105 protein-coding genes and 1 pseudogene (2 of these 106 running past the window's edge) are annotated in these 114615 nt (G+C 69.5%); 45 read left to right on the top strand and 61 right to left on the bottom strand.

What is annotated here, in order from left to right; translation table 11 throughout:
• Positions 1–847: the 3' portion of an MFS transporter gene (locus tag BJ988_RS31220; RefSeq protein ID WP_179656406.1), read on the top strand. 350 nt of this gene lie to the left of the window's left edge; only the last 847 of its 1197 coding nucleotides appear in the window; its start codon lies off the left edge, out of view; it ends in the stop codon at positions 845–847.
• Here BJ988_RS31220 and BJ988_RS01790 read toward each other — a convergent pair.
• Positions 844–1743 carry an MmyB family transcriptional regulator gene (locus BJ988_RS01790; protein ID WP_179656405.1) on the bottom strand — a complete coding sequence of 300 codons (900 nt, stop codon included), beginning with the start codon at positions 1741–1743 and terminating at the stop codon, positions 844–846. The genes BJ988_RS31220 and BJ988_RS01790 overlap by 4 nt on opposite strands.
• Before the next feature lie 103 nt (positions 1744–1846).
• Between BJ988_RS01790 and BJ988_RS01785 the strand changes: the two genes are divergently transcribed.
• Positions 1847–3349, top strand: coding sequence for an MFS transporter (locus BJ988_RS01785; RefSeq protein WP_179656404.1), 1503 nt, complete (start codon positions 1847–1849; stop codon positions 3347–3349).
• Positions 3350–3355: 6 nt separating this feature from the next.
• On the opposite strand, the gene BJ988_RS01780 is transcribed toward BJ988_RS01785, so the two are convergent.
• Positions 3356–4471: a DUF1972 domain-containing protein gene (locus tag BJ988_RS01780; RefSeq protein ID WP_179656403.1), complete on the bottom strand. Its 1116-nt coding sequence runs from the start codon at positions 4469–4471 to the stop codon at positions 3356–3358.
• A 118-nt stretch (positions 4472–4589) separates the two neighbouring features.
• The gene (locus BJ988_RS01775) at positions 4590–5882 is read right to left on the bottom strand and encodes a glycosyltransferase family 4 protein (RefSeq protein WP_343051406.1); all 1293 of its coding nucleotides are present in this window, start codon (positions 5880–5882) and stop codon (positions 4590–4592) included.
• A gap of 168 nt (positions 5883–6050) precedes the next feature.
• Here BJ988_RS01775 and BJ988_RS01770 point away from each other — a divergent pair, with 168 nt between their 5' ends.
• Positions 6051–7442: an AMP-binding protein gene (locus tag BJ988_RS01770; RefSeq protein ID WP_179656401.1), complete on the top strand. Its 1392-nt coding sequence runs from the start codon at positions 6051–6053 to the stop codon at positions 7440–7442.
• Between the two features lie 51 nt (positions 7443–7493).
• Here the strand turns inward: BJ988_RS01770 and BJ988_RS01765 are convergent, their stop codons facing one another.
• From BJ988_RS01765 to BJ988_RS01750, 4 genes are read right to left on the bottom strand one after another with little or no spacing between them, the layout of a single operon-like run.
• Positions 7494–7760, bottom strand: a complete 267-nt coding sequence (locus BJ988_RS01765) for an acyl carrier protein (RefSeq protein ID WP_179656400.1) — start codon at positions 7758–7760, stop codon at positions 7494–7496.
• 36 nt (positions 7761–7796) lie between these two features.
• A complete protein-coding gene (locus BJ988_RS01760) occupies positions 7797–9011 on the bottom strand; it encodes a pyridoxal-dependent decarboxylase, exosortase A system-associated (protein ID WP_179656399.1) in 1215 nt (404 codons plus the stop codon).
• 1 nt (position 9012) lies between these two features.
• Positions 9013–9864 carry a hypothetical protein gene (locus BJ988_RS01755; protein ID WP_218860505.1) on the bottom strand — a complete coding sequence of 284 codons (852 nt, stop codon included), beginning with the start codon at positions 9862–9864 and terminating at the stop codon, positions 9013–9015.
• A complete protein-coding gene (locus tag BJ988_RS01750; RefSeq protein ID WP_343051405.1) occupies positions 9861–10832 on the bottom strand; it encodes a glycosyltransferase family 2 protein in 972 nt (323 codons plus the stop codon). Before BJ988_RS01750 ends, BJ988_RS01755 begins: the two co-directional genes overlap by 4 nt.
• A 121-nt stretch (positions 10833–10953) precedes the next feature.
• On the opposite strand from BJ988_RS01750, the gene BJ988_RS01745 reads away from it, so the two are divergent.
• The 3 genes from BJ988_RS01745 to BJ988_RS01735 all read left to right on the top strand — a co-directional run bounded on the left by BJ988_RS01745 (position 10954) and on the right by BJ988_RS01735 (position 14549).
• Positions 10954–11619, top strand: coding sequence for a polysaccharide deacetylase family protein (locus BJ988_RS01745; protein WP_179656398.1), 666 nt, complete (start codon positions 10954–10956; stop codon positions 11617–11619).
• A 118-nt stretch (positions 11620–11737) separates the two neighbouring features.
• Positions 11738–12814, top strand: coding sequence for a hypothetical protein (locus BJ988_RS01740; RefSeq protein WP_179656397.1), 1077 nt, complete (start codon positions 11738–11740; stop codon positions 12812–12814).
• A gap of 112 nt (positions 12815–12926) precedes the next feature.
• The gene (locus BJ988_RS01735; protein WP_179656396.1) at positions 12927–14549 is read left to right on the top strand and encodes a DUF4082 domain-containing protein; all 1623 of its coding nucleotides are present in this window, start codon (positions 12927–12929) and stop codon (positions 14547–14549) included.
• Between the two features lie 22 nt (positions 14550–14571).
• Here the strand turns inward: BJ988_RS01735 and BJ988_RS01730 are convergent, their stop codons facing one another.
• Together BJ988_RS01730 and BJ988_RS01725 are read right to left on the bottom strand one after the other, a co-directional pair.
• A complete protein-coding gene (locus BJ988_RS01730) occupies positions 14572–15900 on the bottom strand; it encodes an O-antigen ligase family protein (protein WP_179656395.1) in 1329 nt (442 codons plus the stop codon).
• A gap of 10 nt (positions 15901–15910) precedes the next feature.
• The gene (locus BJ988_RS01725; RefSeq protein WP_179656394.1) at positions 15911–16606 is read right to left on the bottom strand and encodes a YveK family protein; all 696 of its coding nucleotides are present in this window, start codon (positions 16604–16606) and stop codon (positions 15911–15913) included.
• A 120-nt stretch (positions 16607–16726) separates the two neighbouring features.
• Between BJ988_RS01725 and BJ988_RS01720 the strand changes: the two genes are divergently transcribed.
• The 3 genes from BJ988_RS01720 (at position 16727) to BJ988_RS01710 (ending at position 20568) form a co-directional block, all read left to right on the top strand.
• On the top strand, positions 16727–17401 hold the full coding sequence (locus BJ988_RS01720) for a hypothetical protein (RefSeq protein WP_179656393.1): 675 nt from the start codon (positions 16727–16729) through the stop codon (positions 17399–17401).
• 103 nt (positions 17402–17504) lie between these two features.
• Positions 17505–19025, top strand: a complete 1521-nt coding sequence (locus BJ988_RS01715) for a lipopolysaccharide biosynthesis protein (RefSeq protein WP_179656392.1) — start codon at positions 17505–17507, stop codon at positions 19023–19025.
• Complete coding sequence (locus BJ988_RS01710) at positions 19018–20568, top strand: glycosyltransferase family protein (RefSeq protein WP_179656391.1); 1551 nt, start codon at positions 19018–19020, stop codon at positions 20566–20568. Before BJ988_RS01715 ends, BJ988_RS01710 begins: the two co-directional genes overlap by 8 nt.
• A gap of 18 nt (positions 20569–20586) precedes the next feature.
• On the opposite strand, the gene BJ988_RS01705 is transcribed toward BJ988_RS01710, so the two are convergent.
• Genes BJ988_RS01705 through BJ988_RS01675 form a run of 6 tightly spaced genes read right to left on the bottom strand, consistent with a single transcriptional unit; the run spans position 20587 to position 27153 of the window.
• Entirely contained in the window at positions 20587–21762 is a 1176-nt protein-coding gene (locus tag BJ988_RS01705; RefSeq protein WP_179656390.1) for a glycosyltransferase family protein, read from the bottom strand.
• Positions 21755–22864 (bottom strand): aminotransferase class I/II-fold pyridoxal phosphate-dependent enzyme, encoded by a 1110-nt coding sequence (locus BJ988_RS01700; protein WP_179656389.1) that lies wholly within the window; start codon positions 22862–22864, stop codon positions 21755–21757. Before BJ988_RS01700 ends, BJ988_RS01705 begins: the two co-directional genes overlap by 8 nt.
• Positions 22861–23529 carry an LbetaH domain-containing protein gene (locus tag BJ988_RS01695; protein WP_179656388.1) on the bottom strand — a complete coding sequence of 223 codons (669 nt, stop codon included), beginning with the start codon at positions 23527–23529 and terminating at the stop codon, positions 22861–22863. Before BJ988_RS01695 ends, BJ988_RS01700 begins: the two co-directional genes overlap by 4 nt.
• On the bottom strand, positions 23526–25064 hold the full coding sequence (locus tag BJ988_RS30255; protein WP_343051401.1) for a DegT/DnrJ/EryC1/StrS family aminotransferase: 1539 nt from the start codon (positions 25062–25064) through the stop codon (positions 23526–23528). Before BJ988_RS30255 ends, BJ988_RS01695 begins: the two co-directional genes overlap by 4 nt.
• Complete coding sequence (locus tag BJ988_RS01680) at positions 25061–26077, bottom strand: NAD-dependent epimerase/dehydratase family protein (RefSeq protein WP_179656387.1); 1017 nt, start codon at positions 26075–26077, stop codon at positions 25061–25063. The genes BJ988_RS30255 and BJ988_RS01680 overlap by 4 nt, the downstream gene beginning before the upstream one ends.
• Positions 26074–27153 carry a Gfo/Idh/MocA family protein gene (locus tag BJ988_RS01675; protein ID WP_179656386.1) on the bottom strand — a complete coding sequence of 360 codons (1080 nt, stop codon included), beginning with the start codon at positions 27151–27153 and terminating at the stop codon, positions 26074–26076. Before BJ988_RS01675 ends, BJ988_RS01680 begins: the two co-directional genes overlap by 4 nt.
• A 185-nt stretch (positions 27154–27338) precedes the next feature.
• Between BJ988_RS01675 and BJ988_RS01670 the strand changes: the two genes are divergently transcribed.
• Positions 27339–27734, top strand: a complete 396-nt coding sequence (locus tag BJ988_RS01670) for an ArsR/SmtB family transcription factor (RefSeq protein ID WP_179656385.1) — start codon at positions 27339–27341, stop codon at positions 27732–27734.
• The gene (locus tag BJ988_RS01665; protein ID WP_179656384.1) at positions 27734–28567 is read left to right on the top strand and encodes a cation diffusion facilitator family transporter; all 834 of its coding nucleotides are present in this window, start codon (positions 27734–27736) and stop codon (positions 28565–28567) included. Before BJ988_RS01670 ends, BJ988_RS01665 begins: the two co-directional genes overlap by 1 nt.
• Here BJ988_RS01665 and BJ988_RS01660 read toward each other — a convergent pair.
• Genes BJ988_RS01660 through BJ988_RS01645 form a run of 4 tightly spaced genes read right to left on the bottom strand, consistent with a single transcriptional unit; the run spans position 28528 to position 35259 of the window.
• Positions 28528–33297 (bottom strand): DUF4082 domain-containing protein, encoded by a 4770-nt coding sequence (locus tag BJ988_RS01660; protein WP_179656383.1) that lies wholly within the window; start codon positions 33295–33297, stop codon positions 28528–28530. The two genes, BJ988_RS01665 and BJ988_RS01660, sit on opposite strands and share 40 nt — an antisense overlap.
• 18 nt (positions 33298–33315) lie before the next feature.
• On the bottom strand, positions 33316–34149 hold the full coding sequence (locus BJ988_RS01655; RefSeq protein WP_218860502.1) for a glycosyltransferase: 834 nt from the start codon (positions 34147–34149) through the stop codon (positions 33316–33318).
• Complete coding sequence (locus BJ988_RS01650) at positions 34146–34982, bottom strand: serine O-acetyltransferase (protein WP_246321383.1); 837 nt, start codon at positions 34980–34982, stop codon at positions 34146–34148. Before BJ988_RS01650 ends, BJ988_RS01655 begins: the two co-directional genes overlap by 4 nt.
• Positions 34972–35259 (bottom strand): acyl carrier protein, encoded by a 288-nt coding sequence (locus tag BJ988_RS01645; protein ID WP_179656382.1) that lies wholly within the window; start codon positions 35257–35259, stop codon positions 34972–34974. Before BJ988_RS01645 ends, BJ988_RS01650 begins: the two co-directional genes overlap by 11 nt.
• A gap of 187 nt (positions 35260–35446) precedes the next feature.
• On the opposite strand from BJ988_RS01645, the gene asnB reads away from it, so the two are divergent.
• The 4 genes from asnB to BJ988_RS01625 are packed head-to-tail and all read left to right on the top strand — an operon-like array spanning position 35447 to position 39515.
• Entirely contained in the window at positions 35447–37489 is a 2043-nt protein-coding gene (gene asnB, locus BJ988_RS01640; protein WP_179656381.1) for an asparagine synthase (glutamine-hydrolyzing), read from the top strand.
• Positions 37486–38514, top strand: a complete 1029-nt coding sequence (gene nadE, locus BJ988_RS01635) for an NAD(+) synthase (protein ID WP_179656380.1) — start codon at positions 37486–37488, stop codon at positions 38512–38514. The genes asnB and nadE overlap by 4 nt, the downstream gene beginning before the upstream one ends.
• 15 nt (positions 38515–38529) lie before the next feature.
• Positions 38530–39171 carry an SRPBCC family protein gene (locus BJ988_RS01630; RefSeq protein WP_179656379.1) on the top strand — a complete coding sequence of 214 codons (642 nt, stop codon included), beginning with the start codon at positions 38530–38532 and terminating at the stop codon, positions 39169–39171.
• An 8-nt stretch (positions 39172–39179) separates the two neighbouring features.
• Positions 39180–39515 carry an ArsR/SmtB family transcription factor gene (locus tag BJ988_RS01625; RefSeq protein ID WP_179656378.1) on the top strand — a complete coding sequence of 112 codons (336 nt, stop codon included), beginning with the start codon at positions 39180–39182 and terminating at the stop codon, positions 39513–39515.
• A gap of 424 nt (positions 39516–39939) precedes the next feature.
• On the opposite strand, the gene BJ988_RS01620 is transcribed toward BJ988_RS01625, so the two are convergent.
• The 5 genes and pseudogenes from BJ988_RS01620 to BJ988_RS01600 all read right to left on the bottom strand — a co-directional run bounded on the left by BJ988_RS01620 (position 39940) and on the right by BJ988_RS01600 (position 46038).
• Positions 39940–41202 carry an HNH endonuclease signature motif containing protein gene (locus BJ988_RS01620; protein WP_179656377.1) on the bottom strand — a complete coding sequence of 421 codons (1263 nt, stop codon included), beginning with the start codon at positions 41200–41202 and terminating at the stop codon, positions 39940–39942.
• A gap of 518 nt (positions 41203–41720) precedes the next feature.
• Positions 41721–42659, bottom strand: a pseudogene (locus BJ988_RS01615) (integrase core domain-containing protein); the annotation flags it as partial.
• 491 nt (positions 42660–43150) lie between these two features.
• Complete coding sequence (locus tag BJ988_RS01610; protein ID WP_179656375.1) at positions 43151–43552, bottom strand: VOC family protein; 402 nt, start codon at positions 43550–43552, stop codon at positions 43151–43153.
• A 19-nt stretch (positions 43553–43571) separates the two neighbouring features.
• Complete coding sequence (locus BJ988_RS01605; RefSeq protein ID WP_179656374.1) at positions 43572–44465, bottom strand: SGNH/GDSL hydrolase family protein; 894 nt, start codon at positions 44463–44465, stop codon at positions 43572–43574.
• A 1-nt stretch (position 44466) separates the two neighbouring features.
• The gene (locus BJ988_RS01600; RefSeq protein WP_246321382.1) at positions 44467–46038 is read right to left on the bottom strand and encodes a class I adenylate-forming enzyme family protein; all 1572 of its coding nucleotides are present in this window, start codon (positions 46036–46038) and stop codon (positions 44467–44469) included.
• A 163-nt stretch (positions 46039–46201) separates the two neighbouring features.
• Here BJ988_RS01600 and BJ988_RS01595 point away from each other — a divergent pair, with 163 nt between their 5' ends.
• From BJ988_RS01595 to BJ988_RS01580, 4 genes are read left to right on the top strand one after another with little or no spacing between them, the layout of a single operon-like run.
• Positions 46202–46885, top strand: coding sequence for a hypothetical protein (locus BJ988_RS01595; RefSeq protein ID WP_179656372.1), 684 nt, complete (start codon positions 46202–46204; stop codon positions 46883–46885).
• Positions 46886–46891: 6 nt separating this feature from the next.
• Positions 46892–48184 (top strand): MFS transporter, encoded by a 1293-nt coding sequence (locus tag BJ988_RS01590; RefSeq protein WP_179656371.1) that lies wholly within the window; start codon positions 46892–46894, stop codon positions 48182–48184.
• Positions 48181–49197 carry a TolB family protein gene (locus tag BJ988_RS01585; RefSeq protein ID WP_179656370.1) on the top strand — a complete coding sequence of 339 codons (1017 nt, stop codon included), beginning with the start codon at positions 48181–48183 and terminating at the stop codon, positions 49195–49197. The genes BJ988_RS01590 and BJ988_RS01585 overlap by 4 nt, the downstream gene beginning before the upstream one ends.
• A gap of 60 nt (positions 49198–49257) precedes the next feature.
• Positions 49258–49878 (top strand): acyltransferase, encoded by a 621-nt coding sequence (locus tag BJ988_RS01580; protein WP_179656369.1) that lies wholly within the window; start codon positions 49258–49260, stop codon positions 49876–49878.
• A gap of 12 nt (positions 49879–49890) precedes the next feature.
• Here BJ988_RS01580 and BJ988_RS01575 read toward each other — a convergent pair whose 3' ends face one another.
• Together BJ988_RS01575 and BJ988_RS01570 are read right to left on the bottom strand one after the other, a co-directional pair.
• Positions 49891–50568 carry a LuxR C-terminal-related transcriptional regulator gene (locus BJ988_RS01575; RefSeq protein WP_343051398.1) on the bottom strand — a complete coding sequence of 226 codons (678 nt, stop codon included), beginning with the start codon at positions 50566–50568 and terminating at the stop codon, positions 49891–49893.
• Positions 50552–51283 carry a sensor histidine kinase gene (locus BJ988_RS01570; protein WP_179656368.1) on the bottom strand — a complete coding sequence of 244 codons (732 nt, stop codon included), beginning with the start codon at positions 51281–51283 and terminating at the stop codon, positions 50552–50554. Before BJ988_RS01570 ends, BJ988_RS01575 begins: the two co-directional genes overlap by 17 nt.
• Positions 51284–51529: 246 nt before the next feature.
• Between BJ988_RS01570 and BJ988_RS01565 the strand changes: the two genes are divergently transcribed.
• Positions 51530–52618 carry an LCP family protein gene (locus BJ988_RS01565; protein ID WP_179656367.1) on the top strand — a complete coding sequence of 363 codons (1089 nt, stop codon included), beginning with the start codon at positions 51530–51532 and terminating at the stop codon, positions 52616–52618.
• 25 nt (positions 52619–52643) lie between these two features.
• On the opposite strand, the gene BJ988_RS01560 is transcribed toward BJ988_RS01565, so the two are convergent.
• Positions 52644–53498 (bottom strand): MBL fold metallo-hydrolase, encoded by an 855-nt coding sequence (locus BJ988_RS01560; RefSeq protein WP_218860500.1) that lies wholly within the window; start codon positions 53496–53498, stop codon positions 52644–52646.
• A 155-nt stretch (positions 53499–53653) separates the two neighbouring features.
• Between BJ988_RS01560 and BJ988_RS01555 the strand changes: the two genes are divergently transcribed.
• On the top strand, positions 53654–54049 hold the full coding sequence (locus tag BJ988_RS01555; protein WP_179656365.1) for a helix-turn-helix domain-containing protein: 396 nt from the start codon (positions 53654–53656) through the stop codon (positions 54047–54049).
• Here the strand turns inward: BJ988_RS01555 and BJ988_RS01550 are convergent.
• The 9 genes from BJ988_RS01550 to BJ988_RS01515 form a co-directional block, all read right to left on the bottom strand.
• On the bottom strand, positions 54004–55332 hold the full coding sequence (locus BJ988_RS01550; protein WP_179656364.1) for an LLM class flavin-dependent oxidoreductase: 1329 nt from the start codon (positions 55330–55332) through the stop codon (positions 54004–54006). The two genes, BJ988_RS01555 and BJ988_RS01550, sit on opposite strands and share 46 nt — an antisense overlap.
• A complete protein-coding gene (locus BJ988_RS01545; protein WP_179656363.1) occupies positions 55332–56081 on the bottom strand; it encodes an ABC transporter ATP-binding protein in 750 nt (249 codons plus the stop codon). Before BJ988_RS01545 ends, BJ988_RS01550 begins: the two co-directional genes overlap by 1 nt.
• Positions 56054–56905 carry an ABC transporter permease gene (locus BJ988_RS01540; RefSeq protein ID WP_218860499.1) on the bottom strand — a complete coding sequence of 284 codons (852 nt, stop codon included), beginning with the start codon at positions 56903–56905 and terminating at the stop codon, positions 56054–56056. Before BJ988_RS01540 ends, BJ988_RS01545 begins: the two co-directional genes overlap by 28 nt.
• Positions 56905–57966 (bottom strand): ABC transporter substrate-binding protein, encoded by a 1062-nt coding sequence (locus BJ988_RS01535; RefSeq protein ID WP_179656361.1) that lies wholly within the window; start codon positions 57964–57966, stop codon positions 56905–56907. The genes BJ988_RS01540 and BJ988_RS01535 overlap by 1 nt, the downstream gene beginning before the upstream one ends.
• Before the next feature lie 106 nt (positions 57967–58072).
• A complete protein-coding gene (locus tag BJ988_RS01530) occupies positions 58073–59512 on the bottom strand; it encodes an aldehyde dehydrogenase (RefSeq protein WP_179656360.1) in 1440 nt (479 codons plus the stop codon).
• A gap of 28 nt (positions 59513–59540) precedes the next feature.
• Positions 59541–60716, bottom strand: a complete 1176-nt coding sequence (locus tag BJ988_RS01525; RefSeq protein ID WP_179656359.1) for an Rv3169 family protein — start codon at positions 60714–60716, stop codon at positions 59541–59543.
• Between the two features lie 76 nt (positions 60717–60792).
• Positions 60793–61197, bottom strand: a complete 405-nt coding sequence (locus BJ988_RS30835) for a phosphotransferase (protein ID WP_343051396.1) — start codon at positions 61195–61197, stop codon at positions 60793–60795.
• Complete coding sequence (locus BJ988_RS01520; protein WP_343051394.1) at positions 61092–61955, bottom strand: phosphotransferase family protein; 864 nt, start codon at positions 61953–61955, stop codon at positions 61092–61094. The genes BJ988_RS30835 and BJ988_RS01520 overlap by 106 nt, the downstream gene beginning before the upstream one ends.
• A 74-nt stretch (positions 61956–62029) precedes the next feature.
• Entirely contained in the window at positions 62030–63685 is a 1656-nt protein-coding gene (locus BJ988_RS01515; RefSeq protein ID WP_179656358.1) for an enoyl-CoA hydratase-related protein, read from the bottom strand.
• 232 nt (positions 63686–63917) lie between these two features.
• On the opposite strand from BJ988_RS01515, the gene BJ988_RS01510 reads away from it, so the two are divergent.
• Positions 63918–64664, top strand: coding sequence for a GTP pyrophosphokinase (locus BJ988_RS01510; RefSeq protein ID WP_246321381.1), 747 nt, complete (start codon positions 63918–63920; stop codon positions 64662–64664).
• Entirely contained in the window at positions 64648–65103 is a 456-nt protein-coding gene (gene arfB / locus BJ988_RS01505) for an alternative ribosome rescue aminoacyl-tRNA hydrolase ArfB (RefSeq protein ID WP_343051393.1), read from the top strand. Before BJ988_RS01510 ends, arfB begins: the two co-directional genes overlap by 17 nt.
• Positions 65104–65237: 134 nt before the next feature.
• On the opposite strand, the gene BJ988_RS01500 is transcribed toward arfB, so the two are convergent.
• Both BJ988_RS01500 and BJ988_RS01495 read right to left on the bottom strand, forming a co-directional pair.
• Positions 65238–65759 carry a GNAT family N-acetyltransferase gene (locus tag BJ988_RS01500; RefSeq protein WP_218860497.1) on the bottom strand — a complete coding sequence of 174 codons (522 nt, stop codon included), beginning with the start codon at positions 65757–65759 and terminating at the stop codon, positions 65238–65240.
• A gap of 39 nt (positions 65760–65798) precedes the next feature.
• Positions 65799–66971, bottom strand: coding sequence for an acyl-CoA dehydrogenase family protein (locus BJ988_RS01495; RefSeq protein WP_179656356.1), 1173 nt, complete (start codon positions 66969–66971; stop codon positions 65799–65801).
• A gap of 83 nt (positions 66972–67054) precedes the next feature.
• Here BJ988_RS01495 and BJ988_RS01490 point away from each other — a divergent pair, with 83 nt between their 5' ends.
• Positions 67055–67501, top strand: a complete 447-nt coding sequence (locus tag BJ988_RS01490; RefSeq protein ID WP_179656355.1) for a CoA-binding protein — start codon at positions 67055–67057, stop codon at positions 67499–67501.
• On the opposite strand, the gene BJ988_RS01485 is transcribed toward BJ988_RS01490, so the two are convergent.
• Complete coding sequence (locus tag BJ988_RS01485) at positions 67492–68442, bottom strand: LysR substrate-binding domain-containing protein (protein ID WP_179656354.1); 951 nt, start codon at positions 68440–68442, stop codon at positions 67492–67494. The genes BJ988_RS01490 and BJ988_RS01485 overlap by 10 nt on opposite strands.
• 41 nt (positions 68443–68483) lie before the next feature.
• On the opposite strand from BJ988_RS01485, the gene BJ988_RS01480 reads away from it, so the two are divergent.
• From BJ988_RS01480 to BJ988_RS01465, 4 genes are read left to right on the top strand one after another with little or no spacing between them, the layout of a single operon-like run.
• Positions 68484–69854 (top strand): CitMHS family transporter, encoded by a 1371-nt coding sequence (locus BJ988_RS01480; protein ID WP_343051391.1) that lies wholly within the window; start codon positions 68484–68486, stop codon positions 69852–69854.
• Positions 69851–71182 carry an acyclic terpene utilization AtuA family protein gene (locus BJ988_RS01475; RefSeq protein WP_179656352.1) on the top strand — a complete coding sequence of 444 codons (1332 nt, stop codon included), beginning with the start codon at positions 69851–69853 and terminating at the stop codon, positions 71180–71182. Before BJ988_RS01480 ends, BJ988_RS01475 begins: the two co-directional genes overlap by 4 nt.
• Entirely contained in the window at positions 71179–71493 is a 315-nt protein-coding gene (locus BJ988_RS01470; RefSeq protein ID WP_179656351.1) for an AtuA-related protein, read from the top strand. Before BJ988_RS01475 ends, BJ988_RS01470 begins: the two co-directional genes overlap by 4 nt.
• Entirely contained in the window at positions 71493–73040 is a 1548-nt protein-coding gene (locus BJ988_RS01465) for a CocE/NonD family hydrolase (protein WP_179656350.1), read from the top strand. Before BJ988_RS01470 ends, BJ988_RS01465 begins: the two co-directional genes overlap by 1 nt.
• A gap of 12 nt (positions 73041–73052) precedes the next feature.
• Here BJ988_RS01465 and BJ988_RS01460 read toward each other — a convergent pair whose 3' ends face one another.
• A complete protein-coding gene (locus BJ988_RS01460; RefSeq protein WP_179656349.1) occupies positions 73053–73502 on the bottom strand; it encodes an Lrp/AsnC family transcriptional regulator in 450 nt (149 codons plus the stop codon).
• 109 nt (positions 73503–73611) lie between these two features.
• Between BJ988_RS01460 and BJ988_RS01455 the strand changes: the two genes are divergently transcribed.
• Positions 73612–74094, top strand: a complete 483-nt coding sequence (locus BJ988_RS01455) for a DUF2000 domain-containing protein (RefSeq protein WP_179656348.1) — start codon at positions 73612–73614, stop codon at positions 74092–74094.
• A gap of 3 nt (positions 74095–74097) precedes the next feature.
• On the opposite strand, the gene purE is transcribed toward BJ988_RS01455, so the two are convergent.
• Complete coding sequence (purE, locus tag BJ988_RS01450) at positions 74098–74598, bottom strand: 5-(carboxyamino)imidazole ribonucleotide mutase (RefSeq protein ID WP_179656347.1); 501 nt, start codon at positions 74596–74598, stop codon at positions 74098–74100.
• Between the two features lie 134 nt (positions 74599–74732).
• On the opposite strand from purE, the gene BJ988_RS01445 reads away from it, so the two are divergent.
• Positions 74733–77465 (top strand): DEAD/DEAH box helicase, encoded by a 2733-nt coding sequence (locus BJ988_RS01445; RefSeq protein ID WP_179656346.1) that lies wholly within the window; start codon positions 74733–74735, stop codon positions 77463–77465.
• Between the two features lie 142 nt (positions 77466–77607).
• On the opposite strand, the gene BJ988_RS01440 is transcribed toward BJ988_RS01445, so the two are convergent.
• From BJ988_RS01440 to BJ988_RS01425, 4 genes are all read right to left on the bottom strand, one after another.
• Entirely contained in the window at positions 77608–78765 is a 1158-nt protein-coding gene (locus BJ988_RS01440; RefSeq protein WP_179656345.1) for a 5-(carboxyamino)imidazole ribonucleotide synthase, read from the bottom strand.
• A 94-nt stretch (positions 78766–78859) separates the two neighbouring features.
• Positions 78860–79159 (bottom strand): winged helix-turn-helix domain-containing protein, encoded by a 300-nt coding sequence (locus BJ988_RS01435; RefSeq protein WP_229788189.1) that lies wholly within the window; start codon positions 79157–79159, stop codon positions 78860–78862.
• Between the two features lie 249 nt (positions 79160–79408).
• Complete coding sequence (locus tag BJ988_RS01430; protein ID WP_179656343.1) at positions 79409–80359, bottom strand: adenylate/guanylate cyclase domain-containing protein; 951 nt, start codon at positions 80357–80359, stop codon at positions 79409–79411.
• A 62-nt stretch (positions 80360–80421) separates the two neighbouring features.
• Positions 80422–81243 (bottom strand): biotin--[acetyl-CoA-carboxylase] ligase, encoded by an 822-nt coding sequence (locus BJ988_RS01425; protein ID WP_343051389.1) that lies wholly within the window; start codon positions 81241–81243, stop codon positions 80422–80424.
• Positions 81244–81372: 129 nt separating this feature from the next.
• On the opposite strand from BJ988_RS01425, the gene BJ988_RS01420 reads away from it, so the two are divergent.
• Genes BJ988_RS01420 through BJ988_RS01410 form a run of 3 tightly spaced genes read left to right on the top strand, consistent with a single transcriptional unit; the run spans position 81373 to position 84609 of the window.
• Positions 81373–82989 (top strand): carboxyl transferase domain-containing protein, encoded by a 1617-nt coding sequence (locus tag BJ988_RS01420; protein WP_179656342.1) that lies wholly within the window; start codon positions 81373–81375, stop codon positions 82987–82989.
• Positions 82986–83219, top strand: coding sequence for an acyl-CoA carboxylase epsilon subunit (locus tag BJ988_RS01415; protein ID WP_179656341.1), 234 nt, complete (start codon positions 82986–82988; stop codon positions 83217–83219). The genes BJ988_RS01420 and BJ988_RS01415 overlap by 4 nt, the downstream gene beginning before the upstream one ends.
• Positions 83220–83262: 43 nt before the next feature.
• A complete protein-coding gene (locus BJ988_RS01410) occupies positions 83263–84609 on the top strand; it encodes a glycosyltransferase 87 family protein (RefSeq protein ID WP_179656340.1) in 1347 nt (448 codons plus the stop codon).
• Here BJ988_RS01410 and BJ988_RS01405 read toward each other — a convergent pair.
• Together BJ988_RS01405 and BJ988_RS30830 are read right to left on the bottom strand one after the other, a co-directional pair.
• Positions 84576–85895, bottom strand: a complete 1320-nt coding sequence (locus BJ988_RS01405) for a hypothetical protein (RefSeq protein WP_179656339.1) — start codon at positions 85893–85895, stop codon at positions 84576–84578. The genes BJ988_RS01410 and BJ988_RS01405 overlap by 34 nt on opposite strands.
• Positions 85888–86457 carry a SigE family RNA polymerase sigma factor gene (locus BJ988_RS30830; RefSeq protein ID WP_179656338.1) on the bottom strand — a complete coding sequence of 190 codons (570 nt, stop codon included), beginning with the start codon at positions 86455–86457 and terminating at the stop codon, positions 85888–85890. The genes BJ988_RS01405 and BJ988_RS30830 overlap by 8 nt, the downstream gene beginning before the upstream one ends.
• Positions 86458–86550: 93 nt before the next feature.
• Here BJ988_RS30830 and BJ988_RS01395 point away from each other — a divergent pair, with 93 nt between their 5' ends.
• Positions 86551–88230, top strand: a complete 1680-nt coding sequence (locus BJ988_RS01395; RefSeq protein WP_179656337.1) for a DUF885 family protein — start codon at positions 86551–86553, stop codon at positions 88228–88230.
• 634 nt (positions 88231–88864) lie between these two features.
• Here BJ988_RS01395 and yjfF read toward each other — a convergent pair.
• The 4 genes from yjfF to BJ988_RS01375 all read right to left on the bottom strand — a co-directional run bounded on the left by yjfF (position 88865) and on the right by BJ988_RS01375 (position 93624).
• Positions 88865–89869, bottom strand: coding sequence for a galactofuranose ABC transporter, permease protein YjfF (gene yjfF, locus BJ988_RS01390; protein ID WP_179656336.1), 1005 nt, complete (start codon positions 89867–89869; stop codon positions 88865–88867).
• Positions 89866–90933, bottom strand: a complete 1068-nt coding sequence (locus tag BJ988_RS01385; RefSeq protein ID WP_179656335.1) for an ABC transporter permease — start codon at positions 90931–90933, stop codon at positions 89866–89868. Before BJ988_RS01385 ends, yjfF begins: the two co-directional genes overlap by 4 nt.
• A complete protein-coding gene (locus BJ988_RS01380) occupies positions 90926–92506 on the bottom strand; it encodes a sugar ABC transporter ATP-binding protein (protein ID WP_179656334.1) in 1581 nt (526 codons plus the stop codon). The genes BJ988_RS01385 and BJ988_RS01380 overlap by 8 nt, the downstream gene beginning before the upstream one ends.
• Before the next feature lie 137 nt (positions 92507–92643).
• Positions 92644–93624: an ABC transporter substrate-binding protein gene (locus BJ988_RS01375; protein WP_343051388.1), complete on the bottom strand. Its 981-nt coding sequence runs from the start codon at positions 93622–93624 to the stop codon at positions 92644–92646.
• 153 nt (positions 93625–93777) lie between these two features.
• Between BJ988_RS01375 and BJ988_RS01370 the strand changes: the two genes are divergently transcribed.
• The 3 genes from BJ988_RS01370 (at position 93778) to BJ988_RS01360 (ending at position 96176) form a co-directional block, all read left to right on the top strand.
• A complete protein-coding gene (locus BJ988_RS01370) occupies positions 93778–94869 on the top strand; it encodes a DNA glycosylase AlkZ-like family protein (protein ID WP_179656333.1) in 1092 nt (363 codons plus the stop codon).
• A gap of 121 nt (positions 94870–94990) precedes the next feature.
• A complete protein-coding gene (locus BJ988_RS01365; protein WP_179656332.1) occupies positions 94991–95440 on the top strand; it encodes a VOC family protein in 450 nt (149 codons plus the stop codon).
• A gap of 70 nt (positions 95441–95510) precedes the next feature.
• Positions 95511–96176, top strand: coding sequence for a GOLPH3/VPS74 family protein (locus BJ988_RS01360; protein ID WP_179656331.1), 666 nt, complete (start codon positions 95511–95513; stop codon positions 96174–96176).
• 61 nt (positions 96177–96237) lie between these two features.
• Here the strand turns inward: BJ988_RS01360 and BJ988_RS01355 are convergent, their stop codons facing one another.
• On the bottom strand, positions 96238–97359 hold the full coding sequence (locus BJ988_RS01355; protein WP_179656330.1) for an epoxide hydrolase family protein: 1122 nt from the start codon (positions 97357–97359) through the stop codon (positions 96238–96240).
• A 113-nt stretch (positions 97360–97472) separates the two neighbouring features.
• Between BJ988_RS01355 and BJ988_RS01350 the strand changes: the two genes are divergently transcribed.
• Positions 97473–98438: an HTH domain-containing protein gene (locus BJ988_RS01350; protein ID WP_179656329.1), complete on the top strand. Its 966-nt coding sequence runs from the start codon at positions 97473–97475 to the stop codon at positions 98436–98438.
• Positions 98439–98487: 49 nt separating this feature from the next.
• Positions 98488–99201: a GPP34 family phosphoprotein gene (locus BJ988_RS01345; RefSeq protein WP_179656328.1), complete on the top strand. Its 714-nt coding sequence runs from the start codon at positions 98488–98490 to the stop codon at positions 99199–99201.
• Here BJ988_RS01345 and BJ988_RS01340 read toward each other — a convergent pair whose 3' ends face one another.
• Positions 99202–99867: a glutamine amidotransferase-related protein gene (locus BJ988_RS01340; RefSeq protein WP_179656327.1), complete on the bottom strand. Its 666-nt coding sequence runs from the start codon at positions 99865–99867 to the stop codon at positions 99202–99204.
• An 80-nt stretch (positions 99868–99947) separates the two neighbouring features.
• On the opposite strand from BJ988_RS01340, the gene BJ988_RS01335 reads away from it, so the two are divergent.
• Complete coding sequence (locus tag BJ988_RS01335; RefSeq protein WP_179656326.1) at positions 99948–100091, top strand: hypothetical protein; 144 nt, start codon at positions 99948–99950, stop codon at positions 100089–100091.
• Between the two features lie 105 nt (positions 100092–100196).
• Here the strand turns inward: BJ988_RS01335 and metG are convergent, their stop codons facing one another.
• From metG to BJ988_RS01305, 6 genes are all read right to left on the bottom strand, one after another.
• A complete protein-coding gene (metG, locus tag BJ988_RS01330; protein WP_179656325.1) occupies positions 100197–102002 on the bottom strand; it encodes a methionine--tRNA ligase in 1806 nt (601 codons plus the stop codon).
• Between the two features lie 48 nt (positions 102003–102050).
• Positions 102051–103274 (bottom strand): peptidoglycan recognition protein family protein, encoded by a 1224-nt coding sequence (locus BJ988_RS01325; RefSeq protein ID WP_179656324.1) that lies wholly within the window; start codon positions 103272–103274, stop codon positions 102051–102053.
• Between the two features lie 77 nt (positions 103275–103351).
• On the bottom strand, positions 103352–103909 hold the full coding sequence (locus BJ988_RS01320) for a maleylpyruvate isomerase family mycothiol-dependent enzyme (RefSeq protein ID WP_343051386.1): 558 nt from the start codon (positions 103907–103909) through the stop codon (positions 103352–103354).
• 12 nt (positions 103910–103921) lie between these two features.
• Positions 103922–104473, bottom strand: a complete 552-nt coding sequence (locus tag BJ988_RS01315; protein ID WP_343051385.1) for a TIGR03086 family metal-binding protein — start codon at positions 104471–104473, stop codon at positions 103922–103924.
• Between the two features lie 55 nt (positions 104474–104528).
• Entirely contained in the window at positions 104529–105161 is a 633-nt protein-coding gene (locus BJ988_RS01310; RefSeq protein WP_179656322.1) for a mycothiol-dependent nitroreductase Rv2466c family protein, read from the bottom strand.
• Positions 105162–105199: 38 nt separating this feature from the next.
• Positions 105200–106861 (bottom strand): CHAP domain-containing protein, encoded by a 1662-nt coding sequence (locus BJ988_RS01305; RefSeq protein WP_179656321.1) that lies wholly within the window; start codon positions 106859–106861, stop codon positions 105200–105202.
• A 201-nt stretch (positions 106862–107062) separates the two neighbouring features.
• Here BJ988_RS01305 and pepN point away from each other — a divergent pair, with 201 nt between their 5' ends.
• The gene (gene pepN, locus BJ988_RS01300) at positions 107063–109621 is read left to right on the top strand and encodes an aminopeptidase N (protein ID WP_179656320.1); all 2559 of its coding nucleotides are present in this window, start codon (positions 107063–107065) and stop codon (positions 109619–109621) included.
• A gap of 195 nt (positions 109622–109816) precedes the next feature.
• The gene (helR, locus tag BJ988_RS01295) at positions 109817–112075 is read left to right on the top strand and encodes an RNA polymerase recycling motor ATPase HelR (RefSeq protein WP_179656319.1); all 2259 of its coding nucleotides are present in this window, start codon (positions 109817–109819) and stop codon (positions 112073–112075) included.
• Positions 112076–112108: 33 nt separating this feature from the next.
• Here helR and BJ988_RS01290 read toward each other — a convergent pair whose 3' ends face one another.
• A complete protein-coding gene (locus BJ988_RS01290; protein ID WP_179656318.1) occupies positions 112109–112399 on the bottom strand; it encodes a hypothetical protein in 291 nt (96 codons plus the stop codon).
• A gap of 113 nt (positions 112400–112512) precedes the next feature.
• On the opposite strand from BJ988_RS01290, the gene BJ988_RS01285 reads away from it, so the two are divergent.
• Positions 112513–113457, top strand: coding sequence for a mechanosensitive ion channel family protein (locus BJ988_RS01285; protein ID WP_179656317.1), 945 nt, complete (start codon positions 112513–112515; stop codon positions 113455–113457).
• A 67-nt stretch (positions 113458–113524) separates the two neighbouring features.
• On the opposite strand, the gene BJ988_RS01280 is transcribed toward BJ988_RS01285, so the two are convergent.
• Positions 113525–113950, bottom strand: coding sequence for an OsmC family peroxiredoxin (locus BJ988_RS01280; protein ID WP_179656316.1), 426 nt, complete (start codon positions 113948–113950; stop codon positions 113525–113527).
• Between the two features lie 87 nt (positions 113951–114037).
• Here BJ988_RS01280 and BJ988_RS01275 point away from each other — a divergent pair, with 87 nt between their 5' ends.
• Both BJ988_RS01275 and BJ988_RS01270 read left to right on the top strand, forming a co-directional pair.
• Positions 114038–114409 carry a globin domain-containing protein gene (locus BJ988_RS01275; protein ID WP_179656315.1) on the top strand — a complete coding sequence of 124 codons (372 nt, stop codon included), beginning with the start codon at positions 114038–114040 and terminating at the stop codon, positions 114407–114409.
• Between the two features lie 31 nt (positions 114410–114440).
• Positions 114441–114615, top strand: the 5' end (the start) of a protein-coding gene (locus BJ988_RS01270; RefSeq protein WP_179656314.1) for a potassium transporter TrkG. Its footprint extends 1193 nt past the window's final position; 175 of the gene's 1368 nt are visible here — the first part of the coding sequence; its start codon is at positions 114441–114443; its stop codon lies off the right edge, out of view.

The raw sequence follows: 114615 nt of genomic DNA, 5'->3' as shown, positions 1-114615 counted from the left end.
CTCGCTGACGTACGTCGGTGACACGGTCTCCGACGCCCATCGCCAGCGCGCGCTCTCGGACCTGATGGCCGCGATGGCGGTCGGCACGGCGCTGGCCGCAGCCGCGGCGGGGATCACCGGCCAACTGCTGGGATGGCGGGTCGTGTTCGCGGTGCCGGCGGTCGTGGCCCTGGTCACCGCCTGGGGCCTGCGCTCGCTCGCCGAGCCACCGCGAACCGCCAACGGCGGGGTGGCCGCCGCGTTCCGAGCCGCACTGAGCAACCGCTGGGTGGTCGTGGTCGGGCTGCTGGTCTTCGTCGAGGGCGGGCTCGTCCTGGGTGTCCTCACCCTCCTCGCGCCCGCCCTGCAGGCCCAGGGCGTCGACGCGGCGAGAGCGGGGCTGGCGGCCGCTGCGTACGGCATCGCGGTCCTGCTCTCCTCGCAGGTCCTCAAGGCCCTCACCCGGCGGCTCCCCCGCTGGTCGCTGATGGCGATCGGCGGCCTCGCCCTGACCGCCGGGTACGCCGTGGCGGCGATGAGCGTCTCGGTGCCCACCATCATCGGCGTCGTCGTGATGCTGGGGGTCACCTGGGCCTTCCTGCACACCTCGCTGCAGACGTGGGCCACCTCGATCGTCCCCGAGGCGCGCGGCACCGTCGTGGCCTGCTTCGCCGCGTCGCTCTTCATCGGGAGCTCCATCGCCGCCGTGATCGCCGGGCCGGCTGCCGACCACAACCAGTGGCACACCCTCTTCACGGCGTGCGCCGTGACCGCGGCGGTCCTCACCGTCGCCGCCGTCCTCGCCTACCGCGCCTACGCCGCCCGCGAGCCCGCTCCCCCGGCCGAGGAGATCACGACCGACCTCTAGGGCATGAGGTTGTTGACGGATCGAGCGCGACCTCGATCGGCGGCAGGCTGTTCAGCCCCTGCGATGCGACGGGTGAGGAGATGGAGTGCGTCTGCCGACGTGGCGTCGTTGGGGGTGTAGATCTCGAGGCGGTGGTCCTGGCTGTCCGGCTGGAGCCACACCTGGTAGGCGACGCTCGCGCTGCCGACGGTGGGGTGTCGTAGATGCATGTCGCCGGTGGTGCAGTCCGCGACCTCTCCGGTGGCCCACAGCTGGGCGAACTCGTCGCTGCGCATGGTGAGTTCGCCGATGAGATTCGCCAGGCGTGCGTCGGTGGGGAACCGGCCGGCGGTGAGCCGGAGGTAGGCGACGTGGACGTGGGCGAGCTCGTCCCAGTTGCGATGCAGGTCTCGGGTCAGCGGGTCGAGGAAGAACATGCGCGGAACTGAAGGTCGCTGGTCCGGGTCCTTGGGCGCGTCGACGTCGACATGCTCGGCGAACAGTGCGTGACCGGTGCGGTTCCAGGCGAGCACGTCTCCGCGCCTGCCGAGCAAGATCGCGGGTGTGGCCTCACCGAGCGAGTCGAGCAAGGCGAGCACACGAGGGTGGGGGTGTTCGACGGGTGGTTCGGCGAGGTCGGTCCTGATGTTTTGGCGGGCGAGATTGTGCAGGTGGACCTTCTCGACCTCGTCCAGTTCCAGCACCCGGGCCAAGGCGTCGAGAACCTGTGCTGAGGCCGTACCGGCTTGCTCTTGTTCCAGCCGTGTGTAGTAGCCGACGCTGACGCCGGCGAGGTGAGCCAGTTCTTCGCGGCGCAGACCTGGGACGCGCCGACTGTTGCCGTATGTGCGCAGCCCGATCGCTTCAGGGGTGACCTGGTCACGACGGCTCTTCAAGAACGTTCCGAGGCTCTCCACACCTTGAGCCTAGACACAGGCCGCCGGGATGTGGGTGCACCTGCCAGGTGTACCCACACCAGGTGGATGGCTGTCCCCGGGCGGGGCCTAGAGCGTTGAGGGCATGACTCAACATCCTGTTGCCACGACCAACGCCGGCGACGTCCGGTATTGGCTCAGCCTGCTCGTCGTCCTGGGCCCGGTTCTGCTGGTCTCGATGGACGGGTCCATCCTGTTCCTCGCGATGCCCCGGGTCAGCCAGGCACTGAACCCCAGTGCTGACCAAGCACTGTGGATCCTCGACATCTACGGGTTCGCTGTCGGATCGCTTCTCGTCGCATTCGGCAACCTCGGCGACCGCTACGGACGCCTCAGACTGCTCATGATCGGGGCGGCGTGCTTCGGTCTCGGCTCGGCGGCCGCCGCGTTCGCACCCACGCCAGAGCTGCTCATCGCCGCCCGCGCAGTCATGGGGATCGCCGGCGCGACACTGCTCCCGTCAGCGCTGGCGGTCCTCAGCGAGCTGTTCACCGACCCGGAGAAGAGAGCGCAGGCCATCGGCATCTTCGCCGCAGCCTTCGCAGCGGGCTTCGCGATCGGCCCTGTGATCGGCGGGGTGCTCCTAGAGCGTTTCTGGTGGGGATCGGTGTTTCTGATCAACCTGCCTGTCATCGCTTTGTTCCTCTGCTTCGCGCCCGTACTGCTGCGGGAGGTCCAAGCCACTCGCCCCGGCCGCGTCGACGCGATCAGTGTCGTCACCTCCGCCGTCGGGCTGCTGCTGGCGATCTACGGCATCAAGAACGCCGCCGCCGAAGGCCTGACGCTGTCCGCTGTCGCCTACGCGATCCTGGGCAGCGTCGTACTGACGTGGTTCAGCCTCCGGCAGCGACGACTCGAACACCCGCTCATCGACTTCTCGCTGTTCCGCGATCGGACCTTCACCGTCGCCATCATCACTGGACTACTGCCGCTCGCAGCCTGGTCGGCCGCCGCGTACCTGGCCGGGATCTACCTGCAGTCCGTGCTCGACATCTCCGTCCTCCAGGCAGCACTCTTGGCGCTTCCCGGCGCCGTCGTGCTGACCGCGACCTGCATCGTCACCCCGATGGTCGTCGGCCGCGTCGGCAAGCGGACCGCATTGCTCGTGTGCCACTTCACGATCGCTGCAGGTCTGCTCCTCCTGCTTCCCACCACCGTCACCGGCGGCGTCGGCTGGTACATCGCCTCGACTGCTGTTGCGGGCATCGGCTACGGCATCTCGTTCGCGGTTGTCGCGGACACTGCCGTGGTCGCGGTTCCTCCCGAGCGCGCTGGATCAGCTGGTGCGATCGCAGAGACCAGCAACGAGATCGGCAACGCCCTCGGTATCGCGCTGCTCGGGTCGCTGGCGGCCTTGCTCTTCCGACTCCAGGGTCCCGATCTCGCACCCACGCTCGACGAGACGCTCCAGCTCTCCGATCTGACAGCGACACTCGTGACCGACGCCAAGGCGGCCTTTCTCACCGGACTGCACATCGCCGCAGCAACCGCCGCCGTCCTGCATCTCCTACTCGGTCTCCTCGCCCTGCGTTGGCTGCCCCGAGAAACTCCCGTCCCCGCAGCTGAGCACGAAGTGGCGACGACCTAGTGCACATCAGCGCAGGTGGGCGCGGATGAGCGATTCGTACTTGTCGGTGATCCGGCTCCAGGTGAACTCGGCGGCGTGCCGCGCATGGGCATGGCCGGACAGCGATGCTGCCAGCTCGTGATCGGACAGGAGCCGCTCCAGCGCGGAGACGATGCCGGCCTCGTCGGAGAAGTAGAGGGCGGCATCGTCGGCCACCCAGCGGTTGTAGCGGTTGTCGTGGGCGATCACCGCGTTGCCGCAGCCGAGCGCTTCGACCAGCGACGGGTTGGTGCCACCGACCTGATGCCCGTGGACGTAGGCCACCGAGTGGAAGCGCAGGGCCGAGACGATGTCGGTGTCGTAGATCGCACCGAGGAAGACGACCTCGTCGCCGGCCGCCTCGAGGACGGCGCGGTGGTAGTCGTCTGCGGGGTCGTAGTCACCCAGGACCACCAGCTGCCGACCCCAGCGGCGGCTGGAGAAGGCGCGGACGATCTCGAGGATGTTGTTCTCCGGCACCGGCCGGGCGATCACGGTGAGGTAGGAGCCCGGTTCCAGGCCTCGGTCGAACACCGCCCACTCCGGGGCGTCGACGATGCGCGGGGCGCCGTAGGCGATCGTGGTGATCTTGTCGGCGGGCACCCGGGTCGCCAGATGACGGGCGATCTCGGGATGGTCGGCGATCAGATGGTCACCCAGCCAGCAGGCAGCCCGCTCCTGGGTCCACAGGAACGCCTTCTCGGGGCCCGACCAGCGGGCCCGCTTCCACTCGATGCCGTCCATGTTGACGATGTTGGGGACCCGACGGGAGCGGAGGACGGCGTTGAGCGCACCGGTGTTGTAGCCGAACGTCACGCATACGCTGCCGTCTCGCGCGGCCTCCCGGGCCGCGTGTCGCACCGCGCCGACATCGAACTCGATCGTCCCGCGCGGGCCGTCGTGCCGGGCCGGCACATGGACACGCTCGATGCCCTTCCAGGAGTCGACGCGCAGCTCCGCGGAGGGCTCGTCGTCCTGGCAGTAGACGACGACCCGCCAACCGCGGTCGACCAGATCCAGCCCGATGTTCTCCACGGCGGTCTCGAAGCCGCCGTGGGCAGCAGGAACGCCGCGGGTCCCGAGCATCCGCACAGTTGGGGTCACGTGGGGTTGACTCCTAGTTGGCTAGGAGCCGACGGCCCCTATTTTCAACACAAAGAGCCATCTAAAGGGATCCGCACGCGCGACGGGTGCGAAGCCATGGGCTTATACCCCAAATGGGTTACGTGACGGCAGGCCCCCGGGTCAGCACGAACTGGCGCAGCGCGTCCGGGTCGTCGAGATCGACGTACTCGAACCCGTCGACCGCCACCGCGACCTCAGTGATCGCGCACATCGAGTCGTAGACCTGCACGTACGCCGCCGACTGCGGGGCCCAGTCCAGCACCTTCGCAGCGCGTTCCCGTGCTCGCAGGGCCAGCTCGACCCGGAGCTCTGGGTCGTCGAGCAGCGACTCGACGGCGTCGGTGAACGCGGCCACGTCCCCGGAGGGGACGAAGAGCGCAGCATCCTCGGCGGAGACCCGGGTCTCGACCAGGTCGAAGGAGACCGACGGCAGGGCGTAGGCCATGTACTCCATCGTCTTGTTCATCGTCGACACGTCGTTGAGCGGCGTCTTCAGGTCGGGGCACAGGCCGACGGTCGCGGCGCTGAGGTGCTGGGCGATCAGCGCGGGCCCGGCCCGGCCGGTGAAGGTGACCACGTCGTCGAGGCGCAGCTCGGTGCAGCGGCGCTCGAGCTCCTCGAGACAGTCGCCGAAGCCCATCAGCACAGCGTCGACGTCGCTGCGGCCGCGCCGGTGGACGAGCTCCTCCATGACCTCCAGCACCGTGTCGACGCCGTCCTGGGGCCCCATGATCCCGAGATAGACCAGGGTGTGCCGGCCGCCGGCGGTGCTCTCGGACGCAGGGTCGTGGGGCCGTACCGGGCGCATCACTGACGTATCCGGTCCGCTGCGGACCACAGTCACGTCCCGAGGGTCCATCCCGCCTCGGTCGATCGCTACCTTCCGGTAGGACTCGTTGGTCGAGATGACCTGGTCGGCGGTGGCGTACGTCTGCTTCTCGAGCCAACGCAGCGCGGCCAGCTGGGCGCGACCGGACAGCGACGTCGGCGTGCCGAACCGGGAGAGGAAGAGCTCGGGGTTGAGATCGTGCTGGTCGAAGACGAACCGGACGCCGCGCCGCTTCCAGATGCGGGCCAGCAGCCAGTAGGTGTCGGGCGGGTTGCACGCCTGCATCACGCTGAACGGGCGGTCCCGCCAGACCTTGTTGGCCAGCAGTGCGGTGCGGATCCAGCAGTAGACGAACTCGAGCAGGTAGCCGAGCACGCCGCTGGCCTGCGGCGCTGGCCGGTACTTGTAGATGCGTACGCCGCTGAGCTGCTGTCGCCCCGGGTCGCCGGGCCCCTTCGGGCAGATCACACTGACCTCGTAGCCGCGCGCGACCAGCGCCTGACACTCCAGCCAGACACGTCGGTCCAGCGGCACGGGCAGGTTCTGGACGATGATCAGCACGTGCGTCCTTGCGACGCCGTGTCTCTGCTGGGCTGCGTTGACCATGGGAGCAGCGTTGTGGAGCGCGGAGACCCCCTCCCCAGGGGCGCCCGGCATATCCCCGAATCCGGGGATCGTGAACGGCGGCACAGGGGCCGGGGCACCCTGCGGCTCCTAACGTCGCCTGCTGTGAACCCGTTGGCCGAGCGCATCCGAACCGTACGCAGCCGACCCCACTCGGAAGCCGTGATCGCGGACCGGCGCACATCGGTCGACGCGGCCGGGCTGGCAGACGCTGCCGAGGAGCTGCGGCTGGGCCTCGTCAAAGCGGCCGGCGCCCGGCGCCCGTTGGTCGCGGTGTCGCTGCCGCTGTGCACCGACGCGGTCGTCGCGCTCGTGGCCGCGATCCTCGGTGACCTCTCCGTCTGCTTCGTGGACCCGTCGGCCCCCGAGGAGCGCCGCCGGTCCCTCCTCCAGGCGCTGCATCCCGACGTCGTGCTCGACCGGTCGGGGATCCGGACGGTCGCGTCATCATCGACGCCTTCTCAGGACGCGCTGGAGGCCGGGTACGTCGCGATGTCCTCGGGCTCGACCGGCGGTGGCCCGAAGGGGGTGCTGTCGCCCTGGGCCGCGATCGACGCCTTCGTCCCGCACGGCGCGGCCGCGCTCGACCTCGATGCCTCCTCGATGTGGGCAGAGGTCTCCCATCTCTCCTACGACCTGGCGATGACCAACCTGCTGGTCGCCCTGGCCGCCGGCGCCTCGATCCGGGTGTCCTCGTCGCTCGGTGACCGGCTCCGGCCGCTCGGCTTCTGCGCCCGCGTCGGGGCGACGCACGTACGCCTGGCCCCTCGGTTCATCTACCTCGCCGCCAACGAGCGCGGCAGCGCCTCCCCGCGAACGCTGCGGGTGTGGGGATCCGGCGGCGACCGGCTCTCGGCCGCCGACGCCCAGCGCGTCTTCGATCTCGGGGTCGCGACCGTTGTCAACACGTACGGCACCAGCGAGACGATCGGGTTCGCGAGCGCTGCCCGCTTCGAGGCCGGCGACGACCTGCCGACGGTCCACGGAGCCCTCGGGATCGGACGCGGGTCGGTCGGCGGGTGGCGTACGTCGCTCGCTCCCGACGAGGCCGGCGAGATGCTGATCATCGAGTCGCCTCTTCTGCCCCGCGGCTACCTCTTCGGGACCCCGAGCGGAGAGTTTCCGCGCTGGGACGGACCGGATCGGGTGCTCACCGGCGACCTCGGCGCCCGGCGCGGCGAGGAGCTCTTCTGCCTCGGTCGCGCCGGCCGCCGGGTCAAGCGCAGCGCGAGCTTCGTCGACCTGGACGCCCTCGACGCCGAGGTGAAGGACGCCTTCGGTCTGGCCACCTTCACCGCCGCCACTCCCGAAGGTGCCCTGGTCAGCCTCGTCGAAGGCGCCGGCAACGACCTCGACGACCTCCGCCGCCGGCTCCCGACGGTGCTGCGCCCCGACTCGGTCCCCGACGTACTCGTTCCCGTCGCCCAGCTTCCTCGCACCGGAAACGGCAAGATCGACCAGGTAGCGGCCCAGCACCTCGCCGCCACCGCGGGCTGAGCCGCGCTGGTCGAGCGGCCACGCTGGTCGACCAGCGCGGCTCGACCAGCGTCAGCCGATCTGCCCACCCACGTACTCGGCCAGCGACCCGACCGACTCGAAGACCTCGGCGTTGATGTCGTCCTCGTCCATCTCGAAACCGAAGCGGTCCTCGAGGACGGTGATCAGCTCGACGAGGGCGAGCGAGTCGAGCTCGGGCAGGGAGCCGAAGAGGAGGGTGGCCGCGGTCAGCGAGCCGGCGCTGTGGTCAGGTCCGATCACCTCGGTGATCGCCTCACCGACCCGGTCCAGGGTCGCTTCGGTGGTGTCGATGGTCATGGACAGACTCCTTGGGTTCGGAAGATTCGGGGGGGGTCAGACGAGCACTTCGAGCGGCACCGGGTGGCTGAGGAAGGCGGTGGGGCTGGCGGTGAGGCCGTACGCGCCGGCCTGGTGGACCACGACCAGGTCACCCACCTCTGCGCGCGGGAGGCTCACCTTGTCGCCGAGCAGGTCCAGCGGCGTACACAGGCAGCCGACGACCTGCACGGTCTCGGTGACCTCCTCGCCGGCACCCGCAGCGACGACCGAGATCGGGTAGTTGCGGCGGATGACCTGGCCGAAGTTGCCCGAGGCGGCGAGCTGGTGGTGCATGCCGCCGTCGACGACGAGGAAGGTCTTGCCGCGAGAGATCTTGCGGTCGACGACCCGGGTCACGTAGACCCCGGCCTCGCCGACCAGGTAGCGGCCGAGCTCGATGACGACCTGCGCCGAGGGCAGCGAGGGTCTCACCCGCGTCGCCATCAGCGACTCCAGCCGCGAGCCCACCATGTCCAGGTCGAGAGGCTGATCCTGGGTGTAGTAGGGGATGCCGAAGCCGCCACCGATGTTGAGATAGGTCATCGCCGCAGGCAGATCGTCGGAGAGCCGCAGGACGAGGTCGACCGTGCGTTCCTGGGCCTCGGCGAGAATCTCTGCGTGCAGGTTCTGGGAGCCGGAGAAGACGTGGAAGCCTGCCACCTCGACGTCGCGGTCGTGCAGGGTCTTGAGCAGCATCGGCACCGTCTCGGCGTCGACCCCGAACTGCTGGGCACCACCGCCCATCCGCATCCCGGAGCCCTTGACCTCGAAGTCCGGGTTGACCCGCACCGCGACCCGCGGCCGGACCCCGAGCCGGTCCGCGGCCTCGACCAGCCGGTCGGCCTCCAGCGGAGACTCGATCTCGACCAGCACCCCGGCCGCCACGGCCTGGGACAGCTCGGCGACCGACTTCCCCGGCCCGGCGAAGCTCACCGCCCCCGGCGCAGTCCCGGTGTCCAGCGCCACCCGCATCTCGGCCCCCGAGGCGACGTCGAGCGCATCGACGGCCCGGGCCAGATGCTGCACCAGGGCCGGCATCGGGTTGGCCTTGACCGCATAGCTCAGATGGACGTCACCGGGAAGAGCAGACCGCAGCGAGGCCACCCGAGCGTCGATCGCGGCCCGGTCATAGGCGAAGAACGGCGTCGAACCGACCCGCTCGGCGAGCATCCGGACCGGGACGTCCCCCACGTGGTCTCGACGAGCTCGACCTCCGGTTTCAGACGTCATCTCACCACTCCAGACATGTCAGCTCGCTGTACAGGTAGTCGACCCGAGCCGGGTCGAGGGCGTCGCTGCGCAGCATCTTCGGCCGCGGCCGCGACAGCCGGCGGGACCCGGCAGGGGCACCGCCGGCGACCCGGTGCTCGACCAGGGTCGCCGCGGCGCCGTGCTGCCTCAGCAGGTGCGACGCCAGCCGCGGCGCGTACCGCCGGAGCAGCTCCGGATTGCTCGCATACAGGACCGAGGCGAAGGCCCGTACGCCCTTGCGGGTGTCCTTGCGGGCCACGACGTAGCAGTGCTCGGAGCCCGTGCTCAGCACGATGTGCCGGGCTGCCACGGCGGCGCGGTGGTCGGCGTAGAGGTCCCGCTCCTCGCCCTGAAGGACCGAGTCCAGCACGTCGGGACGGCTGCTCACCCGCACCCCTCGACCCGGCAGCGCCATCGCGGGAACCAGCGAGGTGGTCGTGTCCAGGTCGGTGAACTTGAGCTTGCGGTTGAGCGCGACGACGTTGCCCGAGGGAGAGAAGTCGGTGAACTCGTAGCCGGGCTGCTTGAGCAGCGTGGTCAGCAGCCGCAGGCCTTGGTGCCGGTGGCTGTCGAGCACGCACCAGGCGCCCAGGTTGCAGATCCGGAGCCGTTCGCCGCCGACGTCCCGCTCGGAGTAGTAGGCGAGGTACGCCCCGACCACGCGATCGTCCGCGGTGAGGAAGAACCCGTGGTTGGGCTGCGGTACGTCCCACGGCACCCGCAGCGCCTGAGACCACTCCAGCGCCCGCACCCGCGGGTTCAGCTGCTCGTGCAGGAACGTCGAGACGGCCGGAAGGTCCACGGCCGTGATCGGAGCGAGCACCGCCTTCATGCCGCCCCCACCCACTCGGGACCGCGCGGCGCGCTCATCCGGCGACGGCTCACCAGAGTGCGGACCGCGCGGCGCGAGGTCTGCTTCCCGAGCAGCGCACGGCTGCACTCCCGGGCCAGCACCATCAGCCAGTACGCCGCTCCCTGGACCCGCCCGCGGCGGGCGGTGAAGAGCCGCACCCGGTTGGCGACCAGCAGCGTCCACAGCCCGGGTGAGGTGGTGGACTCGCCACCGAGGTGCACCGCGCGGGCGGCGGGCACGAACCGCACCCGGAACCCCCGGTCGCGGGCGCGGAGGTGGAACTCGGTCTCCTCGGAGTAGAGGAAGTAGGACTCGTCCCACGGCCCGCACGCGCGCCAGCACTCGGCACTGATCAGCTGTGTGGACCCCTCGGCCCAGTCGGTGTCCTGACCGCGCTCGTACTCGGCCGGATCGGCCACGATCTCCCCCGCCCAGCGGACCCGTCCGGCGCGGTTGGCGCCTACGACCGCGTCGGCGAAGGCCCGCAGCAGGCTCGGTGCGCCCCGCATCGACGCGATCAGCCGGCCCTCGGCGTCGACCAGCCGGGGGACGGCGACGCCGACGCCCGGCAGACCGTCGTGAGGCAGACCGTCATCAGACAGACCCAGCTCGCGGGCGAGCGCCGCGCCGCAGCCCGGCTCGAGGCGTACGTCGGGATTGAGCACGAGCACCGCGTCGAGGTCGGGGGCCGCGGCCAGGGCGGCCGCGACACCCGCGTTGATCCCGGCGGCGTAGCCGCCGTTGCGCCCCGTCTCGACGACGGTCGCCTCCGGCGCGAGCCGGCGCGCGGTCTCCGCGGAGCCGTCGGCCGAGGCGTTGTCGGCGATCACCAGCCGCCACCCGAGACCGGCGAGCCCCTCCTGCAGGGAACCGAGGAGGTCGGCCAGCAGATGAGCACTGTTGTAGGTCACCACCACGACGGCGATGCGGATGGGAGGCTCGAACACGTCACCGAGTCTCGGCGGCGACCACCCCCTGTGAAGCCACCTCCCGACCGCAGATCCCCCGTATGAGGTAGGCCTCGGCAGCTATGGCCGGACCCGGCTCCCGGATACCTAGCGTTGAGGCATGCCCGCCCACGTGACCAACATCTGCTTTCACGGCATCGGCGAGCCCGGACGCCGGCTGGAGCCGGGCGAGGACCGCTACTGGATCAGCCGCGACGCCTATGCGGACATCCTCGACGCGATCGTCGACCGGCCCGAGGTGCGGATCAGCTTCGACGACGGCAACCGCTCCGACGTCGAGTTCGGGCTGCCGGGCCTGCTCGAGCGCGACCTGAGCGCGACCTTCTTCGTCCTGGCCGGGCGGCTCGGCCTGTCAGGAAGCCTCGACCGTCTCGACATCCGTCTCCTCCGGGTGGCGGGCATGCGGATCGGCACCCACGGCATGGATCACGTCAGCTGGCGCGGCCTCGACCCCGCCGGCGTACGCCGCGAGCTGGTCCAGGCCCGCGAGCGGATCACCATGGCCGCCGGTGAGGCGGTCGACGAGGCGGCGCTCCCGCTCGGCCGCTACGACCGCACCACGCTGAGGCACCTGCGCCGCCTGGGCTACCGGCACGTGCACACCAGCGACCGCGCCCACGCGGTGGCCGGTGCCTGGCTGCAACCGAGGTTCAGCGTCACCGCGGACGACGACGGCGACAGCGTACGCAGCCAGATCCTGAACGGGCAGGGCATCGCCAGGAGGGTGGAGCGCCAGGCAGCAGGCCTGGTCAAGAGACTGCGCTGAGCTGCGCGATCTCCTGATGTAACCAGTTTGAAGGATGCCCCCGACCCGCGCGGTCGGGCAGTGTCGAGAAGACAATGCCGAGAACGATGGCCATCAAGACGCGAACGGGTGCGAACACATGCCAATCAAGCCAGGACGGCGCCGGCGGATCGCGATCGTGAGCGGGCTGGCCCTGCTGCTGGCCGCCACGACCTGGTTCCTGTGGCCCGGCCCGAGCCCGGTGAGCACCATCGGCTCCGACTCGCTGCCGACGGTCCCGCCACCCGCGAGCGTGACGATGTCCGAGACGCCCTCGGCCTCCCCGAGCCCGACGACCCCGTCGGCCTCCCCGAACTCGTCGGCACGGCCGACGACGCCCGCGCCGTCGGACACCCCGGAGCGTACGAAGTCCACGACGAGGGCCGCGCCACCGGCCAAGGGGTTCCCCACCCGGGAGTCGGCGGGGCTGCCCGCCGGCTGGAAGCCGAAGCGCACCGTGACCGGGGACTTCTGGATCCGGCACCGCGGAGCTGTCGTGGAGGACCTGCGGATCACCAACGGCGTCATCTACGTCACCGCACCCGGCGTGACCCTGCGCCGCATCCAGGCGGTCGCATCGTCGGTGGTCAACGACTACAACGACCAGTGCAGCTCCGGGCTGCTGATCGAGGACTCCGACTTCGTCCGAAGCAGCGCTCCGACGACTGAGGAGGCCTGGCCGGCGGTCTCCTCGGGCGGCTACACGGTGCGCAACGTCGTCATCGACGGCGTCCCCGAAGGGCTGCGCGCCTCCAACAAGGAGCGCTGTGGTGGCATCCGGATCGAGGACTCCTTCATCCGGGTCACCTCGCCGGACGTGTGCAACGACTGGCACGGCGACGGCCTGCAGGGCTACGGCGGCGGCAAGGTCAAGGTACGCCGGACGGTGATGATCCTGGAGGTGAAGAACGAGTGCCACGGCACCGCCCCGTTCTTCAACCCCGAAGGTCAGGGCAACGACTCGGTCGACATCGACGGCCTGGTCGTGGCCGGTGGCGGCTATCCGTTCCGCAACGGCATGCCCGGGCCGACCCGCAACCTCTACGTGGTCGACCAGAGCTGGGTCTTCGGCCCGCTCGACGTCGACTGCTCGGTGGCCACCGACTGGAGCGCCGCCGTGGTGACCATGGACTCAGCGGGCCAGCCCGTCCCGATCCGCGACCTACCCTGCGAGTGACGTCCGGGCCGGAGAACACGCCATAGATACCGAGTTTTGGGGGTGACTGTGCCGGAGGGATCAAACGTAGTGTCGATGCCTTCGGCGGTATCCCATACGAACAGGTGCATTCATGCCCTCCCACAGCATGGCCCCCAGCGCATATCGACGACGGATCGACCGACCTCCCCACGGTCGCCGCAGAACCGCCCGGTGGCGGCGTACCGCCTTCGCCAGCGCCCTGGTCACCCTCATCGCCGGCAGCGCCCTCTGGGCGTTCGGCACGGCGACCGCGCACCCTGAGACGGTCAGCCTTCTCCCCGACGACGCGGTCCCCGCGGTCCTGACGGACCCCGACTCCCGCCCCGTGGAGCTCGGGCTGCGGTTCCGGACCTCGGAGCCGGTCGAGGCGGTCGCGCTCCAGGTGTATCTGGGCCCGAACAACCACGGCCCGCACCAGGCGACCCTGTGGTCCGGGCGGGGCCGTCCGCTCGCCCGTGTCCAGCTCGGCGGCGCGGCCGGAGACGGCCTGAGGGCCGTCTCGCTCGAGCGGCCGGTGCGTCTCGAGCCAGGCCGTTCCTACGTCGTCTCCTACACCGCGCCCGGTGGTCACTACTCGACCGACGAACACTTCTTCGACCGTTCGATCAGTAACGGTCCGCTGTCGGCCGGCGCGAACGCGGGTGTCTACAGCTACCGGCCGGGCGAGTTCCCCCGCTCGACGTACCGGGCCACCAACTACCAGGTCGACGTCGTCGTTCGGCCGGCCGGCCCTGGCGAGGAGCCGACGACCTCACCGACGCAGTCCGACGGCGCACCACCCTCCAGCGCGCCTCCGTCCCAGAGTCCCGGTCCCTCGACAAGCGTCAGCCCGAGCGCGCCGGCGAGCTCCTCGACTGCTCCGTCTACCTCCCCGAGCTCCCCGACCGGCGCTCCGACGACCTCCAGCCCCGCGCCCACCTCCGCCCCTCCCGCTGGTGGCTTCCCGACCCGCGCCTCGGCCGGGCTGCCGGACGGCTGGCAGCCCAAGCGGTCGGTGACCGGGACGTACACGATCAGTACGCCGGGCGCCGTCGTCGAGGACCTGCGGGTCACGAACGGGACGATCAACGTCACCGCCAAGAACGTGACCCTGCGCCGCGTGCAGGCGGTCGGCTCGGTGATCGCCAACTACGCCAGCGCCACCTGCGCGACCGGTCTCGTCATCGAGGACTCCGAGATCGTCCGTGGCACGGCCCCGACGACGGACGACGCCTGGCCCGCGGTCACCTCGGGCGGCTACACGGCGCGCAACGTACTCATCGACGGGGTTCCGGAGGGCTTCCGGGCCCAGGGAAGGTCGGCGTGCGGCGGCGTCGCGATCCACGACTCCTACGTACGTGTCGTCTCGCCCGACGTCTGTACCGACTGGCACGGTGACGGCATCCAGGGCTACGGCGGTGGGGCCCTCACCGTCCGGAAGACGGTCATCGACTTCGTCGACACCAACAACTGTGGCGGGACCGCCCCGTTCTTCTACCCCGACCAGGACAACACCTCCGTCGACATCGACGGCCTGATCGTGAGCGGCGGCGGCTACCCGTTCCGGCTCGGCACACCGGGCACGGTGAGGAACCTGTACGTGGTCGACCGGAGCTGGGTCTTCGGACCGCTCGACGTCAGGTGCAACCTGGTCACCCAGTGGCAGGCCGCGACCGCGACGCTGAACTCCGCCGGCCAGCCCGTCGTCGTCCGCAACCTGCCCTGCACGACCTGACGGGTTGGGCTGGTGGGACGGGTCACCCGGGTCGTACGGTCTGCGCCAGCTCTTCCCTGGCCTTCGTGCGATCCGGTGGCGCCTTCCCAGATGGTGACGGTGCGCTCAGCCGGGTGACCGCGCTGGCCAGCCCGAGCACAAGGAAGATCGTGCCCATCGTCATCGGGAACGCGAACGCGTCGAAGAAGGCCAGCCCGGCGAAGCCGGCGGCGGCGGCACCGATGAGCGCGACGACGAGGTCACGGGTCTTCGGGTCCTCGCAGGCGCGATAGACCCGGGCGAGCTGGATGAACGTCGCGATGATGAACGCCGCGAAGAGGAGCACTCCGATGATCCCGATGCTCACCATCATCTGGAGGTACTGGTTGTCGAAGATGCGGTACTTCGGCAGGAACGTCCCCAGCCCGCGCCCGAAGAACGGGTTGCGGTCGACGAAGAACCAGGCCACCCCGTAGCTGTCGGTGCGCGAGGTGACGCTCGGGTCCTCCTCGGCACCGACGAACATGCCGGTCACCGAGTTGATGATCCGGGGCGCGACCAGGAAGACCAGGCCCAGCCCGCCGACCGCGAGCCCCAGCACCATCACCCGCTGCTTGCGCGACCAGCCGATCATGCAGACCGCGACCGCGATGGCGGCGCCGAGGTAGGCCGAGCGGCTCGAGGAGGCGGCGATGATCATGCAGATCAGCGCGACCGGGGCCCAGCGGACGAGCGGGTTGAGGTTGCGGTGCTGGAAGCCGACGTGGAGCGCGATCGGAACCAGCATCCCCATCAGGGTGCCGTACTCGATCGGGCTCAGGGCGGTGCCGGCGGGACGTACGAGGCCGTTGCGCATCGCCAGCTCGACCGTCGTCACCGGGGTCAGGACGGGGACCGAGATCCGGTCGACGAAGATCTGCTTGGCGAAGAACTGCGCCAGGCCGAGGAGGGCGAGGAAGGTGCCGCCCACGACCAGCCGCCACACCAGCACATGGACCCTGGCCATGCTCGGGATGGCGTCGCCGGCGAGCAGCAGCGTGCCCACCCAGGAGACCATCGCGAGGATCGCGACATCTGCCGGGCTGATCTCGTCGCGGCTGATCGGACGCGACATCGCGATGACGTAGGTGACGCCGACGCTGAACAGGAACAGCGCCAGCACCAGCCGCATCGGCTGCGGGGGCCGGTCCACCGGCAGCGGCCGGCCGATGCTCAGCAGCACCCAGATCGCGAAGCTGCCCAGCCCCATCAGCATCGAGACCGAGCCGGCGCTGCCCAGCGGCCGGAAGACCAGCCAGGACGGGATCACGAAGACGGCGAACGTGTAGAGGCTCAGCCACGTCACCGCATCGACACCACGGCGTACGGCCATAGTTCCCGCCTCAGCCGTGGAGGCGCTGGACGATGTGTTCGTCGTCCTGGTCGGGATCGTCGGCGACGTCATGTGCAGCCAGGGACGAGGCCCGCTCCTCGCGAGCCAGGCGGCGGCGCAGCACGATCCCGTCGATCGCGTAGACGAGCACCGCGGTCATCGCGAGACCGAGCACGACCGCCATGATCCGCGCCCGCAGTGGACCGCTGCCGTCGATGGCTGCCGTCTCGTCCAGCGCGAGCGCGCGGGAGCGCAGCCGGGCGTTGCCCCTCGCATTGACCTCGTCCTGGAGCCTGCCGAGGGTGTCCGGGATCGAGTCGGCGACGAAGTCGAGCGCCTCGATGGCGTTGGCCTCGCTGTCCGCACTGACGTCGATCGCGATCACCGGTCCGCGCGTCGACTCCTCCATCGAGACCGTGACCACGGCACCCGGGGTGACCTCCGCAATCGCCTCCTGGGCGGGCGCGCTGGTGTAGTAGGCGACCACGACCCGGGCCGGCAGATCGAGCCCACCGAGCCCCAGGAACGGGTTGCCGCCGGGGCCGACCGCGTTCTTGGAGGGGAGCATCAGGACCAGGCCACGGGCGGTGTAGGTCGGCGCCACGAAGGCCGACGCGCTCCAGCCGAGCACGCCGGTCACGAGGATGCCGACCACCGCGAGATACCAACGCCGCCGGATCGCACCGACGAACTCCGACAACACCATGGGCCCGAACGTACCGATCCGGCATCGGTGCGAGCCGACCTCGCCGAGGGCCTACCCGATTTGGGCGATGACCCCGCTGACCTGGGCGGACTCGGCCTCGGCGGACCTAGCGTTCCGATCATGGCGTTGTGGGACCTGCTGCGGGCGATGGTCCGACGATGGCCGATCGTGGTGGTCGGCGCGATCCTCACCCTCGCCGCCGCGAACTACGCGAGCCAGGACCGCAGCATCTACTGGACGCGTACGGACCTGGTCTTCCTGGCCCCGAAGAACGCGCAGTACCCGAACGCGCTGCGGGCGACCTCCGAGGACCTGGTGATCACGGCCGGCGCGGTCGGCAAGCTCGTCGTCGGCACTCGGCAGATTCCGAAGTTCACCGCCACCGATGCCGGGCTGATCGGCATGGGCGTACGCGACGGGTGGACCGTCCGGCTGCCCGACACCGGCGGCCAGTGGGCGCCCAACTACACCGACCAGTGGCTGATCATCGAGGTCGTGGGTCCCGATCCGGAGACCGTCCGCATCCGCAAGGAGCAGCTGGTCGAGGCCATGGGAGTCGCGCTCGACCGGGTTCAGGACGAGTACCAGGTCGCCCAGGCCTTCCGGATGACCACCAAGGAGGCGCCCGGCTCGACCGTCGTCTACCCCGTCGGCGGGAGCTCCCGACGGGCGTTTGCCGTCACCGGCCTGCTCGGTGCAGCGGCCACCCTCTACCTGGTCGTACGCATCGACCCGATCCTGCTGCGGCGCCGCGAGCGCCGTGCCGAGACGCTGCCGGAGACCGATCTTGTCTAAGCCCAGATCCACCGATCTCCGCCTGCTACGCGCCACCATACGGGCGCGCTGGCGGCGTTGCCGCCGCTCAACAGACACCCGGTATGCCATCGCGGACGGCGCCTTGCCATCACACCCGTCTGGTGACGCTCGCGACGGCGGCCATCGGCGGATCCGGGCTGAGCCCCGCCCACACACCGCCCTGGCCTGGAGCATCGCGAACACCGCGGTGACCAAGCTCGGCACGATGGTCGTCGGCATCCTCGTCGCGCGGCTGCTCGGCCCGGAGAGCTACGGGACGTACGCCGTCGCCTTCCTCGCCCTGATGGCGGTACTGAGCTTCAACGAGCTCGGCGTGAGCCTCGCGGTGGTGCGCTGGAAGGAGGACCCGCGGGAGATCGCGCCGACGGTGACCACGATCTCGGTCGGCACGAGCCTGCTCATCGCCGCGGCGATGGTCGTCGGGGCCGGGCCCTACGCGCGCGCGATGGGCGAGCCGGACGCGGCCGTGCTGGTGGCGCTCTTCGCCGTCCCGGTCGTGCTCAGCGGGATCACCGCGACGCCGGCGGCGCTGCTGCAGCGCAACCTGATGCAGGGCAAGCGGATGCTCATCGACCAGACGGCCACGCTCGTCACGGTCCCGGTCATGCTCGGGCTAGCCCTGGCCGGTGCCGGCCCGTACGCCCTGGTCATCGGCCACCTTCTCGGCGTCTCCGTGACCACGGTGATGTTCCTGCGGATGTCGCCGCTGCCCTGGCGGATGGGGCTCTCCCGGACCCATGCGGTCGCGCTGCTCGGCTTCGGCGCGCCGCTGGCGGTGACCAGCATCCTGGTCTTCGCGGTGGGTTTCGCCGATCAGATCGTCATCGGCGGGCTGCTCGGCGCGACCGCGCTGGGCCTCTACGTCGTCGCCTTCAACCTCTCCAGCTGGCCGGTGACGATGCTGTCGCGGCCGTTGCGGCAGGTCACGCCGGTGATCTTCGCTCGGCTGCAGCGCGACCCGGACGCGATGCGGCATGCCTTCTCCCGGCTCTCGGCGTTGGTGCTGACTGTGACGCTCCCGGGCTGCGTGGCGCTGGCCGCGCTCGCTCCGGAGGTGATCCGGCTGGTCTACGGCGAGGTCTGGCAGGCGGCCGCGGCGCCCCTGGCCTGGCTCGGCGCGCTGGCGGTGCTGCGGATCTCCTTCGAGCTCGCCTACGACTTCCTCGTCATCGCCGGCTCGACGCGCAGCCTGATGACGATCCAGGTCGTCTGGCTGATCGCCCTGGTGCCGGCGCTGCTGGCGGGCGCGGCGTGGTCCGGCGTGGGCGGGGTCGGGATGGCCGCCTTCGGGGTCGGGCTCGTCGTCATCCTGCCGCTGCACCTCTTCTACCTCGCCCGGGCCGGCGTGGGGATCGGTGGCCTCGCGAGCGGTGCCGCCCTGCCTGCGCTCGGCGCGCTCGCCGTCGGGGGCGCGGCGGTCGGGCTGCGTGCGGTGCAGCCGTCGGTCTGGGTGACCTGCGCGGTCACCGGCCTGGTGCTCGCCGCCGTCTGGGCCGTGCTGCTGCGACGCCGGCGCGAGGACGTCAGCTGGTTCCGCTCCGGCGCCGGCTCCCCCACCCCCACCGAGCCCCCCACGACCCGGAGCGAGGACATCCATGTCTGACCGTCTCGACGCCAACCACGACGCCCTGGAGCAGATGTACGCCGCGGCCGCGGCCGCCGGGAGCCGACGTCCACGGCGCGCGGCCGCCCTGGCGCAGGCCGCTGCCGAGTTCGCCTGGGGCAACCACACCGGCTGGTTCGCGTACGAACCGCTCGAGCTGCTGCTCGCCGAGCTGGGCCGCTCGCTCCCGTCGGTGCCGGTGCCGGCTCGCCCGCTGCGTACGCTGCACGTGGTCACGCAGATGTACCAGAGCGGCGGGCACACCCAGATCATCGCCGGCTGGACCGACCAGCTCGGCGAGCGCTCTCACGAGATCGTCGCCACGCGCCAGATGACCTCGCCGGTGCCGGCCAAGATCACGTCCCGGCTCGGGGACCGGGTCGCTCTGACCATGCTCGACACGACGCCCGGGAGCCTGCTCCACCGCGCTGCCCGGCTGCGTGCGCTCGCCTCGACCGCCGACCTGGTCATCTCCCACTGCCACCCCTTCGACGTGGTCCCCGCGCTCGCCTTCGCCGACCGCCGGGGTCTTCCGCCCGTGGTCTACATCGACAACACCGACCACGTCTTCTGGGTCGGCGTGCGGGCCTATGACCGGGTCGTGCACCTGCGTCGCAGCGGCCAGGAGCTCGCTCTGCACCGCCGCGGCCTGCCGATGGGAAGGTCGGTCGTCCGCAACCGGCCGCTCGCCGTCAAGGGCCGGATGAAGCGCCGGGAGACCGCGAAGCCGCAGTGGGGAGTGGATGCGGCCGACGTCCTGGTCGTCACCGCGGCGGACCCGAGCAAGTTCCAGGGCGGCGACACCTACCTGGCGGCGGTCGAGGCCGCGGTGGCTGCCGAGCCGCGGCTGCAGTGGCGGGTCGCCGGCCCTGACCCGGAGTCGGAGCCGTGGGCCGGCTTGGCGCGGCGTACGTCCGGCCGGATCCAGGCCGTCGGCATGCTCCCCGACGTCGCCCCGCTCCACCACGCCGCCGACGTCTATCTCGACTCGTTCCCGTTCGCCGGGCTCACCTCGCTGCTCGAGTCCGGCGGTCTGGCCAACCCGGTGGTCACCTACCGCGGCCACCGGCCCGAGTGCGCGGTGTGGGGCTCGGACTCCCCCGGGATCGACCACCTGATGCTGCGACCCAGCTCCTTCGAGCAGCTTCGCGACACCCTTCTCGACCTGGTCCGTCGACCGCGCGAGCGGGTCTCGCGTGGCACCGCGATCGCCCAGGCGATCCTCGAGTGCCACACCGGTCCCGGCTGGGTCGAGGCCGCCGAGTCGCTCTACCAGGTGCCGCAGCGGCTCCAGGACGACCTGCTCGCGCCCGTACGCGGCCGCGGCCACCTCGACCTGCTCACCGTCTCCGTCCAGGCGACCAACCCGTTCAGCCGCTCCGGCGCCGACATCACCGCCGGGCTCCTCGGCGCCATGCCGCTCCCCGACCGGATCTCGATGTGGCGCCAGACCCGCCGCGGCGGCGCCGGCCGCGTCCGCGACCTCGCCCCCGAGTGGGCCGCCGCGGCGCTCCGGGGGCGGCTGCGCCGCCGGGTGGCGTGATACCCGCTCGAGCGGGTATCACAACATGAAGAACGCCCGATTCCGCGGCCGACTCCACAACGGCGCCAGCGCGCCCGGCTCGGCGCCGAAGAGGAGCCAGAGGCCGGCGTCACGCGCGAGTCCGACGACGTAGGGGCCGGTCGTGGTGGCGGCCAGCGGAGCGATCTCCTCGGCTCTCAAGCCGGCGACGAGGAGGAGCTCGCCGGGGGTGGCCGCGGCGACGGCGGCGACGACGCCGGGCCAGCGGAGGGTGGCCGCGGAGAAGGTGAGGCCGTTGCGCTCCATCCCGCCGGCCTCGGAGACGGCGCCGTCGCGGGAGGGATCGACGACGCGGATGGAGGAGCTGCCGGCGAGCCGGGCGGCATCGTCGACGAGCAGCCGGATGTCGGCGAGCACCACCTGACCCCGCGGCGTCCCCGCTCCACGCAGCGTGCGGGTCACCCGATGGGCGTGCACGGACTCGCCCCAGAACGTCCGGGCCCCACGAGCCCGCCGGGCCGGCCAGGACATGGTCGCGGCGCCGCGCTCGCCGGCGACGATGCCACACGTCGTGCGCACGGGCACCAGCCCGGCATAGGTCCGGCCGACGCTGCGGTGGGCGACGTCGAGACGGGCGAGGTTGGTGGTCATGCTGTTGTGGGTCAGCGGGATGTCGAGGGCCGCGGCGCGACGCCCGGAGGCGCGCATCCGGAGGCAGTACTCGACTGCGTACGCGTGCCAGGCGAGGTCGGGCGACTCCGAGAGCGGCTCGCGCAGCACCTGCGATCGGGAGACCAGGAAGAGCACCTCGTCGAGCGAGTCGACGTCCGCCGGGACCGAGGCGGACCGGCCGAGCGGGACGACCCGGTCGCGCATCGCACCGATGACCTCGCCGCGACGGCTGACACCGACCGCACCCAGCACGCCGATCGCCGGTTGGGAGAGAAGCGTCGCGGCGGCGGTCTCGAGCGCGGGCAGCGACTGCAGGTAGACGTCTTGGTGGACGAAGACGACGACCTCGTTGCGAGCCAGCCGGGCGCCGTGGTTCAGCGCCGCGCCGGCGCTCGCGAACGCACCCGAGACGTTGTCGACGGCGATCACCTCCGTCTGCCGTGACGGGTGGCCTGCCTTGACCGACGCCGCCAGGCACGACTCCAGCACCGCCGGGTCGTTGTAGACGCAGACGATCGAGACCGGGGTACGCACCTCACCCATGCTCCACCGCCGCAGCGAGCACCTCGGCGACGTACTCCTGCTGCTCCGGGCTCAGGTGCGGGAACATCGGCAGCGACAGGATCTCGCCCGCCGCCCGCTCCGCGACCGGGAAGGAGCCCTCACCGAACCCCAACGAGGCGTACGCCGCGGTCAGATGCACCGGGAACGGATAGTGGATCCCGGTGCCGATCCCGGCCTCCAGCAGCGCCTCGAGCACCCGGTCGCGGTCGGCGACCCGGACGACGTAGAGATGCCAGACGTCGAGGTTGCCCGGCGCGGACTCGGGCAGACGAACTCCACGGATCCCGTCGAGAAGGACGTGATAGCGGTCGGCCGCCTCGCGGCGCAGCTCGTTCCACTTCTCCAGGCGAGCAAGCTTCGCGGACAGCACGACCGCCTGGACCGTGTCGAGGCGGGAGTTCATGCCGACGACCTCGTGGACGTACTTCGTCTCCGAGCCGTGCGCCGCGAGCAGCCGGACCGTCCGGGCGATCTCCGGGTCGGAGGTGGTCACCGCGCCCGCGTCGCCCGCCGCGCCGAGGTTCTTGCCGGGGTAGAAGCTGGTCGCCGCCGCGGCGGTGAGCGAGCCGCTCCCGCGGCCGTTGCGCTGCGCGCCCTGGGACTGCGCTGCGTCCTCGATCACCGGGATTCCCGCCGCGGAGGCGAGCGGGAGCAGCTGCTCGACGAACGCGGTCTGCCCGAACAGATGCACCGGCACGATCGCCTGCGTACGCGGCGTGATCGCCCGCTCCACGGCGGCCGGGTCGATCAACAACTGCGACTCGTCGACGTCCACGGGCACCGGCAGCGCGCCGATCCGGCTGGCCGCCTCGGCGGTCGCGATGAAGGTGTTGGCCGGCACGATCACCTCGCCACCCGGCCGCACCCCCACCGCCCGCATGGCCAGCTCGAGCGCGTCGGTCCCGTTGCCGACGCCTACGCAGTGACCAGCACCGACGAAGCTCGCATAGGCCTTCTCGAAGGCGGTCACCTCCGGCCCACCCACGAAGCCGGTGCGCTCGAAGACGTGGTCCAGGCCGAGGCGTACCTCGTCTGCTATCTCTGACTGCTGCGACCCGAGGTCGACGAACGGCACCTTCACCAGATCAGCTCCTGACGTGAGTTCAGACGGCGGGCGGGCACTCCGGCCCAGGTCTCCCCGGCGGGCAGGTCCTCGAGCAGGACCGCTCCCATGCCGAGGACGGAGTCGGCTCCGACGGTGGTGCGCTGACGCACCGACGAGCTCATCCCGAGATAGGCGGCCTCGCCGATCACGACCTCGCCGCCGAGGGTCACCCCGGCGCAGATGGTCGCGTAGTCGCCGACGATGTCGTCGTGGGTGAGGACGGCGTTGGGCATCGCGACGACGTGGTGCCCGACGCGTACGCCGGCGGTCAGCACGACCCCGGCGAGCAGCACGGTGCCGGCGCCGATCTCGCAGCCGGGCGGCACCGAGGCGGTGGGGTGGAGGATGGTCGCGTAGCGATCGGCCGCCACCCCGTAGCCGCTGAGCCGGCGATGGACACGTCGCCGGGTGGACCCGGATCCGGCGCAGATGACCAGGTCATCACCGCAGTCGGTGACGACCTCGACCGGTCCGATCACCTTGACACCACCGGTCCCGTCGGCGGTGCCGATCACCTGACCCCGGCGCTCCGGGTCGTCGTCGACGGCGACGATCTCGTCGTAGGGGAGCTCGCCGGACCTGGCCGCCGCGGCGACCTCACCCGCCAACCCACCGGCGGCGACGAGCACGAGCGTCGTCACCGGCGCCCCTGTCGAAGTACCTCGACGACCCGCGCCTGCTCCGAGTCCGACATCTGGTGGAAGAGCGGCAGGATGAGGGTGTTGTCGGTGAGGTGCTCGGTGACCGGGAGGCTGACGCCCGAAGAGACGTACGCAGGCTGCCGGTGTGCCGCCATGATCCCGCGGCGCGCGGAGATCCCGGCCTCGGCCAGCGCACCCAGCAACCCCTCACGGTCCATCCCGTACGCAGGCCCACCTCCCGCCGACACTGTGCTCGATCGCGTCGAGACCCCCGTCCCCCGACAGACCTCGAACCCAGCAGACACCCCGGTGATCGAGCTCGTCGAGACCCCGGTCCCACGACAGACCTCGAACCCCGCAGTCTCGCCGGTGGTCGAGCCTGTCGAGACCCCCGTCCCACGACCGACCTCGAACCCAGCAGACGCCCCGGTGGTCGAGCCTGTCGAGACCCCCGTCCCACGACCGACGTCGAACCCAGCAGACGCCCCGGTGGTCGAGCCTGTCGAGACCCCCGTCCCACGACCGACCTCGAACCCAGCAGACGCCCCGGTGGTCGAGCCTGTCGAGACCCCCGTCCCACGACCGACCTCGAACCCAGCAGACGCCCCGGTGGTCGAGCTTGTCGAGACCCCCGGTCCAGGACAGACCTCGATCCAGAACGACTGGAAGTTTCCTGTCCCCCAAGCCGGATCCGTGACCGCGCGCAGCCCGTCGATCTCGGCGACCGCCTTCGCGTAGACCGCGGCCAGCTCACGACGCCGATCGACCACCTCGGGCAGCCGTGACAGCTGCACGATGCCGACCGCGGCCTGCATATCGGTCATCCGGAAGTTGAACCCGACCTCGTCGTAGGACTCCGGCGGCGAGACCAGGCTGGCGTGCCGGTCGGCGGCCGAGACGCTCATCGCGTGCTCGCGCAGCCTCCGAGCGCGCGCGGCCCAGTCCGCGCGGGAGGTGGTGAGCATCCCGCCCTCGCCGGTGGTGAGGATCTTGCGCGGGTGGAAGGACCAGGCGGCGATCTCGGCACCGGCACCCACGGGGCGGCCGCGGTAGGTCGACCCGGCGGCGCAGGCGGCGTCCTCGATGACCACGATGCCGAGCGGGTCGCAGACCTCCCGGATCGCGTCCAGATCGGCCGGCACCCCGCCCTGGTCCACCAGGACGACCGCGCTCGTGGCCGGCGTGAGCGCGGCCCGGACCGTCTCGGGAGTGAGGTTTCCGGTGATCGGCGAGACGTCTGCGAAGACCGGCCGGGCGCCGACGTAGACCGCCGCGTTGGCGGTCGCGACGAACGAGAAGGACGGCACGACGACGTCGTCGCCGGGACGTATCCCGGCCACGACCAGCGCCAGGTGGAGCGCCGTCGTGCAGCTCGAGGTGGCGACGGCATGAGCAGCCTGCTGGGACTCCGCGAAGCGGCGCTCGAACTCGGCCACGCGAGGCCCCTGGGCGACCCAGCCGGAGCGGAGCACCTCGGCGACGGCCTCGACCTCCTCCTCACCCAGCCAGGGCTGCATCACGCTGATACGGCTCACGACCCTCCCCCGCTCAAAGCCCGTCCCGCCGCGATCTCGGAGCGCAGCGGCGCCCACCACTCGACCAGCTGTCGCAGCCCCTCCTCGAGCCCGATCGTCGGCGACCAGCCGAGGTCGTCGCGGGCGGCGGAGATGGAGGCGAGCCGGCGGGTGACGCCGTTGACCGCGCGCTCGGGGCCGTGCTCGACCCCCAGCGGGGAGCCCATCGCCCGCAGCAGCGCCTCGGCCAGCTCCAAGAGCGAGGTCTCGGTGCCGGAGGCGATGTTGTAGACGCCCTCGGTCACCTCGGAGGCGGCTGCCAGGATGTTGGCCCGGGCGATGTCGGGGACGCAGACGAAGTCCATCGTCTGGCGCCCGTCGCCGAAGATCAGCGGCGGCTCGCCGTCGGCGATCCGCTCCATCCACCGCACCAGCACCTCGGTGTAGGCGCCGTGGACGTCCATCCGCGGGCCGTAGACGTTGAAGTAGCGCAGCCCGACGTAGTCGAGCCCGTGCATCGCCCGGAAGGATCGCACCAGCCCCTCGTTGTAGGACTTCGCGGCCCCGTAGAGGGTGTCGTTGTTGTTGTGGTGGTGTCCCTCGGGCGTCGGGAACTCCTCGGCGAGCCCGAAGACGGAGGCCGAGGAGGCGTAGATCAGCTTCGAGACACCCGCGTCGACGGCGGCCTCGACGACGTTGAAGGTGCCGTCGACCAGCACCTCGTTGGCCAGCCGCGGCTCCTCGGCGCACAGGGTGATGCGGATGGCGGCCTGGTGGAAGACCAGGTCCTTGCCTGCGGTCAGGTCGCCGACCAGGTCGCGGTCGCGGATGTCGCCCTCGACCAGGGTGACCCGGCCGGAGGCGAGGGCGTCGTCGAGGTTGGCCTTGCGACCTCGGATCAGGCTGTCGAGCACGTCGATGTGCGCGACCCCCTCGTCGAGGAGCTGGTCCACGATGGTGGAGGCGATCGTGCCCGCGCCTCCGGTCACCAGGACGTTCGCACCGCTGAGCTTGTTGTCGGGGGAGGACGTCATCGGATCAGCTCCAGGGTCGGGGTCTCGGCGGCCACCTCGACGAGGGCGCCGCGGGCTCGGAGGCTGGTCTGCGCCGCCTCCAGGACGGAGAGGACACGGAGCGCGGAGGCCCCGTCGGTGCGCGGCGTACGGCCTTCCCGGATCGCTCCGGCGAACTCGCCGACCATCCGGGACAGGGCCTCGTACTCGGGCAGCGCCGGCGCCCAGGTGTCGCCCAGCCGGTAGGAGATCGTCGCCGCGGCGCGGTCGGCTCGCTCGATCTGGTCCACGCTCTGCTGGACCAGGTCGACGCCACGGTCGAAGACGCTGAGCCGCTGCTGCGGGTTGAGGTCGTCCCAGACCAACGTGCGCCGGCTGCCGCCGATCACCATCTGCCTGATCTTGGTGGGGCTGAGCCAGTTGACGTGGACGTGGGCCATCGCCCCGCCTTCCAGCGGCAGGCTCAGATAGCCGACGCAGGCCTTGCCCGCCCTGAGCGGGTCGGCGCCGTGCGCGGCCACCCCCGTGGGGCGCAGCCCGCCGGGCAGGATGAAGTCGAGGATCGAGAGGTCGTGCGGCGCCAGATCCCAGAAGACATCGACATCGGGCTGCACCAGCCCGAGGTTGATCCGCACCGAGTCGATGAACAGGATCTCGCCGAGCGACCCGTCCTCGACCAGCTCACGGATCTTCTGCACGACCGGCGTGTAGCAGTAGGTGTGGTCGGCCATCAGCACGAGATCGTTGGCCCGCGCGGCCTCGACCATGCTCCTCCCCGACTCGACGTCGTCGGCCAGCGGCTTCTCGACGAGCACGTGCTTCCCGGCCCGCAGCGCCCGCTCCACCAACCCTCGGTGCGTCCGCGCCGGGGTCGCGATCGCGACCGCGTCCACGTCCTCGCGCGCGAGGACCTCGTCGAGGTCGGTCGTGGCCAGCACCTCGGTGCTGCCGCCGATCACCTCTCGGGCCCGGGCGAGATCCAGGTCGACCACTGCGACCAGCGTCCATTCCGGTGCGTTGCGAAAGTTCCGGATCAGGTTGGGCCCCCAGTAGCCGGCCCCGACCACCGCCACTCCCAGCGGCGTCTGTGCGGTCATGACAGTGCTTCTCCCCACATAGGCGATCGATGCCTTCGAGGTAGATCACACGCGATCCGCCGATCCCACCCGGCCGTTCAACGGGGTTATCCCCTCTATTCGGGAGACCGGACGGCGCGATCGAAGACGGATGCACACCATCGACGACTTGCGTAAAGACCGATATTCGGAGTTATCATCGCCGTATGACGATGACAGCCACGGAGGGCACTCCCGATCCGACGGACGAGGCAGCCGCGCTGAGCGCCGCTGCCTGCCTGTTCCACGGGTTCTCCGATCCCTCCCGCCTGGCGATCCTGCGACACCTCGCCCTCGGCGAGCACCGCGTGGTCGACCTGACCGCTCACCTCGGCCTGGCGCAGAGCACGGTCTCGAAGCATCTCGCCTGCCTGAGGGACTGCGGACTGGTGACCTCACGCCCCGTCGGGCGGGCCTCCATGTTCGCGCTGGCCCACAGCGAGGCCGTCCTGGACCTGCTGGCCGCCGCGGAGCGGGTCCTGGCCCTCACCGGGGATGCGGTGACGCTGTGCCCCAGCCACGGCATCGCCGCCATCCACGCCGAGACCCACGAGGAGGCGTGATGGCCGCCCACGTCCACGCCCCCACCGACCTGACCGCGGCCGACCGCAAGCGGCTCGGACGGCGTGCCCAGCTGCTCGCGGCGGCATCGGTCGCCTACAACGGCGTCGAGGCGGTCATCGCCATCGCCGCCGGTCTCGTGGCGGGCTCCGTCGCGCTGGTCGGGTTCGGGCTCGACTCCGTCGTCGAGGTCTCCAGCGGGCTCATCATCCTGTGGCAGTTCCGTCACCGGCTCCCGGAATCGCGCGAGCGGCAGGCGCTGCGACTGATGGCGGTCTCCTTCTTCGCCCTGGCGGCGTACGTCGCCTTCGAGTCGGCGCGCGCCCTCGTCACCGGCCACGACCCGGAGACCTCGACGGTCGGCATCGGCTTGGCGACCGCCTCGCTGATCATCATGCCGTTCCTGTCCTGGGCTCAGCGGAGGACCGGCCGGTCGCTCGGCTCGAACGCCGTGGTCGCCGACTCGACGCAGACCCTGCTGTGCACCTACCTCTCGGCGGTCCTGCTCGTCGGGCTGGTCCTCAACGCCACGCTCGGCTGGTCGTGGGCGGATCCCGTCGCCGGTCTGGTGATCGCCGCCGTCGCGCTCAAGGAGGGCTGGGATGCCTGGCGGGGCGAGTCCTGCTCGTGCGGCCCGGTCGCCGTCACCGACGACGACGCCACCCCTGCTGGCTGCGGCTGCGACGAGTCCACCTGTGCCGATGCCTGCTGCGCTCCCGACGCGGACGGCGCAGCCGGCGCTGACGGTCCTGCCGACGTCAAGCTCCTGGACGTCGGCAGGTCATCGGCGCCGACTCACCCGGCCGCCGGGCGGAACCGCACGTCCACGAAGTAGTTCGTGGAGTTCCAGGATCGGTTCGGGAGTCCCCCTCCGCTCCCGTACCGATACCGGCCGTTGGCTCCGCCCGGCGCCGTCAACGGGCCGACCGTCCGCGACTGGCTGAGGGCATTCGGCGTCGAGGCGTAGCGCCCGTTGGGTGCGTAGTAGGACACCACGTACGTCGCCCCCGGCGTGAGCGCGACCGGCGTCGGCAAGATCGCCGTCTGCCACCCGGTCGCGGTCTCGTTGGTGAAGGTCACCTGGGCGATCCGGGTGCCGGCCGCGTTCCACAGCGAGCCGACATGGGTCCCGGTGTTGCCGGTGCCCTTGAAGAACCGGATCGCCGTCACCGAGCCGGCCGCCGACGTCGAGAAGGCGGTGCCGACCTCGATCGGCATGATGTCGAGCGTCGACGCGTTCTGCGGAGTCACCCCGGTGAACAGCGAAACCTCGGTCACGGCGGCCGGGACCGTGGCGAATGACCACGTCTGCGTCGGCAGACCCGCCCCGTCGGTCGAGACCACCCCGGAGACCGTCACCGCCACCGTCGCCCCGGCTCGCAGCGCGGCCGACGGGGTGAAGCGCAGCGTACGTCCGTCAGCGCTGAGTGCCGCCGAACCGGCCACCGATGCCCCGTTGGCCGTGACCGACATGTTCCAGCCGCTCGCGATCCCGGTCGAGAACGTGATCGACGGGTTGGCCGAGGTCGGCACGTCGGTCGAGCCCGGACCGGGATCGCGGTCGGTGACCGAGATGGTCGCGCCCGCCCGTTCGAAGACGACGTCGGCGAAGTAGTTCGTCGACCCGAACGTGTACTGCGGGAAGCCGCCCGCGGCCCCGTAGAGGTAGCGGCCGTTGTTGCCCGCCGGGGCGGTCAGGTCCCCGGAGGAGTGGGCGGTCGTGAAGAACTGCGGCGTGGTCGCGTAGTGCCCCTGCGGAGCCAGATAGGAGACGACGTACGACACCCCGGCCTGCACCTCGACGGGGCTGGACAGCGTGGCCTGCTGCCAGCCGGAGGCGGTCTCACCGGTGAAGGTCACCTGGGCGAGCCGCTCGCCGCCGGAGCTCCACAACGACCCGACGTGAGTGCCGCCGTTGCCGGCGCCCTTGTAGAACCGGATCGCGGTCACCCGCCCGTCGCGGGTGGGACTGAACACCGTCCCGACCTCGATCGGTGAGCTGTCGTCCTGGGCCTCGACCGCGGGCACCACGTCACCGAAGAGCGTCTGGCTGTTCACCGTCTCCGCGGCTCTGGACCGGAACGTCCAGGTCTGTGTGGGCATACTGACCCCCTCGGTGGAGGTGATCCCGCTGATCGTGACCGTCACGTCCGCGCCCGCGGGCAGCAAAGATGTCGGGTCGAAGGTCAGCGTCGTCCCGGAGTTGCCGAGCGTCGTCGTCCCGGCGATCGGCTGGCCGCCCGAGGTGGCCGAGACCGAGTAGCCGGAGCTCAGCTCCGAGGAGAACGACGCCACCACATTGGTCGAGCGCGGCACCTCGACAGCCCCGGGGACAGGGCTGCGCGAGGTCATCGTCAGCGTCGGCGCGCCCTTCTCGAAGACGACGTCGACCATGTAGCTCGAGGGCGAGGTCGCTGCCGGGAAGCCCGTGCCATAGGCGTACGCACCTGCCGTCGAGGTCACCCGCAGCGGCGGCTTCGACAGGTCGGTGGAGGCGAACGCGTTCGGTGTGGCCGAGTAGTAGCCGTTGGTGCGATAGGAGGCGATGTAGTCGGTGTTCGCCTGGACCTTCACCGGTTCGGCGAAGCTCAGCGTCTGCCAGCCGGTCGTCGACTCGTCGGTGAAGGTGCCCTGGGCGAGCACGGCCCCGTTGGCCGACCACAGCGTGCCCGTGTGCGGTCCGGCGTTGTTCACACCCTTGTAGAACCGCACGCCGGTGACGGTGCCGGTGACGTCGGCGCGGAACCTGACACCCAGGGTCAGCTGCGCGTTCTCCGGGTCCTGGAGGACCGTCGGAGTGGTGTCCTCATCGAAGAGCGAGCACGGGCAGACTCCTGCCGCCGCCGGCGGCTTGGCCGTCCGGAACGACCACGTCTTCCCGGCCGAGACCGCCGTCCCACCGCTGTCCTGACCGGAGAGCGTGGCGGTGTAGCTGACGAACCCGGCGAGGTTGGCCGACGGGGTGAAGGTCACCGTCCTGGTCGTCGAGTCATAGGCGGTCGACCCGGCGACCGCGTTGCCGAGCGAGTCGGTCAGGCGAAGCCCGACCGACGAGGCGACCACCGGCTTGGTGAACCTGGCGCTCACCGTCGTGCTGCGCGGCACCGAGGACGACCCGGCCAGCGGCCACTGGTTGGTCGCGGTCAGCGGGGAGTCGTCGGTGGTCGTGAACAGCACGTCCACGAAATAGTTGGGGTTCTGGTAGGAGCTCGCCGGGAACTGACCGGCACCCGCATAGACCCCCGCCGGAGCGGCGCCATAGCCACCCTCGACCTCGAACGGGTACGCCTCGAAACCCTTTGCCGCGAAGGCCCACGGGGCCACGGCATAGCGCCCGACCGGAGCCGTGTAGGAGACGACATATCTCGCCCCCGCCGCGACCGCGACCGGCTGGCTGAACGTCGCCGACTGCCAGCCGCCGGCGGACTCGTTGCTGAAGGTGACCTGGGCCAGTCGCTCGCCGCTGCTGCTCCACAGCGAGCCGACGTGGGTGCCGGTGTTGCCAGCGCCCTTGTAGAAGCGGACGCCCGCTACGTACCCGTCGGCCTGAGGGGTGAAGCGCAGGCCGAGCTCGGCGGCGCTGCCGTCGCTGGCCGAGGGCGTGGCCGGGCTGGTGACGGCGTTCCAGGTCGTCGGCACCTCCATCTGGCCGAGGATGCTGCACGGGCAGGTCACGTTGAAGCTCCGGACGGCGGCGGTGCCGATGTTGGCGCTGTCATCGACGGCGCGCACACGCACCGGGGTGCTGCCGACTCCGGGCTGGACGTACGTCACCGACCAGGCGGTCGTCCCGGTTCCGTACGCTCCCGGGGCCGGGTGCCACGAGGTGCCGTCGTCGACGGAGTACTCGACGCCGGCCACCACGCCACCCCCGGTGTCGGTCGCGGTGCCGGTGAGCGTCACCTTGGTGCCGTTCGGCTGCGTCGAGCCGGCGGCCGGTGTCGAGATGGCGACCGTCGGTCCGACCGTGTCGGTCGACTTCGTCGCCGCGACCAGCCCGGTCATCAGCGTGGTCGGCCGGGCGTCCATGTCGGCGAGCAGGTTGACCTGCGCCTGCTGCATCCGCCGGTCGGCGGTCTCGTCGTGATACGGGTTGTCGTGCTCGGAGTCGAGGCCCCAGGTCCACTGGACCGAGCCGGCACCGAAGACGAGCGCCCCGCTGGCCGCCCGGTAGAGGGTGATCGCATGGGTCGTGGTGCCGTCGCCCGTGGTTCGGCCGAAGTCGGTCATGTACTGGTTGTCGATGAACCCGGTCGTCTCCGACATCCGGATCAGGCCGGGTGGTCGGAACCCGTTGTCCTGGTCCTCGTCGGACTCGTAGCCCACCGTGTGCGGAGCCAGCTCGGTCTGGCCGGCCGTCATCGAGGCGAGCCCGGTGTTGCGCCACATCCGCAAGCCGCCGTGGGACTTCTTCACTGTCACCGGCAGGTCGGTCAGGTTGGACATGAAGACGGTGCCGGTCAGCTCGTTCTCCGGCTTCCCGCCGCCCTGGCTCTTCGGCGCGTAGCGCGGGTCGCGCCAGGTGCCGGTCGACTCGGGTGCCGGGTCGAGCTTCTGCTGCGCCCACGACTCCTTGTACGTCACCAGGGTCCGGTAGGGCGTGTTGCTGCCGTCCTTCGACGCCTCGTAGCGCGTCCGCCAGTAGACCTCGTTGCCGCTGAGGAACTGCAGGTTCACGCCGGCGTCGCGCGCGGCCTCGACGTTTGCCCGCTGGCGTCCGCTCCAGTACTCGTCGTGGCCGACGCTCAGGAACGTCTCGTGGTTGGTGAGCAGATCGCCGCGGCGGTCGGTGTCGATCCCGGCGATGTAGCTGACGTCGTAGCCGTTGCGCTCCAGGAACCGCACCAGCGGGTACTCGTTGGCGAAGAAGAAGTCGTGGGAGGTGCCGCCGGAACGGGTCGCGAACGGCCGGTTGTAGCTCAGCTTGTAGGCCCGGCCGTTCCCGCCACCGGTGTAGAAGCTGGACCCACCGTAGGAGTTGTACGCCTGCCAGGTGGTGTCAGAGGTCTGGAAGACGACGTCGGAGCTGCTGGCGTCGTCACGGACGATGAAGGTGATGTGGCTCGACTCCTGGGTGTCTGCGCGGTCGAGCTTGGCGACATAGACACCCGAGACCGCGGTCGCCGGGACGTTCCAGGAGGCCGAGACCGCCCAGTTGCCGCAGTCGGTGATCTCGGTGGAGGTCTCGCGATAGCAGTTGGGCTGGTTCTGCGGGAGGCTCGCCGAGGGGGTCACCGCGGTGATCCTGCGGGCGCCGTCACCGCCGTAGTAGCCCATCCGGTAGATCGTGATCTGGTAGGCCGAGGCGTCGGTGTCGATCTTGAAGTCGATCCGGTTGCCCACGTCGACGCTGATGTCGGTCGCGAACCCCTGGATCGAGTCGTCGCCCGCTCCGGTGATCCCCCACTCGCTCGAGGGGGCGCCGGGCTTGCTGTTCTCACAGGAGATCTTGTTGCCCGTCGGTCCGCACGGATCGGCACTCGCGCTGGAGGCGGTGACGATCGTCATGATGGGGGCGACAAGTACAACTCCGAGCAACGCGGCCAGTCCCGTTCGCAGCTTCACGGTCATGTTTCCTTCGGGTCAGGCCCGCGAGCTGTCGTCGCGTAGCCAGGTGGAGTAGTCGCCGGACCGGACGGCTCTACGGGAGAGCATCCGGGCGACGAGAGTGACTGTCAGGAAGACCGGGACCCGAAGCCCGATCGTCGGCTGACGCAGCCCGAGCAAGAGCAGCTGCGAGAACGAGGTGGATCCGTGCCGGGCCCCGTGGTCATCGGCTTGGGTGTTGCCGGTCGCGACGCGGATCCTACGTCTGACCAGGTCTTTCGTCGTACGAGGCGGCCGCACGACCACGACCGCGTCGGTGACGACGCGCCGCTCGGCGGGCGTGAACAGCTCCGAGGCGACGAGGTCGTCGTTCATCAGGCCCGCACCGGCGCCGGCGACCCGAGCCTGGCCCTCTGCGGTGAGGCAGAAGGCTCCGCGGCCGAACAGGCCGCTGCGTACGGCTGGGAGGGACTGCCACACCCGGTAGTAGGCACGGACCGGCCACGAGGAGTGCTCGGTCGGAATGCTCCGCCCGGGCGCGACGGCCAGCACCCCGTCCTCGTCGAGCGCGTCGACCAGTCGGAGCAGGTCGGTGCCGGTGAGGCGTACGTCGGCATCGAGGTGAAGCCGTGGGAAGGTCGCCGCCGCGGCGTTGCCGACCTCGACCGCGCGCGCCTTGGAAGCCTCGGCGATCTCCAGGACGCGCACGCCCGGGACCTTCCGGGCCACCGCGGCGGTGTCGTCGGTGCAGCCGTTGCACACGACCACCACCTCGACGGCCCCGTCGGGGATGCCGTCGAGCAGGGCAGTCAAGTTCGCCGACAGCCCCTTGGCCTCGTTGTGCGCCGGCACCACGACGCTCGCGATCACGACCCACCCCCGCTGGTCGAGCCGTCCGCCCCGCCGGCCGAGCCGTCCACCCCGCCGGCCGAGCCGTCCACCCCGCTGGTCGAGCCGTCCACCCCGCTGGTCGAGCCGCCGGAGCCGCTAGGCGGAGGCGTGTCGAGACCAACACGGTCCCCTCTGCGCTCGATGGGAACCGTGTTGGTCTCGACACGCTCGCTGGCGCTCGCGGCTCGACCGACGGGGCGCGGCGGGACGACGAAGTTGATCATGTTGCTGTTGTCGTACTCCCTGGCGATGACCCGGCCGGGGTTGCCGCCGACGAGGCTGTGCGGCGGGACGTCCTTCGACAGCACCGTGCCGGCGGAGATCGTGCAGCCGTCGCCGACCGTGATCGCACCACAGAGCACGGCGCCGGGGCCGATCCACACGTCGTCGCCGATCGTGGGCAGCCCTTGGTCACCGTCGGCGATGCGCTGGCCGATCGTCACGTTCTGATGGAGCACACAGTTGCTGCCGACCACGGCCGGTCCGACGATGATCCCCGAGCGGTGCATGAGCAGGAGCCCAGGGCCGATGTCGGCGCGGCGGAAGATGTCGGCGTGGTGGATCCGGATGTTGTGCCGGTTCCAGAACCAGTAGAGCCCGAGCGCCAGCACTCCGAGCAGCGGGTGACGGGTGCGCAGCCGACCGGCCCAGCGCCCGAAGCGGTAGGCGGCGACGCAGTGCAGCTCGTAGTCGAAGAGCCAGAACCGCAGCCTGGACAGCCAAGACGTTCGCGGACCGTCGAGGACGATCGCGTACATCTTGGCCAGGTCGATCTCGAGATCACCTGCCTCGCGGGCACCGTCAACTAGCAAGGGACTCTCGTTCCCGGGCTCGTTCCTGGGCCGCCGTCTTCCGGCCGACGTACGCAACCAGGTTGGCGACCCCGTCGAGGTTCTCGGGGACGGTCTCGGTCTCGTGGACGGAGATCTCGAACTCGGCCTCGAGGAACTCGATGAGCTCCAGGATCCCGGTCGAGTCGATGACGCCCGACTCGACCAGCGACTCCGAAGGTGCGGGAAGCCGGGCCGTATCGCCCAGCAGCAGGCTGTCGAGGATGAACCCTTCGATCGTGAGCTGTACGTCCGTCATCACGTCTCCCTGTCTGTGAACGCTCGAGAAATCTCCGCTCTTCCGTTTCTGCCAGCAGGAGGGCCGTCGGAGCCGAAATGAGGCCCGTAGATGCCGACATTGGGTGATAAACGCACCTTCTCCGAGGTCCTGGCACCCCGTCGCGGACGACCCTTCGAGGACCGTCCAGGATCGATCGAGGAGCGACATGTGCGGGATCTGCGGGGTGCTGAGCGGCACCGAGGTGCCTGACCCTGCGCTGATACGGCGCATGCTGGGGGCACTGACCCACCGTGGCCCCGACGGCAGCGGCTACTACCGTGACGAGCGGGTCGCACTCGGCCACACCCGGTTGGCGATCGTGGACACCGTCGGCGGCACCCAGCCGATGTCGAGCCGATCCTGCCGATCGCCGGCGGCGGACGAGCAGGTCTGGGTCACCTTCAACGGCGAGATCTACAACCACGTCGAGCTGGCCGCCCAGCTGCGCTCGCGCGGCCACGTCTTCGACACCCGCTCGGACACCGAGGTCATCGTGCACGCGTGGGAGGAGTGGGGTCCCGGCTGTTTCGAGCGGTTCAACGGGCAGTGGGCGCTGGCCATCTGGGACCGCCGGACGGGCTCGCTCATCCTCTCTCGTGACCCCTTCGGCGTACGCCCGCTCTTCTACACCCGCGCCGGCGGTCAGCTGCTCTTCGCCTCCGAGGCGAAGGCCCTGTACGCCTCCCCCGCCGTGCCGCGCGAGCTGGACCCGGCCGGGCTGGACCAGGTGCTGACGCTGTGGTCCGCGGTCGCCCCGCGCACCGTGTTCCGCGACATCGCGCAGGTGCCGCCGGGCTCTTACCTCTCCTTCAGGGACGGGGTCGAGACCGAGCGCCGATTCTGGGCGCCGACGTTCCCGTCGGCGGGAGCCGAGGAGCTCACCGACCTGGAGGCGAACGCCGAGTCGCTGCGTACGGCCCTGACGGCCGCCACCCGGCTGCGGTTCGAGCGCAGTGACGTGCCGGTGGCCGGGTACCTCTCCGGCGGGATCGACTCCGCGGTCACGGCCGCGACGATCGCCGCCGACAGGGCCGTACGCAGCAGCTCGGCGCCGCTGCACACCTTCTCGCTGCGGTTCGCCGAGGCCGAGTTCGACGAGGGCGGCTTCCAGGCTCTCATGGCCGAGCGACTGGGCACCGTCCACCACGACGTGGTGGTCGGCGAGCGCGACATCGCCGAGGTCTTCCCCCAGGTCGTACGCCACGCCGAGTCGCCGCTGCTGCGGACCGCCCCGGCACCGATGTTCCTGCTCTCCCGGCTGGTGCGGGAGGCCGGCTTCAAGGTGGTCGTCACCGGCGAGGGCGCCGACGAGGTGCTCGGCGGCTACGACATCTTTCGCGAGGCCAAGATCCGCGACCTGTGGCTACGCGACCCGGCCGCCGCCGAGGACGCGGTGAAGCAGCTCTATCCGTGGATGCATCGCTCCCCCAACCAGACACCGGCGTTCGCGCGGCGCTTCTTCTCGCGCAACCTCGCCGCGGACGATCTGGCGATGTCGCACCGGCCACGGTGGGACTCCACAGCGGTGCTGACCTCGATGCTGCGGCCGGAGGTCCGCTCGCTCGGTGGCGCGGCCGAGGGCGTGGTCGCGGCCATGCCCGCCGCGGCCGCCTCATGGGACCCGGTCGCGCGGGCCCAGTGGCTGGAGATGACGACCCTGCTGCCCGGCTACATCCTGGCCTCCCAGGGCGACCGGATGCTGATGGGCAACTCGGTCGAGGGCCGGTTCCCGTTCCTGGACCCGCACGTCGCCGAGCTCGCCGGCCGCATCCCGGCCGAGCACAAGATCCGGGGCATGGACGAGAAGCACCTGCTCAAACGGGCCTTCGCCGACCTGGTGCCCGACCAGATCCTGCGCCGGCCCAAACAGCCCTACCGGGCGCCGGACGCAGCCGCGTTCTTCGCCGGTGGCACCCCGGACTGGGTCTTCGATGTCACCTCGGGCGCTGCCCTGGAGGCGGCCGGGGTCTTCCGCCCGGAGCTCGTCCAGCGACTGCTGGAGAAGGCCGGCCGAACGGGCGGGCGCGGTCTGGGCAACACCGACAACATGCGCCTCGTCGCCGTCCTGTCCACCCAGCTGCTGCACAGCGAGCTGCTCACCGGCCCGGTCGCGGGTCCGACCACGCCACCCGAACCGCTCACCGTCTTCGACACCATCCTCGAGCACCGCACCCTCGAGCCGACCGGAAGGACACCAGCCCAGCCATGAACAACACCGTCACGACCAGCCCAGAAACAAGCCCAGCCGCAGCGTACGGACTGGAGACGCTCCGCTTCGACGAGGAGGCGGAGGCGAAGCGGATCGGCGATACGATCCGCCGCTACCTGGTGTCCAACAAGCGGAAGGGCATCGTGCTCGGCGTCTCGGGCGGGATCGACTCCAGCGTGGTCGCCGCGCTGGCCGTGAAGGCGCTCGGTCCGGAGCGCGTCTTCGCGCTGCACATGCCCGAGCAGGAGTCGTCGGAAGACACCATCGGGTTCAGTACGAAGCTGACCGACTCGCTCGGGATCAGGTCGGCGCTCGAGGACATCTCCCCGGTCCTGGTCGGCCTCGGCGCCTACCAGCGGCGTGACGACGCGATCCGGCGGGTCGTGCCCAGGTACGGCCCGGGGTGGAAATCGAAGATCGTGCTGCCCAGCGTGGTCGACTCCGACGCGTACCGGCTCTTCTCCGTGGTCGTCGAGGACCCGTACGGCGTGCAGAGCGCCCACCGCCTCACCTCCGAGGCGTACCTGGAGATCGTCGCGGCGACCAACTTCAAGCAGCGCGCCCGCAAGGCGCTGGAGTACTTCCACGCCGACCGGCTCAACTACGCCGTCGCCGGCACCCCGAACCGGCTGGAGTACGACCAGGGCTTCTTCGTGAAGCTCGGCGACGGTGCCGCCGACGTGAAGCCGATCGCGCATCTCTACAAGTCGCAGGTCTACAGAATGGCCGCCCACCTCGGCGTACCCGAGGAGATCCAGGCCCGCCCCTCCACCACCGACACCTACTCCCTGGAGCAGTCCCAGGAGGAGTTCTACTTCTCGCTGCCCTACGAGCGGATGGACCTGTGCCTCTACGGCCTGAACAACGGGGTGCCGACCGCCGAGGTCGCCGAGGCCACCGGGCTCACCGTCGAGCAGGTCGAGCGCGTCTACCGCGACATCGAGCAGAAGCGCCGGACGACCGCCTACCTGCACGCCGCCCCCGAGCTCCTCGACGAGGAATCATTGAATATCAAGGTCAATTGATATAGCGTCGCAGGTATGAGCACACCACCCTTCATCCCTGCCGACCACCTCGGCGCCGTGAACCGCGCGCTGACCACCACGACCCGCGGCGGCGAGGAGCTGCGGATGCTCGTCGTCGAGCGCAGCTACGACGCCGCGCCGGACGAGGTCTGGGACGCGCTGACCACCAAGGAGCGCATCCCCCGCTGGCTGATGCCGGTCACCGGCGACTTCGAGGTCGGCGGCCGCTACCAGCTCGAGGGCAACGCCGGCGGCGAGATCCTCGCGTGCGACCGCCCCAAGCTGCTCTCGATCACCTGGGACTACGGCGACATGAGCTCGTGGGTCGATGCGACCCTGACCGCCGCCGGCGACCGTACGCTGCTCCGTCTCGAGCACTCCGCCCCCGTCCCCCCGGAGCAGTGGAAGGAGTTCGGCCCGAGCGCCGTCGGCATCGGCTGGGAGCAGATGCTCCTCGCCCTGGCCCTCCACCTCCCGGCCCCCGAAGCCGAGAAGATGGACCCGATGTCCCCCGACGCCCTCCCCGCGATGATCGAGCACACCAAGGGCTCCGCCGCCGCCTGGGTCGAGGCCGACATCGCCTTCGGCACGGACCCGGAGCAGGCCCGCGCCGCCGGCGAGAACTGCGTAGCCGCCTACACCGCGATGCCGGAGTAGGAGCAGGCTTGCACGCCTTCGACATCCTCGGAGACCCCGTACGCCGCCGCATCCTCGAGCTCCTGGCCACCGGCGACCTCACCTCCGGCGAGGTCGTTGAGTCCATCTCCGCCGAGTTCGGCATCGGCCAACCCGCAGTCTCGATGCAGCTCAAGGTCCTGCGCGAACATGGCTTCGCCACCGTACGCCCTGCCGGCACCCGCCGCATCTACTCCATCGACACCGGCCCCATGGCCGAGGTCGACGTCTGGCTCAACCAGTTCCGCCACTTCTGGACCCAGCATCTTGACGCTCTGGACACGGAGATTCGGCGGGGGCGTCATAGGGGTTCTACGGGGGACTGAAGCCGCATAGGGACTGGCCGCCGACCCGTTATGGATGGTGTTCACGCCGAATCCCGGAGTCAAGGCGATGTATCGAGCTTGTCGAGATGACGGCCTTCGGCCGCCGGCTTCGCCGGCCGCTATCGCGGTCCTTGACACCGTGACCCGGCGAGAATTTTGGCTGGCTATCGGGTCGGCGGCGGGGTTTGGCGCAGCGAAATTGGGTTGAGCACGGGATTGGGGACCGGGGTTGGCCGGTCCTGCCAGGGGAGGTTTGCGGGGCGCTGTACTAGACGATGACACCTTGTGAATTCTTCGCAAGGGGGCGCTCCCGTGTCTTGCTGGAGGTCGCCGGGTCGTCGGCTAGGACAGAGGGTCCGACCTTGTGAATGTTTCACAAGGTCGGACCGGTAGGCAGGGGCAGGGGGCAAGCCCGGGCGCGCGGTCAGACGCGGCGGGCGAACCGGATCCGTCCATCCGGTAGGCGTTCATAGTCGTAGTTCGGATCGTGGATCCGGCGATGATCGCTCGGACACAACAACACCATGTTCGCGAGATCGGTTCGGCCGCCTTGAGACCACGGTTTCAGATGATGGGCCTCGGTCCAGGCCGCTGGTGCATCACAGTCCTCAGCCTGACAACACTTGTCTCGTAACCGGAGTGCTCGGTGTTGGACCGGGTGGGCTAGGCGGGTGGTGCGGCCGAAGTCGAGGATCTCGGAACCTGTGTCCAACACGACGGGGATGAGGTCGGCGTTGCAGGCCATCCGGCGGGCCTCGGCGGCGGTGATCTTGTCGCCGTCGAACCCCAACGCCGCGGTGCCGAGGTCGTTGCGGAGGTCCTCGACGTCCATGGTGATGAACACCGTGGTGCCGTGGCCACCATGGCGGGGGAGCTGGTCGACGTCGTAGGTCTCGACGATCCGGGCGAAGGCCTGGCCCAGCAGCCGGTCATAGGGCGCCTCGCGGCCACGGTCCTCCGCGGAGAGCTTCCTCGGCTGGGCCAGGGAGTCCAAGAGGGTGCGCAGCCTCATCCCGACCGCGTAGGAGACCCGGGCGTGGATGTCGACGGTGCCGTCGCCGTTGGCGCGGGATTGAAAGAAGGTGCGCCGTTGGGCGTGTTCTTCCTCCCGCTGCAGGGCTTTGGCTTCGGCGGCCTCGAACCGTTCGGGGTCGACCTCGACCAGGATCCGCTTCCCGATGTTCTTGAGGTCGTCAGCGGTCAGCCGGGTGGCGTAGTCGACCAACAGCTTCTCCGCGTAGGCCAGGTCATCAGCAGTGGCTGCCGGGTCGGCTTCGACCGCCTCGAGGGCCTTGGTGATCACCCGGGCCTTGTCCTGGGACACGACCCCCTCGGCGAGGCCGGCGGCGACCAGCTCGTATCTGCTCACTGCGGCCGCGAACTTCGCCTCAGCGCGGCCGATCTTCTTGTCGACCAGCAACTCGGTCAGCATCCACCCCGAGACGTCCTTCGCGCCGGTCTCTTCGGCAATGTCACCGGAAGCAGCAAGGATGCGGAGCTTCAAAGCGGCCTGCTTGGCCTGGATGATCTCCAGACGCTTCAACCGGTCCTTCTTCTGGCTGGTGCGCCAGTAGGCAGGGTCCCTCGCGAGAAGGTTGTCGAGGGAGAACTCCAGGGCAGCGAGCTCTGCGTCGATCGGGTCCACAGGGTAGGTACCCCAGTGGTTGATCTCGTGTTCGAGATTCATCGCCGCCCCTCCTCTCTGGTGTGTGTAGAGGCGTGTCGTGATGGGTCTGATTCTAATCGTTTCGACCGTTCGATTCTACTTATATTCGCAGGTCACGCCTTGTTTTCGCGGTGAGCGAACGGCCTCATGCTTGTCGTGTCTCAGGACATCGGTGACAGTTCTGCATCAGGACATCGGTGACGTTTGATGTGTCAGGACATCGGTGACGTTTTGAGGTTTCCGGGGCCGGGGTTGAGGGGTCGCCCGTTGCCGACGTAGGTGACGCCTGGTGCGGGTCGGGTGTGCTCGATGAGGATCTCGCCGTCCAGATCGGCGATGGTGATGTTCTCACCGCTGGTGATGACCAGGACGTGTTCGTGACGACGTCCTCTGGCGACCTTGTACTGGACCTTGTCCAGGAAGAGTGTGCCGACGCAGGTCAATTTCCGAGCTTGGGTGTCGGGCGGCAGGTCGGTCGGGATCACCGCTGGTCGCGGTCGGTGGGCAGGGGTGAAGGGTGTCGGCGTGGGTCGCGGTGCCTCGGTCTTTTCGGTGGCCTCCCACGCCGTCTGCGGCGTGACGCGGCCAGGTAGCCCTTGATGGGGGCGCTGGGTGTTGTAGATCTGGTCGAATGTGTCGACTTGGGCCTGCAGCTCGGCCAGGCTGGCGGCGAGTGGTTGTTTGTCGAGGTAGCGAAACAGGGTCTGGTGGAAGCGTTCGTTCTTGCCCTGGGTGGTCGGCTTGTAGGGCTTGCCGGTGATGGGCTCGACTCCCAGCTCCATCGCTCGCACCACGAGACGGCCCAATATCCCGCGCCGGGTCGGATTCAGCGCCAGGCCGTTGTCGGACAGCAGACGTTGGGGCACGCCGTGGGCCGTGAGGGCCTTGTCGAAGACGGCGACCGCCGCATCGGAGGTCTCTGCCCACGCCACATGGGAAGCGACCGCGTAGCGGGAGTGGTCATCGATGAGCTGGAAGATCACGCACCTACGGCCCCTGGTCAAGACGTACTCGGTGGCATCCAGCTGCCAGCACGCGTTCGGTGCGGGGTACACGAACCGACGCCACGCCGAGCGGGGCTTCTTCCTCGGCTCAAGACGAGCCACACCAGCGGCACGGAAGATCCGTGCCAACGATGCGACCGAGGGGACCGGGTCGAGCCCCATCGCGTGCATCTTGTCGTGCACGCTGATCGGGCCGTGGTCCAGGCCCGAGGACTCCAGTGCCGCACGCACCTCAAGGGCTTGCTGCTTGACCACCTCGGTGATCCGAGAAGGGCTCGCCTGGGGCCGCCGGCTGCGGGGCTCAAGCGCTGGGGCCGCGCCCTCGGCGCGAACCCTGGCACGGATCGAGTAGAAGGTCTTGCGAGAAATCTCGTGCTCGGCACAGAAGGTCGTCACCGCTCCCCGCGGCGCATCACGTGGCCACTCCACGATCGCGAGACGGACACGAGGATCAACAGGCTCATTGGCAGGCACCACCCAAACCCAGCCAGAAGTGTCACCACCAAGGTGATTCGAAGTGTCACCGATGTCCTGATGCAGAACTGTCACCGATGTCCCGCGACATGACAGAACGGCCTCATGCTTGTGGATGGTAAGTGGCCCGAAGGGCCACCCTCCTGCCCCTTCAACCTCACCGTTCTCGAGCAAGATTGCGCTGCGCCACACCCGGGCCGCCGCCCCGATAGCCAGCCAAATCTTTCTCGACGTGGTCCGGTGTCAAGGATCGCCGAAGGCGACCGGCGAAGCCGGCGCCCGAAGGGCGTCCTTGACTCCGGGGCAGGTCGAGAAGACCCTCGAAGAAGGGTCGGCGGCCCACACCAGCCTCTGGGTGGGACGATCCGGCAGGGAACTGTGTTGGTCTCGACACGCCTCCGCCTAGCGGCTCCGGCGGCTCGACCAGCGGGGCGAGGGGCTCTCGACCAGCGGAGGTCAGGCTCTCGACCAGCGGAGGTCGGGGATGGAGCTCACCCGATCCGCCCACGCCGCCGATCGGTGGTGATGAGCTCGACGTTGACCCCCGCAGCACGCACGAACGCGATCAGCTCGTCGTCGAACATCTCCCCCGGCTGAGGCGGGCTGAGCGTACGAGCACCAGCGACACCGAGCTCCACCAGCGCAGAGTCGAGATCAGGAGCCATGAAGGCCAGATGATGGAGACCGTACGCATGCGGCCCGGGCGACAAAGGAGTGATGAGCTTGAGAGAGATCGAGTCGGCCTTCTCCAAGAAGACCCCACGGACCCCGTGACGGGTGTTGACGACCGGGGCGGTGACGCGACGGTAGCCGAAGAGCCGTTCGAAGGCCTCGGCGGTGCGGAGCAGTTCGCGGACCTGGATGCCCACATGGTCAAGTCGAAGGTCGGGCATTCTCGCCTCCTGTCGGAGCTCAGGCGACCGGGCTGTGGGTCGCGACGATCTTCAGCAGCTCGGCGGCGACGGCCGTCGCGCCGGCCTCGTTGAGGTGGCCGCGGTCGTAGGTCAGGTTCTCGTTGAGCACGTAGTAGGGACGGCCGTCCTGGCGGCGTTCCCCGGTGCCCTCCGCCTCGGCGGCGGCGATGTCGACGAGACGCCCGGTGGCGGCGTACTTCTCCCGGATCATCGCGTTGTAGCGCTCCCGGGCGACGTTGTCGGCCGGTCCCATCTCGTCGTCACGGCCCAAGGCCGCCTTGACCTTCGACTTCCAGTTCCGATCGGCGGTGAGCGGCACGGTCGTGTAGAGGAAGCGTACGTCGGGATGGGCTGCCTCGACCTCTGCCATGGTCGACTCATACGCGTCGAAGACCGCCTGCACGTCGGTGGCCGCGGTGATGTCGACGTAGCAGAGCTTCATCAGCGCCACGTCCACGTCCTCCCCAGCGGTGCCGTCCATCATCTCCGTGAACGCGGCGATCTTGCTGAGCGGATCCTCGTTCACCCCGATATAGGCATGCCGCAGCGTCGCGTCCCCGACCTCACCCGCGCCAGCCCCGTCGGGCACGTCGGCATCGGACACGTCGACACCGGACACGTCGGCGATGGCCGGCACCGGCACCGCAGCGTCCGCGTACACCTTCGAGACCCCGTCGAGGATGTTCATCCCGACCGAGTTGTGCCCGAAGAGCACGGTGGTCTTCCCCACGACCCGTAGCTCGGACTCGGACGGCTCTGCGACTGCGACCTGGTCGTTCATCCCCGGGCTCCTCAGCAACCACGCTCCGGCCAGTGCGACCGCGAGCCCCAACACTCCTGCCCATACGCCGACCAGCAGCCTCACCGATCCGGGCACTTCTCTCTTCGCCATCTCAACCCACCTTGATCCCTTCGCAGCCTGCGTCGTCCGCGTCACCGAAGCCGTCGCCCTGCTCGCCGGCTGCGTCCTGCGCCAGCCGCAAGCACATCGCGCGTACGTCGCGCTTGATGACCTTCCCGTTCGCGTTGAGCGGCAGCGCGTCGACGAAGCGGACGACCTCGGGCACCATGTGCTTCGAGAGCCGCTTGCGACAGTGCGCGATGACGTCGACACCCCGCAGCTCCGACCCGCGCCGCGACACGATCACCAGCTCGACCCGCTCACCGGCGGCATCGTCCGGGAGCCCGACGGCCGCGGCCGCCACCACGTCCGGCAGCTCGAGAGCAGCCGACTCGACTTCCTGGCTCGCGATCCGGTGCCCCCACGACTTGATGAAATCCTCGGCCCGATCGACCACGTAGATGTAGCCGTCCTCGTCGACCTTCGCCAGATCTCCGGTACGCAGCATCCCGCCGGGCATCTTGCGAGCCGTCGCCTCGGGGGCGTCGAGGTAGCCGGGCGAGATGTTCGCGCCGCTGGCCCAGATCTCGCCGATCTCACCGGGACCGACCGGAACCCCGTCACCGTCGAGCACCCGCAGATCCACACCGGGAATCCCACGGCCGATCGATCCCGGGCGCCGAGTGAGCTCATCGGGCGGGAGGTAGGAGAGCCGGGCGGTGGCCTCGGTCGCGCCGTACATCACGAAGATCTTCGCCTGCGGTTGCGCGTGCATCATCTGCTCGACCAGCGCAGGAGCCAACCTGCCACCGGCCTGCTGCACCGTCCGCAGCGACGGAAGCGTCGCGGTGCCGAACGTGCTGTTGCGCAGCAGCATCCCGAAGGTCGAGGGCACCCCGGCCAAGCCCGTGCAGCGCGCGGACGCCATCCGGTCCACCACCGCCTGCGGGAACACCATCTGCGGCTGGATCACCATGGCGGCACCGGCGCGCAGATGGGTGTGCAGGAGCGAGAGCCCGAAGACGTAGGTGAACGGCAGCACGACCAGCATCCGGTCCGCCGGCGCGACGTCGAGGTAGCCGAGGATCGAGGTCGTGTTCGCCTGGATGTTGCGGTGGGTGATCCGCACGGCTCTGGGATCGCCCGTGGTGCCGGAGGTGAACATGTAGAGCGCATCATGGTCCGGGTCGACCTCGATCGCCTCGGCCAGCTCGACCGATGCGGATCGAGGCTGTGGGATCAGCCGCTCCTTCCGCTCCACGACGAGCGGGACGCTCCTGGGCAGGCTCAGCCGGAGCGCCTCGGCCTGGGGGCGCCCCACCAGCAGCGCGTCGGCGCCGACCCAACGCACTCGGGCCACCACCTCGTCGGTCGGCAGCGTGACCGCCAGCGGCACCACGACCAGACCCATCCGGAGCGCGGCGAGATAGGCCGAGGCCCAGAACAGGCCGTTGGGCGCCATGATCCCGATCGGCGCACCCGGAGACAGACCGAGCACGGAGAGCCGTCCGGCGAGCACGGACACGCTGACCCGCAGCTCTTGGAACGTGTATTCGCGACCCGCCTCTGCGAGCGCGATCGAATCCTCGGGCGCTAGCTCGAGAAGAAAGTCAGCGGTGTTCAACGTGGCCCGCTCCCCGGGTACTTCGGCCGGGACAGTTCCCGGCAACGGCAACGTCGCACGGGTCCCCTCCATCGACCGTGGCCGGTCCGACAGGCTGCCTGAAATTGAGTACGCAGCCCACCCATCTGTCTCGACCGGGCTCCACCGCACGTCGACTGGTCTCGTGAACCTCAAGCGCCTCCTCCTCTTCGTGCTGCTCGGCGTGCTCGTCGGGATCACGATCTTCTGGGTGCCCGGGCGCTTCGCCGACTCCTCTGCCGAGGACGGCGATGACTCGCCGGGCGCCTCGTCATCCCAATCGGGTGCGCCAGAAGCCGGGTCCAGCCCCGATCCGAGCGCCGGCTCCGGTTCAGGTGCCGGTTCAGGCCCCGACGTCACCTCGATTCCGGATCCCGAGCCGGCAACCGAGGCGCTGCCCAAGGCGGCGTCACCCCAGACCGAGTCAGGTCTCCCCGGACTCTCCGAGAAGCGGCGTACGAAGTCGGCGGCGCTGGTCGCGGAGCCGCTCCCGAAGCAGGCGGTCCGCAAGGGCGTCCTGGTGGCCGGCTATCCGACTGCGCTGGCGCCACCGGCACGCACCACCGTCGAGGTCTCCAGCGTCTCGCCGACCAAGGGCGTGCTCCAGGTCGCGCTGACGGCGAGCTGCCGTAGGCCGTGCGACGTACTGCGTCACTTCCGCACCCGCCTCTCGAAGCACGGCTTCGAGGAGGTCCCGACCACCTCGGTCGAGAACACCCCCGCGCTGTCGCTGCGTCGTGGTGATGAGACCGTGAGCGTCACGGTCACCGACACCGAGCGCCGCGACGTCGACTTCAGCGTCTACTCCGTCCTCCACACGTTGGCCTGAGCGCCGGTGTATCTCTCACTCAGCGACCGTCCCACCACGGATGTCGAGCCGCGGAGCACCGGCGGGCGGGTCTCCCGGACCGTCGTCATCCTCGGCATCGTCAGCCTGCTGACCGACATCTCCTCGGAGTCGGTCTCGGCGATCCTGCCGCTCTACCTGACCGCCGTGGTGGGGCTCTCGCCGGTGGCGTACGGGCTGATCGACGGGCTCTATCAGGGCGTCTCCTCGCTGGTGCGGATCGCGGCCGGTTGGCTCGCCGACCGCACCGACCGCCCGCAGCCGGTGGCGCTGACCGGCTACGCGCTGAGCGCGGTCGCCCGGCTCGGGCTGATCTTCGCCGGGGGCTTCGGCACGATCTCGGCGGCGATCTCGCTCGACCGGGTCGGCAAGGGCGTACGCACCGCTCCGCGGGACGCGATGATCGCCGCCTCGAGCGATCCGGCGCACCTCGGCCGCAGCTTCGGCGTCCATCGGGCCCTCGACACGATCGGGGCGACGCTCGGGCCGCTGCTGGCGTTCGTGATCCTGTGGCGGATCGCCGACGGCTACGACACCGTCCTGGTCGTCTCGCTCGGCTTCGCGGTGCTCGGGGTCGCCACGATGGTGTGCTTCGTGCCGTTCCGCACCGGAGCCGTCCGCCGGGTCGTCCCTCGACGCACGAGACCGCGTACGAAGGTGCGCTGGCGCAGTGCGCTCACCCCCGGGCTCATGCGAGTGACCGGTGTGTCCGGCGTGCTCGCCCTGCTCACCGTCGGCGACGGATTCGTCTACCTGGCGCTGCTGGAGACCGGCGGTTTCGCGACGCAGTGGTTCCCCGTCCTCTACGTCGGGACCAACCTCGCCTACCTGGCCCTCGCCGTCCCGATGGGCCGGTTCGCCGACCGGGCCGGACGCGCGAAGGTCCTCGTGCTCGGCCACCTTCCGCTCGCCGCCGCCTACCTGTGCGCCGCGACCGGGTCCGGAGCGCTGTGGACGACGTTCGCCGCGGTGCTCCTCCTCGGGGTCTTCTACGCCGCCACCGACGGCACCCTGGCGGCGGTGGCGGGACAGCTGGTCCCCGTGACGGTGAGGGCCAGCGGCATCGCCACCGCCCAGACCGCGGTCGCGCTGGCTCGGCTCGTCGCCGCGACCGGCTTCGGCCTGCTCTGGTACGCCGTCGGTCCTCGCGTCGCGATGTTCGCCGTCTGCGCGGTGCTGCTCGCCGCGATACCGGCAGGGCTCGCCGTGCTCCGCCGGGCAGACCGGTCTTCAGCGGCCGAGCCGGCCGAGCCTGTCGAGCCCCGAGGAGGGCGGCCATGACGTGGCGGACCACGGCATTCGGTGGCGTCGTCGTGCTGGTCACGGCCGGGATGACGGCGTACGCGCTCTCCGCGATCGCCGAGAACGACCGGCGTACGTCCACGGCGACCGCCGCCACGACCACCACCCTGGCGCAGGTCGAGAAGGGGCCCCGGATCGTCTTCCGCCACACCGGACGCGACGCCGAGTACGGGCACGTCGGTGCTGTGGCGCTGGCCGATCCTGGCGGCCCCCGAGCGCTGACCGACCTGAGCTGCGACCGGGTCTACGCCCAGGACCGGTCGGTCTCCTGCCTGAGGACCGAGCGCGGCGTGGTGAGCCGATACCGGGCGACCGACCTGGCGATCTCGCCCCCGGGACAGGCGTGGCGGGAGGTCGACGAGACCGACCTGCCCGGTCTGCCCAGCCGCACCCGGCTCTCGCCGGACGGACGGCTGGTCTCCACGACAGTGTTCGTCAACGGCGACTCCTACCTGGCCAGCGGGTTCTCGACGCGCACCGCCGTCCGCCGGGTCGGTGGAGCGAGCTACGGGGACCTGGAGAGGTTCAAGCTGGTCGTCGACGGCCGCCGGGTCGCCCCGGTCGACCGCAACATCTGGGGCATCACCTTCGCCGACGACGGCCGCACCTTCTATGCCACCGTCGCCACCGGCGGACGGACCTATCTGGCCCGTGGCGACCTCGCCGAGCGCTCGCTGACCACCGTCGCCGACCACGTCGAGTGCCCCTCGCTCTCCCCGGACGGCACCCGGATCGCGTTCAAGGAGGCGGACGAGAGCGGCACCCGGTGGACGCCGGCGGTCCTCGACCTCGCCACCGGCCGGCGCACCGTGCTCACCGGCGAGGCCCGCAGCATCGACGACCAGATCGAGTGGCTCGACAACGACACCGTCCTCTACGGCCTGGCCCGCCAGGGCGAGCCGGTCAGCGACGTGTGGGCCCTCGACACCTCGACCACCGCCACCCCTCGCGTACTGGTCCCGGAGGCGTCCTCGCCCGCGGTCCTACGCTGAATCGGGTACGCCGTCCCCCGGCGTGGCCCGCAGGCCACCCGGTCCCGGTTTCCTGACGGTATGACCGTTGAGGAAGCCGACGTGGAGCCCCGGATCGAACCCAGCGCGGATGTCGACGACCGTGCCGTGATCGGCGCCGGAACCCTCGTCTGGCACCTGGCCCAGGTGCGCGAGCACGCGCGGATCGGCAGCGAGTGCGTGATCGGCCGGGGAGCGTACGTCGGTCCGGGGGTCGTGGTGGGTGACCGCTGCAAGGTCCAGAACCATGCGCTGGTCTACGAACCGGCGGTGCTCGAGGACGGTGCTTTCGTTGGGCCGGCGGTGGTGTTCACCAACGACCACCTACCTCGTGCCGTCAACCCGGACGGCACCCTCAAGGACGGCGACGACTGGGAGGCCGTGGGCGTCACGGTACGCACCGGAGCCAGCATCGGCGCGCGCGCCGTCTGCGTCGCTCCGGTCACGATCGGCGCCTGGGCGATGGTCGCGGCCGGCGCCGTGGTCACCCGCGACGTACCGGACCACGCACTCGTCGTCGGAGTGCCGGCCCGACGGGTCGGCTGGGTCGGGCACGCCGGTGCGCCGTTGGTCGCCGAGGGAGACGACTGGCGCTGCCCGACGACCGGCCGGCGCTACGCCCTGCGCGGCACGGGCGAGCACGAGGGCCTGGTCGTCCGCTGACGCGCGAAGACATCAGGCGACCCGCCACTCGGCCTTGTGGGCGATGCTGATCGCCGCGATCTGCGAGGAGACCCCGAGCTTGGCGAGGATCGACTTCACCTGCGTGCGCACCGTCGCCTCGGAGACGACGCGGAGCTTGGCGATCTCGCCGACCGTCGAGCCGTTCATCAGGTGCTCGAGCACCTGCGACTCCCGCGGGGAGAGCTCGGCGAGCCGGCGACGGAGCTCGATCATCTCCTTCTCCTGCCCCGCCCACGCTCTGATCCAGCGCTCGCGGTCGTCGACGTCGAGCACGCTGAGACCGTAGTTGAGCCTGCGCACGGTGCCCATGATCTCGCCCAGCGGCACCGTCTTGGACAGCACCGTCCGGGCTCCGGCGTGCAGCGTATGACCCCAGCGGGACTCGTCGGCCGAGCTGGTCACCACGACGACGTCGGCGCCCGACCTGGCGAGCGGGGGGATGAGGCGTATGCCGGAACCGTGCTGCCCCAGATCGAGGTCGAGCAGCACGATGCGCGGCTGCGAGCGCATGATCAGCGACGCGAGCCTGGCCTCCGACTGCGGCTCCACCGGAAGATCGACGCGGTGGGCGTCGTATCCCTCGAAGGTGAGCGCCAGCTCGAGCGACTCGGCGAACAGGGTGTGGTCATCGACGAGGGCGACCTTCAACCGTTTACGTGGCGAAACCACGGCGCCCTCCCTGGCCCGAGGCGCGCTCGTCGGCCACGTCAGCGCGGCCGAGCAGCGGGATCCCGATGACGAATGTGGTGCGCTCGCCGGACTCGGAGAGCTCGAGGTAGCCGCCCTGCCGCTCCATGAGGTCGCGCGCGGCGTGGAGACCGATGCCTTGGCCGGTGGAGTCCGGGCCGCTCACGCCCCAGGCGAAGATCCGCCTGCGCAGCTCCGGCGCGACCCCTGGCCCGTCGTCGGTCACGGCGATCTCGACGGAGGTGCTCGGGCGGTCGGCCGCACGCACGTCGATCCGGACCGGGCCGCTCCCATGGGTCGCGGCGTTGTCGAGAAGCACGTTGAGCGCCTCGGTCAGCTGGTCCGAGTCGCCGAGCGCGAGCATCCGGCTGGGGCGCCACTCGACCTCCGTCCCCTTCGCCTCGTGGGCCAGGACGATGGTGCCCACGACGGCGTCGAGGTCTATCACCTCAGCGACCTCGTCCTCCTGCCTGCTGGCCGGCAGTCTCGCCGTCTCCGAGCTGACGGACTCCTGCTGCTTCTGGACCATCCGCTCGAGCCGTTGCAGCTCGCTCTGCGCCATCTGCGCCAGCGCGGCTCGCCGCTCCCCGTCGACCCCGCCGGGCTCGTTCAGCAGCGTGGTCGCGGCCCGGATCCCGGCCAGCGCAGAGGCAACCTCGTGCAGCCGGGCGCGCTCGTCCCGACCGACTCGTGACATCGACAAAACACTCCCCTGAAGGCTCTCGAGCTGCGCCCTCCCAGACACAGCCAGACAGGTGAAACATGTGCGGACCTCGAGAACCGACTTGAACAGCCGCCCATGGCAAAGGACCCTACTCACCCAAACCCCTGGACGTATTGCCTACCTATTTTTGGTTACCGGCCGTTACCGACTGTTGCCTGAAATTGAGGAACGGTGAGGGGTTGGGCCCCACGATCGGGCAATGCCGGTTCCCCTGTTCGGATGGCCATGCTCGATCACCCGCCCGTGCCTCCGCAGCCGGCGCCTGCGGACGGGACCGCACCCGGGTGGCGTCGGCGCGCCCGCAAGCCGTTGATCGGGCTGCTGGTGTGCCTGCTTCTGCTCTGCGCCGCGGCGCTGGCCGGCACCTTGTGGCTCCGGGCGAAGGTGGAGGGAAACATCCAGCGGCTGCCCGACACCTTCACCGGGCTCACCGATCGGCCCGCCAAGCCCACCTCGGGGACAGCCGCGGACGCGATGAACGTCCTGGTGCTCGGCACCGACACCCGGTCCGACGCTCCCACGACCGGCGCCGAGGCACCCGGGTGGAAGCCAGGGCAGGCGCGCTCGGACACGATGATGCTCGTCCATCTCGACGGCGACCGCCGCTCCGCCTCGGTGATCTCGATCCCACGTGACTCCTGGGTCGACGTCCCCGGCCACGGGAAGGGAAAGGTCAACTGGGCCTACTCCCTCGGCGGTCCGAACCTCACCGTCGAGACCGTCGAGAAGATGACCGACGTACGCATCGACCACCTCGCCGTCGTCGACTGGGACGGCTTCCAGGCGCTCACCGACGCCATCGGCGGCGTCGACATCGACATCCCGAAGACCGTCTACGACTCGGCCCGCGGGGTCCGCTGGGAGGCCGGTCGCCACCATCTCGACGGCGAGCAGGCGCTCCTCTACGTACGCCAGCGTCACGGCCTCCAGGACGGCGACCTCGACCGCGTCGCCCGCCAGCAGGCCTTCCTCCGTACGCTGCTGAAGCAGACCCTCGAGCAGGAGCTGCGCAAGAACCCGGAGCAGGCCCTCGACCTCCTCACTCTCTTCTCGAAGCACGCCTCCGTCGACGACGAGTGGTCGACGACCCAGATGGCCAGGCTCGCCGCCTCCCTCCGCAACCTCCGCACCGACGACATCAGCTACCTCACCGTCCCCACCGACGGCACCGGCATGGTCGGAGACCAGTCAGTCGTACGCCTCGACCCCTCCCGCGATCGCGACCTGTGGCGCGCCGTCCGCGAGGACCGGATGGCCGAGTGGGCCGACGACAACCAGGATCTGCTGACACCCGACGTCGTCCGCTGACGCGGGATCCTCGCTCACCGGTTGCTCACGGAGCGGCCCACTCCGACGCCCGCTCGTGGTCATGGGCTGGGACCACCTTCACCGAGGCTGGCAGCGCATGGAGACGGTGCAGCGTGCGCCAGGTCTGCTCACGATCCACGTCCACGAGACAGCCGGGGAAGCCGGAGCGCTGGCGCAGATGCTCGATCTGCAAGCCGTGCCACGCGGCGTCTCCGACGAGCAGGACGGGCCCGTCCGCGGTGGCGAGCAGGACACCGACGCTGCCGGGAGTGTGTCCGGCCACGTCCACCAGCACGACGCTACCGTCGCCGAACAGATCATGGCTCCGCTCGAAGGTGAGGAGCGGCGGCCCGTCGAGGGAGAACTCCAGAAGATCGCGATCCGCGAGCCCACGGCGTACGCCGCCCACCGGTGCCTGGTCGCCGGCAGCGGCCCAGGTCAGCTCCTCGTCGTGGAGGACGGCAGGCAGACCCGGGAGGTCGAGCAGCCCCGAGACATGATCCCAGTGCGCGTGGGTGCTCAGGGCGAGGTCGGGTCTGACCCCAGCCGTCGCGAGAGCCTCGACCGTCGGGATCGTCGTCGCCGGCGGCCCTACGATCCGCCGCAGCAGCGGCTGGAGCTCGGACACCGCCTGATCATGGAAATGTCGCGGCACCGCGGGATCGATGAGAATCGTGGCCTCGCGATGATGGACCACGAAAGACTGAAGACTCAGCCGGTCCGCGCCCGGCATCCCCTCGTACAGCAGCCGGCTCGGCACCGGACGCGGCCGCTGCCGCAGCGTCTGCAGCCGGACAGTTCCCGTCGCCGGCGGCAGCGGACCCTGAGCGCGCTCCGACAACGTGGCCAGCAGACGCCGGTCGGCTCGTCTCGGCGCCACGAACGAACGAGCTCCCGCTACGGCCGTCTCCACCAGCTGCCGAGAGGTATAGGCGGCAGGCAACGGATCGAGTCCTGCGAACGGATTTGGCCGGTTACGTAGTTCCATGTCCCGAACGCTAGAACTTAAGGTCGACCTGAAGGCAAGATGTTTCCATGCGGATCTCGTTGGCCGCCGACCTCGTCGGCGTACCCGCCCATGTTCTGCGGCACTGGGAGGATGAAGGGGTGCTCAGGCCGAGCCGTCGGAGCGGGAAACGCCGAGACTTCACCGATCAGCACGTGAACGAAGCTCGGATCATCCATCGCCTTCGCCAAGCCGGCATCGGCCTCGCCGAGATCAGGGAGCTCCGATCCACCCCTGCCGGCCACCGCTCGGCCAGGCTGACAGCCTCAGCCGAGCGGATGGCCGCGGAGGCGAACCGACTCGGTGCGGCAGCCGCGTTCCTGCGCCACACCGCGGAGTGTGAGCATCCGGTCATCGACGAGTGCCGGCAGTGCCGCGACTACGCGATCGCCGGAGGCCTGCGAGCCGCCCGCGGCAGACCGTAGTGGTCACGCAGCGTCGTACCGGTGTAGTCGGTTCGGAAGAGTCCACGCTCTTGAAGGATGGGGACGACAGAGGACGCGAACGCTTCGAGGCCGGACGGCAGGACGGCCGGCATGATGTTGAACCCGTCCGCGGCGCCGTTCTCGAAGTAGTGCTGGATGGTGTCGGCAACCTGCACAGGTGTCCCCGCCACGGTGCGATGCCCACGGCCACCACCGAGCTTTCCGATCAGCTCGCGAACGGTGAGCCGGTCGCGTCGGGCCCAGTCGACGATGAGCGTGTAGCGGCTCTTGGCGCCCTCGATCTCGTCCTCGACAGGGAGATCATCGGGCAGCTCCGCGTCCAGAGAGAGCCGACCCGGCGGGACCCGGAGCAGCTGCGCGAGCTGTGAGACGGCGTACTCGGGGGCGATGAGCCGGTCGAGCTCCGCCTCCAGCTCACGCGCCTCGGCCTCGGTGTCGCCCAGGATGGGGACGATCCCGGGCAGGACCAGCACATGGTCGGGGTTGCGACCGGCCGCCGCGACCCGTCGCTTGATGTCGACGTAGAACGCCTGGCTCTCGGCCAGCGTCGGCTGGGCGGTGAAGATCGCCTCGGCCCAGCGGGCGGCGAACTCCTTGCCGTCGTCGGACGAGCCCGCCTGGACGAGCAGCGGGTGGCCCTGGGGTGGTCGCGGCAGGTTGAGCGGACCCTCCACGGAGAAGTGAGGCCCGACATGAGAGATCGGCCGAATCCGGTCGCCGACCGCATGCACCCCGGCATCCTTGTCGGCGACGATCGCGTCGTCCGCCCAGCTGTCCCACAGCTTCGTGGCGACATCCAGGAACTCCGAGGCCCGCTCGTAGCGGGTCTTGTGCAGCGGCTGCCCCTCCAGACCGAAGTTGCGGGCGGCGGCGTCACCGGCGGTGGTGACGATGTTCCATCCCGCTCGCCCACCGGAGAGGTGGTCCACCGAGGCCAACCGTCGGGCGAGGTTGAACGGCTCGTTGTACGACGTCGACGCCGTGGCGATCAGGCCGATGTGCTGCGTCGAGACCGCCAGCGCGGACAGCAGCACCGTCGGCTCGAGACGCCCCGACGGCCGACGCCCCGGCTCGCCGAACAGAGCCGGCGAGTCGGCCAAGAACACCGAGTCGAGCTTGGCCTCCTCCGCCACCCGCGCCAGATGCTGGTGCGCCTCCAGCGACAGATTGGCGTACGGGTCCGAGGAGGGCAGCCGCCACGACGCCTCATGATGACCGGTGTCGAGCAGGAACAGGTTGAGGTGGAGCTGTCGCGCACCCATCAGGCCACCTCCTCGACCACACCGAGCTCGGCCAGCAGCTTGGCCCGCAGCGCCGCGAACCGCGCGTCACCAGGACTCCGCTTCGAGCCGAGATCGATCCGGATGTCCGAACCGACGACACCGTCGACCAGCACGATCACCCGGTCGGCCAGGGCGATCGCCTCGTCGACGTCGTGGGTGACGAGCAGGATGGCGGGGCTGTGGGCGGCGTACAGCTTCTGGAGGAGCTTGTGCATCTTGATCCGGGTCAGCGCATCCAGTGCGCCGAAGGGCTCGTCTGCGAGAAGGAGCTGCGGGTCGCGAACCAGCGACCGCGCCAGCGCCGCGCGCTGCTGCTCGCCACCGGAGAGCTCGTGCGGCCACGCCCTGTCGCGGCCTTCGAGCCCGACCTCGGAGAGCGCCTGGAGACCGCGAGCACGGGCGTCGGAGCCCGACAGCCCGAGGATCACGTTGTCCAGCACCCGCCGCCACGGCAGCAGGCGGGAGTCCTGGAAGACCACCGAGACTCGCTCGGGGACGTCCACGACACCCGATCCCGAGACCGAGCGGTCGAGACCGGCCAGCGCCCGCAACAGGGTGGACTTCCCGGATCCGGAGCGCCCGATCAGCGCCACGAACTCGCCGCGGGCGATGGTCAGGTCCAGCCCGTTGAGCACCCCGCCGGCCTCGGAGAAGCTGCGGCGCAGCCCCTCGACGCGTACGGCGGGTCCTTCGGGTGACGTCAGTGGCTCTCCAGCGTGCGTCGCCATGCCAGTGCCTTCCTCTCGGTGAAGCGGACGATGCCGTCGGCGACCAGGCCCAGCAGGGCGTAGACGACCAAGCCGACGACGATGATCTCGGTCTGGCCGTAGCTGGACGCGAGGGTGATCATGTGGCCGATGCCGCTGGTCGCGTTGACCTGCTCGACGACCACCAGGGACAGCAGCGCGTTGAGCACCGCGAACCGCAACCCGAGCAGGAATCCCGGTGTCGCGCCCGGCAGCACCACGTGCCGGACGAACGCACCACGCCGCAGGCTGACGGTCTCGGCGAGCTCCGCATAACGGCTGTCGATGCCACGCAGCCCGTTGTGGGTGTGGATGTAGATCGGGATGAGTACGCCGAGGGCGATCGTGATCACCTTCATCGGCTCCCCGATCCCCAGCCACAGGATCAGCAGCGGCATCAGCGCCAGGCTCGGGATGGCCCGCTTGACCTGCACCGGGCCGTCGATCAGCGCCTCGCCGACCCGGCCGAGCCCGGAGACCAGCGCCAGCACCAGTCCGACGCCGACCCCGATCACGAGCCCGAGCGACGCGCGATAGGCCGAGGTCGCGAGGGCGTCGGGAAGCCGTCCGTCGGCGATCAGCCGCTGAGCGGTCTCGACCACCACCCACGGCTCGGACAACGTACGCGGGTCCAGCAACCCGGTCGCCGAGGCGAGGCACCACAGGCCCAGGAGCAGGACCGGCCCGATCCACAGCGTGCCGGGGATCCGTGGCCCGGGGCCGAGCCGGCGGCGTACGACCCGCTTGTCGGTGGCCTTCTCGGAGACGGTGCCGACGATCGGCGCCTCGACTGCGGTGGTGGCCATCACTGACCGCCCTTCACGGCCTCTGCGATGGCCTTCTCGTAGCGGCGGTCGTAGAGCTCGGTGACGTCCAGCTCAGGATGGTTCTGCTCCTTCGACAGGATGTCCGCGGTCTCCTGGTGACGCTTGATGAACTCGTCCCAGCCGCCCGGGATGATCCGCTGGCCGGAGCTCTCGAAGACCTCCTTGCCGTCCTCGAAGGTGAGCCCTTCATGATCGACGTAGTAGGCCTGGATCCATTCGTCCGGGTGCTCGTCGACCCACTTCTCGGACCTGACCCACAGCTCGAGGAAGTCTTTGAACGCGGCCGCCTTGCCGGCGTCCTCGAAGGTCTCCTCCGGCCCGTAGACGAGCATGGCGTCGTCGCGGATGCCGGTCCGGATCGAGGTGGCTCCGTCACGGCCGTACTTGGCCAGGTAGGAGGTCAGCTGCGGCCCGCCCAGCGGGGCGACGTCGACCTGGTTGGAGGCCAGGGCGTTGGAGTAGGTGTCGTCGACGCTCTGGATCTCGACGAGCTCGACGTCCTCCTGAGCGAGCCCCGCGGCGGCGAGGGTCTTGAGGACCAGCGCGCCCTGCGCCTGACCGGGTGAGTAGGCGATCTTCTTGCCTTCGAGGTCCGCGAGCGTCTTGACCTCGGACCTCGGTGCGATGCCGAGCTCATACATCGGGTCCTCGAGCGGGTCCGGGTTCTCGGTGACCGCGACGATCTTGACCGGGGTGTCGGTCCAGGTCGCGAACAGCGGCGGGATGTCGGCGACGTAGCTCGCGTCGAGCGCGCCGGCGCGGAACGCCTCGATGCTCTTCGGACCGCCGGAGATGTTGGCCCACTCGATCTCGTAGCCCTCGACCTCGTCGATCAGGCCGGACGCCTTCAGCGCGACCTCGATCGGCGGGAGTCCGAGGCGCAGCACGGTCCCTTCCGGGACCTGGTCGGGGAGCTCTGCGTCGGCGGCGAGCCCGGCGGAATTGGTCGCGTCGGCGCCGCCGCAGGCCGTCAGTCCCAGAAGCACGGTGGTGAGAACTGCGGCGATGACAGGCAGCCGCGGTGGGGTGGGGCGGATCATGGCTCTCCTCTGGTCGGTCCGTCCAAACCAGAGTAAGTCAGTAGAGATTAGCTATAAATGGCCGCTCGGATCCTGAGACGTGACCGCCGGAGGAAGAGGCGCGGGATCAGAGGTAGACCGACTTCAGCTCCGTGTACCGAGCCAGGCCCTCCGGACCGAACTCCCGCCCGATCCCGGAGGCCTTGAACCCGCCGAAAGGTGCCGCGAAGTCCATCGTGTAGGTGTTCACGCCGTACGTCCCGGCCCGCACCTGACGAGCGACCTCGAGCCCGGCCTCCTGATCGGCGGTCCACACCGTCCCGGCCAGCCCGTAGTCGGAGTCGTTGGCGATGCGCACGGCCTCCTCCACCGAGCCGTACGGGATCACCGAGAGGACCGGGCCGAAGATCTCCTCCTGGGCGATCCGCATCCGGTTGTCGACGCCGGCGAAGACGGTCGGGCGTACGTACCAACCGGTGTCCAGACCGGCCGGGCGACCGGTCCCTCCGGTGAGCAGCCGGGCGCCCTCCTCCTGGCCGAGGGCGATGTAGCTCTCGACCCGCTCCTGCTGGCGGCGCGCGACCATCGGTCCGATCTCGCTCTCCGGGTCCGACGGGTCGCCGACCTTCATCGCTGCGACCGTCTCCGCCAGGGCGCCGGCGATCTCGTCGTGGCGACCGACGGGGACGAGTACGCGGGTCTGGGCGACGCAGGCCTGTCCGGAGTTCATCAGCGCGGTGAACTTGAGGCCCTCCAGCGTGGCCGCGAGGTCCGCGTCATCGAGGACGATCGCGGCCGACTTGCCGCCGAGCTCGAGCGAGACCCGCTTGAGCCGCTCGCCGCACAGCGCGCCGATCCGCCGTCCGGCAGCGGTCGACCCGGTGAACGCGACCTTGTCGACGCCAGGGTGTGTGACCAGGTGCTCGCCCACCTCACGCCCCGCAGCGACGATGCTGACCACGCCCGCGGGCACCCCGGCCTCGATCAGCATCTCGGCGAGGAGGTTGGTGTCGAGCGGAGTCTCCGGAGCGGGCTTGATCACGATCGTGCAGCCGGCCAGCAGAGCGGGGATGAGCTTGGACAGCACGGTGAACTGAGGGACGTTCCAGGGCGCGATCGCGGCGACGACGCCGACCGGCTCGTGGCGTACGACGACGTCCGAGCCGAGCGCGCCGGTCCGCCGGGACTCCCAGGGGAACTCTCGCGCGATGGCAAGGAAGGCCTCGATCTGCATCCACGGCGCGGGCGCCTGGGCGAGGTTGCTGAACGAGATCGGCGAGCCCATCTCGGCGGTGATCACCTCGGCCATCTCGCCCAGCCTTCCGGCGTAGAGGCCCGAGAGTGCCTGGACGATCTCGATCCGTTCCTCCGGCGACATCCGGGGCCAGGGGCCCTCGTCGAACGCCTCACGCGCCGCGGCCACGGCGGCGTCGATGTCCTGCACCGAGCCTTCGGGGACCCGCGCCACCACCTCCTCGCTGTGCGGCGAGATCACGTCGATCGTCGCGTCCGTGGCAGGCTTGGTCCAGGCGCCGCCGATGAAGAGTGCATCGTGGTCGTAGGTCATCGTTCTCCTCAGAGTGCCGAACGTGCTCTCAGATCCGGTCGAACCAGTCGGTGAAGCCGGAGGGGCCGTGGCGGCCGAGGATCCCGTGCTCGAAGAGCCCCCAGCCGACGGCGCCGTCGGGATCCGCGACGCCAGGACCGTGCGCGACAGCGCGCCCGACGTGGTCGATGACCCCGAACGGCACCCGACCGGCGACCTCGGGCCCGTTCATGTCGTACGTCAGCCGCTCGGTGAACCCTTCGCCCTTCCAGACCCCGTGGGCCCAGTCGGTGTCGCCGCCGTAGCCGCCGCCCACGTGGATCGGCACGCCCAGGAGCGAGGAGACCTCGAGCACAAGCGGCTCCCCCGAAGGCGTGGTGCACGTGATCGTCGCCTCCTCAGGCAGACGCGTGCCGTCCCGGTAGTGGACCCGGACGTGCGGCCAGCCGAGCTGCTCGACGCGTCCGTCGGCGAACGTACGCGTGCAGTCGTTGAGGGTGCGATGGCCGTCCGGGGTCTCCTGGATGATCAGGACCACGGCGAAGTAGTCGAACCGCAGCGGCACGTAGAGCCACCACATCCCGTCGAACCCCGGGTCGGCAGGCTTGCCCGGCGGCAGCCCCTCCCCGGAGGGGCGGATGCCCCACGACCGGTCCCTGGTGCCGACCCATCGGTCAGGGGTGACCTCGATCCTCTGCCCGTCGACCTCGATCAGGCCCTCCCAGGTCCCGACCTGCGCAAACCGCTGTGCGTCGAGCACGGTAGCGGCCCCCTGCCGCATCACGTGCGGCTGCTCCTGGACCACGTCGAACGAGCCGGTCCAGTGCAGGTCGAGGGCGATCCCGTGGGTCTCCTCCATCACCAGCCGCAGCTTCCGCAGCGGCTCGGTGACCTCGATCCGGTACGCCCCGACCCGCTGCTCCATCCGGTCACCGCCGCGCGGGTCGGCTCCGTCGCCGAGGTGCACGGCGGTCTGCTCGTCGCCACGGCGGAGCAGGACGTACGCGTCCTTGGTCCCGAGGTTGGGATAGAACCCCATCCCGGTGATGAGGAAGAGATCGCCGGTGCGGTCGTGGGCGTTGAGGTAGCAGCGGTCGTAGAAGTTGCGGTCGCTGCTCCCCGCCCAGGCCACCGGCCGCGGTAGCTGGTGGATCGGATACTCGTCGAGCGGGCCGACACCGACGTACTCGCCGTGCGCCTCTCGACCGTCCTCGATGGCACTCATGCCGCCGCCTCCGTAGCGCAAGCGCCATCGTACGGATGCGGCAGCCTGAGGCCTGTGGTCGCTCGCTGACGCTCGCTCATGCCCCCACCTCGTCCAGCATCGCCGCGAACATCGCCCGGTGGTAGAGCACCGACTCCGGCTCCTCGGGCGCCTCGATCTCCCCGAAGTGGATCTGGCGAGCCGCGATCCGCAGGTAGATGACTCCCCACATGACCGCCGCGTGGACCTCGTGCCAGGTCAGGTCGCCGAGCTCGACACCGCTCGCGGCGGCGTACGCCTCACGGACCTCGTCGGCGGTGAGGAAGTCCGGCATCCCCGGCATACCCAGCATCGCGGCCAGGTCCTCGAAGATGCGGTGGGCGAAGATCATCCAGGTCACGTCCATCTCGCGAGGCCCGAGGCTGACCATCTCCCAGTCGAGGACGGCGACCGGCGAGAAGTCGCGGTAGATGATGTTGCCGATCCGCGCGTCCCCCAGCACAGCACCGGCTCGCCGCCATCTTCGGAGAGGTCAGTGCCGGGGAGGTTGGCCTCGAGCCAGGCCAGGCCTCGCTCGACCAGCGGCGAGCGGCCGCCCCACTCCTCGGCAGCGGAGGCGAAGGCGTACCAGGCCCCGGTCTTGGCCAGGTTGCGGGCGACCAGCGTCTCACCGTGGTGGCCGGCCGCGGCGGGGTCGAGGAAGCCGAAGTGCGAGGCGGCGTCGGGGATCCCGTGCAGCCCGGCCAGCACCTCGACCGATTGCTGCTGGAGCGCGGCCCGGTCCGCCGGCGAGGCGGCGAAGAGCCAGCTGTCGCCGAAGTTATAGGGCATCACGTCGGGCGGGACCACCCCATCGACTCGTTCCATCAGGAAGAACGGGGTCCCCAGGACCGAGCCGCTCATCTCAGCGAGCCCTACCTCCGGGACCGGCACAGCGGAGAGCGACCCGGCCAGCCGCATCGCGTCGTACTGCGCCTGCAGGTCATAGGTCGCGAAGACGGGGATGTCCTCCGGGCGGGGCGCGACCCGCAGGACGTACGCCTTCGTCCCCCGCTCGCCGCCCTCGGTCGAGGTGACATCGAGCAGGACGGTCTCGCTGGAGAGCCCGTTGGCGTCGATGCCGCCCAGGAGTGCGACCTCAGGATCGGCGCCGGGCGGGAGCGCCGTGGCCAGCCATTGCTCCAGCTTCGTGCCGAGCGCCGCGGGGTCGCGGCCCGATCGCTGGAAGGTCATGTCGGGCGGTGGGGGCGCCTGGGTCACGTGCTCCTCCTAGAGGCGTGTGAGTCAGATCACACGCCTCTAGATTGGTGGAACGCGTTCTAGTTTGTCAACGGTCAGAACTTGATCTTGGCCGGCGTCTCGGTGGGTGCAGCCTTGGAGACGAACGCCTTCCGCTTCGCAGCGAACCCATACCTGTCGTCGAAGATGTCCCGTGCCATCTCGGCCAGCTCGATGCTCTGGTAGTAGGACATCGGCATCGCCTCGGCACGGCGTGAGTCCCGGGCCGCCAGGGCCGAGTCGTACGCCTCCGGCTCGATACGACGCCGCGCGAGGTCGCGCAGCCAGCCGTCGAACTCGGTCGCGTCGCGCGGGCCGAGGTCGCTGACCATGCCGATGCGCCGGGCCTCGGTCGCTGAGATCGGCAGCTTCGCACCGAGCAGCTGGTCGGCGAGCTCGTTGCCGACCCGGCTCGGCAGGCCCCAGGTGTGCAGCTCGGAACCGAAGATGCCCATGTCGTAGTAGGGGTTCAGCACGACGCCCGCGCGCGCGACCGTGATGTCTGCGCAGAGGCCCGCCATCACACCGCCGGCGCCTGCGTTCGCAGTGAACGCGGCGATGGTCAGCTGCTCGGCCTCGGCGATCGCCAGGCAGAGCTCGTCGATGGCACGGATGTTGTCCCAGGCCTCGGCAGCCGGGTCATCCGCCGCCTCGATCACGCCGAGGTGGATGCCGTTGGAGAAGGCATGCTCGGTGCCGCGTACGACCAGGACCTTGGTGTCCTCGACGAGCGCCTTGCCGACCGCATCGGTCAGCCGTCGGCACTGCTGGGTGTGCATCGCGCCGCTGTAGGAGCGGATGGTGAGGAAGCCGACGTCGCCGTCGCGCTCATAGGTCGCCTCGGCCAGCGCATCGGGCATCTCCCGGAAGGGCGCGTGCTGGACATCGAGCACCCAGGCCGCCGGGAGCTTGGGGCCACGCTTCTTCTCGAGCGTCGCGGCGTAGCCGACCCACAGGGTGCCCTCGCCGGTGGCGAACGCGACCGCATCGGTGTCGACACCGACCACAGTGCCGGGCTTCACGTCGCCGTGCTGGTCGCGAGTCGTGGCGGCGTCGAAGAGGCAGTACGTCTTGCCGTCGACGGTCGCAGGAGCACCCGGAGCACCGTCAGCCGCCGCGATCCGCCGGGCGATCTCGGTGGCCGGTGCCGACCAGTCGATCTCAAAGGCCATGCGGCGCAGCAGCGGCAGCTCGCCCGTGCCCTCGACCTCCGCCGGCCACTCCTCGGCAGGCTTCGGCGCCTCCCCCGCCACGACCATCCGGAGGACCTCCGCAACACAGTCCATCGCAGCGTCGGCCACCGGGCCGTTGTAGAGCGCGCTCTTCGCGATCGGGACCTCGGGCATCTCGAAGGTCTTGGTCGCCCAGACCGGGCCGGCGTCCATCTCCTCGACGGCGGACAGCGCGGTCACGCCCCAGCGGTCGCGACCGTCGAGCGTCGCATGGTCGAGCGAGGACGGACCACGGTCGTCGATCGGTCCCGGGTGGATCACGACGGTCGGGTAGCGGTCCCAGACCTGCTCCGGCACCCGGTGCTTGAGGAACGGGCACAGGATCAGGTCGGGCTCGATCGCATCGACCGCCGCCACCAGGGAGGGATCGTCGTGGACCGGGGCCAGCAGGACACCGACGTCGTGGCCGGACTCCTTCAGATCGCACCAGACCCGTTGGGTCAGGCCGTTGAACGCGGAGACGAGCAGCAGAATACGCATGTGGGGGAGTGTCCTTCTCCTAGGTAGCCCGAACAGACCTCTTATCCCCCGAGGGGTATTTATCCCCCGAGGGGTGTCACTGTATCGAGCGCGCCCTGCCGAGTGCACGTCGGCGTCCAGAAGAGGGACGGAAGACCCTGATGCACTTCGGACCGCTCCCCCGGCGCCGCGCTGGGCACCACACCGGTGCCTTGCCGCCGCCTGCAAGGATGGCTCTGTCAGGAGGGGGAGCATGACAACAGTCGACCCGATCAGCGGGGGACGCAGCACCATCGCAACCGTCCGGTCGTTGCCCGACCCCTCCGGTGAACACAACCTGATCACCGGGCTCGTCGATCTCGTCGAGGCGAGCAGCGACGAGATGGCGCGTGAGCTGGCCAAGTTCCGGATGCGCTACAAGTTCGCGATCGACGAGGTCTCGACCAAGATCGCGATCCTGCGCGAGGAGTTCGAGCACGCCCACGACCACAGCCCGATCGAGCACGTACGCACCCGGCTCAAGTCGCCCGACAGCCTGCTCGCGAAGGCGCGCAAGATCGGCTGCCCGCTCACCCTCGACGCTGTCGAGCAGAACATCCGCGACATCGCCGGGATCCGGGTGGTGTGCCCGTTCGTCTCCGACGTCTACTGGATCATGGAGATGCTGAGCAGCCAGTCCGATGTCGACGTCGTCGAGGTCGAGGACTACATCGCCGAGCCCAAGGCCAACGGCTACCGCAGCCTCCACCTGATCATCAAGGTGCCGGTCTACCTCTCCGACCGCGCAGTGGACGTGCCGGTCGAGCTGCAGATCCGCACCATCGCGATGGACTTCTGGGCCAGCGTCGAGCACTCGATCTACTACAAGTACGACGGCACCGTCCCCACCTCGCTGCGCGACGAGCTCGGCGCCGCGGCCCGCACCGCGGCAGACCTCGACGCCACCATGGCCAGGCTCCGCAGCGAGGTCCACGGCGCGGTCCATGGTCCGATCGGCTGAGCCGGGCCCGCCGATGAAGGACGTACACGTGCAGCCGGGCCCCGGCCTGCCCGAGGGACTCGTGATCCCCGACTCCGAGCTGGTCGAGCGGTTCTCCCGCTCCCCCGGCCCCGGAGGGCAGTCGGTCAACACCACCGACTCCCGGGTCGAGCTGGAGTGGGACCCGGCGTCCTCCGGCGTTCTCGACGAGGCGCAGCTCGCGCGCATCCGGAGCCGGTCGACCGGCCCGATCGTCGTCGTCTCCCACGAACAACGGTCCCAGCACCGCAACCGGATGGCTGCCCGCGAACGCCTCGCGATGCGCGTCCGCGACCTGCTGGCCCCGCCACCACCGGCCCGCCGCCCCACCAGGCCGACCCGTGGCTCCAAGGAGCGCCGTCTCGACGCGAAGCGCCAGCGCGGCCAGACCAAGCAGCTCCGCGGCCGAGTCCAGGACTAGCCGAAGCGTCACTCCCGTCGGCCGAAGCGTCACGTACGTCGGCCGAGGCGTCACCCAGGTGACGCCTCGTTTCGCCGGAGCGACGCTTCGACCGTCGGGAGTGACGTCTCGGCGACGTACGAATCTTCTCGGGGTCAGGCGGGGTCGGGGTCGGTGGCCAGCCGGGCGTGGGTCTCGGTGTCGTAGCGGACGCCGTCGTACAGCAGCTTCTGCCGCTCGCGGCCCTCGACGAGGAAACCTGCCGAGGTCGCGACACGGCACGAGCCGGGATTGTCGACCCGGTGACCGGTCTCTAGGCGGAACAGGCCGAGCTCGTCGAAGCAGTGCTTCGCCAGCAGCTTCAGACCGGTGCCGCCGACGCCCTTGCCGCGATGCTCCTCGAGGGTCCAGTAGGAGATCCAGCCGATGCCGTGAACGCGCAGCTGGGTCGTGACCCGCATCTGACCGAGGACGTCGTCTCCGTCGACGACGGCGAAGGTGTGGGCCCGGTCAGCTTCCGCCTCCTCCGCCCAGTCCGCGATCAGCCGCTCGGCGTCCTCAACGGTGGCCACGTCGCCGGGCCTCTCCGTCGCCATCCCCGCCCCGCCGTACGCCGCGAGCAGAACCCCCGCGTCCGACGCCTGCCACTTCCGGAGCCGAAACCCGTCATCTCCCATGGCGCACACCATAGTGCGGACGCCAGAGCGACCGATCGGTCACAGGGTCGACTGGATACCAGCGAGCAGCTGGCGGGCCATGACGATGCGCTGGACCTGGTTGGTGCCCTCGTAGATCTGGGTGATCTTGGCGTCGCGCATCATCCGCTCGACCGGGTAGTCGCGGGTGAAGCCGTAGCCGCCGAGGAGCTGGACGGCGTCGGTGGTGACCTGCATCGCGACATCGCTCGCGAACGCCTTGGCCGCGGCACCGAAGAAGGTGAGGTCCTTGTCGCCGCGCTCGGAGCGCCCGGCGGCGGCGTAGGTGAGCTGGCGGGCGGCCTCGATCTTCATGCCCATGTCGGCGATCATGAACTCCAGGCCCTGGAACTCCGCGATCGGCTTGCCGAACTGCTTGCGCTCCTTCATGTAACCCAGCGCGTAGTCCAGCGCACCCTGAGCGACACCGACGGCCTGGGCCGCGATGGTGATGCGAGTGTGGTCGAGGGTCTGCATGGCATAGGTGAAACCCATGCCCTCCTCACCGATGATCCGGTCGGCGGGGATGCGTACGTTGTCGAAGTAGACCTCACGCGTCGGGCTGCCCTTGATGCCCAGCTTCTTCTCCGGGGCACCGAACGAGACGCCCTCGTCCGACTTCTCCACGACGAACGCAGAGATGCCCTTGGAACGCATCGAAGGGTCGGTCACGGCCAGGACGGTGTAGTACTCCGAGACACCCGCGTTGGTGATCCAGCGCTTGACGCCGTTGAGCACCCAGAAGTCGCCGTCGCGTACGGCCCGGGTCTTCTGGTTGGCCGCGTCCGAGCCCGCGTCGGGCTCGGAGAGGCAGTAGGAGAAGTTGCCCTCGCCGGCCGCGAGCTTGCCGAGGTACTTCTTCTTCAGCTCCTCGGAGCCACCGATCTGCACCGGCAGCGAGCCGAGCTTGTTCACGGCAGGGATCAGCGAGGCCGAGACGTCCGCGCGGGCGATCTCCTCGATGACCAGGACGGTCGCGAGCGCGTCTGCCCCGACACCGCCGTACGCCTCCGGCACGTGCGGCGCGAAGAACTCGGTCTCGACCAGCGCGTCGTGCGCCTCCTGCGGGTAGCGAGCCTCCTCGTCGACCGCAGCCGCGGCCGGCGCGATCTTGGCGTCGCAGATCTCGCGGATGGCCTTGCGGATCTCCTGGTGCTCCTCGGAGAGGGCGAACAACGGGTAGTCAGCGCTCATGTGTCGCAGTTTATGACCATTAACTACTCACGGGTAATGCCGGCGCTCCGGAATCCTCCGGCCCGCCGTCTCGTTACACCGACATGACTGCCGCATGGCTCGACTCCGACACCATCGACAACCTCCTCGACGACAGCGAGACGTGGGCCGTGGTCGGCCTCTCGGGCGACCCCTACCGGACCGCCTACTCGATCGCGCAGGAGCTCCAGCAACACGGCAAGCGGATCATCCCGATCCACCCCGGCGCCGCAGCCGAGGGCAAGGAGGTGCTCGGCGAGAAGGTCTACGCGACCCTGGCCGAGGCCGCCGCGGCCGTCGGGAAGATCGACGTCGTCGACGTCTTCCGCCGCTCCGAGGCGGCCGGTCAGTTCGCCGACGAGGCCGTGGCCATCGGCGCGGGCGGCGTCTGGTTCCAGATGGGCGTGGTCGACGAGGCCGCCTTCGAGCGCACCGCTGCTGCCGGCGTACCGATGGTCATGGACACCTGCCCCAGCAAGATCTGGTTCGAACGGCAGCGCGCTCAGGCCTGACCCGTCTCTTCCTGAACCCACCGAACCCCCGGCGGCGAGGCGATCTCACGCTCGCCGGCGCTGAGCAGAAGCTGCATGAGCGCCAGCGCCGCTCGTGACATCGGCCGCCGCGGGTCGTGGATGAGACAGATGTCGCGCTCGACCACCGGAGCGACCAGAGGCCGCACCACCACGTCGGCGAACATCATCATCGGCAGCACCAGGCTGGGTGCGGCGGAGACGCCGAGCCCAGCAGCAACGAGACCCGCGACGGCACCGATGTTGCGCGCCTCGGTCAGCGCCCCGGTCCGAGTGCCCGTCTCTGTCAGCACCCGGTCGACGTAGCTGCGGATGCTCGAGATCCGCTCGAAGGCGACGAACGGCTGACCCGCCAGATCGGCCCACCGGAGCTCCTCCTCGGCCGCGAGCGGGTGACCAGCCGGCAGCACGGCCGCGAAGGCATCGACGGCGATGTGGCGTACGGCCAAGGTGGCCGGCACACGGGCGGCGACCGAGACGGCGAGGTCGACCTCGCCACGGACGACGAGGTCGAGGACCTCCCCGGAGAAGCCGTCCTTCACCGACACCGCGACCTCGGGGTGACCCCGGCGGAACGCGGCGAGCACGGGCGGCAGCATCGAGCCGGCGAGGGACGGGAGCGCGGCCACGGAGACGGCGCCTCGGGTGCCCGCCAGATAGCCCTCGAAGTGGTTGAGCGCGGCGTCGAACTCCGCGACGAGCCGCCGCGCGGTCGCGAGGAACGCCTCCCCCTCCAGAGTGGGACGCACCCGGCGCGTCGTCCGCTCGAAGAGCGGCACGCCGATCCGCTGCTCGACCTCCTGCACGGTGCGGCTGAGGGACGACTGGGCCACGTGCAGCTCACGCGCAGCGGGCGTGTAGCCGCCCGCGTCAGCGACGGCGATCACCACCCGAAGGTGACGCAGAGTCAGATCGATGCTCACAGCACATCAATCTATCGGGTATTGGTGTTGGACAGGAACAAGTGATTGTCATCACACTCGTGTCCATGCTCTCCCTCATGGGCTTCGTCACCGTCGCGGTGATCCTCGCCCTCCTCCTGACCAACCGAGTCGCGGCGGTAGTCGCGCTGGCCGGTGTCCCTGTCCTCACCGCGCTCGTCGCCGGGTTCTCCCCCACCGAGATCGGCGAGTTCGTCGCCGGTGGTCTCGGCGGGGTCGTCGGCGTCGTGGCGATGTTCGTCTTCGCGATCGTGTACTTCGGCCTGATGCGCGACGCCGGGATGTTCGACCCGATCATCCGCCGCATCGTCGCCTTCGCCGGGAACGCACCCGTCACCGTCTGCCTCGCCACGACGACCCTCGCGATGGCCGCCCACCTCGACGGTGCCGGGGCGACCACCTTCCTGATCACCATCCCGGCGATGCTGCCGCTCTTCGACCGGCTCGGCATGAGCCGACTGGTCCTCACCACCTGCGTCGGCCTCGGCGCCGGCGTCATGAACCTCGTCCCCTGGGGCGGCCCCACCGCTCGGGCAGCGGCCACCTCGGGCGTACCGGCCAACGAGCTCTGGGTCCCGCTGATCCCCGCCCAGCTCGCCGGCATGGTCGCCGTCCTGGCCATCGCGTGGTTCCTCGGCCGGCGCGAGACCCGCCGGCTCGCCGCAGTGCCTGTCGACGCCTCCGACGGCACCGAGGAGCGCCCGGAAGCCGACGGTCCGCTCGACGGCATCGCCACCCTCAGTCCCGAGGAGCAGGCGCTGCGTCGTCCCCGCCTGTTCTGGGTCAACGTCGCCCTCACCGTGGCGGTCATCGCAGCTCTGGTCAGCGCCGCGGCCACACCCGAGCTGGTCTTCCTCATCGCCGTCGTGGTGGCGCTGCTCATCAACTATCCGGGGCTCAGGAACCAGACCGATCGAATCGAGGCGCACGCCAAGGGCGCGATGCTGATGGCGACCACGCTGATCGCGGCCGGCGTCTTCCTGGGCGTCCTCGACGGCAGCGGCATGATCGAGGCGATGGCCGAGACCGCCGCCGGCGCGCTTCCCGACGGAGCGGCTCCGGTGCTCCCGGTCCTGATCGGCGTGCTGGCCGTGCCGCTCAGCCTGGTGTTCGGTCCGGACCCCTACTACTTCGGCGTCCTCCCGGTCCTGATCAGCGTCGGCGAGCTCCACGGCATCGCCGCGGCCGACATCGCCCAGGCCTCGATCATCGGCGAGGAGACCGTCGGCTTCCCGATCAGCCCGCTCACCGGCTCGTTCTACCTGCTGGTCGGTCTGGCAGGTGTCGACATCGGCAAGCACATCCGGCACCTCATCGGCTGGGCGTGGCTGGTCTCCCTGGTCATGCTCGCGGTCGCGCTGATCACCGGCGTCATCCCGGTGTGGGCCGCATGATCCGGCTGGGAGCGGGCGCCGGATTCGCCGGCGACCGGATCGATCCCGCCGTCGAGCTGGCCCGAGAGGGCGCGCTGGACTACCTCGTCTTCGAATGCCTCGGCGAGCGGACCGTGGCGGCCGGGCAGCTGCGTCGCCTCACCGACCCCGACAGCGGATACGACCCGCTGCTGGAGGCGCGGATGCGCGCCGTCCTTCCCGTGATCGAGCCCGGCGGCACCCGGATCATCACCAACTCCGGCGCCGCCAACCCGCTCGCGGCCGGTCACCGCGTCGCCGCCGTTGCCAAGACGCTGGGCCGACCCACCCGGGTCGCCGTCGTCACTGGCGATGACGCCCTGGAGGCCGTACGCCGCCTCGACCCCATCGTGTGGGAGACCGGCGAACCGCTCTCCCGGTGCGCGGACGAGCTGGTCTCGGCCAACGCCTATCTCGGCGCCGACGGGATCCGACAGGCACTCGCCGAGGACCCCGACGTCGTGGTCACCGGCCGGGTCGCGGACCCGGCGCTCTATCTCGGGCCGCTGCAGCACGAGTACGGCTGGGCCTCGGACGACTGGCAACGTCTCGCCGCCGGCACCGTGGTCGGTCACCTCTTGGAGTGCGCCGGCCAGCTCACCGGAGGCTACTTCGCCGACCCCGGCACCAAGCCGGTCCCTGGCCTGGCCCGACTCGGCTTCCCCTTTGCCGACGTACGCCCCGACGGCACGGCCACGCTCGGCAAGGTCGCCGGGAGCGGTGGCCGGCTCGACGTGCGGACCGCCACCGAGCAGCTGCTCTACGAGGTCGACCGCCCGGATGCGTATCTCACCCCCGACGTGGTCGCCGACTTCTCCGGCGTCTCGTTCCAGCAGGCAGGCCCGGACCGGGTCGAGGTCGCCGGCGCGAGCGGCGCCGCGAGGCCGGACGAGCTGAAGGTCACCCTCGGCTTCCGCGGCGGCTGGCTCGGCGAGGGACAGATCTCCTACGCCGGCCCGCGCGCCCTGGCACGGGCGGAGCTGGCGGCCGAGATCGTCCGCGAGCGCCTGACCGCCGTGCACGACATCGCCCCGGAGGCGATCGGTGTCGAGCTCATCGGTGCCGGTGCCGCGTTCCGCGGGCTGGCGCCGGCGAGCGAGCCGCTCGAGGTGCGCCTCCGCGTCACCGCCCGCACGACCGACGCCGCCCGGGCGCACACGGTCGGCTGGGAGGTCGAGTCGCTCTACACGAACGGACCTGCTGGCGGCGGCGGAGCGCGCTCCGGCACGCAGCAGAGCCTGGTGGTCCGGTCGTGCCTGGTGCCCCGCGACCTGGTCTCCCCGACCGTGACCATGATGGAGGAGCGATGAACGAGCTGACCGTCGACGACCTCGCCGACGTGCGCGCCGGCGACAAGGGAGACACCCTGATCCTCGCCGTGCTGCCACGTGACGTAGAGGCGTACGCCCTCCTCGAACGCTCGCTCACGCCGGAGGCGGTCGCCCGTCACTTCGCCGTCACCGATCCCGTCGTGCGCACCGAGCTCCCGCATCTTCCGGCGCTGGTCTTCCGGGTCCCCTCGATCCTCGCCGGCGGCGTGACGGGCCACTCCGGTCTCGACGGCCACGGCAAGACCCTCGGCTATCACCTGCTGATGCTCCGCCTCGAAAGGACCCTCTGATGCTCCGACGCACCTTCGCCGCGACCATGGCAGCCGCAGCCGTCGTCGCCACCCTCGGGATCGCACCGGCGGGCGCAACCACCGACCGGCCTCCCACCGACCCGTTCTTCGGCTATGCGCGAGCCGCGACGTACGACGTCGTCCGTGAGGATGTGCGCGTCCCGGTCCGTGACGGCAGCACGCTGGCCTGTCAGCTCTACCGACCTGGTACGTCGACGACCGCTCCGGCACCGGGCGAGTTCCCGGGCATCGTCTACGAGTTCACCGCATACGCCTCGAACGCCGCGGCGTTCGGCCAGGGTGCGGCCTACTTCGTGGAACGTGGCTACAACGCGCTGGTCTGCCAGGTGCGCGGCTCCGGAGCCTCGCCGGGCGAGCTCGACCCGTTCAGTCCGCAGGAGCAGCGCGACAACTACGACGTCATCGAGTGGCTGGCCGACCACCCCGGCTCGACCGGTGACATCGGCCAGATGGGGCTCAGCTACGGCGGCCACGCAACCCTGCTCGCCGCGGTGAACCAGCCGCCGAGCCTCCGCGCGATCATCCCGATCAACGGGCTGAGCGACTGGTACGAGAACACGATCTACCGCGGCGGGATCCCCAACGCCCAGATCCGCAGCTGGCAGGCGAGCACGGCTCCAGGCACCCTCGTGACCTATCCGCAGCACCCGACGTACGACGACTTCTGGCGGGGTCGCAGCGTCAAGTCGCGTTGGGACCGGCTCACCGTGCCCACCTTGGAGATCAACGGCTGGTACGACCGGTATCGCGACGGGATGGTCGGCAACTTCCTCGCCCAACCCGACAACGTCTGGCTCGTGTCCGGCCCCTGGCAGCACGGCTACCCCGAGGGTCAGCACGCCGACATCGGCCGCGGCGGCTACCTGGCCTGGTGGGACCGTTGGCTGCGGCACGACCAGAGCGCGCCGCTGCCGAGAGCCAAGGTCACCTCCTACGAGATCCCCGGACCGGGAGCCGGTGAAGGGTGGCAGCAGTACGCCCAGTGGCCGCCCGCGGGGACCGACGAGGTCGACCTGGCACTGACCTCGGAGGGTGGTCTGCGCCCAGGTGGTGGCCGCCCCGCGATGCGGGAGTTCTCGGTCAACACCGAGACCACGGGCCCGGAGGCTCACGAACGGCTTCTCTTCCGCAGCCGCCCCGTAGCACAGGACGTGGTCGTGGCGGGCAGCATCGAGGCGACGATCCGGGCCTCGTTCACCGCCGCCGAGGGCCACCTGGCGGTCGTCGTCTACGACGAGCGGCCCGACGGCACCAGGACCCGAGTCACCGAGGGCTGGCTCAAGGCCAGCCACCACCGATCGCACTCCGATCCGCTGCCGGTGCGGCCGGGACAGACCTACGACCTCGGGGTGCACGTCTTGCCGACGCACTACCGTCTGACCGCCGGGCATCGGCTGGTCGTCCGCCTCTCCAGCGACGACTACCCGGAGATCGACTCGGTGGCCCCGGCCGGGCGCGTGTCCGTCGAGGTCGGCGCCCGCGGATCACGCCTGACCGTGCCGGTTCTCGACGGTGAACTCGGCTGACCGCGCTCGCCCTCAGGGCTCGAGGGTCATCGTGCGGAGGTGCTCGTAGATGACCGAGGTCTCGACGTCCGCGACCTCGGCTCGCGAGGTGAGCCTGTCGATCACGAAGGCATAGAGCGCATCGTTGTCCGCCACCGCGACGTGGACGATGAAGTCCATCCGGCCGGAGGTGACGAACACGCCGATGGCCTCGGGGAGCGCGCCGACCCAGTCGCGGAAGGACTCGATGTTGGCGCGCGAGGGCGGCCGGATGCGTACGGCGACCAGGGCCTGCACGCCGCGGTCGATCTGGCGGAGATCGACGTCCAGGTAGGCGCCGCGGATCAGGCCGCGACGCTGCATCGCCCGCGCGCGGTCGTGCACGGTGGTCGCCGAGACGCCGACTTCGGCGGCGATGTCTCGCAGGCTCCGCCGTGCATCCATCGCCCAGGCAGCCAGAATCTGACGGTCGACTTCATCCATGCCCGGCAGAATATCCGATCTGGCTGACATTGCACGGTGTGATTGCGTGCAGTCCTGACGTTCCTCAGACTTGGCGTCGAATCAGTTGACGAATGACAGGAGCTGAACGATGAGCGCAGGTGTCGAGACGGCGACGATCGGGTTCGCCCCGGACGAGATCGACCAGTCCGCGAACACGCGGGATGTGTTCTACAAATGGGTGGTCGTGGTCGACCAGGGCCTCCCCGCCGGTCGCGCCGTCAACGCGGCCGTCTGCGTCGCCGGCGCGACCACGCAGCGTACGACGGGACTTCTCGGCGAGGACGCGACCGATGCTGACGGTTCGGCGCATCCGGGCCTGCCGTGGATCGGTTGCACGGTGCTGGGTGCCCCGAGCCAGCGGCTGACCGACATCCGGCGTCAGGCGGTCGCCCAGCCGGGTGTCGCCGTGGTCGACATGCCCACCCAGGCGCAGCACACGAGGGTGTACGACGACTATCTCTTCGCTGTCGGGACCAGTCGCGGCGCCGACCTGTCCTACTCCGCGATCAGCCTCTTCGGCCCTCGCCGAATCGTCGACAAGCTGGTCAAGGGGCTGTCGTTGCTGCCCTGACGCTCAGGATCGGGTGGCGTTGCGGACGACCTCGCCCTTCGCTGCCGCCAGCTCAGCCAGGGACTTCTCGTACGCCACCAGCTTCTGCTGCAGCTCGGGGTCGGAGACACCGAGGATGCGGGCGGCGAGGATGCCGGCGTTCTTGGCGTTGCCGATGGCGACGGTGGCGACCGGGATGCCGCCGGGCATCTGGACGATCGACATCAGCGAGTCCATGCCGTCGAGATACTTGAGCGGCACCGGGACACCGATGACGGGCAGCGGGGTGACCGAGGCGAGCATGCCTGGGAGCGCGGCCGCACCGCCCGCGCCGGCGATGATCACCGAGAGGCCGCGGCCGGCGGCCTCTCGGCCGTAGTCGAGCATCTCCTGCGGCATCCGGTGGGCCGACTTCACGTCGGCCTCCCACTCGATGCCGAACTCGTCGAGAAGCTCGGCCGCCGCCTTCATCGTCGGCCAGTCGGAGTCGGACCCCATCACGATTCCTACACTTCGCGTGCGCATGGGGACAGGCTATGTGGCGGCGTACGTCACGGGCGTCATCGGTCCGACCTTCGCCCGTCATCTCGATGTCGGTGCAGCCCGCTAGGGTCATCCGACGCCGACCTTGCAGTCCCCCGCGACCCCCACAAAGGCAGATGGATCCAGCTACGAGCACCGATGTCGTCGTCAGCGCGCCACCGACCCGGGCCGCGGTCGAACGGTTCACCGGTCTGAGCAAGGCGGAGCGCAAGGCGCTCCCGTCCCGGCTGCGCCAGGTCTCGTCCTGGTCCAGACAGGCGGCGTCGGCGACCGGTGCGCGGGCCGAGATCGAACGGGAGGCAGCCGAGGCGGTCGACCACTACCGGGCGAGCGCGGCCGAGCTCAAGCGGGCGGCGCAGGTGGCGTGGCGCAGCATCGCGCTCGACCGGAGCGACGGGCCGCGGCTGGCCGCGATCGCGCGACGTCACGCGCTCGACCCCGTCGACGAGGCCACCCAGGAGCTCGTCACCGCGCTGGCCGATGTCGCCGGCGACATCGCGCAGGCGAAGAAGGCCTACGGCGCGCGCCGCCTGCTCCTGCGCTCGAGCCGCCGCGAGGAAGCGGAGCTGGCCGGCAGGCGGGTGCTCGACGTTCACGAGTGGGCGAGCGAGGTCCGCGCGCCCCGGCTGCTGGGCGAGCTGACCAAGCTGCCGGACCGGCGCCGGGTCCGGATCCGCGAGGCGCTGCTGCCGAGCGTCGGCCTCCTGCCTGCCCTCGAGAGCGTCGGCTCGGACGCGGTCCTCTCCCACCGCAAAGGCATCCTGGTCCTGCGCAACGAGGGCGAGGCGCTCAACGAGGCCAGGCGCTCCGAGGAGCCCGCTCGCCGGGCCGCGACCGAGGCCGGCAACGCGGTCAGGAGCGCCGACACCGACACCGCGGTCAGGTCGCTGCCGGTGGAGGAGCTGGCCGATCTCGTACGCATCGAGTCTCTCCTCGAGGCCGGGATCCGCACCGTCCACGAGGTGATCCGCCCCACCTCTGACCTGCGCGCGCTGCCCGGCGTGGGCCCTGCCACCGCGATGCGGATGCAGGAGGCGGCGCAGGCCCTGTGGCAGCGCACCTACGACGAGATGCCGCTCGCCATCGACAACGAGGTCCGCACCGCGGCAGCCACCAGGCTGCTGGCGCGTCTGGCGGAGTGGGAGGCTGGGCGGCGTACGAAGGATGCGGGGGCGGAGCTGGCGCTGGTCCAGTCGCTGCGGCCGCTGACCCGGTCCCTCACTCAGCCGTCCAAGGGGGGCGCGAGGTTCTATCTGATCCTGGCCGGCGCGGCCAGCCTCGATGACTTCCAGGGCGCGCTGCGCGCGATCGCGCATCGGGCCGAGATGGCGCGCCGGGTGCGTCCGGGCAACCGGCCCGCCGACCCCTGGGAGGACTTCCAGAGGCGACCGGCCGACTACTACGCGATGCTCTCCGAGCTCGGCTTCCTCACCGAGGACGAGGACAAGATCCATGGCGACCTGTCGGCCGAGATCGTCGAGGCGGTCCGCGCGCAGGAGCTGCGCACCAACAACCTGACCGCCTCGCTGCGCGGCTACCAGCACTTCGGCGTCCGCTTCGCGCTCGTACAGATGAAGGTGATCATCGGCGACGAGATGGGGCTCGGCAAGACTCTCCAATCGCTGGCGGTGCTCGCCCACCTGCATGACATGGGCGCGTCGCACACGCTGGTGGTCTGCCCGGCCGCCGTGGTCACCAACTGGGTGCGCGAGACCGACTCGAAGACGACCCTGATCCCCCACCGGCTCCACGGCAACCGGCGGCTGAAGGCCGCCAAGGTCTGGGTCGAGCAGGGTGGCGTCGCGGTGACCACCTACGAGACCCTCAACGCGATCGAGCCGCTCCTCGACCAGGTCGAGGTCGCCTGCGTCGTGGTCGACGAGGCACACATGATCAAGTCGCCCCGGACGCAGCGCACCGAACGCGTACGCCGGGTGCTGGACTCCTCCGAGCGCGCCATCCTGCTCACCGGGACCCCGATGGAGAACCGCATCGAGGAGTTCCGCAACCTCGTCTCCTATCTCCGCCCCGACCTGCTGCTCTCCGCGGACGAGTTCAACCCCCACCGGTTCCGCAAGCAGGTCGCGCCCGTCTACCTGCGCCGCAACCAGGAGGACGTGCTCACCGAGCTGCCCGGCCTCGTCGAGGTCGAGGACTGGCTGCCGCTGTCGGCGGCCGACGAGCGGGCGTACGCCGCGTGCGTCCGCGACGGCAACTTCATGGCGATGCGCCAGGCCGCGATGCTCCAGGGCACCTCGTCGGCGAAGGTCGAACGGCTGGTCGAGATCGTCGGCGAGGCCGAGGAGAACGGCCGCCGCGTGATCGTGTTCTCCCACTTCAGGAAGGTCCTCGACAACCTGGTCACGCTGCTCCCGGGTGACGTCTTCGGGCCGCTCACCGGGTCGGTGCCGGCCGAAGAGCGCCAGAAGATGGTCGACGAATTCTCCGCCGCCGGCCACGGCGCGGTCCTGGTCAGCCAGATCCTCGCCGGCGGCGTCGGCCTCAACATCCAGTCGGCCAGCGTCGTCGTCATCTGCGAGCCCCAGCTCAAGCCGACCATCGAGTGGCAGGCGATCGCCCGCGCCCGCCGGATGGGTCAGCTCCGGTCGGTCCAGGTCCACCGCCTGCTCTCCGAGGTCGGCGTCGACCAGCGCATCCACGACATCCTCGCCGCCAAGGCCGAGCTCTTCGACGACTTCGCCCGGGTCAGCGCCACCGCGGCCAGCAGCCCCGAGGCGTACGAGACCTCCCACCCCGACGACGCGGTCACCGCCCTCGCATCCGAGGCCTCCGACGCCGAGATCGCCCGCGACGTCGTCGCCACCGAGCGCCATCGCCTAGGCATCTGACCCCAGCCGAGGCGTCAGGTACGTCGGCCGAGGCGTCACTAACGCTGGACGAGTTGGCACCGGTGTGACATCTCGGCCGACCTGAGTGACGTCTCGGCCGACGCGCGTGACGTCTCGGCCGACGCGGGTGACGTCTCGGCGGCTAGTCCGAGTCGTTGCCGAGATCGCCCTGGAACCAGTCGGCGGCGTGGCGGGCGCGCTCGAGGCAGTCGTCGAGGTCGTCGCCGTAGACGTTGACGTGGCCGACCTTGCGCCCCGGGCGCATCTCCTTGCCGTAGAGGTGGACGCGGAGGTGGGAGTCGCGGGCCATGGCGTGCGGGTAGCCGTCGTAGAGGCGGCCGACGTTCTCCCTGGTCGAGCCGAGGATGTTGACCATCACCGACCACTTCGCGCGGGGCGCGGGAGAGCCCAGCGGAAGGTCCATCACCGCACGCAGATGGTTCTCGAACTGCGAGGTGACGGCACCGTCCTGGGTCCAGTGGCCGGTGTTGTGAGGACGCATGGCGAGCTCGTTGACCAACAGCCGGCCGTCGACGGTCTCGAACATCTCGACCGCCAGGATGCCGACGACGCCGAGCTCGCCCGCGATGCGCAGCGCGATCTGCTCACCCTCGACAGCGAGCTCGGGCGAGAGGTCGGGCGCCGGAGCGATGACCTCCTTGCAGACGCCGTTCTCCTGGTAGGTGTGCACGACCGGGTACGCAGCGGCCTGGCCGCTCGGCGAACGGGCGACGATCGCGGAGAGCTCTCGGCGGAAGTCGACCAGCTCCTCGGCCAGGACCTGGACCCCCGCCTCCTCCGCGACGCGGAGCGGCTCGGCGACATCGGCGACGCCGCGTACGACCCAGACGCCCTTGCCGTCGTAGCCGCCACGAGTGGTCTTGAGCACGCACGGGAAACCGAACGACTCGATCTCGGCGACGGAGGAGACGATGGCGTTACGCGGACACGGGATGCCGAGCTCGGTCAGTCGGGAGCGCATGACGCCCTTGTCCTGGGCGTGCACGAGGGCGTCAGGCCCTGGCCGGACCGCTACGCCGGCGGCCGAGAGCGCATGCAGGTGCTCGGTCGGGACGTGCTCGTGGTCGAAGGTGACCACCTCGCAGCCCTCGGTGATCTTCTTCAACGTGTCCAGGTCGCGGTAGTCGCCGACCATCTGGTCGGGGATGACCTGAGCTGCCGACACACCCTCGCCCTCGGCGAGGAGCCGGAGCGGGAGGCCGAGCGCGATTGCGGGCTGAGCCATCATGCGGGCCAGCTGGCCGCCGCCGATGATCGCAAGTGTCGGTGCGAGGGTCACGACGACAGGGTAATGAGCCTGCCCCGCCGGGGCCGATTTCGCGGATCCCCCTCACGCTATCCGCGAAACCCGACCCCCGGCAGGTGAACGAAGGTCAGGCCTTCTCGAAGCGCAGGCCCTTGCCGCGCAGAGTGGTGATCAGATGGGGCTTCCGAGGGTCGTCGCCCAGCTTCCGACGCACCCATCCCAGGTGGACGTCGATGGTCTTCGACGAGGTGTAGAAGGTCGCGTTCCACACGTCCCTCATCAACTCGTCACGGGAGACGACGTTGCCAGCCCTCTTGATCAGGGCATGAACCAGGTCGAACTCCTTGCGAGAGAGCGTCAGCTCCTCATCGTTCCGCCATGCTCGCCGCGTCTCGGGGTCGAGCTTGATCTCCTGTACCTCGATCATGAGATCGACATTAGGGAGGTAAAGAGCCCTTGGCAAAGGATTGCACGATATTGCCAGTGACATCTTCATGCCACACTGCAACGAATTGGGCATGACAAACGTGCACCCCCGAATGGCGCTCTCCACCATGCCCACGAAGGCATGGCCAGGTAAAGCGGTCAGGGCTTGCCGTTGATCTACTGTTAACTACAACGGAACGTGAACAGATCCGTGAAATTGCAGGTCAGAGGCGCCCTGAAAGGTAACGACTCAGACACGACGGACGGCGACGGGCTCCACGATCCCGAAGCCCCGCACCGGCCGAGCGGCCAGTCGCCGGGTCTCGAACTCGTCCTCGGGCATGGACCCGGCAGTCGCCTCGTCGACGATGATCCGGTTGCGGCGGGCGACAGCGGTCAGCCGCGCGGCCATGTTCACGGGCGGCCCGAAGACGTCCCCCAGACGCGAGACGACGTTGCCGGAGGCCAGCCCGACACGTACGTCCGGCATCCGCGGGTCGCGGCCGATCACGTTGATGATCCCCTCGGCGGTGCCGTAGGCCTGCAGCGGGTCGTCGTTGACGAAGAGCACCGAGTCACCCAACGACTTGATGATCCGTCCGCCCCAGGTCGCGACCACGTCCGCGCACCGCGATTCGAAGAGCTCGACCAGGTCGCCGATCTTCTCCTCGGTCAGCGTGTTCGACAGCGCGGTGAACGAGACGATGTCGGCGAACCCGACGGTCTGCCAGACCGTGCCGAGCTGCTCCTCGGGTCCAGCGATCGACGCCTCGGCCCGGGCGAGCGCGGCGCGCATGTGCCGGCGCCAGGCGAAGATCATCATCTCCTCGAAAGCGCTCTCGAACTGCTCCGAGACCGAGACGGTCGCCTTCAGCATCTCGGCAGGCGTACGGTCGTCCTCGTCCTGCGTCTCGACGTGGTGCAGCAGCGCGGAGACCTCGTAGTCGGAGAGTCGTGCCATCGACTGTCCGATACCGCGGGTCAGGTTGACGACCAGGTCGAAGCTCACCAGCCCGTTGCCGGCGATCTCGTTGGCCTTCGTGAGGGCGTTCACGTCTGCCTCATCGAAGAACGCCTCGTCGTCCCCGATCTCCGGGAACCCCAGAGCGCGCCACAGACGTTTCGCCTGTTCCAGGCTCACGCCTGCCTTCTCGGCGACCTCCGCCGAGGTCAGGTTGACGGGCTGCTTCGATTTCGCCACGAACCGATCATGCCATCCGGCTCGTCACGACCGCCGGTCACGAGCCCGGTCGAGCGCCCTTGTCACGACCGCGGACGGAGCCGGGCATGGATCACGTCACCCGCGCCGACCACCCGCGGCCCCTCGTCAGTCGCGATGACCAGCCGGCCGGAGTCGTCGATCGCGGTGGCCACGCCCTCCCATACATCGCCGCCCGGCAGCTCGGCCCGCACCTGCTCACCGACGGTCACCGACAGCTCGCGGTAGCGACTGACGAGCTCCTCGGGCTCCGACCCCCAGATCTCGTACGCAGCCCCGAGCTCCGCCAGCAACGCGGCCAGCACCTCGGTCCGATCGACGGGTGCGCCGCTCTCGAGCTCCAAGGAGGTGGCGTTCTCGATCGGCAGCTCCTCGCGGGTCTGCGAGGTGTTGAGCCCGAACCCGATGACGGCCGCCGCCCCAGGCTCGGTGGTCGAGCTTGTCGAGACCTCGATCCGCTCGATCAGGATCCCGCACACCTTGCGACCCTCGATGAGCACGTCGTTGGGCCACTTCAGCCCCGCTGCGTACCCCATCTTCCGCAGCGCGGAGGCGACGGCGACGCCGGTCATCAGCGGCAGCCACGGCCACCGCTCCACCGAGATCGACGGCGAGGGCCGCAGCAGTGCGGAGACGGCCAGTGCCGAGCGCGCCGGGGTCGTCCAGCCCCTGTCGAGCCGCCCGCGGCCCGCGGTCTGGTGCTCGGTGGTGACCACCAGACCCGGCGCCTCGCCCGAACGCGCTCGCGCCGCCAGCGCGGCGTTCGTCGAGGGCGTCTCGTCGAGGATCTCGACCCGCCAGCCGCCCGGTAGCGCACCGAGCCGGGCGTGGTCAAGTGACGGGCGTCGCATCGCAGATGGTGGCACGGGCATTAGATTGGCCCCCGCACCGCCCGAAGTCCAAAGGAGCAACGTGAGCGAGCGTCAGCGAGCAACCCATCAGATCATCACGCGGCCGCGTCCGTATATTGGCGCTAGCGCTACGGAGGTGGCCGCGTGAGCGCCGAAGCAACCCCTCAGCCCGAGATCGACCTGCACACCACTGCCGGGAAGCTAGCCGAGCTGGAGCGTCGTCTCGACGAGGCCGTCCACGCCGGCTCCGCCAAGGCTGTGGAGAAGCAGCACGCCAAGGGACGCCAGACCGCCCGCGAGCGCATCGACATGCTGCTCGACGAGGGCTCCTTCCAAGAGGTCGACGAGCTGGCCCGTCACCGTTCCACGGCGTTCGGGCTGGAGAAGAACCGTCCCTTCGGCGACGGCGTGGTCACCGGCTACGGCACCATCGAGGGCCGTCAGGTCTGCGTCTTCTCCCAGGACTTCACCGTCTTCGGCGGGTCGCTGGGTGAGGTCTACGGCGAGAAGATCACCAAGATCATGGACCTCGCCATCAAGACCGGCTCCCCCCTGATCGGGATCAACGAAGGCGCCGGGGCGCGCATCCAGGAGGGCGTCGTGTCCCTGGGGCTCTACGGCGAGATCTTCAAGCGCAACGTCCACGCGAGCGGTGTGATCCCGCAGATCAGCCTGATCATGGGCAACTGCGCCGGCGGCCACGTCTACTCCCCGGCCGTCACCGACTTCACGATCATGGTCGACAAGACCTCCGGCATGTTCATCACCGGCCCCGACGTCATCAAGACCGTCACCGGCGAGGACATCACCATGGAAGAGCTCGGCGGCGCGCTGGCCCACAACTCCAAGTCCGGTGTGGCCCACTACATGGGCACCGATGAGTCCGACGCGATCGAGTACGTCAAGGCGCTGCTCTCCCACCTGCCCTCCAACAACATGGAAGAGCCCCCGGCGTTTGAGGAGACCGCGGACCTGGAGATCTCCGACCTCGACCGCGAGCTGGACACCTTCATCCCCGACGGCGGCAACCAGCCCTACGACATGCACGAGGTCATCTCCCACATCGTCGATGACGAGGAGTTCCTCGAGGTCCAGGCGCTGTGGGCGCCCAACATCATCATCGGCTACGCCCGCATCGAGGGCCGCCCGGTCGGCATCGTGGCCAACCAGCCGATGCAGTTCGCCGGCTGCCTCGACATCGACGCCTCCGAGAAGGCCGCCCGCTTCGTCCGCACCTGCGACGCCTTCAACGTCCCCGTCATCACCTTCGTCGACGTGCCCGGCTTCCTGCCCGGCACCGACCAAGAACACAACGGCATCATCCGCCGCGGCGCCAAGCTGATCTACGCCTACGCCGAAGCGACCGTCCCACTGGTCACCATCATCACCCGCAAAGCCTACGGCGGCGCCTACGACGTGATGGGCTCCAAGCACCTCGGCGCCGACATCAACCTCGCCTGGCCCACCGCCCAGATCGCGGTCATGGGCGCCCAAGGCGCAGCCAACATCATCCACCGCCGCACCCTGGCCGAGATGGAAGCCTCCGGCATCAGCACCGACCAGGTCGAGGCCAAACGCGCCGAGCTGATCGACGAGTACGAGACCACCCTGGCCAACCCCTACATCGCCGCCGAACGCGGCTACATCGACGCCGTCATCCCACCCCACGAGACCCGCGCCGAAGTCACCCGCGCACTCCGACTCCTGCGCACCAAACGCGAGACCCTCCCCGCCAAGAAGCACGGGAACATCCCGCTGTGACCGGCCAGGCTGACGAGAAGAACGTGGACGACCAGAAGCCCCTGCTCAAGGTCATCGACCAGAACGCAACCCCCGAGGACGTGGCCGCGATCGTGACCGTCTTCTCGGCCCTGGGCTCGGCGGGCGAGGCGCCGAAGAAGAAGCCACGCTCCCTCTGGGCGGCTCCGCAGCTGCGTACGCCCGTCCACCCCGGTCCCAACGCCTGGCGCGCCAGCGGTCTGCCTCGCTGACGAGGACCGCGACGTAATACGGGGCTCCTGAGAAGATGGCTCCGTGATCACGTTCTCTCGGCGATATCTCCTGGTCACCCTGGCATGGCTGGTGACCCGGGGATGGCTGGTGGTCCTCTACGGCTTCCCGGTCGCGGCGGAGGGCTGGTTCGACTGGTGGGGCGCCGAGTGGGGCGTGGTGGGCGACGTCAACTACTACCGCGAGAGCCTCGACGCGCTGGCCACTGACGGGACAGCACAGACGCTGGTCGAGTACCCGGTGCCGGCGCTGTTGCTGCTCTGGGTCCCGTACGCGGCGATCGGTCTGTTCGGCCTGGGTGGTGATGCCTACATCGTGGCGGTGCTGGCGATGGCGGCGCTGACGGATCTGCTCTTCATGGTGCTGCTCGTCCTCAACCGTCGTGGGACACACCCGCGGTTCGGCGTCTCCGCCGCAGAGGCGTTGTGGCTGGCCGCGATCCCGGCGCTGGGGGCGACCGCGTACGCCCGCTTCGATCTCTTTCCGGGGATCATGGTCGGTCTGGCGGTCCTCTACGCGGTCAGAAGACCAGGGGTGGCAGCGGCCTTCGCGGCCTTCGCGACCGGCGCGAAGTACTGGCCGATCCTGGTCATCCCCGCCCTGGCGGCCGATCGCACCACCCGCCGACGGGTCATCCTGACCGTCGCCGGCACCGGGCTCGCGCTGGCCGGGGTGAGTCTGGTCCTCGGCGGCTGGGACCGGCTCTGGACGCCGCTGAACTACCAGGGCGAGCGGGGGCTTCAGATCGAGTCGGTCTTCGCGACTCCGGCGATGGTCGCCTGGGGACACGACGGCCCGGCGAGTGGCCATGCCATCGACTACACCGAGTGGAAGGCCTACGACATCAGCGGGCCGATGGTCGAGCCGCTGCTGCTCGCCGCGACGGTCGCCTCCGTGGTCGCCGGGGCGCTCGTCATCGTCTGGTGGGTCCTCGCCTGGCGTCGTCTCCCCAACGGCGAGCGGACCGAGGAGACGATCGTGTGGCTGGTGCTCGCGACGGTGGCCGCCTTCCTGGTGACCAACAAGGTGCTCAGCCCGCAGTACATGCTCTGGCTGCTCCCCGCCGCGTCCGCCGGACTGGTCCTGCTCCGCGGCCGCGCGCGCAGGCGGCTCGGGGTCTGGTCGGTTGTGCTGATCGCGGTGACGCTGCTGACCCACGAGATCTTCCCGCGGATGTACGGCTACATGCTCACCTTCGACGACATCGGCTCACCGTGGATCACCGAGGTGCTGGCCTGGCGCAACGGCCTCCTCGTGCTGCTCTTCCTCTACGCCGCGTGGCGCACTACTCGGTTGCTGGCCGCCCTTCCCGAGCGAGGGCGGCCAGCAACCGAGGGTCAGGAGAGGCAGACCTTGGCCACGTCGCCCTGAGCCGAGTAGATCGTGACCGGCGCCTCGGCGAAGACCGGGCGACAGGCCGCCGCGGTGAGCTCGTGCACGGTGATGCCGTCGAAGAACCCGTGGTCTTCGCAGTTCTCGTAGTTCACGTAGACGTCCTTGGGGTCGTCCCCGTCGCGGAAGATCCGCAGGATGACGTACGCCGTGACCGGCTGCCCCGGCGCACAGTTCTGCGGCGTGTTGGGACCGGAGCGGCGTGGCGCGCTCCTGATCGCCTCCACGAGGCCGGCCGCGGCGGTGTCGGTGATCTCTCGCGAACCGGTCAGCGATGCCGATGACGGCTCGTACCGGCAGACCGCGATCGACTCCGGAGCATCGCCCTCCAGCGGCGAGGTCGACGGTTCGGTCTTCGGGCGGACCGGGTCACCCTCTGCCAGCGGCGAGGCGGTCTCGCAGCCGTAGGGGTCCTTCGGTGTCGTCCTCAGCGAGCCCTTGACCTGGTTGTTGATCTCGTCGTCACCGGGGCCGGTGAGGATCGTCGCGTACGCGTCCTCGATCTGGACCCGGGTCAGCAGCCAGCCCTCGTGCTCCCAGGAACCGGTCTGAAGACTGGCGCCCTTGCCCGGCATCTCGATCAGGACATAGGGCTGCCACAGCGCGAACGGCACCTTGCCGAACTGCGGCGGGAAGTCACGGTCGCTGGTCTCGTTGCAGGCGATGCTCGGCACCGGCTGGTTGGTGATGTTCGCGACGTAGGGCGTCCGCGGCACGGTGTCCCACCGGTCACCCGGCTCCGCGATGCACTCCGGCAGCGCCGGCGCCGTCGCGTCGGCCCACTCCTCCGGCACCTGGAAGGCGACGTCGTAGCGGACCGCCCAGCGGTTGCCCTCCGCGGGCGCGGGCAGGTCACGGCGGCCAGGCTCGCGGTAGGTGCCTTCGGGGGCTGCTCCGTCCTGATCGGCGAGCGCCTTGGGCGCGTCACCAGAGTTCTCTTCGCCACCGGCGGCGTCGCTCGCCGCTGTGCTCTCGTCGCCGCTGCCGGTGGGCTGAAGGTTGGCCACCACCCCACCCAGGCCGACGACGGCCAGCACCGCGGCGGCCGCGGCCAGGATCCATGGCGCTCGGCGGCGTACGGGTCCCTTCGGCTCGTCCTGCTCTGTCCGCTCGATCTGCTCGTTCTGTTCCGTCTCGTCGGACACGTCCATCGGTGTGGTCGTGTCAGAACCCCCGGGGATCGCGAGCTCCCGCGGCTCGAAGCCGTCGGCCGCGCGGGCCAGGGCGGCCCGGAAGGCCCGCTCCTCGCGCTCGAAGTCACTCATTGTCAACCCCCTCGTTCATTCCCTGCTTGTTCGATCCCTGCTCTTCCAGACGCTTTCGCAGCTTGGCCAGCGCCCGGTGCACATGTGACCGTGCGGTCGCCTCGGCGCAGTCGAGCACCGTCGCTATCTGTGCGAACGACAGGTCCTCGTAGAACCGGAGCACCACCGCCGCTCGTTGGTTGGACGGCAGCGTCTGCACCAGTGCCCACGCCTCGTCCGCGTCGCGCTCCTCGGGGCCGGGCTCGTGGCGGGTGGCCATGGGCTCGACGTCCTCGACCAGCACCAGTCGGCGCCGCTTGCGCCATCCGCTGATCGACCCGTTGACGATGCTCCTCTTCACGTACGCCTCCGCCGTCCCGGACGCCGCCAGCGACTCCCACCGCGGCAGCGCACGAGTGAGGGCGTCCTGCACCAGGTCAGGGGCGTCGGAGCTGTTGCCGGTCACCAGGTAGGCGAACCGCTGCAGCGCGGGCCCCCTCGAGGCCACCCAGGCCCCAAAATCCACATTCTCGGCTGGGCTCCCCGCCTCCTCGTCGGCATCCACGGACACCTCCTCTGGCACGTTCACACACCTCCTACGCGAAGTCTGACGTGTTCGTTGCGTGTGGCGCGGAATTGAGTTGCCCCGAAACGTCGCGGTCCTAAGGTTGGCCGGGTGACCCGTGACGTAGACGCCCGCACCGACCGCTATGTCGAGGAGCTCTGCGCCCTCGACCCGCTGACCGCGACGTACATCGGTGTCGCCGACCACGACGCCGACCTGCCCGACCTGTCCCCCGACGGGATGCAGGCGGTGGAGGAGCTCAACCGGGCGGCCTACGCCGAGGTGGCCGCGATCGAGCCGGTCGACGAGCGTGAGCAGGTCGCCAAGGAAGCATTCCTGGAGCGGACCGGGCTCGACATCGAGTTCGCCGACGCTCAGCTGGACCGGAAGTTCGTCTCGGTCATCTCCAGCGGCATCCACAACCTGCGTGAGGTCTTCGACCTGATGCCGACCGACACCGAGGACGACTGGGCCGCTATCGGGGCACGGCTGGCGGGGATGCCGGAGGCGGTCGCGGGATACACCGCGACGCTGCGCGAGGAGGCCTCGGCCGGGCGGGTCTCCGCGAAGGCTCAGTACGCGAAGGTCACCGACCAGATTCTGGGCTGGACCGGGCAGAAGGGAGCCGGAGCCTTCTTCACCGGTCTGGTCTCCCAGGCCCCGGACGGCACGCCGGCGTCCTTGCGCGCGGAGCTCGAGGCCTCGGCCGCGAAGGCCAACGAGGCATTCGCCGAGTTCGGGCGCTTCATGGCCGACGAGCTCATTCCCGTCGGGCTGCCGAAGGAGGCCGTCGGGCGCGAGCACTACCAGCTCGCCTCCCGGCGCTACCTGGGCGCCGAGATCGATCTAGAGGAGACGTACGCCTGGGGCTGGCAGGAGCTCGAACGGCTCTCCGCCGACATGGACACGACCGCCGACCGGATCCTGCCGGGTGCGAGCCTCACCGAGGCCGCGGCCCATCTCGACAAGGACCCCGCCCGCCAGCTGACCTCGACCGACGCGCTCAAGGAGTGGATGCAGACCACTGCCGATCGGGCGATCGCGGAGCTGGCCGAGGTGCACTTCGACATCCCCGAACCGGTCCGGCGGATCGAGTGCATGATCGCGCCCACCTCCGACGGCGGGATCTACTACACCGGCCCCTCCGAGGACTTCTCCCGTCCCGGCCGGATGTGGTGGTCCGTGCCGGAGTCGGTCACCTCCTTCGGCACCTGGCGCGAGCTGACCACCGTCTACCACGAGGGAGTGCCGGGTCATCACCTCCAGGTCGCCCAGACCGCCTACCGCGCCGAGCTGCTCAACCGCTGGCAGCGGCTGATGTGCTGGGTCTCGGGCCACGGCGAGGGCTGGGCCCTCTACGCCGAGCGCCTCATGGACGACCTCGGCTACCTCGACGACCCCGGCGACCGCCTCGGCATGCTCGACGGCCAGTCCTTCCGAGCCGCCCGGGTGATCATCGACATCGGTATGCACCTGGAGCTGACGATCCCGAAGGACAACCCGTTCGGCTTCCACCCGGGCGAGGTCTGGACCCCCGACCTCGGCCGCGAGTTCATCGGACAGCACTGCCTGATGGAGGACGCCTTCCTCGACTTCGAGGTCGCTCGCTACCTCGGCTGGCCGGGCCAGGCGCCGTCCTACAAGGTCGGTGAGCGGATCTGGTTCCAGGCCCGCGACGATGCCCGGGCTCGCGCGGGTGATGCCTTCGACCTCAAGGCCTTCCACCGCGCCGCCCTCGACCTCGGCTCGCTCGGCCTCGACCCGTTCCGGGCGGCGTTGGCGCGGCTGTAGCTTTTGGGCTGGGCAGAAGATTTTGGGCGTACGTTCTGGGCTCACACTTCGTTGGGTTGCCGTGTTTTCGGGGTTGGTCTGGGCCGCCGACCCGATCTCTACGGTCTTCTCGACCTGCCCGGCGGCCCGGGTGTGGCCGCGGGAAAATCACCTACGACAGGTCCCCGTTATGTCCTACGGCCAACAGAGCCAGCTGAGGAGAAGGCGCACTCTTCTGGGCGAACGAAAATTCGTTCGCCCGCACTAGCCAAGTCCCAGCCGAGAACGACCCCGGCGCCCGAACGAAAATTCGTTCGCCCGGACGGTGGCGCGCGCTGGTGAAAGAAACCCTTCTTTCACCAGCAAACCCACCCCTCCAACCAGGAGCACCGGGCCCACGCGGCCCAAGCCCCTGCCCAACCCAAACCCCCGCACCAAACCCCTGCCGCCGACCCGATAGCCAGCCAAAATTCTCGGCGACGGCCGGTGTCAAGGATCGCCGCAGGCGACCGGCGACAGCCGGCGGCCGAAGGCCGTCCTTTACTCCGGACGACGGCGAGAACACCCTCCCCGAAAGGGTCGGCGGCAAACCCAACCACAAAGACACACCGACCCGACAGCGTCAGGAAACCAGACCAAGCCAGGACCCAGAGCCCTACCGACGCCGCGTCAAAACCCTCTGCGCAACAACGAACACCAACACCAACACCCCGATAGAGATCCGAGTCCACCAAGAAGACAACGTCCCGTCGAAAGAGATGAAGGTCTGGATCGTCCCAAGCACGAGCACACCGAGCAACGACCCGATCACCAACCCACGCCCACCGGTGAGCAGCGTGCCACCGATGACCACGGCAGCGATCGCGTCGAGCTCCATCCCGACGGCATGGAGCGAGTAGCCCGAGAGCGTGTAGAGCGCGAACAGCAACCCGCCGAGCGCCGCGCACAGCCCGCTGATCGCGTAGACGCCGACCTTGGTCGCCGCCACCGGCAGCCCCATCAGCAGCGCCGACGGCTCACTGCCACCGAGCGCGTAGACGGTGCGCCCGAAGCGCGTCGAGGAGAGGACGTACGCAGCAACTGCGACGACCACGAGGGCGAAGACCGCCGTCCAGCCGAGGTAGTAGCCACCTGGCAGGGTAATCGAGCCGAACGCGATGGCCGAGAAGGTCTCGTCCTTGATCGGGATCGACTCGACACTGATCAGGTAGCAGAGTCCGCGAGCCAGGAACATGCCTGCCAGGGTCGCGATGAACGGCTGGATGTCGAAGTAGTGGATCAGCAACCCCATCGCGGCGCCGAGCAGCGTGCCGGACAGGAGCACGACGCCGATGACGGCGGCTACCGGCCAGCCGAGCTCCAGCGTCCTGGCCGCGATCAGTGTCGAGAGCGCGACGTTGGAGCCGACCGAGAGGTCGATCCCACCGGTGAGGATCACGAACGTCATCCCCACCGCGAGCACGATCAGGAAGCCGTTGTCGAGCAGCAGCGTGAGGAAGACCTGCGGGTCGGCGAATCCCTCGTAGCGGATCCCGCCGACGCCGAACATGCCGATGAACAGGGCGAACGTGCCGAGCACGGGCAGGTAGCGCCGCGGCGGGCTGAATCGGGCGACCCGGGCGAGAAGCCCGTCGTCGGTCGTGGCGACCTGGGCGCTCATACGACCGCCTCCTCGCGGCTCGTCGGGATGGGTTCGCGGCGTCGTTGAAGCACCGCCCGCGCCTTGGGCGACTGCAGCAGGCACACGATCACCACCACGAGCGCCTTGAACAGATAGTTGGCCTCGGCCGGGATCCCGATGTTGGGGATGGTCCGGGTGAGGGTGGCGATCAGCATCGCCCCGACCAGCGTTCCGGTCAGAGAGAACCGGCCACCGGCAAGTGAGGTGCCTCCGATGACGACGGCCAGGATCGCGTCCAGCTCGATCCACAACCCGAGGCTGTTGGCGTTCACCGAGTGGGTGTTGGCGGCGATGATCAGGCCGGCCATCCCGGCGCACAGAGCGGCGAAGACGTAGACGGTCCAGATGATCGTGCGGGAGCGTACGCCGGCCAGCCGGCTCGCCTCCGGGTTGATCCCGACCGACTCGATGAGCAGACCGAGCGCGGTGCGGCGTACGACGATCTGGGTTACCGCGAAGACCCCGAGCGCGATCAGCGCCGCCACCGGCAGCGTGAGCAGATGGCCCGAGGCCAGCGCGGCGAAGGCGTCGTTGTTGACCGTGGTGATCTGGCCGCCGGTCACCAGCATCGCGATCCCACGGCCGGCGACCATCAGCACCAGCGTGGCGATGATCGGCTGGATGCCGACCACCGCAACCAAAAACCCGTTCCACAGGCCCAGCGCGACGCAGACCGCGAGTGCCATCGAGATCGCCACGATGGCAGTGCCCGCGGCCCCGTCGGCCGGACCCTTGACGATGTAGACGCAGGCGACCGCGCCCGCGATCGCCGCCACGGCACCCACCGAGAGGTCGATCCCGCGGGTCGCGATGACCAGGGTCATGCCGATCGCCACCAGCAGCACCGGGGCGCCGTTGCGCACGATGTCGACCAGGCTGCCGTAGAGGTGACCGTCCTGGATGCGTACGTTGAAGAATGTCGGCGTCGCGATCAGGTTGATCGCCAGCAGCGTTCCGAGCGCCGCCAGAGGCCAGAAGAGACGGTGGCTCACCGCGCGGGCCCCGAGCTCCTTGACTGCCCTCGTCCTGGTTGGCTCAGGCATCGGCCCGCTCCTTTCCGATGAGGATTCCGGGCTCGCCGGTGATGATCTCGAGTACGTCGTTGACGTCGATCTCCCGGTTGGGCCGCTCGGCGATCTTGCGGCGGTCCTTGAGCACCACCAGTCGGTGGCTCAGCCGCAGCACCTCCTCGAGCTCGGCGGAGATGAACACGACGCTCATCCCCTTCCCGGCGAGATCGGCGACGAGCTGCTGGATCTGGGTCTTGGCACCGATGTCGATGCCGCGGGTCGGCTCGTCGAGAAGGAGCACGTCGGGCTCGGTGATCAACCAGCGCGCCAGGAGGACCTTCTGCTGGTTGCCACCGGACAGGCTTCGTATCGGCAGGCTGGGGTCGGCAGGCCGGATGTCGAGAGCGGTCATGTACTCGGCGACCAGCTTGTCCCTGGTGGCCGTCGGGATCGGCCGCAGCCAGCCGCGGCTGGCCTGGAGGCCGAGCATCATGTTGTCGGCCACGGAGAGCTCCTCGAAGACTCCTTCGGCCTTGCGGTCCTCGCTGCAGAAGGCGAGGTTGCGGTCGATCGCGTGCCGGGGACTGCGCAGCCGACGCGCGCTGGAGCCCTTCACCGTCAGGTCGCCGGTGTCCGCTGAATCGGCCCCGAAGAGCAGCCGGGCGAGCTCGGTGCGTCCCGAGCCGAGCAGACCGGCGATGCCGACGACCTCCCCGGCGTACAGGGTCAGGTCGGTGGCCTCCAGGCTCCCCTTCCGACCCAGACCGACGGCGCTCAGCACCGGGAGGCGCCGCTCGGCGGCCTCCTCGGCGGTCTCGTGCACGGCATGGTCGATGCGCTCGAGGACCTTGAGGTCGCGGCCGATCATCAGCTGAACCAGCTCCAGCTGGGTGGTCTCCTCGGTCAGCCGTTCGCCGACCACGCGGCCGTTGCGCAGGATGGTCATCCGGTCGGAGATCTCGAAGACCTGGTCGAGGAAGTGGGAGACGAAGACGATCGCCGTGCCCTGATCGCGCAGCCTGCGCATCACCTCGAAGAGCCTGGCGACCTCATCGGCGTCGAGGCTGGAGGTCGGCTCGTCCAGGATCAGCACCCGGGCGTCGGTGTCGACCGCCCGCGCGATCGCGACGAGCTGCTGGACGGCGATCGGATGGCTGCCGAGCTCTGAGCCGGGGTCGACGTCGATGCCGAGACTCTGCAGCGAGGCCGCCGCGCGACGGTTCATCTCCCGGCGGTCGATCGGGCCGAACCGGGCGAAGCGGCGCGGCTCTCGGCCGAGGAGCATGTTCTCGGCCACGGTGAGGTTGGGGATCAGGTTCACCTCCTGGTAGACCGTGCTGATCCCCGCCTGCTGCGCCGCGGCCGGGGTGGCGAACTGGGTCTCGACGCCGTCGATCCGCACACGCCCGGCGTCGATCGTGTAGACCCCGGTCAGCGCCTTGATCAGCGTCGACTTCCCGGCTCCGTTCTCCCCCATGAGCGCGTGCACCTCCCCTGGCAGGAGGCGGAGCGAGACGCCGTCGAGCGCCCGGACCGCTCCGAACGTGATCGACACGTCGAGCATCTCCACCACGGGCAGGGGCTGCTTCACATCTGCCTGGCTCATGTCGTACTGGCTCCTGCGGGGTCGGGGTGGCGCGGGGACGGCGGACCGTTCACCGAGTGACCTCGGCGGGCGCGCACTTCCTTCGGGGAGTTCCACGAAGGAAGCGACGCCTCACCGAGGTATCTCGGTCGACGGGCTCAGTACTTCCGGTCGGGCAGCGCCTCGGCGGCCTGCTCCGGAGTGAAGGTGGTCTCCTCGGTGACGATGAGGTCGGGGACCTCCTCGCCGGCGACGACCTTCTCGGCGACGTCCATCAGCTGCTCACCCAGCAGCGGGCTGCACTCGACGATGAAGTTGATCTCTCCCGCGGCCAACGCGGTCATCCCGTCCTTGACCGCGTCGACGGTGATGATCTTGATGTCGGTGCCGGGCTTCTTTCCGGCCGCCTTGATCGCCTCGATCGCGCCCAGGCCCATGTCGTCGTTGTGGGCGTAGACGACGTCGATCTTCGGCGTGGACTGCAAGAAGGCCTCCATGACCTGCTTGCCGCCGTCACGGGTGAAGTCACCGGTCTGGGAGGCGGTGATCTTGATCTTGGAGTCCGAGGAGATGACGTCCTCGAACCCCTTCTTGCGGTCGAGCGCCGGGGCCGATCCGGTGGTGCCCTGCAGCTCTACGACGTTGACCGCGCCGTCCTTGTCGACGTCGGAGGCCTCGGCGTTGTCGACCAGCCACTGACCAGCCTTCTCGCCCTCCTCTACGAAGTCGGAGCCGATGAAGGTGACGTAGAGCGAGGTGTCCTCGGTGTCCACCGCGCGGTCGGTCAGCACGACGGGGATCTTGGCTCGCTTGGCCTCTTGGAGCACCGCGTCCCAGCCCGTCTCGACCACGGGGCTGAACGCGATCACGTCGACCTTCTGCTGGATGTAGGACCGGATCGACTTGATCTGGTTCTCCTGCTTCTGCTGCGCGTCGGAGAACTTGAGGTCGATGCCGGCCTCCTTGGCCGACTCCTGGATCGAGGTGGTGTTGGCGGTGCGCCAGCCGCTCTCGGCCCCGACCTGGGCGAAGCCCATGGTGATCGAGCCGTCGTCGGCACCTTCTTCGCTGCTACCGCACGCGCTGAGCGACATCCCGCCAAGGGCGAGCGCACACAGGGCGGTGAGGGTCTTCTTCACTGTCGTCCTCCAGTGTTTCACTGCGGCGGCCCAGTGTGACCGTCGTCACGATGCGACTTAGTGTGAGCGTTAACATCGGCGGGGTCAAGCGGAATCGGAAGATCGGTTCGAATCGGCAGCAGGTCGTCCGGAACTCCCCATAATGTGTCGACCATGACGCTCACCCTGTCCCCGGAGCAGGCCCGCCGGATCGCAGTTCGCGCCCAGCTCCTCGACGCGCGGCGGCCCGTGTCGCTGGTGGAGACCGTCGACCAGCTGACCCTCCTGCAGATCGATCCGACCAAGGCGATCGCACCGAGCGCGGATCTGGTGGCGTGGTCGAGGTTGGGCGATGCGTACGATCATTCGGATCTCACCTTCGCCCTGGAGCAGGAGCGCTCGCTGGTGGAGTTCTCCAGCTTCATCGTGCCGATGGACGAGATCGAGACCGTCCTCGCCCTCTCCCCCAGCCGGATCCACCCGACGGCCATCGAGTGGGTGGAGGCCAACAAGAGCTTCCGTACGCAGATCCTGGATCGCCTGCGAGCCGACGGTCCGCTCGTGGCCGGCGAGATCGAGGACACCGCCGAGGTGCCCTGGGCCTCGACCGGCTGGACCAACGACAGATCCGTCCTACGGATGATCGAGCTGCTCAACCGGATGGGCGAGGTCGCCGGCGCTGGCCGGCGCGGCAAGCTGCGCACCTGGAACCTGGCCGAACGGGTCTACCCCTCCGATTTGCTGCTTCCCTCACCCGAGGATGCACTGAGGGTCGAGACGGTGCGCCGACTGGCCTCGCTCGGGATCGCGCGTCCGGGGCGGAAGGAGTCGTCCGGCGGCGAGATGCTCGGAGCCGGGGACGTCGGCGTCCCGTGCACCGTGGCCGGCGTCGACGGCGAGTGGCGGGTCGACCCAGAGGCGGTGGCCGCCCTCGAGGACGGGTTCGCGCCGCGTACGGCCCTGCTCTCTCCCTTCGACCGTCTGGTCTACGACCGCGATCGGGCGCTGGACCTGTTCGGGTTCGAGTACGTCCTGGAGATGTACAAGCCCGCTGCCAAGCGGCGCTGGGGCTACTTCGCCCTCCCGATCCTGCACGGCGAGCGGCTGATCGGGAAGCTCGACGCGAAGGTGGACCACAAGAAGGGACGGCTGAACGTCTTCGCCGTCCACGAGGACTTCGGCTGGACCGCCGAGATGGGGGACGCGGTGCGGGCCGAGATCGAGGCGCTGGCCGGCTGGTTGGGCGTCGACGTCGCCCACCCGTGACGGCCCGCCGAAGTAAATACGCACATCTGGGCAAACCGACGCAAATTCCCCTTCTCAGCACTCTCCGGCGGGCCTACTGTGAGCGAACGGGGTCGGAAATCGATCAAAGGAGACGATCCGAATGGCAACGCTCAACCCGTACATCAGCTTCAAGTCCGAGGCCGCCGAGGCTCTCGAGTTCTACCGGTCGGTGCTCGGCGGCACCGTCGAGACGATGACCTTCGACTCCATGGGCGACGCGATGGGTCCGGTGCCGCCGGAGGCGAAGGGCCTGGTCATGCACGGCTCGCTCACGCTCGACGACGGCCTCGTCCTGATGGCCGCCGACACGCCTCCGGACATGGGGATGGAGTACATCGCCCCGACCGCCGGCGTCACGGTCGCGATGACCAGCGCCGACCCCGCCGATCAGCCTCGCTTCGCCGACTACTTCGCCAAGCTGTCCGAGGGCGGAACGCCCGCGATGCCGTTCGAGCAGGCGCCGTGGGGCGACTACTTCGGCCAGTTCGAGGACAAGTTCGGCGTGACCTGGATGTTCGACGTCGCCAGCCCGGCGTCCACGGCCTCCTAGACGAAGGTCCGAGACAAGTTCCGCCTTTCGTAGGAGGCGCCCGGGATCGCTGCGCCGTAGCGTCTGAGGCATGCTCATCGCCGAAGATCTGTTGCTGCTCGTGCTCGACGACGAGAGGGGCACGCTCGCCTCGTCCTGGGTCCAGCAGGCGCTGGGCGGAGCGATCCTGACCGAGCTCGCCATGGCCGGCTCGGTCCAGGTGCAGCCCAAGTCGGGGCTGACCCCGGCCAAGGCCGTGGCGGTGCCGGGCGGGCGCCCCGACGAGCCAATCCTGGCCGCTGCGTACGACTCATTGGCGGCCAAGCCGGTGGCGGCCAAGAACGCGGTAACCAACCTCGGCAAGGGTCTGCACGAGGCGCTTGCCGCCCGGCTGTGCGACCGCAACATCCTCAGGCGTCGCGACGAGAGGATCCTCGGCCTCTTCCCGCGCACCACCTGGCCGGCCGCGGACTCGACCCACGAGAACGCCGTGTGTGGTCAGCTGTACGCCGTCCTCGTCCAGGGCGTCACGCCGGACGCACGGACCGGGCCGCTCATCGCCCTCCTCTCCTCCATCGACTTCGCCCACAAGGTGGTCGACACGAAGGCGGTGGGCGCAGGAGCGGTCAAGAAACGGGCCAAGGAGATCGCCCGGGGCGACTGGGCCGCCGAGGGCGTCAAGGACGCCATGGACGAGGTCGTCGCGGTGATGACGGCGGTGATGGTCGCCACCACCGTCACCACGACGGTCACCTGACAGAACCCGAGGATCGCAGCCGCGGAGGGGCTGCGATCCTCGGGTCGGTTCGTACGTGCCGTCAGGCGAAGAACGTCCGCAGGTCGGCGGCGATGTCGCCCGGGCGCTCCAGGGCGGCGAAGTGGCCGCCCTCGGGGAACTCCGACCAGTGCTGGATGTTGGCGTTGTCCCGCTCCGCCAGGGACCTGATCGTCTGGAAGTCGTCCTTGAAGACGGCGACCCCGATCCGGCCCTGGGAGACCTCCGGCTCGCGCTCGGCGTGCCCCTCCTCGTAGTGGTAGCGCGCCGCCGCGGCGTAGGAGTTGGTGAGCCAGTAGTAGGTCGCCTGCTCGATGACCTGCTCGGGGGTGACCAGCGAGGTGCCGTTGCCGAACGACTCGAAGAGCTCGCTGTAGGCGAGCGTCCCGATGGGTGAGTCGGCCAGCGCCGCGCCGATCGTCTGCGGGCGAGAGCCGTTCATGGCGTTGTAGCCGCCGACCGACTGGAACCACTGCATGTGCTCCAGCGCCGCGTACTCCTTCGGCCCGAAGCCCTCGAACTCGCTCGGGTCGCCCGAGGGGAACGAGAAGAGCTGCAGGACGTGCGCGCCGAGGAAGCCCTCCGGGTTCAGCAGGGCCAGCTCGCGCCCGACCATCGCGCCGCCGTCGCTACCGTGCACCCCATAGGAGTCGTAGCCCAGCCGGCGCATGAGCACATCGTACGCCTCCGCCGCCCGCTTCATCGTCCAGCCGGTGTCCACCACCGGCGTCGATAGTCCGAAGCCCGGCAGCTCCGGGATCACCAGGTGGAACTCGTCCGTCAGCAGCTCGACCATCGGCAGGAACTCCAGGAACGAGCCCGGGTAGGTGTGGGCGAGCAGGAGAGCCTTGGCCTCCGGGTTCGAGGAGGGTACGTGGACGAAGTGGATGGTCTGGCCGTCGATCTCGGTGATGTGGTTGGGCACCGCGTTGATGCGCGCCTCGACCGCGCGCCAGTCGAAGCCCTGCCAGCGCTCGACCATGTCGGCGAGGTAGGCCGTCGGGGTGCCGTAGTCCCAGGAGTCGCCGGGCACGCTCGGCGCGAACCGGGTGCGCTTCAGGCGGCTGCGGAGATCGTCGAGATCCGCCTGCGGGAACTCGACGGTGACCGTGCTGATCTCGTCGTTGGACTTGGCACTGAGCCCGGTGTTGACCTGCGTGTTCATGACTTCTCCTTGGTGGTTTCCGACCTTGTGAGACACACGCTATGAAGGGTTCCGGCAAGCCTGATTCCGGAATTCCGCTGGCCCGTGAATCTTTTTTGCCGCACTCTGAGCCCGTGCTGGAAACCTCTGCCCGACTGCTCGCGCTCCTCGGCCTCCTGCAGGCCTCGGCCGGCTGGACCGGTGCCGACCTGGCGACCCGGCTCGACGTCTCCGAGCGCACCGTGCGCAACGACATGACCAAGCTGCGCGAGCTCGGCTATCCGGTGGAGTCGGTTCGCGGCCCCGGCGGTCGCTACCGGCTCGGTGCCGGCGGGAAGCTCCCACCGCTGCTTCTCGACGACGAGGAGGCGCTCGCGGTCGCCGTCGGGCTGCGTGCCGCGACGGGCATCACCGGCGTCGCGGAGACCAGCGCCAGGGCGCTGGGCAAGCTCGAGCAGGTGCTGCCCGACCACCTACGTCGCAAGCTGGCCGCGGTGGTCGACGCGATGGACGCCGGCCCGGTCAACACCGACAGCAACGTCCCCGACCCAGACGTCGACTCCGGCACCCTGCAGGCGCTCGCGACCGCGATCCGCGACCACATCGGCGTACGCGCCGACTATCGCGACGAACCCATCGAGGTCGAGCCCTACCGGCTGATCGCCTGGCAGCGTCGCTGGTATCTCGTCGCCCGCGACCCTCGCGACGACACCTGGCAGCCGCTTCGCGTCGACTGGCTGCGCCTCAAGGTCCCCGGCGGGCGCCCGTTCAAAGCAAGCGAGCCGACCCTGATCAATGGGCAGAGCGACCTCACCGAGTTCGTGGTCCGCGAGGTCGCCCGCACCGGCTGGGCCATCCACGCCCGCCTGATCATCGCCGCCTCCGCCGAGGAGGTCATCTCCCGCATCAACCCCGCCGTCGGCACCGTCGAGCCGATCGCCGCCGACCGCAGCGTCCTGGTCACCGGCGGCGACAGCCTCGAGGTCGTTGCCGTCTGGATCGGCATGCTCGGCCTCGACTTCACCGTCGAGTCACCGCCAGAGCTCCGCGACCACCTCGAGATCCTCGCGAAACGCTACGCCGCCGCCGTCAGCACATGATTCGTCGTTTTCACGGGCGGCCCGGGCTGCTGCCCACTACCCTCGCATCGTGCTGATCGCGGAGGATCTCGTACTGCTGACTCTGGAGGACATCACCGGACAGCCCGTCAGGGGGCTCGGTGACATGTCGAAGAGGAACATCCTGCTCGGCGGCGCGCTCCTGGCCGAGCTCGCGCTCGCCGGGGTCATCGAGGTACGGAAACAGTCATTCTGGCAATCCTCGAAGGTGCATCAGGTGGCCATCGGAGCACCCGTGGACCGCCGCCTCCAGCAGGCCTTCTCGATCATCGGGGAGAGACCGATGACCCCTCGCGCACTGGTCAGCCGGATCGGGTCTCAGAAGTTCGACCACCTCGCCGGTGTGCTGGTCGGACGCGGCCTGCTCCGTCGGGAGCAGCGTCGGGTGTTCCTCACCACCAAGACGTTCTGGCCGGCGGTCGACCCGCGGTCCAAGATGCCCGTGCGCCAACAGGTCGCCTCCGTGCTGCTCCACGACGCTCATCCCGACCACCGCACCGGCACGCTGATCGCCCTCCTCTCCGCCGTCGACCAGGCCCACAGGCTCTTCGTCTCTCCGTCGGTGCCACCACGCCAGGTCAAACAGCGCGCCAAGCAGATCGCCCGCGCGGACTGGGCTGCAGGGGCCGTACGCGACGCGATCGTCGCCACTCACCGAGGTGTCGAGTCCGGCTTCAGCGGCGGTGGCTTCAGCGACGGCGGCTTCGGTGGCGGCGACGGCGGAGGCGGCGGCGGCGGCGACTGACTAACGCGCGCTCCGCCTCACGGACTCGACGAACACGCGCACGAGCGGATGGACCGGGGCTCCGGCGAGGGCGCCGATGTGGGGCTGGAACATGCTGGTCACGTAGAACGGGTGGCCGGGGAACTCCAGCACCTCCGCTCCGGCATCGTCCGCGGTGGCACCGACCACGACACCGGCCTTCTCCAGGCCGGCCACGGCGTCGGCGGTCGGCGCGTAGTTGCAGAAGTGCATGCCGGCGAACGGCTCCAGCTGCCAGCCGGCGAAACGGGTCCCGGCGATAGGAGTCACCAGCCGCTCCTCGCCGTAGAGCGAGCAGGCAAGTGCGGCCACCACGTTGTCGTCGCCCGCACCCTCGGACTCGGCGTGGGTGCCGACGGATCCGAGTACGTTGCGGGTCCACTCCAGCACCGCGTACTGCATCCCACCGCACACCCCGAGGAACGGAATCCCCCGCTCCCGCACCACGGTCAGTGCCTCGAACACCGCGGCGTCATCGGCGTAGGGCGAGCCGGGAACCAGCCAGACCCCGTCGTACGTCGCGATGTCGAACCCGGAGTCGGTCGGCACCCACTCCGTCTCGACCCCGAGCTCGGCCAACTGCGCCCGAAGGGCGTTGAGCTCCTGATGGCTGCGGTGTCCTCGGTCGTCGCCGAGCAGTGCGATCACGCGTCGAATCCTCGCAGCCACGCGACGGCCGATCCAACGAATTCAGGCACAGGTTGCTAGGCCGGATCTACGCTGGTCACATGACGACGCAGGTCCGGCTCGGCGGCCTCCGGGGCATGTTCTCGCTTCCGAGCGATGACGAGTGGGAAGATGCGGATGAGGAGCTCCGGGCCTTGTTCGACCCGGATCTCGAGATTCAGCCAGTCCGCGACCGACCCGCCTGAGAACGCCGTGCGGCGACATCACCAAGGGCCACGAGCGCCCCTGAAAGGCGTGCGACACGCGGGCACACGGCGTGTCGCACGCCTTTCCAGCGGGCGTGGCGGCCGCTACTCGGGCTTGATCCCCAGCCGGTCGAGCTCCTCGTCGATCACCGACGGGTCGAGCTTCTGGAAGACCGGGGTGGGCTTGGCGACCGGCGTGCCGACGACGATCGGGTGGCTCTGCCAGCTCGGCGCGCCGGAGTAGTCGCCGGTGATGATCGGGTAGGGCTTGCCGTCGTCGAGGTCGTCGACCTCCTCGATGCGGGGCATCGGGGCGACCTCGCCCTTGCCGCCGAGGGCCTTGTCGATCTCGTTGGCGGAGAACGGCAGGAACGGGGACAGGATCAGGTTGAGGTCGGCCACGCACTGCGCCATCACGTGCAGCACGGTGCCGAGGCGCTCACGGTCCTCGGGAGCCTTGGCCAGCTTCCACGGCTCGAGGTCGGTGACGTACTTGTTGACCTCTCCGACGGCTCGCATCGCCTCACCGATCGCCTGCTTCTGCCGGTGGCGGCCGATCAGGTCACCCACGGTGCCGAAGGCGCCGCCGACGGTGTCCAGGATGGCCTTGTCGGCCTCGGTCAGCTCTCCCGCAGCAGGCAGCTCGCCGAAGTTCTTCGCGATCAGGGTGGCGGTGCGGTTGACCAGGTTGCCCCAGCCGGCGACGAGCTCGTCGTTCGTACGCCGCACGAACTCCGCCCAGGTGAAGTCGGAGTCGTTCGACTCCGGGCCGGCGGCGGCCACGAAGTAGCGGAACGCGTCGGGCTGGTAGCGCGAGAGGAGATCGCGCACGTAGATCACGATCTTCTTCGAGGAGGAGAACTTCTTCCCCTCCATCGTCAGATACTCGCTGGAGACGACCTCGGTCGGCAGGTTCAGCGCGCCGTACGAGCCGGTCTCGCCACCCTTCGACCCCTGACCGTTGTAGGCGATCAGCTCGGCCGGCCAGATCTGGGCGTGGAAGACGATGTTGTCCTTGCCCATGAAGTAGTAGGAGAGCGACTCGGGCGCGTTCCACCACTGGCGCCACGCTTCCGGATCGCCGGAGCGCCGCGCCCACTCGATCGAGGCGGACAGATAGCCGACGACCGCGTCGAACCAGACGTACATCCGCTTGGTCGGGTTGTCGCGCCAGCCGTCCAGAGGCACCTTGATGCCCCAGTCGATGTCGCGCGTCATCGCCCGCGGGCGGATCTCCTTGAGGATGTTCTGGCTGAACCGGATGACGTTGGGACGCCACAGGCCGGTCTGCTCACGCTCGTCGAGGAAGGCGTGCAGCGCCTCGGCCAGCGCCGGCAGATCGAGGAAGAAGTGCTGGGTCTCGACGAACTCCGGCGTCTCCCCGTTGATCTTCGAGACCGGGTTGATCAGCTGGTCCGGGTCGAGCTGGTTGCCGCAGGTGTCGCACTGGTCGCCACGCGCCCCGTCGGCTCCGCAGATCGGGCAGGTGCCCTCGATGTAGCGGTCGGGGAGGGTCCGTCCGGTCGACGGCGAGATCGCGCCCTTCGAGGTCTGCTCGATGAAGTAGCCGTTGTTGTAGACCCCCAGGAACAGCTCCTGCACCACCGAGTGGTGATTGGCCGAGGTGGTGCGGGTGTAGAGGTCGTACGTCAGGCCGAGCGAGACCAGGTCCTCGACGATGATCCGGTGGTTCTTGTCGACGAGCTCCTGAGGCGTCACGCCGGCCTCGTCGGCGGCGATCAGGATCGGGGTGCCGTGCTCGTCGGAGCCGGAGACCATGAGCACGTCGTGGCCCGCCATCCGCATGTACCGACTGAAGACGTCGGAGGGCACGCCGAAACCGGCGACATGGCCGATGTGGCGCGGGCCGTTGGCGTACGGCCAGGCGACTGCGGACAGAACTTTGCTCATGGCTCCATCCTAGGGAGCCTGCGTCACCGGGCCTCTATCGACACCGGCTCACGGGTTGAACATCTGGTCCCGCTGGTAGGCGTACTTCCGGATCCACGGCAGCCACTTGGCGAGCTGGGCGCCCGGGCAGGAGGTCTCGTTGGTGTGGAAGTGGCCGTCGATGACCCAGACCCGGACCCGGCGGCCCGCCGGGAACCGGTCGCTGCCCTTCGAGACGGTCACCAGCTTGCCGCGCGCGTCGCGGCCGGCCATGTCGAGCTTCCAGGCCGCCATCCGCTCGGTCTTGATGAGGGCGTCGTCGGAGGGACGTACGTTCTCGAAGTTCCCGAGCAGGGCGATGCCCATCGACTGGTGGTTGAAACCGCGCGTGTGGGCGCCCTTGACGAGCCGGTCGATGCCGCCGGAGCGGCCCTCCCAGGCGCGGCCGAACTTGTCGATGAGGAAGTTGTAGGCGATGTCGAACCACCCCAGTGACCTGGTGTGATAGCTGTAGATGCCGCGGATGATCCCCGGCACGTCGCCCTTGGAGTAGTTGTTGCTCGTGGCGGTGTGGTGGATGTGGACCTGCTTCAGCGCAGTGTTGTACTCCGGGCGGCCGTTGCGCCAAGAGTTGTTGGCACCCCACTGCGACCGGGTGAAGATCACCGGTTTCGGTGCCCACCGCGGACGCGACCGCGCCACCCGGCCGTTGGCGCTGCCCTCAGCACTCCCGTAGCTCTGGTCACCGGCCTCCTTCTTCGGAGCCTTGACGTCCTCCTGCGGCCCGGTGTTGATCAGGGTCAGCCTCAGGTCCTCGGGCTGCGCGCCCTCGACCCGCACCTGTACGCCGCTGGCCCGGCCGGTCCACACCGGCTGGGTGCCGCGGCGCTCGACCTTGCCGCGGGCGGCGACAGCACCTTCGGCGCCGTCGGGCAGGTCCTCCTGCAGCGGCAGCACCTGCCAGCCACGCCACTGGTCGGACTTGCTCACCCGCACCTCGACCTTCGGCGTCTCGGCGCCGGTCCAGGACACCCCGACCATCGAGAACGTCGTCGTGCTCAGCTTCTCGGTCGATGCCGCGCTGCCCGACCGCTCGGTCAGCCTCGGAGGAAGCTTCACGTCACGGGTGGCGATGCCGTCCTCGAGACGAGGCAGCTTGATCACCTGGCTGTCCTCGGCGGCGGCCGGATCGATCCCTGGGACGAAGCCAGAGCCGATGGCAGGCACGAGCATCGACGCGCCGATGACGACAGCGGTCAGGGTCACTGTGATGACGCGGGGGAAGCTGGCCATACCCCTGATTTTGGAGAACCGGAAGCCCGACATGCCGCAAACGCATGTGTTCGGTGTGTCGCTTGGGACTTCTGTGGCTAGTGCGACAGGGTCGGTGTGAACGGCACCGGCCGTCCGGCGTACGCCGCCAGGTGCTCGTAAGCCCCCGCCCCCGTCGGTGCCGAGAGGGCGTTGGCGAAGGCCCGCCCCTTGCGCTCCGGGCCGAGGATCCGGTCCATCGCGACGACCGCCCGCTGGGCGACCGCCTCATCCATGCCGTCGGTCGGCCGGCCGAGCGCCACGCACAGGTCCCAGGTGTGGACCGCGATCTCCGTCGACTGCCAGTCGGGGTCGACCATCACCATGTCATCGGCGCCGACCTCGCGCCACAGGTTGATCAGCTCGTTGCCACGCGTACGCAGTTCCTCGCCCAGGTTCACCGCGTAGTCCTCGTGCCCGGCCCATCCCGGTGGCGAGCCCTGGAGCATCGTCACGAAGATGCGGGGCTGGGCGATCAAGTGGTTGGCCAGCCTTCGCAGATCCCACTCGGGACACGGTGTCGGCCGGGTCAAATCGTCCGCCGTGACGGTGTCGAGAAGCTCTGCTGCCTGCGTCATGGCCCGCTGCAGCGCGAGCACTCCCATCTGGTCAACCACACGACCATGGTGTCAGGCGAGGGCGCGTCCCGCGAAAGCAGCCAGCCGCTCATAAGGCCCCGCGCCCTCGGGCGCCGTCACCTCGGCACCGAACGCACCGGCGCGCATCTCCGGCTTCAGGCTCGCTCTCATGAAGGCCAGCCCGACCTCGGCCAGCTCGGGATCGAGCTCGGCGGACGGGACGTCGAGCGCCTGCGCGAGGTCCCAGGAGTGGGTGGCGTACTCGGCGACGAGCAGGCCGACCGGCACCGCCGCGCCTCCCTCCCAGCCGTCCGTGCCGGGGCCCTGCTCCCACGCGCGCAGCACCTCGTCGGCGCTGGCCTTGAACGCCTGCCCCCAGTCCTCGCTGACGTGCGGCGTCGGCGCACCCCAGTCCGGCTCCCCGCCACGGATCATGGTGACGAAGTTGGTCCCGTCCGCGATCACGTGGTCGGCCAGCGCGCCGACGTCCCACTGCTCGCACGGCGTCGGCCGCGAGACCGTCCCGGCGTTCACCCGACGGAACAGACCGCTGGTCTGGTCCAGCGCCCGCGAGAGGATTGCTGCCTCGTCTGTAGTAGTCACGCCGTCAACGTACGACTGGTCGGGCGGTGGCGTCACTGGCAATACGGCGGCGGGCTCAGCTGAAGTCGAGGTCGTGGACCCGGGCGCGCTTGAGTTCGTAGACGTAGGGGTAGGCGGTGATCAGCTGGAAGCCGTCCCAGAGTTTGCCGGCCTCCTCACCCTTGGGCGCCTTGGAGATGACCGGACCGAAGAAGGCCGAGCCGTTCATCGCGATCGTCGGGGTGCCGACGTCGTTGCCGACCTGGTCCATGCCCTCGTGGTGGGACTTCGCGATCGCCTCGTCGAGCGAGGTGTCGTCCATCGCGTCGGCGAGCTCGGCGGGCAGCCCGGCCGAGGTCAGCGCCTCCTCGATCATCGCCCGGTCGAATTCCCGGCCCTCGACATGGCGGCGGGTGCCGAGCGCGGTGTAGAGCTCGGCGAGCTTCTCCTGGCCGTACTCGTTCTGCACCGCCATGCAGACCCGCACCGGGCCCCACGCGGTCTTCAGCATCTCCCGGTAGTCCTCCGGGATGTCCTTGTCCTGGTTGAGGTACGCCAGGCTCATGATGTGCCACGTCACCTCGACGTCGCGCACCTTCTCGACCTCGAGGATCCAGCGCGAGGTGATCCACGCGAACGGACAGGCCGGGTCGAACCAGAAGTCGGCGGCGGTCTTCTCGGACGGCGGGGCGGGAGTGGTCTGCGTCATATCGACACTCAACCACTCCCGCCCCGGATCTGTTCCGCTCACCTGACGGTGGTGAAGTCACCCCCGCTGGCCCAGTAGGCGACCTCGTCGCCGCTGTAGGCGCCAGTGACGGCGTACTCGCCCGCGGGCAGCTTGACGAAGGTGACGCCCGCCGTCCCGTTGCCGAGGGGCTTGGTGACCGTACGTCCGCCGTTGGTCGTGATCTTGACCGAACCGCTGGGCACGTAGCCCGGCGCGGTGACCTTGACGACCACGTCAGCCTCCCGGGAGCCTCCGGTCGCGGTGACCTCGACGGTCGGCTTGACCCGCACCCGGCCGCTGGGACCGTACGTCTTGGACACGGTCTCGCCACTGCGAGACCTGGCGACCACGGTGACGCTGAGCCGGCGACCGACGTCGGCGTCGCTCGGGCGGTACTTCTCGGTCGTCGCCCCCGAGATCGGCGTGCCTTCGCGCGTCCACTGGTAGGAGATGTCCACCGCTTCGCTGAAGCTGCCCGGATCGACCTGCATCAGCCCGCCGAGGCGAGTGCCGCCCTTGACGTAGCCGGCCGCGGTCTGGGTCAGCGACCCGCTCGGCGGCTCCGGCTCCGTGGGCTGCTGCGGAGCCTTGCCGCCGACGACGAGAGAGGTGGCGAAGGCATAGGAGTACTTCGGCTTGTACCCCTCCTGGACGCCGACGACGACCGCGCCGACCCTCTTCCCGGAGGCCGCGGCGGGCACCTTCAGGAAGCGGGACTTGGTGCGCGCGATCAGCTTCTTGTCCGCGTACCACCTGACCTCGCCGATCTTGGCCGACGGCTCGTAGGCCGCTCCGCCGACGGAGATCGTCGAGCCGACCTTCTGAGCCCCGGCGATCTTCGGCTGCTTCAGCACCCTGAACGTCCCCTGCTTGATCGGCGGCAGGATCTCGCTCATCGTCTTGGCGTCGCTGTAGTCCCGGCGGGTGCCGGTGAGCACCGCCGCGATCTGCTTGCCGGCGAGGTGGCCGGGGATGCGGAAGGTCTTGTTGGTCGCACCCGGGATCGGCTTCTTGTCCACGATCCACTGGTAGCGGATCTTGTTCGGGTTCGGGCTCCACGAGCCGGTGTTGACCGTGACCGCCTTGCCGACCTGCGCCGCTCCCTCGACCGTGGGCGCCTTGGTGACCGAGAGGCGCTTGTCGTTGAAGTGGACGAACCCGGTCGGATAGTTCGTAGAGCCCTTGCTGATCCGGCGCCAGCTGATGTCGCTGCCGTAGTTGGACTCCGAGATCGTGATCGAGCTCGAGCCGACCCGCTCGACCATCGCGACGTGCCCGAAGCGACTCGCGCTGGGGTGCGAGGAGTGCCACCAAGCGACCGAGCCCACGGTCGGGGTCCGGTTGGTCAGCTTGCTCATCGCCACGCCCCAGTTGGTCGCGTTGCCCTCGCCCGACCAGGGGCGAGCGTTCGGCAGACCGGTCTGGATCAGCTTGTACGCCACATAGTTGGTGCAGTTCCTTCCGGCGTACATCCGCCAGTACATGCTCCCCCAGGCGTTCTCGTATCCGCCGGTGGGATAGCCCTTGCTGCGGCAGTCCGAGAAGCCGGAGCAGAGCGTGATGGAGCCCGCGTGCGCCGGTGATGCCAACTTGGGGATGACTTGCACACCGAGGCCGACGAGCAGCAGAACCGCGCCGGTGACCAAGGCCCGGCGCAGCACCCCGCCAGGCTTCCCCACCTGGCGCGACTCATGTGAATACTGATGTTCCTGTGACTTAAGGGGCACATGAGCACCCTAGGGAAAGTTGTCAACCATTGATACCGGTGTGTCGGAATTACAACGCTGTATTTTTACTTTCCACGCTCAGCGACACCCAAGAACGGTCAACAAACGCGATATAGATGTCTCGAAATCCGGGCAGAATGAGAGGATCCACGCATGCCTGGAACCAATCTCACGCGTGCCGAAGCCACCGCTAGAGCCGCCCTTCTCGACGTCCTCTCGTACGACATCGATCTCGACCTCACCACGGGTATCGAGACCTTCGGCTCGACGACGACGATCACCTTCACCTCCACCGAGGCCGGTGCCTCCACGTTCGCCGATCTCGTCGACGCGACCGTCCACGAGATCACTCTCAACGGCGTCGCGCTCGACCCCGCGGTGGCCTACCAGGATTCTCGGATTCTTCTCGACGGCCTCGCAGCCGAGAACGTGCTGGTCGTCAAGGCCGACTGCACCTACTCCCACACCGGCGAGGGCCTGCACCGCTTCGTCGACCCCGCCGACGACCGCGTCTACCTCTACTCCCAGTTCGAGGTCCCCGACGCGCGCCGCGTCTACACCACCTTCGAGCAGCCCGACCTCAAGTCCGTCTTCACCTTCCACGTGACCGCTCCCGAGGGCTGGAAGGTCGTCTCCAACGCCGTCACGCCCGAGCCGAAGCCGGTGGGGGTCTCGACAGGCTCGACCACCGTTGCGCGCTGGGACTTCGAGCCCACCAAGAAGATGTCGACCTACATCACCGCGCTGATCGCCGGTGAGTACCACGAGGTCCAGGACGTCTACGAGGGCAAGTTCGGCACGATCCCGCTGGGCCACTACTGCCGCCAGTCGCTGGTCCCCCACCTCGACCGCGACGAGGTCGTGAAGATCACCAAGCAGGGCTTCGAGTTCTTTGAGGACGCCTTCGACTTCCCCTACCCGTTCGGGAAGTACGACCAGCTCTACGTGCCTGAGTACAACATGGGCGCGATGGAGAACGCCGGCGCCGTGACGCTGCGCGATGAGTACCTGCCGCGCTCCAAGCAGCCGCGCTCCTTCTACGACTTCCGCGCCTCGGTGATCCTCCACGAGATGGCTCACATGTGGTTCGGCGACCTGGTCACCATGAGGTGGTGGGACGACCTCTGGCTCAACGAGTCGTTCGCCGAGTGGGCCTGCTACCACGCTCAGGCCAACGCGACCGAGTTCACCGACGCCTGGACCGGCTTCACCAACGCCCGCAAGCAGACCGGCTACCGCCAGGACCAGCTGCCCACCACCCACCCGATCGCCGCGGACAACTACGACCTGCAGGCCGTCGAGGTCAACTTCGACATGATCACCTACGCCAAGGGCGCCTCCGTCCTGAAGCAGCTGGTGGCGTGGGTCGGGCTGGAGCCGTTCCTGGACGGCCTGAAGGCCTACTTCAAGGAGTTCGCCTACGGGAACTCCGAGTTCAAGGACCTGCTGCGCCACCTCGAGGCCGCCTCCGGGCGTGAGCTCCAGGGCTGGGCGCAGGAGTGGCTGCAGACCGCCGGCGTCAACACCCTCGCGCCGTCGTTCGAGCTGGCCGCGGACGGGACGTACACCTCGTTCGCCGTCAGGCAGAGCGCTGCCGCCGACTACCCGACGCTGCGCCGCCACCGCATCGGCCTCGGCCTCTACGACCTCGTCGAGGGCGCGCTCGTCCGCCGCGACGCGTTCGAGATCGACGTGACCGGCGAGCTGACCGAGGTCCCGCAGCTGGCCGGCGTCAAGCAGCCCGACCTGCTGCTGCTGAACGAGGGCGACCTGACGTACGCCAAGATCCGGCTCGACGAGCGCTCGCTGGCCACCGCGCTGTCGGCGCTGTCGGCGCTGGACGACTCGCTCTCGCGCGCACTGATCTGGGGCGCCGCCTGGGACATGACCCGCGACGCCGAGATGCGGGCGACCGACTTCGTCGAGCTCGTCCTCGCCAACATCGGCCAGGAGACCGACGCCTGGGGCGTCACCCGGATCCCGGTCTTCGCCGCCCAGGCGGTGGGCTCGTTCTCCGCCCCGGCCAACCGCGACGCCCTCAAGGCGCGCTGGGAGACCGGGCTCAAGAGCCTGCTCGAGGCCGCTGCCCCGGGCAGCGACCACCAGCTGACCTTCGCCCGGACGTACGCCGCGGCGGGCCGCTCCGAGGTCGCGATCGCCGATCTCCAGGGGCTGCTCTCCGGCGACCTGGTCTTCGACGGTCTGGAGATCGACCAGGACCTGCGCTGGGCGCTCGTCACCGGCCTGGCCGCCTCCGGCACCTTCGGTGAGGCCGAGATCGACGCCGAGCTCGAGCGCGACAACACCATCTCTGGCAAGGAGAAGGCCGCCGCCGCCCGCGCCGCGCAGCCGACCGCCGAGGCCAAGGAAGCGGCCTGGGAGTCGGTCGTCGTCCGCACCGACGTGGCCAACGAGACCGCGCGCTCGATCGTGCTCTCGTTCCAGCGCAACGGGCAGGACGAGGTGCTCGCGCCCTTCGTCGACCGCTACTTCGAGGCCGCCGACACGCTCTGGGAGCACCTCGGCACCCACCGCGCCTCGACGGTGCTGGAGTACATCTTCCCGAAGCCGGCCGCCTCCCCGGAGCTCTTGGAGAAGGCCGACAAGTGGCTGGAGACCTCCCCCGCCGAGCCCGCCGCCAAGCGGTACGTCCGCGAGGGACGTGACGAGGTCGCCCGCGCCCTCGCCGCCCAGGAGCGCGACGCGAAGTAGCTCTCTCACGTGAACGACCCCCGGCCACGTGGCCGGGGGTCGTTCACATTTACTCAGAAACAAAGAAGGAAGGGAGAACTCTCCCTTCCGCTAATAACTTTATAGCGCACATGGGGGCTTGCCACAAGGCCCCCGGATTGCGGCAGAATCTCCGTCTCGAACAGGTAAAGTGCCTGCTCAGACAGGGGTTCAACGTTGCAAGCATTCGATCTCACGGGCCGTCACGACGCCAAGGCGGACCCGGCACTGATCGCCGATGACGAGCAGCACTTCGCTGCCATCGGGCAGAGTCTCGAAGAGCAGATCGCTGCGCTGAACGAGCGGCTCGATGACGTACGCCGCCGCCCCGGCGGACACGGGCAGGAGGCGATGGACCGCGATCTGGAGGTGCACCGGATCGGTGGGCAGCTGCGGATGCTGCGCAGGTTCAGCCTGGATCTGTGTCTGGGGCGGATCGTCACTGAGTCCGGCAGCACCATCTACATCGGGCGTCTCGGCCTGACCGCCACCGACGGGCGACGGCTGCTGGTCGACTGGCGCTCGCCTGCCGCCGAGCCGTTCTTCGCGGCCACGCACGCCGATCCGCGCGGGCTGCTGAGCCGGCGCCGCTACCGCTGGACCAACGGGCGGATCGCCGACTACTGGGACGAGGTCTTCACCACCGAGGGGCTTGAAGGGCATGCGGCACTGGATGATCAGTCGGCCTTCATCGCCACCCTCGGCAGCAGCCGCTCACCGCGGATGCGCGACGTCCTCGGCACGATCCAGTCCGACCAGGACGCCATCATCCGCGCGTCCTCGCGAGGCGCGCTCGTCGTCGACGGCGGACCGGGGACCGGCAAGACCGTGGTGGCGCTGCACCGCACGGCGTACCTCCTCTACTCCGACCCGCGCCTCGGCGAGGGCAAGGGCGGGGTGCTGTTCGTGGGCCCGCACGAGCCCTATCTCTCCTACGTCGCCGACGTGCTGCCGAGCCTGGGTGAAGAGGGCGTACGCACCACGACGCTGCGCCGGATGGTGCCCGAGGGCGCCTCGCTGGCGCCGGAGACGGACAAGGAGGTCGCCCGGCTCAAGGCCGACGCCCGGATGGTCGCGGCGATCGAGCCGGCGGTGGCTCTCTACGAGAAGCCTCCCTCGAAGCCGACCCTCGTCGAGACCCCTTACGGCGACGCCGTGATCAGCACCAGCGACTGGGCCGAGGCGATCGCCGCGGCCGAGCCGGGTACGCCGCACAACGACGCTCGCGACCAGGTCTGGGACGCGCTGCTGAAGATCGTGACCGAACGGATCCAGAGGAACATCGGCAGCGACCCCGATCGCGACTACGACGCCGATGTCGACGCCTGGGCCGAGGACGACTGGGGCAGCCCGGGCCAGGAGGAGGATGAGTTCGACGCGTACGGCCTCGTTGACGAGGATGCGACCGACGCCCTCCGGGCCTCGCTGGAGACCAACGCCGGGCTGCTCGAGGTCTTCGGCCAGGTCTGGCCGCGGCTGCGACCGGCCGACCTCGTCGGGGATCTGTGGGAGGTGCCGGCGTTCCTGCGGCTGTGCGCGCCCTGGCTCTCCCCCGAGGAGGTGACGACGCTGCAGCGCAATCCGGTTGTCCAGGCTGGGCAGGCCTGGACCGAGGCGGACCTGCCGCTGCTCGACGCCGCCCACCGTCGCCTCGGCGACCCCGACGCCTCGCGGCGCCGGAGCGCCAAGAAGGCGGCCGCGGCCGCCGACCGGAAGGCGAAGGCCGAGGTCGTCTCCGACCTGATCAGCCACGACGACTCCGACATGAAGGTGATGTCGATGCTGCGTGGCCAGGACCTACGCACAGCGCTCCTCGACGACTCGGTGCGTGAGCCGGACGAGCTCGACCCGTACGCCGGCCCGTTCGCGCACATCGTCGTCGACGAGGCCCAGGAGCTGACCGACGCCGAGTGGCAGATGCTGATCAACCGCTGCCCCTCGCGCAGCTTCACGATCGTCGGTGACCGCGCCCAGGCCCGGCACGGGTTCACCGAGTCCTGGCAGGAGCGTCTCGAGCGAGTCGGTCTGGATCGGATCGAGATGGCCGGCCTGAGCGTCAACTACCGCACGCCCGAGGAGGTGATGGCCGAGGCCGAGCCGGTCATCCGGGCCGCGCTCCCGGATGCCAACGTGCCCACGTCGGTCCGCGCCGCCGGCATCCCGGTCGTCCACCGCCCCGTCGCGGACCTCGACGAGATCCTGGACACCTGGCTCGCCGAGCACGACGAAGGCATCGCCTGCGTCATCGCGGCCGGCTCGTCGGACCTCGACGAAGGCCGGGTACGCCGCTTGAGCCCCGAGCACGCCAAGGGGCTCGAGTTCGATCTGGTGGTCCTCATCGACCCCGAGACGTACGGGACCGGGATCGAGGGTGCCGTGGACCGCTACGTCGCGATGACGCGGGCCACCCGTCAGCTGGTGATCCTCACCAGCTGACCCGCTGCGCGCGCCGGGAGGCTGCCTAGACGGTCAGTGCGTCGCGGCGGGGAGGTTGTCGTCGTCGCCCTTGTGGGGCTTGGGCAGCAGCCCCTCGCCGCGGAGCACGCCGGGCAGGAGCACCACGAGGGAGATGACCACCGTCAGGATGATCGGGACGATCAGGATGAGCAGGAGCAGACCGGAGGCGGTCATCTCCTCGGCGACCGGCCAGCCGTTGGGGACCTCGGCGCTGGCGGGGCCGGCGGTAGCAACAGAGGCGACGACAGCGGCGGTGGCGGAGGCGCCGAAGAGGCCGGCGCGGCGCAGGATCTGGTTGCTCACGCGCAGATACTAACCGGCGTAAGCTCTGGTCCTCGTCAACGCCCCTCGTCCGGCCAGAGTCGCCGCCACCTGGGATTGGCCGCGGACCTTGAACGCGTTGGATACTGGAACTCATGTCCATTCCCCCGAACCCCCCACTGGTCTCGGTCTCCTGGTCGACTCTCGGCGAATGGGTGATCGGCATCCCCCTGCGTATCGCCGGCCTGATCCTGCTGGCGATCGTGCTCCGCTGGATCCTTCACCGGGTCGTCGACAAGGTCGTCGTCCGCGCCGTCGAGGCGCCCGGGCTCACCGGCAAGATCACCAAGTCGGCCGAGGCGAGCGACACCCCCGTCGCCTCGTCTCGCCGCAGCCAGCGCGCCCAGGCGATCGGCTCGCTGTTCAAGAGCGTCGTCACCGGGGTCTTGATCGCGATCTTCGCCACCATGATCCTGGACCAGCTCGGCATCAACATCGCCCCGATCATCGCCTCGGCCGGAATCGTCGGTCTGGCGCTCGGTTTCGGCGCCCAGTCGCTGGTGCGGGACTACCTGTCCGGCATCTTCATGATCATCGAGGACCAGTACGGCGTCGGTGACAGCATCGAGGTCAACAACATCGTCGGCACGGTCGAGGCCGTGACCATGCGGATCACCCGCCTGCGGTCGCTCGACGGCACGGTCTGGTACATCCCCAACGGCGAGATCCTCACCGTCGGCAACCACAGCCAGAACTGGGCCCGCGCCGTCATCGACGTCGGCGTCGGCTACAACGAGGACCTCACCAAGGTGCAGCGTGTGCTTCGCGAGGTCTCCAACGACCTGTGGGTCGACGAGGAGTTCAAGGGCCAGATCATCGAGGAGCCCGAGGTCACCGGTGTCGAGGCGCTTGCCGCCGACGCCATCACCCTGCGGGTGCTCATCAAGACCCTGCCCCTCAAGCAGTGGGCGATCGCGCGCGAGATGCGCCAGCGGATCAAGGCCCGCCTCGACTACGAGGGCATCGAGATCCCGTTCCCGCAGCGGGTCGTCTGGCACCGCGAGGAGAAGGCTGCCGAGGAAGACCCGGCCAAGGCCTGACGTACGCCGATGGTCAGGCCGCCTGACCCCGCTGGTCGAGCCGCCGGGCTCGACCAGCGCGGGCTGATCAGGCGAGCGCGGCGTCGAGGGTGATCGTGGTGCCGGTGAGGGCCTGGCTGACCGGGCAGCCGGCCTTGGCAGCCTCGGCGAGGCTCACGAAGGTCTCGTTGTCGAGCCCCTCGACCTCACCACGGGTGGTCAGCTTGATGCCGGTGATGCCCTTGCCGGGCGTGAACTCGACATCCGCGCTGGTCTGCAGGCTGGTCGCCGGGGTGCCGTTGTCGGCCAGGCCCTTGGAAAAGGCCATCGAGAAGCAGGAGGAGTGGGCGGCGGCGATGAGCTCCTCGGGGCTGGTCTTGCCGCCAGGCTCCTCGGAGCGGGCCGGCCAGGAGACGTCGTAGGTCCCCAGACCGGAGGAATCCAGCGTCACCTTCCCGGCACCCTCGAAGAGCGTGCCCTCCCAGACGGTGGTGGCAGTGCGGGTGGTGGCCATCGTTTATCTCCCAAAGTTCGAGTGTGTGCGTACGCCTCCGATCCTGCCACGGACGCCGAGCGCGGACCCGCGTGGAAGAATGGCTCAGTGACGTTTTATGAGGAGATCGGCGGGATGGAGACCATCCGCACGATCGTGGCCAAGTTCTACGAGGGCGTGGCGACCGACGAGCTGATGCGGCCGATGTATCCGGAGGAGGATCTAGGTCCGGCCCAGGAGCGACTGACCCTCTTCCTGGCTCAGTACTGGGGCGGTCCGTCCGCCTACTCCGAGCAGCGCGGCCATCCACGGCTGCGGATGCGGCATGCGCCGTTCGAAGTCACCTCGGAGGCTCGGGACCGCTGGCTCCAGCACTTCCGTGAGGGCCTCGACGCCGCCGGGCTGACTCCGGAGCAGGACGCGCAGTTCTGGGCCTACGCCGAGCACGCTGCGAACTTCATGATCAACACTCCCGGGTGAGCGAGGAGGCACTGCCTTTAGAGTGACGCCCGTGTCGACGTCCTCCTCCCCTACGCGCCGGGTTCGCCGCGGAAAGGCGCTGCTGCGCCATCCAGCCCAGGTCGTGGCGGTCGGCTTCGCCGCGACGATCCTGGTCGGCACGCTCCTGCTGATGCTTCCGGTGGCGCGCACCGAGCCGGGCCATGCACCGTTCCTGACGGCCCTGT

The sequence above is a fragment of the Nocardioides panzhihuensis genome, assembly GCF_013408335.1.
GTDB classification, from domain to species: domain Bacteria; phylum Actinomycetota; class Actinomycetes; order Propionibacteriales; family Nocardioidaceae; genus Nocardioides; species Nocardioides panzhihuensis.
This window is presented reverse-complemented; position numbering and strand designations above follow the sequence as displayed.

Excerpts from the sequence above, each read along its gene's own strand:
- BJ988_RS01630 (WP_179656379.1), top strand. The coding sequence starts at position 38,530 with ATGAGCACACCACCCTTCATCCCTGCCGACCACCTCGGCGCCGTGAAC.
- BJ988_RS01365 (WP_179656332.1), top strand. The coding sequence starts at position 94,991 with ATGGCAACGCTCAACCCGTACATCAGCTTCAAGTCCGAGGCCGCCGAG.
- BJ988_RS01555 (WP_179656365.1), top strand. The coding sequence starts at position 53,654 with ATGCGGATCTCGTTGGCCGCCGACCTCGTCGGCGTACCCGCCCATGTT.
- BJ988_RS01665 (WP_179656384.1), top strand. The coding sequence starts at position 27,734 with ATGGCCGCCCACGTCCACGCCCCCACCGACCTGACCGCGGCCGACCGC.
- BJ988_RS01755 (WP_218860505.1), bottom strand. The coding sequence starts at position 9,864 with ATGAAGGCGGTGCTCGCTCCGATCACGGCCGTGGACCTTCCGGCCGTC.
- BJ988_RS01720 (WP_179656393.1), top strand. The coding sequence starts at position 16,727 with ATGGCGTTGTGGGACCTGCTGCGGGCGATGGTCCGACGATGGCCGATC.
- BJ988_RS01280 (WP_179656316.1), bottom strand. The coding sequence starts at position 113,950 with ATGGCCACCACCCGCACTGCCACCACCGTCTGGGAGGGCACGCTCTTC.
- BJ988_RS01370 (WP_179656333.1), top strand. The coding sequence starts at position 93,778 with ATGACGCTCACCCTGTCCCCGGAGCAGGCCCGCCGGATCGCAGTTCGC.
- BJ988_RS01335 (WP_179656326.1), top strand. The coding sequence starts at position 99,948 with ATGACGACGCAGGTCCGGCTCGGCGGCCTCCGGGGCATGTTCTCGCTT.
- BJ988_RS01285 (WP_179656317.1), top strand. The coding sequence starts at position 112,513 with ATGTCCATTCCCCCGAACCCCCCACTGGTCTCGGTCTCCTGGTCGACT.
- BJ988_RS01725 (WP_179656394.1), bottom strand. The coding sequence starts at position 16,606 with ATGGTGTTGTCGGAGTTCGTCGGTGCGATCCGGCGGCGTTGGTATCTC.
- BJ988_RS01360 (WP_179656331.1), top strand. The coding sequence starts at position 95,511 with ATGCTCATCGCCGAAGATCTGTTGCTGCTCGTGCTCGACGACGAGAGG.
- BJ988_RS01570 (WP_179656368.1), bottom strand. The coding sequence starts at position 51,283 with ATGTCACGAGTCGGTCGGGACGAGCGCGCCCGGCTGCACGAGGTTGCC.
- BJ988_RS01510 (WP_246321381.1), top strand. The coding sequence starts at position 63,918 with ATGACAACAGTCGACCCGATCAGCGGGGGACGCAGCACCATCGCAACC.
- BJ988_RS01765 (WP_179656400.1), bottom strand. The coding sequence starts at position 7,760 with ATGACCATCGACACCACCGAAGCGACCCTGGACCGGGTCGGTGAGGCG.
- BJ988_RS01545 (WP_179656363.1), bottom strand. The coding sequence starts at position 56,081 with ATGGCGACGCACGCTGGAGAGCCACTGACGTCACCCGAAGGACCCGCC.
- BJ988_RS01645 (WP_179656382.1), bottom strand. The coding sequence starts at position 35,259 with ATGACGGACGTACAGCTCACGATCGAAGGGTTCATCCTCGACAGCCTG.
- BJ988_RS01470 (WP_179656351.1), top strand. The coding sequence starts at position 71,179 with ATGAACGAGCTGACCGTCGACGACCTCGCCGACGTGCGCGCCGGCGAC.
- BJ988_RS01535 (WP_179656361.1), bottom strand. The coding sequence starts at position 57,966 with ATGATCCGCCCCACCCCACCGCGGCTGCCTGTCATCGCCGCAGTTCTC.
- BJ988_RS01745 (WP_179656398.1), top strand. The coding sequence starts at position 10,954 with ATGCCCGCCCACGTGACCAACATCTGCTTTCACGGCATCGGCGAGCCC.
- BJ988_RS01325 (WP_179656324.1), bottom strand. The coding sequence starts at position 103,274 with ATGGCCAGCTTCCCCCGCGTCATCACAGTGACCCTGACCGCTGTCGTC.
- BJ988_RS01585 (WP_179656370.1), top strand. The coding sequence starts at position 48,181 with ATGACGTGGCGGACCACGGCATTCGGTGGCGTCGTCGTGCTGGTCACG.
- arfB (WP_343051393.1), top strand. The coding sequence starts at position 64,648 with ATGGTCCGATCGGCTGAGCCGGGCCCGCCGATGAAGGACGTACACGTG.
- BJ988_RS01465 (WP_179656350.1), top strand. The coding sequence starts at position 71,493 with ATGCTCCGACGCACCTTCGCCGCGACCATGGCAGCCGCAGCCGTCGTC.
- BJ988_RS01515 (WP_179656358.1), bottom strand. The coding sequence starts at position 63,685 with ATGCGTATTCTGCTGCTCGTCTCCGCGTTCAACGGCCTGACCCAACGG.
- BJ988_RS01670 (WP_179656385.1), top strand. The coding sequence starts at position 27,339 with ATGACGATGACAGCCACGGAGGGCACTCCCGATCCGACGGACGAGGCA.
- pepN (WP_179656320.1), top strand. The coding sequence starts at position 107,063 with ATGCCTGGAACCAATCTCACGCGTGCCGAAGCCACCGCTAGAGCCGCC.
- BJ988_RS01705 (WP_179656390.1), bottom strand. The coding sequence starts at position 21,762 with ATGGGTGAGGTGCGTACCCCGGTCTCGATCGTCTGCGTCTACAACGAC.
- BJ988_RS01730 (WP_179656395.1), bottom strand. The coding sequence starts at position 15,900 with ATGGCCGTACGCCGTGGTGTCGATGCGGTGACGTGGCTGAGCCTCTAC.
- BJ988_RS01785 (WP_179656404.1), top strand. The coding sequence starts at position 1,847 with ATGACTCAACATCCTGTTGCCACGACCAACGCCGGCGACGTCCGGTAT.
- metG (WP_179656325.1), bottom strand. The coding sequence starts at position 102,002 with ATGAGCAAAGTTCTGTCCGCAGTCGCCTGGCCGTACGCCAACGGCCCG.
- BJ988_RS01740 (WP_179656397.1), top strand. The coding sequence starts at position 11,738 with ATGCCAATCAAGCCAGGACGGCGCCGGCGGATCGCGATCGTGAGCGGG.
- BJ988_RS01710 (WP_179656391.1), top strand. The coding sequence starts at position 19,018 with ATGTCTGACCGTCTCGACGCCAACCACGACGCCCTGGAGCAGATGTAC.
- BJ988_RS01310 (WP_179656322.1), bottom strand. The coding sequence starts at position 105,161 with ATGACGCAGACCACTCCCGCCCCGCCGTCCGAGAAGACCGCCGCCGAC.
- asnB (WP_179656381.1), top strand. The coding sequence starts at position 35,447 with ATGTGCGGGATCTGCGGGGTGCTGAGCGGCACCGAGGTGCCTGACCCT.
- BJ988_RS01455 (WP_179656348.1), top strand. The coding sequence starts at position 73,612 with ATGAGCGCAGGTGTCGAGACGGCGACGATCGGGTTCGCCCCGGACGAG.
- BJ988_RS01675 (WP_179656386.1), bottom strand. The coding sequence starts at position 27,153 with ATGACCGCACAGACGCCGCTGGGAGTGGCGGTGGTCGGGGCCGGCTAC.
- BJ988_RS01435 (WP_229788189.1), bottom strand. The coding sequence starts at position 79,159 with ATGATCGAGGTACAGGAGATCAAGCTCGACCCCGAGACGCGGCGAGCA.
- BJ988_RS01610 (WP_179656375.1), bottom strand. The coding sequence starts at position 43,552 with ATGCCCGACCTTCGACTTGACCATGTGGGCATCCAGGTCCGCGAACTG.
- BJ988_RS01525 (WP_179656359.1), bottom strand. The coding sequence starts at position 60,716 with ATGAGTGCCATCGAGGACGGTCGAGAGGCGCACGGCGAGTACGTCGGT.
- BJ988_RS01475 (WP_179656352.1), top strand. The coding sequence starts at position 69,851 with ATGATCCGGCTGGGAGCGGGCGCCGGATTCGCCGGCGACCGGATCGAT.
- BJ988_RS01530 (WP_179656360.1), bottom strand. The coding sequence starts at position 59,512 with ATGACCTACGACCACGATGCACTCTTCATCGGCGGCGCCTGGACCAAG.
- BJ988_RS01760 (WP_179656399.1), bottom strand. The coding sequence starts at position 9,011 with ATGACGTCTGAAACCGGAGGTCGAGCTCGTCGAGACCACGTGGGGGAC.
- BJ988_RS01385 (WP_179656335.1), bottom strand. The coding sequence starts at position 90,933 with ATGCCTGAGCCAACCAGGACGAGGGCAGTCAAGGAGCTCGGGGCCCGC.
- BJ988_RS01580 (WP_179656369.1), top strand. The coding sequence starts at position 49,258 with ATGACCGTTGAGGAAGCCGACGTGGAGCCCCGGATCGAACCCAGCGCG.
- BJ988_RS01495 (WP_179656356.1), bottom strand. The coding sequence starts at position 66,971 with ATGAGCGCTGACTACCCGTTGTTCGCCCTCTCCGAGGAGCACCAGGAG.
- BJ988_RS01445 (WP_179656346.1), top strand. The coding sequence starts at position 74,733 with ATGGATCCAGCTACGAGCACCGATGTCGTCGTCAGCGCGCCACCGACC.
- BJ988_RS01355 (WP_179656330.1), bottom strand. The coding sequence starts at position 97,359 with ATGAACACGCAGGTCAACACCGGGCTCAGTGCCAAGTCCAACGACGAG.
- BJ988_RS01540 (WP_218860499.1), bottom strand. The coding sequence starts at position 56,905 with ATGGCCACCACCGCAGTCGAGGCGCCGATCGTCGGCACCGTCTCCGAG.
- yjfF (WP_179656336.1), bottom strand. The coding sequence starts at position 89,869 with ATGAGCGCCCAGGTCGCCACGACCGACGACGGGCTTCTCGCCCGGGTC.
- BJ988_RS01565 (WP_179656367.1), top strand. The coding sequence starts at position 51,530 with ATGGCCATGCTCGATCACCCGCCCGTGCCTCCGCAGCCGGCGCCTGCG.
- BJ988_RS01680 (WP_179656387.1), bottom strand. The coding sequence starts at position 26,077 with ATGACGTCCTCCCCCGACAACAAGCTCAGCGGTGCGAACGTCCTGGTG.
- BJ988_RS01405 (WP_179656339.1), bottom strand. The coding sequence starts at position 85,895 with ATGAGTGACTTCGAGCGCGAGGAGCGGGCCTTCCGGGCCGCCCTGGCC.
- BJ988_RS01550 (WP_179656364.1), bottom strand. The coding sequence starts at position 55,332 with ATGGGTGCGCGACAGCTCCACCTCAACCTGTTCCTGCTCGACACCGGT.
- BJ988_RS01500 (WP_218860497.1), bottom strand. The coding sequence starts at position 65,759 with ATGGGAGATGACGGGTTTCGGCTCCGGAAGTGGCAGGCGTCGGACGCG.
- nadE (WP_179656380.1), top strand. The coding sequence starts at position 37,486 with ATGAACAACACCGTCACGACCAGCCCAGAAACAAGCCCAGCCGCAGCG.
- BJ988_RS01605 (WP_179656374.1), bottom strand. The coding sequence starts at position 44,465 with ATGGCGAAGAGAGAAGTGCCCGGATCGGTGAGGCTGCTGGTCGGCGTA.
- BJ988_RS01620 (WP_179656377.1), bottom strand. The coding sequence starts at position 41,202 with ATGAATCTCGAACACGAGATCAACCACTGGGGTACCTACCCTGTGGAC.
- purE (WP_179656347.1), bottom strand. The coding sequence starts at position 74,598 with ATGCGCACGCGAAGTGTAGGAATCGTGATGGGGTCCGACTCCGACTGG.
- BJ988_RS01380 (WP_179656334.1), bottom strand. The coding sequence starts at position 92,506 with ATGAGCCAGGCAGATGTGAAGCAGCCCCTGCCCGTGGTGGAGATGCTC.
- BJ988_RS01735 (WP_179656396.1), top strand. The coding sequence starts at position 12,927 with ATGCCCTCCCACAGCATGGCCCCCAGCGCATATCGACGACGGATCGAC.
- BJ988_RS01490 (WP_179656355.1), top strand. The coding sequence starts at position 67,055 with ATGACTGCCGCATGGCTCGACTCCGACACCATCGACAACCTCCTCGAC.
- BJ988_RS01460 (WP_179656349.1), bottom strand. The coding sequence starts at position 73,502 with ATGGATGAAGTCGACCGTCAGATTCTGGCTGCCTGGGCGATGGATGCA.